General features: G+C 66.7%; 100 protein-coding genes and 2 pseudogenes (2 of these 102 running past the window's edge). 52 read left to right on the top strand and 50 right to left on the bottom strand.

Going from position 1 to position 114,758, the window contains the following annotated elements:
• From ABFO07_RS21890 to ABFO07_RS21870, 5 genes are all read right to left on the bottom strand, one after another.
• A protein-coding gene (locus ABFO07_RS21890) for a xanthine dehydrogenase family protein molybdopterin-binding subunit (protein WP_347469559.1) crosses the window boundary here: on the bottom strand, positions 1–1,763 show its 5' portion. It extends 457 nt beyond the left edge of the window; the window shows 1,763 of its 2,220 coding nt (coding positions 1–1,763); it begins with the start codon at positions 1,761–1,763; its stop codon lies beyond the left edge, outside the window.
• A gap of 1 nt (position 1,764) precedes the next feature.
• Positions 1,765–2,220: a (2Fe-2S)-binding protein gene (locus tag ABFO07_RS21885; RefSeq protein WP_059805275.1), complete on the bottom strand. Its 456-nt coding sequence runs from the start codon at positions 2,218–2,220 to the stop codon at positions 1,765–1,767.
• Positions 2,221–2,318: 98 nt separating this feature from the next.
• Positions 2,319–2,621 (bottom strand): putative quinol monooxygenase, encoded by a 303-nt coding sequence (locus ABFO07_RS21880; RefSeq protein ID WP_059893150.1) that lies wholly within the window; start codon positions 2,619–2,621, stop codon positions 2,319–2,321.
• Positions 2,622–2,699: 78 nt separating this feature from the next.
• A complete protein-coding gene (locus tag ABFO07_RS21875; protein ID WP_347469558.1) occupies positions 2,700–3,743 on the bottom strand; it encodes an NADP-dependent oxidoreductase in 1,044 nt (347 codons plus the stop codon).
• A 171-nt stretch (positions 3,744–3,914) separates the two neighbouring features.
• Positions 3,915–4,538: a TetR/AcrR family transcriptional regulator gene (locus tag ABFO07_RS21870; protein ID WP_059805267.1), complete on the bottom strand. Its 624-nt coding sequence runs from the start codon at positions 4,536–4,538 to the stop codon at positions 3,915–3,917.
• Between the two features lie 367 nt (positions 4,539–4,905).
• On the opposite strand from ABFO07_RS21870, the gene ABFO07_RS21865 reads away from it, so the two are divergent.
• Together ABFO07_RS21865 and ABFO07_RS21860 are read left to right on the top strand one after the other, a co-directional pair.
• The gene (locus ABFO07_RS21865) at positions 4,906–5,727 is read left to right on the top strand and encodes a hypothetical protein (RefSeq protein WP_059962978.1); all 822 of its coding nucleotides are present in this window, start codon (positions 4,906–4,908) and stop codon (positions 5,725–5,727) included.
• Positions 5,728–5,759: 32 nt separating this feature from the next.
• Complete coding sequence (locus tag ABFO07_RS21860; protein WP_347469557.1) at positions 5,760–6,521, top strand: Tat pathway signal protein; 762 nt, start codon at positions 5,760–5,762, stop codon at positions 6,519–6,521.
• 129 nt (positions 6,522–6,650) lie between these two features.
• Here ABFO07_RS21860 and ABFO07_RS21855 read toward each other — a convergent pair whose 3' ends face one another.
• Entirely contained in the window at positions 6,651–7,316 is a 666-nt protein-coding gene (locus ABFO07_RS21855; protein ID WP_347469678.1) for a hypothetical protein, read from the bottom strand.
• A 477-nt stretch (positions 7,317–7,793) separates the two neighbouring features.
• On the opposite strand from ABFO07_RS21855, the gene ABFO07_RS21850 reads away from it, so the two are divergent.
• Positions 7,794–8,165, top strand: coding sequence for a DUF3564 family protein (locus tag ABFO07_RS21850; RefSeq protein ID WP_059564053.1), 372 nt, complete (start codon positions 7,794–7,796; stop codon positions 8,163–8,165).
• 71 nt (positions 8,166–8,236) lie between these two features.
• Here the strand turns inward: ABFO07_RS21850 and ABFO07_RS21845 are convergent, their stop codons facing one another.
• The gene (locus ABFO07_RS21845; RefSeq protein ID WP_059883460.1) at positions 8,237–8,818 is read right to left on the bottom strand and encodes a hemerythrin domain-containing protein; all 582 of its coding nucleotides are present in this window, start codon (positions 8,816–8,818) and stop codon (positions 8,237–8,239) included.
• A 551-nt stretch (positions 8,819–9,369) separates the two neighbouring features.
• A complete protein-coding gene (locus ABFO07_RS21840; protein ID WP_322230018.1) occupies positions 9,370–9,885 on the bottom strand; it encodes a flavodoxin family protein in 516 nt (171 codons plus the stop codon).
• A gap of 288 nt (positions 9,886–10,173) precedes the next feature.
• On the opposite strand from ABFO07_RS21840, the gene ABFO07_RS21835 reads away from it, so the two are divergent.
• A complete protein-coding gene (locus tag ABFO07_RS21835; protein ID WP_347469556.1) occupies positions 10,174–10,320 on the top strand; it encodes a hypothetical protein in 147 nt (48 codons plus the stop codon).
• A gap of 64 nt (positions 10,321–10,384) precedes the next feature.
• Here the strand turns inward: ABFO07_RS21835 and ABFO07_RS21830 are convergent, their stop codons facing one another.
• From ABFO07_RS21830 to ABFO07_RS21810, 5 genes are all read right to left on the bottom strand, one after another.
• The gene (locus ABFO07_RS21830; protein WP_060015116.1) at positions 10,385–12,676 is read right to left on the bottom strand and encodes a heavy metal translocating P-type ATPase; all 2,292 of its coding nucleotides are present in this window, start codon (positions 12,674–12,676) and stop codon (positions 10,385–10,387) included.
• 237 nt (positions 12,677–12,913) lie between these two features.
• Complete coding sequence (locus ABFO07_RS21825; RefSeq protein ID WP_347469677.1) at positions 12,914–15,274, bottom strand: exo-beta-N-acetylmuramidase NamZ domain-containing protein; 2,361 nt, start codon at positions 15,272–15,274, stop codon at positions 12,914–12,916.
• On the bottom strand, positions 15,229–16,485 hold the full coding sequence (locus tag ABFO07_RS21820) for a putative glycoside hydrolase (protein WP_347469676.1): 1,257 nt from the start codon (positions 16,483–16,485) through the stop codon (positions 15,229–15,231). The genes ABFO07_RS21825 and ABFO07_RS21820 overlap by 46 nt, the downstream gene beginning before the upstream one ends.
• Positions 16,478–17,296: a polysaccharide deacetylase family protein gene (locus tag ABFO07_RS21815; RefSeq protein ID WP_430733076.1), complete on the bottom strand. Its 819-nt coding sequence runs from the start codon at positions 17,294–17,296 to the stop codon at positions 16,478–16,480. The genes ABFO07_RS21820 and ABFO07_RS21815 overlap by 8 nt, the downstream gene beginning before the upstream one ends.
• Positions 17,297–17,368: 72 nt before the next feature.
• Positions 17,369–18,304: a 1-phosphofructokinase family hexose kinase gene (locus ABFO07_RS21810; RefSeq protein ID WP_347469675.1), complete on the bottom strand. Its 936-nt coding sequence runs from the start codon at positions 18,302–18,304 to the stop codon at positions 17,369–17,371.
• 245 nt (positions 18,305–18,549) lie between these two features.
• Here ABFO07_RS21810 and ABFO07_RS21805 point away from each other — a divergent pair, with 245 nt between their 5' ends.
• The gene (locus tag ABFO07_RS21805; protein ID WP_347469553.1) at positions 18,550–20,343 is read left to right on the top strand and encodes an adenosylcobalamin-dependent ribonucleoside-diphosphate reductase; all 1,794 of its coding nucleotides are present in this window, start codon (positions 18,550–18,552) and stop codon (positions 20,341–20,343) included.
• A 24-nt stretch (positions 20,344–20,367) separates the two neighbouring features.
• Here ABFO07_RS21805 and ftsH read toward each other — a convergent pair whose 3' ends face one another.
• Positions 20,368–22,281, bottom strand: coding sequence for an ATP-dependent zinc metalloprotease FtsH (gene ftsH, locus ABFO07_RS21800; RefSeq protein WP_347469552.1), 1,914 nt, complete (start codon positions 22,279–22,281; stop codon positions 20,368–20,370).
• 246 nt (positions 22,282–22,527) lie between these two features.
• Positions 22,528–23,004 carry a universal stress protein gene (locus ABFO07_RS21795; RefSeq protein WP_347469674.1) on the bottom strand — a complete coding sequence of 159 codons (477 nt, stop codon included), beginning with the start codon at positions 23,002–23,004 and terminating at the stop codon, positions 22,528–22,530.
• 289 nt (positions 23,005–23,293) lie between these two features.
• Between ABFO07_RS21795 and ABFO07_RS21790 the strand changes: the two genes are divergently transcribed.
• The 5 genes and pseudogenes from ABFO07_RS21790 (at position 23,294) to ABFO07_RS21770 (ending at position 26,879) form a co-directional block, all read left to right on the top strand.
• A complete protein-coding gene (locus ABFO07_RS21790; RefSeq protein WP_059883751.1) occupies positions 23,294–23,485 on the top strand; it encodes a DUF2964 family protein in 192 nt (63 codons plus the stop codon).
• A gap of 21 nt (positions 23,486–23,506) precedes the next feature.
• Positions 23,507–23,643, top strand: a pseudogene (locus tag ABFO07_RS21785) (ABC transporter permease); the annotation flags it as partial.
• Positions 23,644–23,726: 83 nt separating this feature from the next.
• Positions 23,727–24,677 carry a universal stress protein gene (locus tag ABFO07_RS21780; RefSeq protein ID WP_347469551.1) on the top strand — a complete coding sequence of 317 codons (951 nt, stop codon included), beginning with the start codon at positions 23,727–23,729 and terminating at the stop codon, positions 24,675–24,677.
• A gap of 89 nt (positions 24,678–24,766) precedes the next feature.
• The gene (locus ABFO07_RS21775) at positions 24,767–25,408 is read left to right on the top strand and encodes a hypothetical protein (protein WP_347469550.1); all 642 of its coding nucleotides are present in this window, start codon (positions 24,767–24,769) and stop codon (positions 25,406–25,408) included.
• A gap of 91 nt (positions 25,409–25,499) precedes the next feature.
• Positions 25,500–26,879, top strand: a complete 1,380-nt coding sequence (locus ABFO07_RS21770) for an MBL fold metallo-hydrolase (RefSeq protein ID WP_347469549.1) — start codon at positions 25,500–25,502, stop codon at positions 26,877–26,879.
• A gap of 53 nt (positions 26,880–26,932) precedes the next feature.
• On the opposite strand, the gene ABFO07_RS21765 is transcribed toward ABFO07_RS21770, so the two are convergent.
• Positions 26,933–27,931: a bifunctional enoyl-CoA hydratase/phosphate acetyltransferase gene (locus tag ABFO07_RS21765; protein WP_059801059.1), complete on the bottom strand. Its 999-nt coding sequence runs from the start codon at positions 27,929–27,931 to the stop codon at positions 26,933–26,935.
• A gap of 557 nt (positions 27,932–28,488) precedes the next feature.
• Here ABFO07_RS21765 and ABFO07_RS21760 point away from each other — a divergent pair.
• From ABFO07_RS21760 to ABFO07_RS21750, 3 genes are all read left to right on the top strand, one after another.
• Positions 28,489–29,688 (top strand): acetate/propionate family kinase, encoded by a 1,200-nt coding sequence (locus ABFO07_RS21760; RefSeq protein ID WP_347469548.1) that lies wholly within the window; start codon positions 28,489–28,491, stop codon positions 29,686–29,688.
• 69 nt (positions 29,689–29,757) lie between these two features.
• Positions 29,758–30,261, top strand: a complete 504-nt coding sequence (locus ABFO07_RS21755) for a universal stress protein (RefSeq protein WP_060149470.1) — start codon at positions 29,758–29,760, stop codon at positions 30,259–30,261.
• Positions 30,258–31,091 carry a universal stress protein gene (locus tag ABFO07_RS21750; protein ID WP_347469547.1) on the top strand — a complete coding sequence of 278 codons (834 nt, stop codon included), beginning with the start codon at positions 30,258–30,260 and terminating at the stop codon, positions 31,089–31,091. The genes ABFO07_RS21755 and ABFO07_RS21750 overlap by 4 nt, the downstream gene beginning before the upstream one ends.
• A 40-nt stretch (positions 31,092–31,131) precedes the next feature.
• Here ABFO07_RS21750 and ABFO07_RS21745 read toward each other — a convergent pair whose 3' ends face one another.
• Positions 31,132–31,602, bottom strand: a complete 471-nt coding sequence (locus ABFO07_RS21745; protein WP_059801067.1) for a universal stress protein — start codon at positions 31,600–31,602, stop codon at positions 31,132–31,134.
• A gap of 300 nt (positions 31,603–31,902) precedes the next feature.
• Here ABFO07_RS21745 and ABFO07_RS21740 point away from each other — a divergent pair, with 300 nt between their 5' ends.
• From ABFO07_RS21740 to fnr, 3 genes are all read left to right on the top strand, one after another.
• Positions 31,903–33,894: a PAS domain S-box protein gene (locus tag ABFO07_RS21740; protein WP_347469546.1), complete on the top strand. Its 1,992-nt coding sequence runs from the start codon at positions 31,903–31,905 to the stop codon at positions 33,892–33,894.
• Positions 33,891–34,538 carry a response regulator gene (locus ABFO07_RS21735; protein WP_059883760.1) on the top strand — a complete coding sequence of 216 codons (648 nt, stop codon included), beginning with the start codon at positions 33,891–33,893 and terminating at the stop codon, positions 34,536–34,538. The genes ABFO07_RS21740 and ABFO07_RS21735 overlap by 4 nt, the downstream gene beginning before the upstream one ends.
• Before the next feature lie 400 nt (positions 34,539–34,938).
• Positions 34,939–35,712, top strand: a complete 774-nt coding sequence (gene fnr / locus ABFO07_RS21730) for a fumarate/nitrate reduction transcriptional regulator Fnr (RefSeq protein WP_124491902.1) — start codon at positions 34,939–34,941, stop codon at positions 35,710–35,712.
• Between the two features lie 30 nt (positions 35,713–35,742).
• Here the strand turns inward: fnr and ABFO07_RS21725 are convergent, their stop codons facing one another.
• On the bottom strand, positions 35,743–35,946 hold the full coding sequence (locus ABFO07_RS21725; RefSeq protein WP_059558593.1) for a DUF3562 domain-containing protein: 204 nt from the start codon (positions 35,944–35,946) through the stop codon (positions 35,743–35,745).
• A gap of 272 nt (positions 35,947–36,218) precedes the next feature.
• Between ABFO07_RS21725 and ABFO07_RS21720 the strand changes: the two genes are divergently transcribed.
• Together ABFO07_RS21720 and ABFO07_RS21715 are read left to right on the top strand one after the other, a co-directional pair.
• On the top strand, positions 36,219–36,554 hold the full coding sequence (locus ABFO07_RS21720; protein ID WP_059986927.1) for a c-type cytochrome: 336 nt from the start codon (positions 36,219–36,221) through the stop codon (positions 36,552–36,554).
• 105 nt (positions 36,555–36,659) lie between these two features.
• Positions 36,660–37,613, top strand: a complete 954-nt coding sequence (locus tag ABFO07_RS21715) for a TIGR00730 family Rossman fold protein (protein WP_185642685.1) — start codon at positions 36,660–36,662, stop codon at positions 37,611–37,613.
• Between the two features lie 120 nt (positions 37,614–37,733).
• Here the strand turns inward: ABFO07_RS21715 and ABFO07_RS21710 are convergent, their stop codons facing one another.
• The 4 genes from ABFO07_RS21710 to ABFO07_RS21695 form a co-directional block, all read right to left on the bottom strand.
• Positions 37,734–38,384, bottom strand: coding sequence for a BON domain-containing protein (locus tag ABFO07_RS21710; protein ID WP_347469544.1), 651 nt, complete (start codon positions 38,382–38,384; stop codon positions 37,734–37,736).
• A gap of 316 nt (positions 38,385–38,700) precedes the next feature.
• Complete coding sequence (locus ABFO07_RS21705) at positions 38,701–39,135, bottom strand: Hsp20/alpha crystallin family protein (protein ID WP_347469543.1); 435 nt, start codon at positions 39,133–39,135, stop codon at positions 38,701–38,703.
• A gap of 179 nt (positions 39,136–39,314) precedes the next feature.
• Complete coding sequence (locus tag ABFO07_RS21700; RefSeq protein ID WP_059558577.1) at positions 39,315–39,590, bottom strand: DUF1488 domain-containing protein; 276 nt, start codon at positions 39,588–39,590, stop codon at positions 39,315–39,317.
• Positions 39,591–39,676: 86 nt separating this feature from the next.
• The gene (locus ABFO07_RS21695) at positions 39,677–40,153 is read right to left on the bottom strand and encodes a universal stress protein (protein ID WP_059801072.1); all 477 of its coding nucleotides are present in this window, start codon (positions 40,151–40,153) and stop codon (positions 39,677–39,679) included.
• A gap of 423 nt (positions 40,154–40,576) precedes the next feature.
• Between ABFO07_RS21695 and ABFO07_RS21690 the strand changes: the two genes are divergently transcribed.
• Complete coding sequence (locus ABFO07_RS21690) at positions 40,577–42,271, top strand: AAA family ATPase (protein WP_430733075.1); 1,695 nt, start codon at positions 40,577–40,579, stop codon at positions 42,269–42,271.
• On the opposite strand, the gene ABFO07_RS21685 is transcribed toward ABFO07_RS21690, so the two are convergent.
• The 4 genes from ABFO07_RS21685 to ABFO07_RS21670 all read right to left on the bottom strand — a co-directional run bounded on the left by ABFO07_RS21685 (position 42,268) and on the right by ABFO07_RS21670 (position 44,805).
• Positions 42,268–42,717 (bottom strand): CBS domain-containing protein, encoded by a 450-nt coding sequence (locus ABFO07_RS21685; protein ID WP_060149467.1) that lies wholly within the window; start codon positions 42,715–42,717, stop codon positions 42,268–42,270. The two genes, ABFO07_RS21690 and ABFO07_RS21685, sit on opposite strands and share 4 nt — an antisense overlap.
• 122 nt (positions 42,718–42,839) lie before the next feature.
• Positions 42,840–43,337, bottom strand: a complete 498-nt coding sequence (locus tag ABFO07_RS21680) for a TPM domain-containing protein (protein WP_059883764.1) — start codon at positions 43,335–43,337, stop codon at positions 42,840–42,842.
• A gap of 2 nt (positions 43,338–43,339) precedes the next feature.
• Positions 43,340–44,179 carry a TPM domain-containing protein gene (locus ABFO07_RS21675; RefSeq protein ID WP_322229974.1) on the bottom strand — a complete coding sequence of 280 codons (840 nt, stop codon included), beginning with the start codon at positions 44,177–44,179 and terminating at the stop codon, positions 43,340–43,342.
• Positions 44,180–44,190: 11 nt separating this feature from the next.
• Positions 44,191–44,805: a LemA family protein gene (locus ABFO07_RS21670; protein WP_230942530.1), complete on the bottom strand. Its 615-nt coding sequence runs from the start codon at positions 44,803–44,805 to the stop codon at positions 44,191–44,193.
• A 419-nt stretch (positions 44,806–45,224) separates the two neighbouring features.
• Between ABFO07_RS21670 and ABFO07_RS21665 the strand changes: the two genes are divergently transcribed.
• The 7 genes from ABFO07_RS21665 to ABFO07_RS21635 all read left to right on the top strand — a co-directional run bounded on the left by ABFO07_RS21665 (position 45,225) and on the right by ABFO07_RS21635 (position 52,569).
• A complete protein-coding gene (locus ABFO07_RS21665) occupies positions 45,225–45,485 on the top strand; it encodes a DUF2933 domain-containing protein (protein ID WP_081073026.1) in 261 nt (86 codons plus the stop codon).
• Entirely contained in the window at positions 45,469–46,134 is a 666-nt protein-coding gene (locus ABFO07_RS21660) for a methyltransferase family protein (protein ID WP_347469542.1), read from the top strand. Before ABFO07_RS21665 ends, ABFO07_RS21660 begins: the two co-directional genes overlap by 17 nt.
• A 58-nt stretch (positions 46,135–46,192) precedes the next feature.
• Entirely contained in the window at positions 46,193–46,459 is a 267-nt protein-coding gene (locus ABFO07_RS21655) for a DUF5676 family membrane protein (protein ID WP_347469541.1), read from the top strand.
• A gap of 122 nt (positions 46,460–46,581) precedes the next feature.
• Complete coding sequence (locus tag ABFO07_RS21650) at positions 46,582–48,906, top strand: heavy metal translocating P-type ATPase (protein ID WP_124491904.1); 2,325 nt, start codon at positions 46,582–46,584, stop codon at positions 48,904–48,906.
• 71 nt (positions 48,907–48,977) lie between these two features.
• Entirely contained in the window at positions 48,978–49,631 is a 654-nt protein-coding gene (locus ABFO07_RS21645; protein ID WP_230951483.1) for a hypothetical protein, read from the top strand.
• Positions 49,632–49,727: 96 nt separating this feature from the next.
• Positions 49,728–50,840 (top strand): Glu/Leu/Phe/Val family dehydrogenase, encoded by a 1,113-nt coding sequence (locus ABFO07_RS21640; RefSeq protein WP_347469540.1) that lies wholly within the window; start codon positions 49,728–49,730, stop codon positions 50,838–50,840.
• A gap of 34 nt (positions 50,841–50,874) precedes the next feature.
• Complete coding sequence (locus tag ABFO07_RS21635; protein WP_347469539.1) at positions 50,875–52,569, top strand: ABC1 kinase family protein; 1,695 nt, start codon at positions 50,875–50,877, stop codon at positions 52,567–52,569.
• Between the two features lie 5 nt (positions 52,570–52,574).
• Here ABFO07_RS21635 and fdhF read toward each other — a convergent pair whose 3' ends face one another.
• Complete coding sequence (fdhF, locus tag ABFO07_RS21630; RefSeq protein ID WP_347469538.1) at positions 52,575–55,289, bottom strand: formate dehydrogenase subunit alpha; 2,715 nt, start codon at positions 55,287–55,289, stop codon at positions 52,575–52,577.
• Positions 55,277–56,716, bottom strand: a complete 1,440-nt coding sequence (locus ABFO07_RS21625) for an NADH-ubiquinone oxidoreductase-F iron-sulfur binding region domain-containing protein (protein WP_347469537.1) — start codon at positions 56,714–56,716, stop codon at positions 55,277–55,279. Before ABFO07_RS21625 ends, fdhF begins: the two co-directional genes overlap by 13 nt.
• Positions 56,717–57,359: 643 nt before the next feature.
• Here ABFO07_RS21625 and ABFO07_RS21620 point away from each other — a divergent pair.
• The 7 genes from ABFO07_RS21620 to ABFO07_RS21590 all read left to right on the top strand — a co-directional run bounded on the left by ABFO07_RS21620 (position 57,360) and on the right by ABFO07_RS21590 (position 64,094).
• A complete protein-coding gene (locus ABFO07_RS21620; protein WP_322229953.1) occupies positions 57,360–58,562 on the top strand; it encodes an MFS transporter in 1,203 nt (400 codons plus the stop codon).
• Positions 58,563–58,585: 23 nt separating this feature from the next.
• Positions 58,586–58,909 (top strand): MoaF-related domain-containing protein, encoded by a 324-nt coding sequence (locus tag ABFO07_RS21615; RefSeq protein ID WP_059907815.1) that lies wholly within the window; start codon positions 58,586–58,588, stop codon positions 58,907–58,909.
• Between the two features lie 13 nt (positions 58,910–58,922).
• Entirely contained in the window at positions 58,923–59,873 is a 951-nt protein-coding gene (locus ABFO07_RS21610; protein WP_059883776.1) for an LLM class oxidoreductase, read from the top strand.
• Positions 59,874–60,018: 145 nt separating this feature from the next.
• Positions 60,019–60,825: a 2,5-didehydrogluconate reductase DkgB gene (gene dkgB, locus ABFO07_RS21605; RefSeq protein WP_347469536.1), complete on the top strand. Its 807-nt coding sequence runs from the start codon at positions 60,019–60,021 to the stop codon at positions 60,823–60,825.
• A 65-nt stretch (positions 60,826–60,890) separates the two neighbouring features.
• On the top strand, positions 60,891–62,006 hold the full coding sequence (locus ABFO07_RS21600; RefSeq protein WP_347469535.1) for an alkene reductase: 1,116 nt from the start codon (positions 60,891–60,893) through the stop codon (positions 62,004–62,006).
• Between the two features lie 37 nt (positions 62,007–62,043).
• Positions 62,044–62,997 carry a cyclase family protein gene (locus ABFO07_RS21595; protein WP_059907868.1) on the top strand — a complete coding sequence of 318 codons (954 nt, stop codon included), beginning with the start codon at positions 62,044–62,046 and terminating at the stop codon, positions 62,995–62,997.
• Between the two features lie 188 nt (positions 62,998–63,185).
• Positions 63,186–64,094, top strand: coding sequence for a LysR family transcriptional regulator (locus ABFO07_RS21590; RefSeq protein ID WP_124491605.1), 909 nt, complete (start codon positions 63,186–63,188; stop codon positions 64,092–64,094).
• An 85-nt stretch (positions 64,095–64,179) separates the two neighbouring features.
• Here ABFO07_RS21590 and ABFO07_RS21585 read toward each other — a convergent pair whose 3' ends face one another.
• Together ABFO07_RS21585 and ABFO07_RS21580 are read right to left on the bottom strand one after the other, a co-directional pair.
• Positions 64,180–64,596, bottom strand: a complete 417-nt coding sequence (locus ABFO07_RS21585) for an SRPBCC family protein (RefSeq protein WP_124491606.1) — start codon at positions 64,594–64,596, stop codon at positions 64,180–64,182.
• A 17-nt stretch (positions 64,597–64,613) separates the two neighbouring features.
• Positions 64,614–65,633, bottom strand: coding sequence for an aldo/keto reductase (locus ABFO07_RS21580; RefSeq protein ID WP_059801088.1), 1,020 nt, complete (start codon positions 65,631–65,633; stop codon positions 64,614–64,616).
• A gap of 323 nt (positions 65,634–65,956) precedes the next feature.
• Between ABFO07_RS21580 and ABFO07_RS21575 the strand changes: the two genes are divergently transcribed.
• Positions 65,957–66,298, top strand: a complete 342-nt coding sequence (locus ABFO07_RS21575) for a DUF4148 domain-containing protein (protein ID WP_059961767.1) — start codon at positions 65,957–65,959, stop codon at positions 66,296–66,298.
• Positions 66,299–66,354: 56 nt separating this feature from the next.
• Here ABFO07_RS21575 and ABFO07_RS21570 read toward each other — a convergent pair whose 3' ends face one another.
• Together ABFO07_RS21570 and ABFO07_RS21565 are read right to left on the bottom strand one after the other, a co-directional pair.
• Positions 66,355–66,597: a hypothetical protein gene (locus tag ABFO07_RS21570; protein ID WP_124491607.1), complete on the bottom strand. Its 243-nt coding sequence runs from the start codon at positions 66,595–66,597 to the stop codon at positions 66,355–66,357.
• 14 nt (positions 66,598–66,611) lie between these two features.
• The gene (locus tag ABFO07_RS21565) at positions 66,612–66,902 is read right to left on the bottom strand and encodes a DUF4148 domain-containing protein (protein WP_059891314.1); all 291 of its coding nucleotides are present in this window, start codon (positions 66,900–66,902) and stop codon (positions 66,612–66,614) included.
• Between the two features lie 357 nt (positions 66,903–67,259).
• Between ABFO07_RS21565 and ABFO07_RS21560 the strand changes: the two genes are divergently transcribed.
• Both ABFO07_RS21560 and ABFO07_RS21555 read left to right on the top strand, forming a co-directional pair.
• On the top strand, positions 67,260–68,444 hold the full coding sequence (locus tag ABFO07_RS21560) for a thiolase family protein (RefSeq protein ID WP_059883802.1): 1,185 nt from the start codon (positions 67,260–67,262) through the stop codon (positions 68,442–68,444).
• Between the two features lie 159 nt (positions 68,445–68,603).
• The gene (locus ABFO07_RS21555; protein WP_347469534.1) at positions 68,604–69,944 is read left to right on the top strand and encodes a glycosyltransferase family 4 protein; all 1,341 of its coding nucleotides are present in this window, start codon (positions 68,604–68,606) and stop codon (positions 69,942–69,944) included.
• Positions 69,945–69,965: 21 nt separating this feature from the next.
• Here ABFO07_RS21555 and ABFO07_RS21550 read toward each other — a convergent pair whose 3' ends face one another.
• Positions 69,966–70,310: a DUF3088 domain-containing protein gene (locus ABFO07_RS21550; protein ID WP_059883803.1), complete on the bottom strand. Its 345-nt coding sequence runs from the start codon at positions 70,308–70,310 to the stop codon at positions 69,966–69,968.
• Positions 70,311–70,506: 196 nt separating this feature from the next.
• Here ABFO07_RS21550 and ABFO07_RS21545 point away from each other — a divergent pair, with 196 nt between their 5' ends.
• The 7 genes and pseudogenes from ABFO07_RS21545 to ABFO07_RS21515 all read left to right on the top strand — a co-directional run bounded on the left by ABFO07_RS21545 (position 70,507) and on the right by ABFO07_RS21515 (position 78,220).
• Positions 70,507–72,975: a penicillin acylase family protein gene (locus ABFO07_RS21545; RefSeq protein ID WP_347469533.1), complete on the top strand. Its 2,469-nt coding sequence runs from the start codon at positions 70,507–70,509 to the stop codon at positions 72,973–72,975.
• 181 nt (positions 72,976–73,156) lie between these two features.
• On the top strand, positions 73,157–74,560 hold the full coding sequence (gene mdtD / locus ABFO07_RS21540) for a multidrug transporter subunit MdtD (RefSeq protein WP_347469532.1): 1,404 nt from the start codon (positions 73,157–73,159) through the stop codon (positions 74,558–74,560).
• Positions 74,553–75,128 (top strand): annotated as a pseudogene (locus ABFO07_RS21535) (tyrosine-type recombinase/integrase); the annotation flags it as partial. The gene mdtD and the pseudogene ABFO07_RS21535, both read left to right, overlap by 8 nt.
• 451 nt (positions 75,129–75,579) lie before the next feature.
• Positions 75,580–76,188, top strand: a complete 609-nt coding sequence (locus ABFO07_RS21530; RefSeq protein WP_059801098.1) for a nucleotidyltransferase domain-containing protein — start codon at positions 75,580–75,582, stop codon at positions 76,186–76,188.
• Between the two features lie 354 nt (positions 76,189–76,542).
• Positions 76,543–77,301, top strand: coding sequence for a hypothetical protein (locus tag ABFO07_RS21525; protein ID WP_059801142.1), 759 nt, complete (start codon positions 76,543–76,545; stop codon positions 77,299–77,301).
• A 111-nt stretch (positions 77,302–77,412) separates the two neighbouring features.
• Positions 77,413–77,673 carry a hypothetical protein gene (locus tag ABFO07_RS21520; protein ID WP_059558501.1) on the top strand — a complete coding sequence of 87 codons (261 nt, stop codon included), beginning with the start codon at positions 77,413–77,415 and terminating at the stop codon, positions 77,671–77,673.
• Positions 77,674–77,920: 247 nt separating this feature from the next.
• Positions 77,921–78,220 (top strand): DUF4148 domain-containing protein, encoded by a 300-nt coding sequence (locus ABFO07_RS21515; RefSeq protein ID WP_059801101.1) that lies wholly within the window; start codon positions 77,921–77,923, stop codon positions 78,218–78,220.
• Positions 78,221–78,335: 115 nt separating this feature from the next.
• On the opposite strand, the gene ABFO07_RS21510 is transcribed toward ABFO07_RS21515, so the two are convergent.
• From ABFO07_RS21510 to ABFO07_RS21495, 3 genes are all read right to left on the bottom strand, one after another.
• Positions 78,336–80,102: a GGDEF domain-containing protein gene (locus ABFO07_RS21510; protein ID WP_059801104.1), complete on the bottom strand. Its 1,767-nt coding sequence runs from the start codon at positions 80,100–80,102 to the stop codon at positions 78,336–78,338.
• The gene (locus ABFO07_RS21505; RefSeq protein ID WP_430733074.1) at positions 80,099–81,223 is read right to left on the bottom strand and encodes an ABC transporter substrate-binding protein; all 1,125 of its coding nucleotides are present in this window, start codon (positions 81,221–81,223) and stop codon (positions 80,099–80,101) included. Before ABFO07_RS21505 ends, ABFO07_RS21510 begins: the two co-directional genes overlap by 4 nt.
• Positions 81,224–81,604: 381 nt before the next feature.
• On the bottom strand, positions 81,605–82,327 hold the full coding sequence (locus ABFO07_RS21495) for a FadR/GntR family transcriptional regulator (protein WP_059801107.1): 723 nt from the start codon (positions 82,325–82,327) through the stop codon (positions 81,605–81,607).
• 268 nt (positions 82,328–82,595) lie between these two features.
• On the opposite strand from ABFO07_RS21495, the gene uxuA reads away from it, so the two are divergent.
• From uxuA to ABFO07_RS21455, 8 genes are all read left to right on the top strand, one after another.
• Entirely contained in the window at positions 82,596–83,648 is a 1,053-nt protein-coding gene (gene uxuA / locus ABFO07_RS21490) for a mannonate dehydratase (protein WP_196484742.1), read from the top strand.
• A 71-nt stretch (positions 83,649–83,719) separates the two neighbouring features.
• The gene (locus ABFO07_RS21485) at positions 83,720–85,030 is read left to right on the top strand and encodes an MFS transporter (RefSeq protein ID WP_060018378.1); all 1,311 of its coding nucleotides are present in this window, start codon (positions 83,720–83,722) and stop codon (positions 85,028–85,030) included.
• 138 nt (positions 85,031–85,168) lie between these two features.
• On the top strand, positions 85,169–86,593 hold the full coding sequence (locus tag ABFO07_RS21480) for a PLP-dependent aminotransferase family protein (RefSeq protein ID WP_124596504.1): 1,425 nt from the start codon (positions 85,169–85,171) through the stop codon (positions 86,591–86,593).
• Positions 86,594–86,694: 101 nt separating this feature from the next.
• Complete coding sequence (locus ABFO07_RS21475) at positions 86,695–87,090, top strand: hypothetical protein (protein ID WP_059801113.1); 396 nt, start codon at positions 86,695–86,697, stop codon at positions 87,088–87,090.
• 205 nt (positions 87,091–87,295) lie between these two features.
• A complete protein-coding gene (locus tag ABFO07_RS21470; RefSeq protein WP_347469531.1) occupies positions 87,296–89,080 on the top strand; it encodes a nitrite/sulfite reductase in 1,785 nt (594 codons plus the stop codon).
• Positions 89,077–89,448, top strand: a complete 372-nt coding sequence (locus ABFO07_RS21465; RefSeq protein ID WP_081059880.1) for a DUF934 domain-containing protein — start codon at positions 89,077–89,079, stop codon at positions 89,446–89,448. Before ABFO07_RS21470 ends, ABFO07_RS21465 begins: the two co-directional genes overlap by 4 nt.
• Positions 89,449–89,974: 526 nt before the next feature.
• Positions 89,975–91,354 carry a hypothetical protein gene (locus ABFO07_RS21460; RefSeq protein ID WP_347469530.1) on the top strand — a complete coding sequence of 460 codons (1,380 nt, stop codon included), beginning with the start codon at positions 89,975–89,977 and terminating at the stop codon, positions 91,352–91,354.
• A 30-nt stretch (positions 91,355–91,384) separates the two neighbouring features.
• Positions 91,385–92,284, top strand: a complete 900-nt coding sequence (locus ABFO07_RS21455; protein WP_124483690.1) for a hypothetical protein — start codon at positions 91,385–91,387, stop codon at positions 92,282–92,284.
• A 48-nt stretch (positions 92,285–92,332) separates the two neighbouring features.
• Here ABFO07_RS21455 and ABFO07_RS21450 read toward each other — a convergent pair whose 3' ends face one another.
• From ABFO07_RS21450 to ABFO07_RS21410, 9 genes are all read right to left on the bottom strand, one after another.
• The gene (locus ABFO07_RS21450) at positions 92,333–93,610 is read right to left on the bottom strand and encodes a virulence factor family protein (protein ID WP_059883794.1); all 1,278 of its coding nucleotides are present in this window, start codon (positions 93,608–93,610) and stop codon (positions 92,333–92,335) included.
• Positions 93,607–96,201, bottom strand: coding sequence for a bifunctional lysylphosphatidylglycerol flippase/synthetase MprF (mprF, locus tag ABFO07_RS21445; protein ID WP_059907801.1), 2,595 nt, complete (start codon positions 96,199–96,201; stop codon positions 93,607–93,609). Before mprF ends, ABFO07_RS21450 begins: the two co-directional genes overlap by 4 nt.
• A 436-nt stretch (positions 96,202–96,637) precedes the next feature.
• Positions 96,638–96,964, bottom strand: a complete 327-nt coding sequence (locus ABFO07_RS21440) for an H-NS family nucleoid-associated regulatory protein (RefSeq protein WP_059558465.1) — start codon at positions 96,962–96,964, stop codon at positions 96,638–96,640.
• 85 nt (positions 96,965–97,049) lie between these two features.
• Complete coding sequence (locus ABFO07_RS21435; RefSeq protein ID WP_059883796.1) at positions 97,050–98,090, bottom strand: helix-turn-helix domain-containing protein; 1,041 nt, start codon at positions 98,088–98,090, stop codon at positions 97,050–97,052.
• A 1,441-nt stretch (positions 98,091–99,531) separates the two neighbouring features.
• Positions 99,532–101,325 (bottom strand): efflux transporter outer membrane subunit, encoded by a 1,794-nt coding sequence (locus ABFO07_RS21430; protein ID WP_430733073.1) that lies wholly within the window; start codon positions 101,323–101,325, stop codon positions 99,532–99,534.
• A gap of 11 nt (positions 101,326–101,336) precedes the next feature.
• Entirely contained in the window at positions 101,337–104,519 is a 3,183-nt protein-coding gene (locus tag ABFO07_RS21425) for an efflux RND transporter permease subunit (protein ID WP_347469529.1), read from the bottom strand.
• A 66-nt stretch (positions 104,520–104,585) separates the two neighbouring features.
• Entirely contained in the window at positions 104,586–105,758 is a 1,173-nt protein-coding gene (locus ABFO07_RS21420; RefSeq protein WP_347469528.1) for an efflux RND transporter periplasmic adaptor subunit, read from the bottom strand.
• A gap of 173 nt (positions 105,759–105,931) precedes the next feature.
• Positions 105,932–107,155 carry an MFS transporter gene (locus tag ABFO07_RS21415; protein WP_347469527.1) on the bottom strand — a complete coding sequence of 408 codons (1,224 nt, stop codon included), beginning with the start codon at positions 107,153–107,155 and terminating at the stop codon, positions 105,932–105,934.
• Positions 107,156–107,362: 207 nt separating this feature from the next.
• Positions 107,363–107,947, bottom strand: a complete 585-nt coding sequence (locus ABFO07_RS21410) for a TetR/AcrR family transcriptional regulator (RefSeq protein WP_059810366.1) — start codon at positions 107,945–107,947, stop codon at positions 107,363–107,365.
• A 189-nt stretch (positions 107,948–108,136) separates the two neighbouring features.
• Between ABFO07_RS21410 and ABFO07_RS21405 the strand changes: the two genes are divergently transcribed.
• On the top strand, positions 108,137–109,078 hold the full coding sequence (locus ABFO07_RS21405; RefSeq protein ID WP_060148690.1) for a LysR family transcriptional regulator: 942 nt from the start codon (positions 108,137–108,139) through the stop codon (positions 109,076–109,078).
• Between the two features lie 24 nt (positions 109,079–109,102).
• Here ABFO07_RS21405 and ABFO07_RS21400 read toward each other — a convergent pair whose 3' ends face one another.
• The 5 genes from ABFO07_RS21400 to ABFO07_RS21380 form a co-directional block, all read right to left on the bottom strand.
• Complete coding sequence (locus ABFO07_RS21400) at positions 109,103–109,549, bottom strand: PaaI family thioesterase (RefSeq protein ID WP_059565714.1); 447 nt, start codon at positions 109,547–109,549, stop codon at positions 109,103–109,105.
• A 190-nt stretch (positions 109,550–109,739) separates the two neighbouring features.
• A complete protein-coding gene (gene acnA / locus ABFO07_RS21395) occupies positions 109,740–112,376 on the bottom strand; it encodes an aconitate hydratase AcnA (RefSeq protein WP_347469526.1) in 2,637 nt (878 codons plus the stop codon).
• 24 nt (positions 112,377–112,400) lie between these two features.
• Complete coding sequence (locus tag ABFO07_RS21390; RefSeq protein ID WP_059565712.1) at positions 112,401–112,994, bottom strand: nitroreductase family protein; 594 nt, start codon at positions 112,992–112,994, stop codon at positions 112,401–112,403.
• 76 nt (positions 112,995–113,070) lie between these two features.
• Entirely contained in the window at positions 113,071–113,829 is a 759-nt protein-coding gene (locus tag ABFO07_RS21385; protein WP_060148692.1) for a hypothetical protein, read from the bottom strand.
• A protein-coding gene (locus ABFO07_RS21380; RefSeq protein WP_347469525.1) for an SDR family NAD(P)-dependent oxidoreductase crosses the window boundary here: on the bottom strand, positions 113,798–114,758 show its end. 7,514 nt of this gene lie beyond the right edge of the window; 961 of the gene's 8,475 nt are visible here — the last part of the coding sequence; its start codon lies beyond the right edge, outside the window; the stop codon is at positions 113,798–113,800. The genes ABFO07_RS21385 and ABFO07_RS21380 overlap by 32 nt, the downstream gene beginning before the upstream one ends.

The following is a 114,758-nucleotide window of genomic DNA, read 5'->3' as shown; positions in this document are numbered from 1 at the left end:
CAGCCGGCCGCCTTCGTCGCCACGTCGAGCACGTTGCGCGCACGCGGCGTCTTGCCGAGCAGCGCACGGCGGTACTGCACGGGGTCGGTCTTGGTCTGCGCGGCCAGCTCGTCGATGAAGCTCTCGACGACGAACGTGCCGCGCGTCGGCCCGACGCCGCGCCAGAACGCGGTCGGCACGTGGCGCGGCTCCTGCCGCACATAGTCGACGAGCTGGTTCGGCAGGTCGTACGGCAGTTCGGCGGACACCTCGACCGCGTCCGGATCGACGCCGTCCTTGACGGCCGGCGGCGCGAAGCGCGCGAGGATCGACGAGCCGACGATCCGGTGCCGCCACGCCACCGGCTTGCCGTTCGCGTCGAGCCCGGCCGAGATCCGGTCGTAGTAGTACGGCCGGTACATGTCGTGCTGGATGTCTTCCTCGCGCGTCCAGATCACCTTGACGGGCGCGTTGACCTGCTTCGCGATCTTCACCGCCTGCTCGACCATGTCGACTTCGAGCCGGCGGCCGAAGCCGCCGCCGAGCAGGTGGTTGTTCACGACGATCTTCTCGCGCGGGAAACCCGTGATGCGCTGCACCGCGTCGAGCGCGCGCGTCGGCACCTGGGTGCCGAGCCAGATCTCGCAGCCGTCGGGCCGCACGTGCACCGTGCAGTTGACCGGCTCCATCGTCGCGTGTGCGAGCAGCGGCTGCTCGTACACCGCATCGACGCGCGTCTTCGCATTCGCGAACGCCTTGTCGACGTCGCCGTCCTTGCGCGCGACCGCGCCCTTGGCGCTATCCGCCGCGCGTGCGTGATCCGCGGCGATGTCCTTGGTCGACACCTTCGCGCCCGCGCCTTCGTTCCACTTCACGACCAGCGCCGACGCGCCGCGCTTGGCCGCCCACGTGTGATCGCCGACCACCGCGACCGCGTTGTCCGCGCGCACGACCTGGCGCACGCCGCCGATCCGCTTCGCGGCCGTATCGTCGATGCTCGCGATCGTGCCGCCGAACACCGGACTGTTGACGATCACCGCGTAAAGCATGCCGGGCAGCCGCACGTCGAGCCCGAACTGCGCGGTGCCGTCGACTTTCTCGGGCGAATCGAGGCGCTTGATCGGCTTGCCGATCAGCTTGAAATCGGCCGGCTTCTTCAGCGCGACGTCCTTCGGCACCGGCAGCTTCGCCGCGGCATCCGCGAGCTGGCCGTACGACGCGCGGCGCCCGCTCGGCGGATGCAGCACTTCGCCGTTTTCCGCGCGGCAGGTCGCCGGATCGACGTTCCACTGCTTGGCCGCCGCGCCGACGAGCAGCGTGCGCGCGGTCGCGCCCGCGCGGCGCATCGGCTCCCACGCGTAACGGATCGACGTCGAGCCGCCGGTGAGCTGGCCGCCGAGCAGCGGATCGGCAAACAGCTTCTCGTTCGGCGGCGCATGGTCGAGCGTCACGTTCGACAGCGGCACCTCGAGCTCCTCGGCGATCAGCATCGGCAACGACGTATAGACGCCTTGCCCCATCTCGACCTTCGGCATCACGAGCGTGACCTGCCCGTTGCGATCGATCTGCACGAACGCGTTCGGCGCGAACACGCCGGCGCGCGGGGTTTCATCGGCATCGCCGCCGATCACCGAGCGCCGCGCATCGCCGCCCGCCGCCGGCACGCTGAAGCCGAGCAGCAGGCCGCCGCCCGCCGCCGCGCCGAGCGACATGCCGAACTTGAGGAACCTGCGGCGCGACACGCCCGCGCCGGCCTGGCCTGCCTGGATCAATCCGCGCGACATGTCAGGCCTCCTTCGCGGCCTGCTTGATCGCCGCGCGTACCCGGTTGTAGGTGCCGCAGCGGCAGATGTTGCCCGCCATGGCCGCGTCGATGTCGGCGTCGTTCGGGTGCGGATTCGCCGCGATCAGCGCGGTGGCCGCCATCACCTGCCCCGACTGGCAATAGCCGCACTGCACCACGTCCAGCTCGCGCCATGCCTGCTGGACCTTCCGGCCCGCCGGCGTCGCGCCGACCGCCTCGATCGTCGTGATCTTGCGGCCGGCGACCGCCGCGACCGGCAGCACGCACGAGCGCGCCGCGACACCGTCGAGATGCACGGTGCACGCGCCGCACTGCGCGATGCCGCAGCCGAACTTGGTGCCGGTCAGGCCGACGAGGTCGCGCAGCGCCCAGAGGAGCGGCATGTCGGCGGGCGCGTCCACCGCGTGGTCCGCGCCGTTGATGTTCAGTGTGATCATTCAGCCTCCGGGGCTGGCTGGTGGGGGGACGGCGCGCGCGACGCGCGCCGGGATTCGCGATACGCCGCGCTTGTCTCGCGCGGGCGGGTTGCTGCGGGTTACTGCGGGGCCGTGTCGACGGCCGTCAGCACCTTGACGACCGGCGGCTGCGCGAGCCATTCGCCGGCCTTGGCACGATACGCGACATAGTGCGCGCTTGCGCGATGCGCCTCCAGCGCCTGCTCGTCGTCGTAAATCTCGAAGACGTGGAAGCCGGGCGCGCCGTCCGCCTCGCGGAACAGGTCGTAGCGGCGGTTGCCGGGCTCGGTGCGGGTCGCGGCAACCAGTTGCCGCAGTTCGGCCTCGACCGTCGCGACGTGCTCGGGTTTCGGGATCAGGGTGGCGAATACGTAGATGGACATGATGTTTCCTTGGGCGAATCGAGATATCGGGATATCGGGATGAGCGATGGCGCGCCGCGCGCGCCATCCAATGATGGTTCAGGCCAGTTCGTCGGGACCGACGCGCACGACGACCTTGCCGAAGTTCTTGCCGGCGAGCAGCCCGATCAGCGCGTCAGGCGCGCCGGACAGGCCGTCGACGACGTCCTCGCGCGCCTTCACCTTGCCTTGCGCGACCCATTCGCCCATTTCCTTCAGGAACGTGGCGTAACCCTGTGCATAGTGATCGAGGATGATGAAGCCCTGCATCCGGATGCGCTTGCGCAGCAGGATCGACGTCAGCAGCGGCAGGCGGTCCGGGCCGGCCGGCAGCGCGGTGTCGTTGTAATGCGCGATCAGCCCGCACACCGGCACGCGCGCGCCGATGTTCAGCAGCGGCAGCACCGCGTCGAACACCGCCCCGCCGACGTTCTCGAAATAGACGTCGATGCCGTTCGGACACGCGGCCGCGAGTTGGCTCGCGAAGCCAGGGTCGCGGTGGTCGATGCACGCGTCGAAGCCGAGCGTGCCGGTCACATAGGCAACCTTGTCCGCGCCGCCGGCGATGCCGACCACGCGGCAGCCCTTCAGCTTCGCGATCTGCCCGACCACCGCGCCGACCGCGCCGCTCGCCGCCGCGACGACCACCGTCTCGCCGGCCTTCGGCTCGCCGATCTCGAGCAGGCCCGTGTACGCGGTGAAGCCCGGCATGCCGAGCACGCCGAGCGCGTATGACGGGTGCGCGAAATCGCGGCCGAGCGGAATCAGGTCGCTGCCGTCCGACAGCGCGTAGTCCTGCCAGCCGCCCGACGCGACGACGAGATCGCCTTCGCGAAACGCCGGCAGGTTCGACGCAACGACGCGGCTGACCGTGCCGCCGACCATCACGTCGCCCAGTTCCACCGGCGGCGCATAGGACGGCGCGTCGCTCATCCGGCCGCGCATGTACGGGTCGAGCGACAGCCAGACCGTACGCAGCAGCACCTGGCCCGGCCCCGGCGCCGGCACCGCGCCCGTTTCGGCGCGGAAATCGTTCGGCGTGGGTGCACCCGCCGGGCGCGCGTTCAGGACGATCCTGCGGTTTCCGGTCTTGCTTTGCGACATGTGAACCTCCGTCGATAAGGATGCGTGCGATCGCACGATCCGGTCAGGAAAGGAAATCGGCAACCTGGCCGCCGGCACCCGGCATCGGATGGCCAGCGCGCCGGCTCATGATAAGTAGACCAGTCGTCTAATATCGGGACATAAAATAAGGCGCGCATGTGCGCGCCTCGCTTACTCCTGGGCTCCGTGCTCGCCGGCGGCGGCCGGCAGGTTCAGCATCCGCAGCGTCGCAGCCATCGCGTTTTCGATGGCCTTGCGGTCGCGGTGGATCTTCTCCAGCAGCGTCGCCCCGAGCCACAGCTCGTACAGCACTGCGGCGGTCTGGCGCGAATCGTCGATCCCGTGCAGCGAACCGTCGGCCAGCCCCGCTTCGATGCCGGCCGCGAGCCGCTCGATGATCGCGGCGGTGCCGCGCCGCAGGACCGAACGCATCGCCTCGGACAGATCGGACACCTCGGCGCCGAGCTTCACCGCGAGGCACTTGCCCTGCGGATCGTCGTTGCACTGCGTGAGCTGCCAGTTGGTCCAGTAGCTCATCAGGCGCTCGGCGCCCGTGCCGGCCTGGCGGAGCAGCAGATTGTCGAGATGCTCGAGATAGCCGTCGAAATACGATTCGAGCAGCGCTTCCCCGAACGCCTCCTTCGAGCCGAAGTAATGGTAGAACGAGCCCTTCGGGATGCCCGCCGCGGCGAGAATCTCGTTCAGACCGACCGCCGAAAACCCCTTGTGGAGCATGATCGGCTTCGCGATGTTCAGGATGTGCTGGCGGACTTCCGCGCCTGAAGATGCATTCATGATGTGGCGTATGGTAGCAACGATTAGACCGGTCGTCTAGTAATGTTCAGCCGGTATTTTGAGTCGCACTTTACCCGATTCCGTCAGCGGGGCCGTATCGCGCCCGCGCGCCGGCATGCGCGCGCCGAGGGCATGCCGTGTGACCTGCTCCGGCTGCCGATCGAATAATCAGGACTGCCATCGCCCTGCCTGAGCACGACCGCTGCCCGACGCCGTTCAAATGCAGGCTTCGCGGTCCGGCTTCGCCGTCGACGAAGCAGCGCAGCATCGCGTAGATGCAGTCGGTGAATTTCACCGGGTTTTAATGCACGCCGACTACGATCCCGCGTCATCAATCCACAGACTGATGCCCTTCCATTCTCATTTCATGAAAACGCATTCACCCAACCTGTCGCGCAGAAGCATGCTGGCGGCGGGATCGACGCTCGCCGCGACATCCATATTGAGCGCATGCGGCGGCGACGACATCTCGTCCCGCCCGGTGAACGACGCCGAACTGCAGGCACAGATCGTCGCCAGGCTCAATGCCCAGCTCGGCGATCCGGCCACCGTCGACGCGATGCTGCCGGCGCTGCTGGACGTCGGCTTCACGTGGAGCCTGCCGACGATTCCGGCCGGCCAGATCGGTGCGATCGTCGCGTACAGCTTCGGCAATCGCCCGAACGCGGCGAGCGGCAACACGTCGAGCACGGGCGGCAACCAGGCCGCGCTGCCTGACCCGGGGCCCGTCAACGAAGCGCTCGCCGATGCCGTCCACCGGATCTACGCACTCAAGCCGGTGAAGGTGTATGCGCAATGGGAGATTGCGCGCTTCCTCGCGTCGAAGTACGGCATGGGCGCCGACGTGCTGGCGTCGATCGAACCCGTGATCGCCAGCGACGGCACGATCGTGTATCTCAGCACGGCCGGCGTGGCCGCCGCCGCCGTGTCACGGGCGGGCGGCGCCGCCGCGATGGGCAACGTTGCCGTGGTCGGCCACCGCGACCACGCGAAGCGCTGCATCCAGACGTCGCAGCAAGCGGGCATGAAGGCGTACGCGGCGGCCGACGTGCCGCTGCCGGTCGCCTACGACCCGCAATCCGGCCAGCCCTGGACGCGCAACCGAAGCCTCTACCTCGTCCACGACATGCTGTCGCAGATGGCCACCCGGTCGATCGTCGCGACGGCCCTGGCCTTTCCGAAAGGTTGACCGTGCCAACCGTCCTCATGCATTCGACGCACATGAAAAATCGCCGCCATTTCCTTGCATCCGTGCCCGCGCTCGCCGGCCTGTGCGCCGCCACGCCCGGCTTCGCCGCCGATGTTCCCGCCACCGATGCCGAGCTGCAGCGCCAGATGGCCGGCAAGCTGACGGCCGAACTGAACGATGCCGCGGTAGCCGCCGACGAGACCGGCTACCTGCTCGACACGTTCTTCGCATGGACGCCGCCGACGGTCGACGCCGGCCAGATCGACACGATCGTCGCGTACAGCTTCGGCAATCGCGCGGCGGCCTCCGGCAGCGCGCCGGTGCCGGGCCCCGTGAACGAGGCGATCGCCGATGCCGTGTTCCAGTTGCGCCGGAAAGTCGCGGCGCCGATCGTCGCGCAACAGGAAGTGGCCAGCGTGCTCGCGTCGAAGTACGGGTTGTCGGCAGGCGTGACGTCGATCCCGCTGCCCGCCGCGCCGGCCAGCGCCGGCAACGTCGTGCCGACGCCCGACGGCGTGGCCGCTGCGATCGCCAAGCAGGCCGGCGCGGCCGCGGCGCTCGGCAAAGTCGGCATCGTCACGCATCAGGACCAGGCATCGATCGCCGTGCAGATGTCGAATGCGGCAGGCATGCAGGCTGCGGTGCCCGCGGGCGTATCGCTGCCGTCCGCCTACGACGCGTCGGCACAGCAGCCGGTGCAGCGCAGACGCGACCTCTATCTGCTCGGCATCGTGGCTACGCGGCTCGGCTTGCTGCGGCTCGCGTTGATCAAGCAGGAATATCCGAACGGATGACGGACGCCCGGGCCGCGGGCGCCCGTCGCGGTGATCGTCGCCATCGATTCGATCCGGCGACAGGTTCGACCGACAACCGCGAAACATGCTTCGCCGTCGGATCGTCGAATCGGGCCAGTCGGGCCTCCGTCATTCGCTCGACGCACCCGGCCGCGGCTTTGCCGCGCGCTGCTTCCTGACGGTCGGCGCCGAAGCCGCCGCCTTCGCCGGACGTGCCGCCGCCCGGCGAGGCGCCGCAAGCGCCGCCATTTCGCGCCGCAGCGTGTCGAGTTCGTTCCCGTACGCGGCGCTGGCCGCGCTCGCTCCGTCGAGCTGCCCCTGAAGCACCCCGCATCGATGCAGCGAGTCGCCCAGTTGCGCCTGCAACGCGGCGAGGTCGCCGCGATGTTGCGCATCGCGCTTTTCGGCGCGCGCCGCCATCGCGTCGAGTTCCTTCTGCAATCGCGCCGCGGCCGTGCGTTCGCGATCGATCTCCTGAAGCGCCCGCTTCTCCGACGTGCGTAAGCGCTCCTCGGCCCGGTTTGCGTCGTCGCGCAAGCGATCGAGTTGCGCGGTGAAATCCACGCGCGCCAGCGCCAGTGCGCGATCGCCTTCCGTGTTGTTCGTTTGCAGCCGCTCGATGTCCGCCTCGAGCGCACGCCGTTGATACAGCCGGTTGGCGGTCGGCGTGATGCCGAACCGGAAGAACAGCAGCGCGCAGGCTTCGCGGTACAGCTCGCGGGTTTTCGGGAAGTCGGCCTTCATGCGCTCGATTTCGGCGGCGAGGCGGGTTTCGTCGGAGGCGATGTCGGGCATGAGCCATCGTTCTCGACTGCCCGCGTGGCAACCGCTGCCGACGGGAGCGGCGATTATGACAGCGGCGCCGGAACGGTGTCGCGGAGCGCGAATTCCGGACGGGCCGGTTTGCATTTGCGCGTTGCGGTCAGGATAAGTTTTCTTATCTTAATGGCTGCATTGCAATGCAAAACTGACGGCCGGCGAAACGCACAGGCCCGCCATTCCGACCACATAGCAACCTGTGGTGGAATTTTTTGACCAATCAGGTCGTGAATCTCGCGTCGATACTGTCGGAATCCTGTCAGGCTCGACGGGCCGTTGCGGGAGGTCGCGTCACAAGAAAATCACGACGGAAGTCATCGATCCAGCAAGCGTCAATGGTGTCACGTCGCTTAACCGGTTGACGTGCATCAAGGTTGGGTCCATGGCCAAACCTAGACTGGACCCATGCCCGCGTCAGAGGACGCCACCAGCCATTCATCACAGGAGTACGCCGTGCGCATCACCGTTCATCTCGACACGTTCGCGCATGCCGGCCCGTCGGCATATGCGATCGTCTGGCTTGATTTCGACGAGCACAAGTGGTCGTGCGAAGGGCACGACGCCATGGCAATGCCGTCATGGGGGACGCTTGCCCGGGCCGGCGACGGCATCCGGCTTGCCCTGCCCGATTCCGACCATCCGCTCATCGTCCTCGACGACTTCGCGTCCGGCAATGCCAAGGCGCCGAGTGTCGGTGCATGCGGCATGGCACGCTGGTACCGGCACGCCCATCACACGCCAGATGCCGGCCGCTGGTGCGTGCAGTGCGTCGATACCGAGCAGGCCGAACCCGAGCACCGGCTGTTTGCAGACGACGCAGGCTGAGCGCGTTGCACGCGCTGTGCCGGCATTCCGGTTCGGTGGACGAGCCTCGGGCGAAACGCACGCGCGAACCGCTAATCCTCCGTTTCCGGAATCGCATTGACGATCATCGAGAACAGCTTGCCGAGATCGTCTTCGAGTTTGACGCCATCGAACGGATCGCGATTCGCTCCGAACGCGAGATCGAGTTCCGCCCAGTCCTCTTCCGTCAGCAAACGCCTGGCGGCCGGCAATATCAGCGTCTCCTCCATGCACCGGTGATCCGAATAGAACTCGGCATATTCATCCACCAGCGCCACCAGGGCCGCGAGTGCGGGCGCCCCCTTCAATTCGTATCGGGTCAGCGCGTGCTCGAGATTGGTTAGCATCCCGTCACCTCGGGCGTGCTGAGTCTCCAGTTCGTCGAGGACGCCGTCGAATTCGGGAGACGCATCCCGCAATGGCGCAAACAGGTAGCGCTCCTCTTTCGGATGATGTACCTGCTCGGGGTACTCTCGGATGTAATAGAGCATCGCCCTGAACACCATGAGACCCGGAACGGGTTTGCCAGCCGCCAGCAGATGGACATAGCGCCGCATGCCCGCGATGACGGCAGACAGCCGTTCGTGCTCACGGAGGATTACGGCGATCGCGGCACGCGGCTTCAACGAGGACATACCCAACCCCACGGAAACAGGCGAAATGCACTGGCGATCGCTTGACCGACTCGGTTGCTCGGCAAGCCCGTTAGCCAGTGCCCACAATCTCCATCTTGGTCGGCTGCGGCTCGACATCAAAGTGCGCCGACGCCACGGCTTTGAGGGAGATCAAAGAGTGTGCCGGCACGGCAACGCGCGAAGTCGGCCTGCTTCGGCCGAGTTGAACAGGCACCCGGCCGACTGAATTGCGCGTGCCTGCCATCGATCCGGCACCTGGTTTTCGAGGTCCGGCTGAGCTCCGCTGCCGGTACGATCGTGCCAAGATCGGCATGGCGTCGCCATTGCGATACTCGATGACGACGATGTCGCCGACGTGACTTCGGCACATGCGATCAGCCAGTTCAAGCGCACTGCAATCGATCGTTCAGGATTCGAACGGCTGCGTGCTGACTCTTCCTGCATGCAGGATTTGCCGCCTGTTTCGCCGAACGCGGGTAACGCATGCTGCGTCGTGCGTTCAGATTGAGTGTGCAGGCTGGTCGGCGGTAGACGCACGTCGACGCATCGAGTCAGCGCGCTGCCGCTGTTGCGATAGCTTCTTGCAACCGGCGCGTCGCCCGTTCCGCAAACGTCGTCAGAACCGGACTGGCGCTGTCGTGAAGTGCTTCGCGCGACGTTACCTGGCATTCCGCGATCGGTGATTTGCGTGCCAGCGTGCGCATTTGCGCCAGCGCGGAGTCCGCGCCACGCTGCGCGAAGCTGCAAAAGAGCGCGATGCGCGGCAACTGGTGCCAATACGCGTTGAGGTAGGAACGCACCGGCGACGATACGCAGCCTGCCCACACCGGCGAACCGATCACGACAAGGTCGTATGCCGACGGATCCCGCTTCGGCGTAACGATGTCTGCCGGCTTCTGATTGACCGCCTCGACGATCGAGCGCAGATACCCGAACGGCCCGGCGCGACCGCGCGTTTCGACGATTTCCTCGATATCGGCATGCAGCATGGCGGCCAGTGCGGATCCGGTCCTGCGGGTCGTGCCCGTCCGCGAATAGAACACCACGAGTATCTTGCCTCCGAACATGGCACCCTCCTTGATATCCACGCCCCAACATGCAGGCACGCCATATGTCGAGGTTAGGCTAGCGAATCGACCGATCGCTGATCGACATCAATCGCACGTCTCGCGATGGCTGCAAGGTTCGCTGGCGCCGGCCGGGTTTGCGCGACGAGCCGGCCACACGGCAGCAGACGGGCCGCCGTGCAGCCATTCGTGCGTCGTGGCTGGGCGAGCACGCGAACCGGAGCGTGCTGATCCTGACGTCCCTTACGGTGATCGCACTACCGATCAACCTGAGTGGGCCTGCCCGGCATGAACGTCGACGAGATTCCGCTCAGGAGCCGCGGCATCGGCTTTGCGGTGTTCCTGTCCATCGCGCTGCTGCCGACAGCCGTCGCAGCCTGGCTCTTCTACCGGTTCGCGCTGGACCGACTCTACGCATCGGAAATTGCCGCTTGAAACTGCGTGTTGACGGTACTCACGGTCAATTTCTGCTAGACGCGGATTTCAGCGATCGCGCTTTCTAATTTTCCGCACCGAGTGCATGAAACATTTCGTCTTCCTGAGCGCAATGCAGTCGAACCACCGCCTCCAGCCCATACAGCAGGCGCTGAATCTCACGTAAGCCCACCGAGTCCGGTCCGTCAGGCGGCATGTCCGTTGCCATTTGTTCCAGCAGACGGGTCATCCTGAATATCTCGCGATGCGAGCCGCTCATCGCCGCCAGCGGGTCTTCACCTCCCAACAGCGGCACGAGCCCCGGATAAACATCGAGATCGTCGGACCTTTCGTGAGGAACCAGGCTACGGGCCAATGTGCCGTTCACGTCCGTGAGTGCAGTCCGAACGGCCGTTCCGGGCAAGCGCGGCAGTTCGTCGGCGAGGTCTCTTATCTCCTTCAGCACCGGAGCGAGCCGGACATGCTCTGCCTTCATCCGCTCCGCGTCGATGGAGGCGAGGCCACCCGCCCTCGATACCGATCGTGTTCCCGAAGCCCGCAGCGCATTGATGATTACCGCAACGTCGATGATTTCCTGCAGTATCGCCCCGCCGATGGGCGGCAGGAATCCGAACGCCGCCACGCCCATTGCGACGATCGACAGCGCCATGCCGGCCGTGACGCTCTCGACGGCGATCCGACGGGACCGCTTCGCAATTCGCAAGGCCTCCACAAGGCGATCCAGACGGTCGACCAGCAGCACGACGTCGGCCGCTTCGGACGATGCCGCTGCGCCCCGCGCGCCCATTGCCACGCCGACGTCCGCAGCCGCCAGCGCAGGCGCGTCGTTGATGCCATCTCCGACCATGATCACCACGCCTTCATGCTGCGCAGCTTGAATGGCCGCGAGCTTGTCCGCCGGAGACTGTTCCGCCCTCACTTCGGTGACGCCTGCCGTGGCGCCGACGGTCTCCGCGATGTCGCGCCGGTCGCCGGTCAGCATCACGATTCGGCTGACGCCACCCTGCCGCAGCAGGCGCAGCGCCCTGGGCGTCTCGAGCCGAACCTGGTCGGCCAGTTGGACTGCCCCGATCATGACGCCGTCGACGCCGACGAACACCACCGATCCGCCTTCGTAGCCAACGTGCCTCAGGAGCGGCTCGCTCCATGGCGCGACCGATGCGTGTGTCGAAACGAAAGCGAACGAGCCGATCGCAACCGCCTGGCCGTCCACCTGCCCGGTCAATCCGGCGCCAGGAGACTCCTGGATTGTCGATGGCGATGACAGATTCACATGGCGCTCACGCGCGGCAATGGTCAATGCCTCGGAAATCACATGCCCGGACGCTTGCGCCAAAGACGCCGCGAATCGCAGTACGGTGTCGTGCGTCACGCCTGGGCTACTTTCAATCGAGACGAGACGGGCTCGGCCGCCCGTGAGCGTTCCGGTCTTGTCGAAAAAGAGGATGGACGCTTGCGCGAGACGCTCCAACGCGCCGCCACCCTTGACAAGAATCCCGCGCTTCGCACAACGCGACATGCCGGAGACGATTGCGACCGGCACCGCAAGGATCAGCGGACACGGCGTCGCGACGACGAGCACGGCGAGCGCGCGCCTGATATCGCCGGTCGCCAACCAGCTTCCGCCGGCCAGCAATAGCGCAATCAGCACGAAAACCAATGCGTAGCGGTCCGCCAGCCTTGCCGCCGGGCTGCGTTCCCGTTGTGCCGACTGCACCATGCGGACGATGCCGGCATACGTGCTGCCGCCGGCGCTCGCAGAGGCCACCATCTCGAACGGCGTGCCGGCATTGACCACCCCGCTGCATACGGATTCGCCGGGCAGCCGACGGAGCGCGACCGATTCACCGGTCAGCATGGATTCGTCCAGTTCGGCCGCGCCGGTCAACACACCGTCAACCGGCACGAACTCGCCGCTTCGCACGAGCAGCCTGTCACCGGGCCCCACATGCTCCAGGGCCACCTGGCGCCATTCACCGTTTTCGAAACGCGCCGCGTGATGCGGTGTCCTGCGCAGCAACGCCGTCATTTCCCGCTGCGCCCTGCGTTGCGCGTACTGCTCGAGCGCCCGCCCGCTCGCCAGCATCAGCCCGATGATGGCCCCCGCGAGATATTCGCCGAGCGTCAAGGCCAGGCCGATCGCAAGCCACGCCAGGACGTCGATTCCGGCTTCACGTCTGGCCAATGCCGTCGCGATGGAGGTGGTCACTGCCAGCAGAACCGACAGCGCGCCGCAGAGCCACATCGCGCGCGCAAGCGCGCTCATGCCGATCGCGGTCAAGGCAAAGCCCGCCACCAGCGTGACTGCGGAGACGCTCAGTACCGCGAAATCAACGGAGCGCGGAATGATAGGCATGACGTACGCGGGAAGTGTCGAATGTCGGCTGGCAATCAGGATTCCGGGCGCAATCGCCACGGGATTCCCGCTTCAGTCTATGTATCGCGCCCCATGGAAATTTGACAGGCATCAACAGTTTCCGCGACGCATTGGGACGGGGCGCTGCTGTCGACTCGGCTCTGTACCCTGGATGGGGACGCTGGCGGCTATGCGCGCATGCGTTGCGGCACGATCGGATCGCGGCGCCCGCGAGCGTCAATACAGCAGATAAGCCGCCCGTTCTCGTGCAAACGCACTGTTCTGCATATCGACGACGCGCTCGATTGCGTCGAGCGAACGCCCATCCTCCAGCATGTCCGCAATCGCGCGCGAACCGACCGATGCCCGAATCGGGTCGATTCGGAAGCGCTCCGGATAGCGCCGATGCAGCGCAAGCGCGAGCGCGAAACCGACCGCCCCTGGCCGCAACGTACCCGGCAGCCGCGCGATCCGCACGCCGTCGCACAGTGCGCCGCGGTAAGGACCTTCCGTCGGCACGAACCGGATCGGCACGAAGGTCGCATTCACATGCATCGCCCGCAAGTCGTCCGCGAGCGCGCGGCCATCGATCCAGGGCGAGCCGACGACGCCGAACGGCCTTGCGGTGCCGCGGCCGACACTGATCTCCGCCCCTTCGACAAGGCCGACATCCGGATATAGCGACAGCGCGGCCGTATCGCGCAGGTTCGGCGACGGCGGCACCCAGCCAAGCCCGGTATCTTCAAAGCGCATCGATCGCAGGTAGTGCTGCATCGGTACCACCGTCAGATCGGCGCCGATCCACAACCGTTCGTTGAACAGCTTCGCCAGTTCGCCGACCGTCATCCCATGCATCAGCGGCAGCGGATAGTAGTTCGTGAAGGACGCGGGATCGGCGTCCGATACCGCCCCCCCGACCGTGTCCGCCCCAAGCAGGTTCGGGCGATCCAGCACGATCACCGGAACATGCGCGGCGGACGCCGCCTCGAGTGCGTAGCCGAGTGTCGCGATATAGGTGAAGAAACGCACGCCGGCATCCTGGAGATCGAAGACGAGCACGTCGATGCCCGACAACGCCGCCGGCGCGATTCGCCGCCGGTCGCCATAGAGGCTGCGGACAACCACGTTCGTGCGCACGTCGACGGCGTCGCCGAACCTCGTGTCGAGATCGGTATCGACACCGTGCTCCGGTGCGAAGATCGCCGTGAGCCGGGCCCGCGGCGCTTGCGCCAGCAGGTCGATCGTGCGCCGGCCCGCGCGATCGAAGCCGCTGCGATTCGTGACAACGCCGATGCGCTTGCCGGCCACGCCGGCGAATCCGTTCGCCGCGAGCACATCGATGCCGGTCAGCACCGGGCCGTCGGACCTCGGCAAACGCGCGGCACGCTCGACGGCCGGCCTCATCACGGGAATGCGGGCGGCAATCTGCGCGCCCGATACCGGCGGCGCATGGCTCGACACGATGCCGAGCACCGCTTCCCGCAACGGCTGCGCGTCGCCTGTCGCGTCCGGATACAGGCGGCTCGTCAGCACGATGACGAAGCGCCGCGTAACCAGATCGATCCACAGGCCCGTTCCCGTATAGCCAAGATGGGCGAGCGCGCCGGCTGCCGGCAGCCGATAGCGGTTGGCCGCCAGTGGCGCCTGCAGCGCCCAGCCCGAGGTGCGCGCCTCGCCGTCGGCATCGAGTGTCGCCGGCGCTTCCAGCGCGGCGACGCTCCCGGGCCGCAGAATGCGCTCGCCGTCGAGCACGCCGTCATGCAGCAGCATGCGTGCGAAGCGCCCGAGATCGTCGGCAGTGGAGAACAAGCCCGCGTTGCCCGAGACGCCGCCCATCGCCGCCGCGATGGGATCGTCGACGCGTGCGCGCCTGGCCCGCAGGCGCGTGGGCGCGACGCGCGATGTCACGCGGACGCCGGGCAGGAATTGCGTATCGTGCATGCGCAGCGGCGCGAAGACGTGCGTCGCGCACCATGTGTCGAGCCGCTTGCCACTTGCGCGCTCGACAATTTCCCCGAGTACCACGTAATTGATATCGCTGTAGATGACGCGCGTGCCGGGCTGGGCGACAGGCGACATCGCCAGGACGTCGGCAAGGACCGACGCGCGGGTGCGCAGCGCCCGTATCGACGATACGCCGGCAGGCAGGCCGGACGTGTGCGCGAGCAGTTGACGAACCGTGATGCCGCCCTTGCCTCGCGCGTCAAGGGCCGGCCAATATCGGGCAGCCGGTGCGTCCAGCGTCAGCCTGCCGCGTTCCACGAGCTGCATGACCGCCGTCGCGGTGGCAACGGCTTTCGTCAGCGAAGCGAGATCGAAGATCGTGTCGGCCGTCATCGATTCGGACGCGCGCCCTGCGGTGCGCATGCCTCTCACGATCCGGTCGCGCACGCCGTCGGCGTCGCCGATCAGCACGACCGCGCCGGCAAGATGGCGATCCGACATCTCCGCGGCAATCGCCGCATCAATCGTGGTGGCCGGTGCCTGAAGGCCCGTGTCCAGGCCTGCGCCAGCTACGGCGCCCGCCGGTATCGCCAGTATCAGCACGCAGGTCAGCGCGGCAAAGCGTCGGGATCGTAGCGATTGCGCGGATTCCACAGCATCCACCCGTTCGTACCGGCGGCGTCGGCCGCCTCCACTTGCGCGCGAATCTCGTCGGCATCGAATACCCGATGATCGAACGCGTAGTCTCGAAACGCCTGCAACCAGGGGCGGAAGCGCACGCCGCCCAGGCCGGTGCGGCGCATCGCTTCCCTGAGCGACCGGGATACGATCTCCCCCGGCTTGTCGGTCGGTTTCCGGCAGCCGGGCAACCCCCACGTGAACCCGGACGGATACAGCATCGGGGAAATGTAGTCGACGTATCGTCCGAACGTTTCGATCCGCTGCCCGATCGCGGTGTCGTTGAAGTTCCAACAGACGTAGCCGAAGATGTCCGCCGCCAGGTAAACGTTGTACGGACGCAGGCGCTCCCGCGCACCCGCGAGAAACCCCGTGATCGCCGCCACGCGATTGGGCTCGGTGTTGGGCTCGCGGAACCGCAGGCCATTCGCGTCCGGAAAGCGCAGATAGTCGAACTGGATCTCGTCGAAGCCCATTCGGGCGGCTTCCTCCGCGACGTCATAGTTGTGTTCCCACGCCGCGCGCACGGTCGGATCGATCCAGCGCTGGTGTTCGCGATCGAGCCAGATTTCGTTGACGGCAGTCCGCACAGCCCATTCGGGATGCGCGCGAACCAGCGGATCGTCCTTGAACACGACAATGCGCGCGATCAGGTATAGGCCCCGTGCATGGAAGAGCCCGACCAGTTCCGGCAGCTCCGCCGCGCGGCGCTCGCCGCCGGGTGCCGGCTCGGCCGCACCCGCGATTTCACGCGCCAGGCTTCGGTAACGCGTCGCGCCGCTGTCGCCCTTGACGTCGATGACGAGCGCGTTGATGGCCGTCTTGCCCTGCAATGCCAATGCCGCGTCTCGCAGCGTGCGGTCCGCGACGCCGTAAGCCGACAGATAGACCGCTTTCGGGCGCAGTGCAGACATGCGAATGGCGCGTGCGGCGCCCTGCCCGTCCAGCGTGACCGCTTCGCGCGCGTAGCCGGGCATTTTCACGCTGACCTGCGTGCCGGCTCCGTCGGTCGGCACCGTGAAGATGCCATCGGCATTGGCGATCAGGGTGGCCCCCGAAGCGTAGCCCGTCGCGCCCTCGAGCGGGCGGCCGCTCGCGGCATCGACGACCGTGACCGTCACCGTCGCCGCCTGCGTCGTGAGCCCGGCGAACAGCAGCAGGAGCCAGAGGAACCCGCGCTTAGCCACGGCCGCCCCCGGTTGCACGCAGCAGGCTGCCCATGCAGCGAATCTCGCATGCATCGGTCATCAGGTAGCGCGGCAATTCCATTGCAGGGTCGGCGAGCCGCACCGGGCGCGCTTCGAGCGTGAATGCCGCGACATAGCCTGCGCGAGCGGCAAGCTGCTCCGTTTCCGTGTCGTGGATGCCGAACGGCCAGGCCAGCAGGCGGACCGGCTTCCCGGTTTCGGCCTCGAGCCGCGCGCGTGACCGGCTCAGTTGCCAGGACACGAAGTGCCGGAAGTCGTCCGGCGTCCGCAGTGCGCGTTCCGTCCGGAAATTCGGATGCCAGTAAGTATGCGACTCCATGTCGAATTCGCCAGCCGTGCCGAGCGTACGCAGTTGGTCCCACGTCATTGCGTAGCTCGCGTTGGAGATGGCCGACGGGTAGACGAACAACGTGACCGGCACCGGATGCTGCGCCAGCACGGGTCGCAGCACGTCGTAGACGGAACGATGCCCGTCGTCGACCGTGATCGCGACGGCGCGCGCCGGGATCGCTCCGGCGTCACCGGCATGCCAGCGCACGACATCGGCGAGCGGCACGATCCGGTAGCCGGCTGCATCGATTGCGCGGAGATGCGCGCGGAACGTGCTGGTTCGCACCGTCATCGAATCCAGCCGCTCGGCCGCAAACCGGTGATAGACAAGGATCAGCACGCGCGGCTGCGCCGGTGCGGCATCGTCGCCGAGCACGGCGGGCGACGCCAGCGACAGAAAGAACAGGAAGACGATCGATCGGACGGTCACGATGCACCCCGAGCAAATTCCGTCCCTCATTCTTGACGATCGCGCTGTGTGAGCGTTGAGTCAGATCAATCCGCGGTGCAAAGTTGCGTGCGTCCGGCGGCGTCACGCCGATCCGGCGGCCAGTTCGGCATGGATCCGCTCGACTTCATCCCGCGTACACAGCGTCGTGCCCGGATTCGCCACGGATGCCGTGGACGCGGCGAGCGCGTAGCGGCACGCATCGTCGAACCCTATCCCGCGCGCGAGCGCCCAGACCATTCCACCGACGAAGCTGTCGCCGGCGCCGATCGTGCTGCATACCGCCGCCTGCCTGCCAGGCAGGCGCAGCGCGCGATCTCGCGTGACGACCCACGCGCCGCGCGCCCCAAGCGTCAACGCGACGATCTCCGCACGGCCGTCCGCGACGAGCTCGCCGGCCAATCTGCAGGCCGCCTCTTCTTCGAGCGACGCGCCGGCCAATGCACTCAGTTCGCCAAGACTCGGCTTGACGAGATACACGCCGGCGTCGAGCGCGGCTTGCAGCGCCGGCCCGGCCGTATCCACGACGACCCGGGTACCGCGCTCCGATGCAGCCCGCGCCAGTTTCGCGTACAGATCGGCCGGTGCACCCGCAGGAAGGCTGCCGCTCAGCACCAGATAGCGCGGCGCGGGATCCATGCGCTCGAGGCAGGCGCCAAAGTCCCGCCATTCCGCTTCGGCAAGTGATGGCCCCGGCATCAGGAAACGGAACTCCCGGCCGCTCGCGGTTTCGTGCACGCAGAAATTCTCGCGCGTCTCGCCGGCAATGCCGATTCGCATGGCGGGCAGGTGCTCGGCCTCGAGCAATGCGGTCAGCGTGTGTCCCGTCGGGCCGCCCGCTGCGTAAAGCGCGACGCAATCGCCGCCCAACCGGTGAATCACGCGCGCGACGTTGATCCCGCCGCCGCCTGGATCGCGCCGTGGCAATGCGCAGCGCAGCTTGCGGGTATCGACGATGCGCTCGACCGACGTCGCGACATCGACGGCGGGATTCAGCGTCACTGTGACAATGTCGGTCATGAAGGGGGCTCCGCGATGAAAATCGTTCCGATGCGTGCGCAGTTCGAGGAGGACGGCGGCTGCGTTCAGGCCGCTGCTCCGGTTGCCGAAACGCCCGGAACTGTCCTGAGCCACCATACCGGCCTGGCAAGCCGAGCGTCGTTGATGGCGGTCAACGGATGCGCGGGGGCCGGAATTGCGCTCGATCAACGATACACCGCACGCGCGTTCTTAAAGTGAATGATCGGCCGCCGCGGAGCCTCGCCATGGACGAACAGCCACTCTGTACCACCGTATTTGCCGACCGCTATGCCCAGTCTGGCGAAACGACTCATGCGGCCGTGTTCCGGCGAGTCGCGCACGCCCTGTCGCTTGCCGAATCGGCTGCGTCGCGCGTGCCGGTCGAGCAGGCATTCTTCCGCAACCTGCGGCGCGGCGCGATCGGCGCCGGTCGCATTCTCGCAAATGCGGGCGCCAATACCCCGGGAACGATGATCAACTGCTTCGTCCATCCGCTCGAGATACCGGGAGATGCGTCGACGGCAGCCGTAGAGGCCGCGCTCGTGCGCGCGCTTGGCGAGGCCAGGCTCACGTTGACGATGGGCGGCGGCATCGGCTACGACTTCTCGCCGGTGCCGCCCATCGGCGCGTACGAGCGGCATCGCGCGGAAGAAAAAGGCGTATGCGCGGCGATCGATCGTTTCGACGCCATGTGCCGCACGCTGACGTTTTCCGGTCCGCGGCGAGGCGCACAGATGGGCGTGCTGCGCTGCGATCATCCGGATCTGATCGCATTCGTTACGGCGAAGCGCGGCCGGCAGCGCTGGTCGACATTCAACCTGTCGGTCGGGGTAACGGATGCATTCATGGAGGCGGTGGCCCACAATCTGCCGTGGACGCTCGCGCATCACGCACCGCCCTGCCCCGGCGTCGGCGCGTCGCCCGCGATGCCGGACGGCAGGCATGCGTACGCGACCATTCCGGCGCGCGCGCTGTGGCATGAAATCGTCAATGCGGCGCGCGACAGCGCCGAACCCGGCCTGCTGTTCCTCGACACGATCCACGACGCGAATCCGCTACGCGAGCACGAGCGGATCGACGCGACGAACCCGTGCGGCGAGCAACCGCTGCCGGCATATGGCAGTTGCGTGCTCGGTCCGATCGACCTGACGCGATTCGTGCGGCATCCGTTCGGCATCGACGGCGAACCCGGTTTTGATTTCGCGACGCTCGCCGACGCGGTGCGCGTACAGGTCCGCATGCTCGACAACGTGCTCGACCTGACCGCATGGCCGCTCGCCGCGCATGCGCGCGAAGCGCACAGCAAGCGTCGGATCGGCGTTGGCGTGACGGGGCTTGGCGATACACTGACGATGCTGCGGCTGCGTTACGACAGCCCGGCCGCGCGCACGGTCGCGCGCGAGATCACGCTGACGATGCGCCAGCACGCATTTGCCGCGTCGGCGGCACTCGCCGCCGAGCGCGGTGCGTTTCCGGCATACGACCCGGCCGCCTATCTCGACGGGCCGGCGCATCGTGTTCCGTTGCCGCTGGCGGTGCGCGAAGCCATCGCGCGGCACGGATTGCGCAACAGCCATCTGCTGTCGTTCGCGCCGGCCGGCAGCGTGAGCCTCGCATTCTGCGACAACTGCTCGAACGGGATCGAGCCAGCCGTCGACTGGACGCAGCGGCGCTACGTGCGCACCGGCGACGATCACGTCCATGTCTTCCGTGCGGAGAACCACGCGTATCGGCTGTTCCGGCAATTGCACGGCAAGGGCATCGCGCTGCCCGATTATTTCGTCACTGCAAGCGACGTTGCGCCGGCCGACCACGTCGCGATGCTTTCGGCGCTGCAGCCGTGCGTGGACGCGGGTATCTCGAAGACAGTGACCGTCGATCGGCATTGTTCGCTGTCGCAAGTCGACGCGTTGTTCTTGCTCGCGTGGCGCGAGCGTCTCAAGGGAATCACGATTTTCCGTCCGGATCCACAGCTTGCGTCGGTCGTCGCCGGCGACGCGGCCAGGCAGGCGGATAGATCCGTATGTACAGCGTGCTGACAGGCGGGCTGCACGAGATGTCGATCATGCAGGGGCGTCCGTGGCGGCGTCAGCCGGGACGTCCGCCGCGGGCCGGTGCGTCGGCGGTATGGCGCCCGCCAGCGGCGCGATCAGGGCCATCAGCGTGTCGTGATCGATCGCCTCGCATTGCAGCAGGCGCTGCGCGATTCGCTCGAGCGCGTCACGGCGCTCGCCGAGCGTCGCGGCCACCCGCGCATGCGCGTCGGCGAGCAGCGCGCGCACTTCGTCGTCGATCAGCTGCGCGGTGTGCTCGCTGCAGCGGCCGTCGCCGGGCGTCCATGCTCCCGGTGCCCCGATCTGCGGCGCGCTGTTGTCGAAAGTCGCGAGACCGATGCGTGGACTCATGCCGTAGTGGGTGACCATATGACGTGCCATCGCGGTCGCGCGTTCGAGATCGTTCTGCGCGCCGGTCGACACGTCCGCGAACACCAGCTCCTCGGCCACCCGCCCGCCGAGCAGCGCGTCGAGCCGGTCGAGCAGCTCGCTCTTGCGCAGCACGTAGCGATCCTCGGTCGGCACCTGCTGCGTGAAGCCGAGCGCCGCGACGCCGCGCGGAATGATCGACACCTTCTTCACCGGGTCGCAATGCGCGCGGCATTGCGCGACGAGCGCATGGCCGGCCTCGTGATACGCGATCGTCACCTTCTCCTGCTCGTTCATCACGCGGCTCTTGCGCTCCATGCCCGTCATCGCGCGGTCGATCGCCTCGTCGAAGTCGGCCATCTCGATCGCGGGCTTGCCGAGCTCGGCCGCGTGCAGCGCGGCTTCGTTGACGACGTTCGCGAGATCCGCGCCGACGAAGCCCGGCGTGCGCGACGCCAGCTCGGTGAGATCGACGCCGGCCGCGAGCTTCACCCGCTTCACGTGCACGCCGAGGATCTGCTTGCGGCCGATCTGGTCGGGCCGGTCGATCGCGATGTGCCGGTCGAAGCGGCCCGGGCGCAGCAGCGCGGGGTCGAGGATTTCCGGCCGGTTGGTCGCGGCCATGATGATCACGCCGGAATTGGCCTGGAAGCCGTCCATCTCGACGAGCAACTGGTTCAGCGTCTGCTCGCGCTCGTCGTTGCCCGACATCACGCCGACGCCGCGCACCTTGCCGAGCGCATCGAGCTCGTCGACGAACACGATGCACGGCGCCTTCTGCTGCGCCTGCTCGAACAGGTCGCGCACGCGCGCCGCGCCGACGCCGACGAACATCTCGACGAACGCCGAGCCGCTGATCGTGAAAAACGGCACGGCCGCCTCGCCGGCCACCGCGCGCGCGAGCAGCGTCTTGCCGGTGCCCGGCGCGCCGACGATCAGCACGCCCTTCGGGATCTTGCCGCCAAGCCGCTGGTAGCGTTCCGGGTTGCGCAGGAACGCGACGATCTGCTGCAGTTCGGCCTTCGCCTCGTCGATGCCGGCGATGTCGTCGAACGTGATGCCGGTTTCCTGCTGTACATACACGCGCGCCTGGCTCTTGCCCATCCCGCTGAAGTCTTGCGGCCCGCCTCGCCTGCGCAGCATCATGTTCCAGATGAACACGAAGACGATCAGCGGCAGCACCCACGATGCGAGTGCCGAAAGCCAGCCCGTGTCCGGCGCGCCGTGATAACGGATTGCGGCCGCCGTCAGCGTGCCGACCAGATGGTCGTCGGTGACGCGGTTGGTCGTGAAGCGCCACGGCGGGCCGGCCTGCTTCACGGCTGCGACGTCAGAGGCTGGCAGCATCGCCCCGGCTTCAGGCATTCGCAGCACGCCGGAGATCGAAGACGGGCCGATCTCGAGATCGTCGACGAGCCGCGCGTCAACGAGCCGATGGAAATCGCTGTACGCGATCGATGTCGTCGCCTGATGCGACGTCAAGAACTGAACCGCGAACAGTACGATGAATCCGATCGCGATCAGCACGCCGGAATAGTCGAATTCCTTTTTCATAGAATCGAACCGGCGGCGCCGGCAGTCGCACGCGACGGCCGGCGGCCGCCGTCGTGGATCTTGCCGCTTGTTTCACAGTACACCGCGCCCTTCGGGCACCTCCGATCACGATAACTTTCCATCGCATGGGGCGGCACGCGCTCGTCACGGCGCCAAAAGCGGCGAGCGGGCCGCGGATTCGAGCGGTTCATCGTGGCCTCTCCTCGACGTAAGGGGGAACAGTGGTGAATGCCGACCTGGATCCGGTCAGAAAATCACCGTTTCCGCCGGCTGCGGGTCTTCACCGCGTGTGAACAAAACCGGGCAAATCGCGCCGCGCAGGAAGCGCTCGGCGACACTTCCGATCAGCATGCGTTCGATTCCGCGCCGGCCATGCGTACCGAGCACAGCGAGGTCGACGGTGTTCTCCTGGGCGTAGCGCTGTAAACGTCCCGCGATGTCTTCGCCGATACGCTTGGTTTCGATGAGCGCCGTATCACCCGCGGCGCTTGCATCTGCGATGGCCTGCTCGGCATCGCGGAGCACCCCGGCACCATCCCGTCGCATCGCGGCAACCAATGCTTCCTGGTCGTACCCGCCGGCAAGTGTGAACAATGCCGATTGGTCGATCACGTAAACGACGTACAGATGCCCACCGCAAAGCTTGGCTACCGCCAGGCCTTCTTTGAGTGCCTGCATTGACGATGGGCTGCCGTCTATCGCGACCATGATTTTCCGGTACATGCGAGCCTTGCGAAAATAAGCCGAGCGCCAGTGTTGCCGTTGGCCAGTCGACATGATCGACGGTGGGAAGACGGCAGCGTTGATATCAGTCAAACATGCTCGACAGCCTGGGGCGGCCCCTGATTCCCTGGGTACGGATGCCAGCGGCGCCGACCAATCGTCCGTTGATACCGATCAATCGTGCCGTGCTCCGGAACGTGATCATTTCCCCAGAATCTGAGCTGGCAGCGGTCCCGACGGCGCGCATCTGCGATGCGAGGCGTCGGTGGCCTTTCTTCAGGAGGCGGTCATGATACGCAAGCAGTTCCGGATCGTACTCGCGACACTGAGCGTATTCGTTACGCTGGGGGCACTGGGGGGCGTCGTGCATGGAATGCTGTTCGGCGATGAGCGGATATTTTCGTACGCAATCGTCGCGCTGATTGCAAGCATCGTCGTCTTTGTCGCACTGCTCAATCCGACTGCGCGGGACCAGCAATGACGGCGGCATGCCGCCACGATCGGAATCCTGAACAAGTCGTCCGCATCCGTCATCGACATCGGCGCGAAGATAAGGGGATGGATCCCGCCGTCAAGACGGTCGCGAACCGCATCGGCATGCAGGACGACGTGCTGGACGCGGTGCGCAGCACTGATGGTTCGTTGATTGGCATCAAGCCGTTGCGTTGTCTGCGGGACAGAATCTCCCAAAATGGTTGCAGACCGACCCTGGAGGTTCACTGATGACTTCCGACAGCTCACGCAGCGGCATCCCGGCGCCGCCCGGCAAGACGCTCATCGCCATCGATGGATCGGCCTCATCCGACCAGGCGCTGAAATACGCACGGAATATCGTCCCGCAGGGTGGGCAGGTGCGCATCGTCTCCGTGGCCGAGAATCCGCGCACGCTCGTACCCACCGGGGCGACAACGGCGGCCTATCTGGACTCGGCACGCGCGGAACTGCTCCAGGACGCGAGCGACGCGCTCAGCCGGGCCCGCGACACGTTCACCCGCAGCGACGTCCTTGTCGACACCGAAGTCATCGATCTTTCCAGACGAAATGGCGATGTCGTACAGGCGCTGCTCGATACGGCCCGAACATGGCAAGCTGAACTGCTCGTGATCGGCGCCCGCCAACGCCACGGCTTGCTTCGCTGGCTCGAGGGCACCGTCGCGGAACCGCTGGCGAGGCTGGCCGGGTGCCCGATCCTCATCGTCCCGGAGGGTTCCTGCTCGCCCGGCGAGCAGGCGCCCCATCGCATCCTGTTCGCGACCGACGGCAGCCCGCCGGCGCGACGGGCCCTGCAATTCGGCATCCGGTACGCCAAGGCCAATTCGGAGCTGCGGGCGATCTACGTCATCGACCGCGCCGTGCGCCTGACGGACTTCGTTCCCATCGATGTCCTCGAAAACGCATTCATCGAAGAAGGCAAGCAGGCCCTGGCAGCAGCGGCATCGATCCTTGCCGAAACGGCGGCGCATGCGGACACGGCACTCGTCCACACGCACCGAACCAGCGATGACGTGCCTCAGGCGATCGCGCGCGAGGCGAGCAACTGGCGTGCGGAACTCCTCGTCATGGGCTCGCACGGCCGACGCGGCATTGCCGGCTGGGTGCTCGGCAGCGTCGCATTGCGCGTGGCGCAGATCACGAAGGTCCCGCTATTGCTCGTCAATGTCCGCGAACCCTGAGCCCCACCCCGCGAACCCGGCCCGTTGCCGGAGCACGCCTCCCCGAAGGCGCTCCGGCAACCGGCGCCCCACCACTGCGGAGACTCACCGTGGGAACGCTGGCCATACTCTTCGCCGTCATTCTCCTGCTGAACCTCATACCGGCATTTGCCCCGCCGACGTGGATGGCCATGTCGTGGGTCGGCTTCAATCTGTCCAACGGCAATCCGTTCGTGTTCGCCGTCGTCGCCGCCTGCGCCGCGACCGTCGGACGCCTGATACTGGCTGGTTTTGCCCGCACCCTAGTCAGGGGACGCTGGATGCGCCGCGCCGACCGGGAGAACATCGACGTCGTCCAGGCGTGGCTCGCCAGGCGGAGGCGGCTCACGGCAGGCGTTTTCTTCCTCTACGCGCTCAGTCCGTTTCCGTCCAACTATCTGTTCATCGCATACGGACTATCCGGCTTGCCGCTGCGCACCATCGGCGCCGCATTTTTTGTCGGACGCGTCGTGACCTATTCCGTCTGGGCGCATATCGGCAGGTTTGCGGCCGAGCGCCTTGATCTTGAATCCCAACCGGGGGGCGCCTATCTCAGCGGCTATTTCGTCGTCTCGCAAATTGCGCTGCTCGGCTCCTCGTATCTCCTCATGAAAATCGATTGGCGAACGCTGGTCACGCGTCACAAGCTGAGGTGGCACCGGCCGACGGCACACCGGGATCACGATCATCACGAACGTCTTTCGCGCAAATAGGTACCGAAATCGCTGATTTCCATCAACGACCCGAGCCACCGCCGCGATGTAATCGGACCACTGACACCCCCCACTTCCGGTGAGGCAAGCAATGAAACTGACTTTTCTCGGGGCAACCGAAACCGTGACCGGCTCGAAGTATCTGCTCGAGCATGGCGGCAAGCGCGTGCTGATCGATTGCGGGCTCTTCCAGGGCACGAAGAATCTGCGGTTGCGCAACTGGAATCCGCTGCCCCGTTCGCTCGATACGCTGGATGCCGTCGTTCTCACGCATGCGCATATCGACCACTCCGGCTATCTGCCGGCACTGGCACGCGATGGATTTCGCGGCCCGGTGTATTGCACGTCGGCAACGGCCGAGCTCTGCGGGATCATGCTGCGCGACAGCGCGCGGCTACAGGAGGAGGAAGCCGATTTCGCGAACCGTCACGGTTACTCGAAGCATCATCCGGCACGGCCGCTCTATACGCTGGACGACGCGCTGCGCGCGCTGCGCCTGCTCAGGCCCTGCTCGTTCGACGAGTGCATTGCGCTCGGTGGCGGGATGTCGTTTCGCCTGTTGCCCGCCGGCCATATTCTCGGCGCGGCGAGCATCATCGTGAGCTGGAGTCACAAGGTCATCGCCTTTTCCGGCGACCTCGGCCGACGTCACGACCCGATCATGCGGCCGCCGACGCCGCCTATCCATGCCGATTTCGTGGTCGTCGAGTCGACCTATGGCGATCGCCTGCATCCGGCTTCGAATCCGGAAAGCGAACTCGCAGCGCTATTCGAAAAGACGTTTTCGCGGGGTGGCGTGGTCGTGATTCCCTGTTTCACCGTCGGCAGGGCGCAGGAAATCCTCCTCTTCATCGCTCGCCTGAAGGCGAGCGGCCGCATGTCGCGCGTGCCGGTTTATCTCGACAGCCCAATGGCGACGGACGTTACCGAAGTCTATCGACGTCATATCCTCGAGCATCGACTGACCATTGCGGAAGCGGATGCGCTCGGTCATGCAGCCACGATGGTGCGCACCGTCGACGAGTCGAAGGCCATCTCCGGGCACCAGGGCCCCATGGTGATCGTTGCGGGAAGCGGCATGGCGACGGGCGGGCGCGTATTGCATCACCTGAGCCACTACGCTCCCGATGCCCGGAACACGATTGCGCTGGTCGGCTATCAAGCCGCCGGCACGCGCGGCGCGGCGTTGGCCGCACACGAGCCGACCGTGAAGATTCACGGCGAGTATGTGCGCGTACGCGCACAAGTCGAGACCATCACGAGCCTCTCCGCGCATGCGGATTACGAGGAGATCCTGCAGTGGCTCGGTGCGATGCAACGTCCCCCGGCCCGGACGTTCGTCACGCACGGCGAGCCTGCCGCAGCCGATGCATTGCGCCGTCGTATCGAAGAGAGACTGCATTGGTCGTGCGAAGTCCCAACGTACCAGCAGATTGTCGATCTCGACGAGATCGCGCCCGCCAATACGTAAATGCACGCGGCTACGTCGCCTTGACGCTGCTTCTTGTACACCCTCGGCGTTCGTCAGGCGTGGAAGCCCGAGTGGCGCCGGACGTCGGCAAGCAGCGCTGCCAGCGCGCATGAAGCGAGCCTGGTGGCCACGCCATCTGCGCGACTCGTCAGCACAATCGGCACACGTGCGCCGACCACGACACCGGCGCACGCCGCACCACCCAGGTATTCCAATTGTTTTGCCAGCATGTTGCCGGCCTCGATATCCGGCACGACGAGGATGTCCGCCCGGCCCGCGACCGGCGAATCGATGCCTTTGTCGATGGCTGCGCGCTGCGATACTGCGTTGTCGAATGCGAGCGGACCGTCGACGATCGCGCCCGTGATCTGGCCACGCTCGGCCATTTTGGCCAGCGCCGCCGCGTCAAGCGTCGAGCGCATCGCGGGATTGACCGTTTCGATCGCACACAGTACGGCGACGCGCGGACAGGTCACACCGAGCGCGTGCGCGACGTCGATTGCGTTCTGCGTGATGGCGGCCTTCTGCGCGAGATCCGGTGCGATGTTGACCGCCGCGTCGGTCAGGATGAACGGTCGCGGATAAGCGGCGGTCTCGATCAAGAAACAATGGGAGACCCGCTTGTCGGTACGCAAGCCGGAATTCGCCGCGACGACAGCCCCCATCAATTCGTCAGTGTGCAGGCTGCCTTTCATCATCGCCGCCACCCTGCCCGCAGCGGCGAGTTCGACCGCTTTCGCCGCCGCCGCGTGACTGTGCGGCACGTCGTGAATCGTCCAGCGCGCGAGATCGATACCGGCCGCTGACGCCAGTGCCTGGATCCTGGTCCGGGGTGCAACGACCACGAGTTCGAGCACGGCGCCAAGCGGCGAATCGCCGAGCGCCGCGAGCGCGGCAAGGCTCACCGGGTCGCACGGATGCACGACCGCAATGGGCAGCGGCGGCATGTCGCAGGCCCTTGCAATCAGCGTCGGCAGCCCGCCATCCGGCGGCGGCAGCAGGCCCGGCAGGCTCGTTCCGTCGTCAGGATCGGACTGGACGATATTGTTCATGTCGCGACGATTCCAGCTGGTTGTTCGGTACCTCATTCCGCGCCGCTCGCCATGGTCCGGCAAAACGACCGTTTCACTGTGTGTTTGCGACGCTTGGCGGCCGTTGATCTGAATCAAGCGCACGGGTGCCCTCCTTCTTAGACTGAATCGCACTGATGGATTCACCGCCGACGGAGCGATCGCGATGAGCGACAAGAGCGCAGCCGTGCACTTCGACACAAGCAACCGCGCTCATGCGCGCCTTGCGTTCGCATCACGGCTCGCACTGCGGTCCGGCGCGCATCTGACCGGCCTGGCCGCGGTCTATCGGACGGAACCCGGCTCGTTCCACGCGATGGCCGGGCCCGCGAATTGTTTCCGCGAACCTCGGGAACGCCCGCTGTTTGTCCCGTACGCGGGCGCATCACTGCTGTCGCGCGCATACGAGACCGGTACCGGTCCGCTCGTGATGGCGGCTGACGGGCCATGCTCTGGCGCGGGCTTCCGATGGGCGGCGCCACGCGTACCGTGCTGGCGTCGATGACGCTGCCGGTCCCGATGTCACATTGAGTGGGGCCATGCGTACCCTTGCGCTTCTCGTCCTCAATACGGGTTCGTCGAGCATCAAGTTCGGCGTGTTCACGTATCCGCCTCGCGGAGCACCGGAGCGCCGCCCCCTTTACGACGGCGAGGCGCGCGACGACGGTAACGGCATGTCGATCCGCTTTGGCACCGAACCGCAACACCCGCTGTCCCCCGTCGCCAGTGATCCTTGTCATGCAGTCATCACGTCGATCGCAAGGTGGATACGCGAGCGATTGCCCCATGTCACGCTGGGTGCCGTTGCCCACCGGGTGGTGCACGGCGGGCCGAATCATGTGGCGCCGGTCGTCGTCGACGATGCGGTACTCGGCGAGCTTCGCAAGTTGACGCCACTCGCGCCGCTGCATCAGCCGCGGATCCTGAACGCGATCGATATCCTGCGCGCCGAACTGCCCGGTATCCCGCAGATCGCAGTATTCGATACCGCGTTTCATTGCACGCTGCCGCGCAACGAACAATTGCTGCCGTTGCCAAATGCATGGTTCGATAAAGGGGTGCGCCGCTACGGATTCCACGGCTTGTCATACGCGTATCTCGCCGTTGCACTCGACGAGGCGTTCGGCCCGCTGGCACACGGGCGCGTGATCGCCGCGCATCTCGGTAGCGGCGCGAGCCTTTGTGCGATGCGCGAGCTGCACAGCATCGCAACGACGATGGGCTTCTCGGCGCTCGATGGCCTGATGATGGGTACGCGTTGCGGTTCGCTCGATCCCGGAGTCGTACTGCACCTGCTCGACACCGAACACCTGTCGCACGCTGCGCTGAGCCGGATGCTGTACCACGAGTCGGGGCTCAAGGGTGTATCCGGCGTGTCTGCGGACCCACGTGTTCTCCTTGAACGCGAGGCCCGCGGCGACGCTAGCGCGCGTGACGCGCTGGCGCTTTACGTGCATCGGATCGTGCGCGAGGCAGGTGCGTTGACCGCCCTGCTTGGCGGCCTCGACATGTTGGTCTTTACGGCCGGCGTCGGCGAGCATTCCGCAGCGCTGCGCGAACGAATCTGCGCGTCGCTGGGCTGGCTCGGCCTCGAGATGGACATGTCTGCCAATGCGACGCACGCGCATGTGGTCTCGCGCAAGTCGAGTGCAGTCACCGTCGTCGTCGAGCCGACCAACGAGGCGTGGATCGCCGCACGCGACGCGCTGCGGCTGCTGCGGGACGACCGGCAGGCTTGATCCAGATCAGCGAGGTCGGCGCCCACGCCCCGATGATGGACGTATCGACGCCTGCTCAAGGGAACTGCCATGTACTCGAACATATTGGTCGCGCTTGACGGCAGCGAGACATCGTCGCGTGCACTCGATGCTGCGCTGACCCTCGCGTCCGAGACGAATGCACGGCTTACTCCCGTCTACGTAGTCGACTTTCTCGTGCCGGCTTATGACCCGCTCGGCTACGATCCGTCGATCCTGATCGACGCATTCCGTGAAGAAGGGCTGCGCGTCACCGCCGACGCCGCGAAACGCATGGCTGAACACGGTGTGTCCGGCACGCCGCGGATCGCCAATGTCGAACCGGCAGGCGAAGACGTCGCACAACGCATCCTGATCGTGGCCAGGGACGCTGGCGCCGATCTGATCGTCATGGGAACGCACGGCCGACGCGGCTTCCGGCGGCTGATGCTGGGCAGCGTTGCCGAGCGCGTGCTGCGGGGCGCCACCTGCGCCGTCTTGATGATTCCCGCGCGAGCCGCGCCGACGCCTGCCGCCGAAGCCACTGCGGCATCGACCGAAAAGGAGCCGTCATGAGCTACAAGACCTTGCTCGTCCATCTCGACGACAGCGAGCGCTGCAAAACGCGGCTCGCACTGGCACTCGATCTCGCAGGGCGCTGGGACGCGCATCTGATCGGTTTGTACGTGGTCTGCCAGGACCTGTTCGAGCCATTGATGCGCCCCGATGAACCGCTCAAGCTCGCGGTGTACGAGCGCTTGTGCGAGGAGCGCCGCAAGCAGGCAGAAATCAGGTTTCTCGAGGCTGCTGAACGCGCGGGGCGTAGCGTCGAGTGGCGGGCGCCCGCCGGCCCGGCAACGGACGTCGCGACACTGCATGCGCGTCATGCCGATCTCCTGGTGCTCGGCCAGACCGACCCTCGCGACCGCACGACTTTTATCGCGCACCATTTCGTCGAGGACGTGCTGATGGGCAGCGGCCGTCCCGCCATCGTCGTGCCGTATGCCGGCCGGGTGCGCAAGCTCGGCAAGAACATTCTGGTTGCCTGGGACGGTGGCCGGGAGGCCGCCCGAGCGGTCGCCGATGCGCTGCCGCTGCTCACGCACGCCCGCTCCGTCAACGTCGAAACCGTGGCACGCAAGCGCCCCGATCCGGACGAGACCCCGGCAGGTGTCGACGTCGCTGCCTACCTCGAGCGTCACGGCGTTCGCCCGTCTTTTTCGACGACGCCGCGCGAACCGGACATCGGCTCGGGTGCGACGCTGCTTAATCGGGCCAGCGACCTGCATGCCGATCTTCTCGTAATGGGCGCGTACAGCCACACCCGGATGCACGAGCGTGTACTCGGCGGCGCCACACGCACCGTTCTGAAAAGCATGACGGTGCCGGTGCTGATGTCGCATTAATCCGTCAGGGGGCAGCCGGGTCCGGCTGCCTCGTCACCGTTTACAGGGCTGCGGCACGCGCGTCGGCATTGTCCCGCACGAGCAGGACCGGTCGATCCGCCGTGCGCAGCAGCGACTCCGCGACGCTGCCCAGCAATGCCCGGCGGATGCCATGGCGGCCATGCGTCCCCATTACGATCAGATCGGCATCGCATTCGGCGGCCGCTCGGGCAAGCGCCGCCGACACATTTTCGCCGGATGTTTCGATCGTATGCGCGGACCCGCGCACGCCGCTTAACCGGAACGCGGTCTCGGCGTCAGCCAATACCGTGCTGGCGATGTCGGTATCCAGAGGGTTCCGGTCGCGTTGGTCGACATAACCGCTGTCGATATCGGTGAGCCGCGGCGCGTCCGACACGGCACACACCGCGACGACAAGGCCGCCCGACGCGCAGGCAAGCCGGATCGCCTCGTCAAGCGCGAGGCGCGCGCCGCGGCTGCCGTCCAGCGCTGCAAAGATCCGTTCGTACATACCGCCTCCCCGTCGCTCGTCCGGTGTCCGGTGTCCGGTGTCCGGTTTCCGGTTTCCGGTTTCCGGTTTCCGGTGTCCGGTGTCCGGCTCCCAGTCTGAGCCGGGCCGGGTTGCGCCGCTTGATGCGGGTCAAGCATCGGCCCGGGGGCGCTTGACGGCAGGCCCGCACGCGCCCCGATTGGCGAAATCATGGCAAACCGCGCACAATTCCTCCAGAAAAGCGTACCAGCCAGCCTTCGCGAGCTTGGCGTCCGGCCGCAGCGTGCCGGCTGCCGGCGATTTTCTTCGGGATGAACGCCCATGACCGCGCATGCATCTTTCCCCGGCGCCGCCCAGACGTCTCGCCGCGTACGCTTCATGCACCGCGCGTCTGTCGCCGCGCTGCTTGCCCTCGCTGCCGGCGTGGCCGGATCGCTCGTCGCGGCCGGAAGTCTCCAGGTTCGGGCACATGAGACGGCACGGGCTCAATTCGAGCGCATGGCGACGCTCGCTACCCTCAATCTCCAGCACGATCTGCTCAACGCTGCAGCCGTGCTGCGAGGCGCCCGTAGTTTCGCCGTCACGACCCGACAATCCGACGACGCGTGGCGACGCTATGTCGCCGGTCTCGATCTCGAAAGCCTGCAATCGCCTGTTCGCACCCTCGGCATCATCGGCGCCGGCGCAGCAGCGGACGACGATCCAGGGACGCAACGCGCGCTGCGACGCGCGGCCGATAGCGGCAAGGTGGCACTGGCGGCGAGGCAGGTGCGCGACCGTGCCGACACGACGGCGGACCATCCGGACTTCGTGCTTTATCTTCCGATCGATACGGGCGGCGCTGCCGCGCCTGCCGACGAGCAGCGGCGAGCCGAGACCGTCGGATTCGTCTACGCCGGCCTGGATGTACGACGGTTGTTCGATCCGCCATCGATGAGCCAGCTTGGCTTACAAGTCACGGCGGACAATCCGCCGGCGGTCATCTATTCAGGCGCCCTGACCGCGAACGGACACGCGCCCGACGACGAATTCGTCAAACGAACGGACACGCTGACTTTCGGCGGCACGTCGCTTTCACTCGCCTACAGCGCCGCCCTGCCCGACACGTCCGGCGCCGCGATCGTGATCCTGCTCACGGGTATCGCCGTCTCGCTCGCGCTTGCCACGCTCGTCCATCAGGCCGTCACCCGACGTCATTTCGCGGATACCCCCGGAAGCGGCGCCCCACTTTCCGAAGCGCGCATGATGGGCATCATCCGATCGTCGATGGAGGCCATTATCACCATCGATGAACGTCAGACGGTCGTGATTTTCAACCCCGCGGCGGAACACGTGTTTGGCGTCTCCGCCATGGAAGCAATCGGCGCCCCGCTGTCCCGTTTCATTCCGGAACGTTTTCGCGCCACGCACGCGAAGCACGTCGAACAATTTGGCGTGACAGGTGTCTCCGAGCGGAAAATGGGGCAACAACGCGTGCTGTTCGGGCTGCGCGGGGACGGGACCGAGTTTCCCATCGAGGCATCCATTTCGCAAATCCGCGACGGCACCGGCAAGTTGTATACGGTCATGCTTCGTGACGTGACCGAACGTGTCCGCGCGGAGAATGCGCTCAAGCAATCGCGCGAAGAACTGCGCGAATTGTCGGCCAACCTGCAGAACGTCCGTGAAGAAGAAAAAACCCGCATTGCACGAGAACTGCATGACGATCTCGGCCAACAGCTCACCGCACTCAAGATGGATCTGTCCGCCGTCGAGCTGGGACTGGCGAAGCATCTCCCGCCCGGTACCGCCGTGCGCGACCAATTGGGTGGCATGCACCGCCTGATCGATTCCACCGTCGCCTCGGTTCGGCGCATTGCGGCGGATCTCAGGCCGGTGATGCTCGACGATCTCGGTCTCGTCCCCGCGATCGAATGGCTCGCGAACGATTTCACGAATCGCTACGGAATCGCAGTCGAGCGACATATCGATCCCGCCGACACGGTATTGACCAATGCCGGCGCGACCACGCTGTTCCGGATCGTTCAGGAAGCGCTGACCAACGTCGTGCGGCACGCCGACGCAACGCACGTGACGTTGATGCTGAAAGTCGACGACGGATACTGCTTGTTGCGAATCGCCGACAACGGCCACGGCGCGCCGGATAGCCGGACGAAGGCGCGCGACCATCCGTCGTTCGGACTGATCGGAATCCGCGAGCGTGCGCACATGCTCGATGGCAATGTGACGATCGACAACGAGCCAGGCAAAGGTTTCACGATCACCGTGACGCTGCCGCTCCACGCGATCCGGCAAGGGGGCGTGTTGTCATGATCAAGGTACTCATCGCCGACGACCACGCTCTTGTCAGAGACGGCCTCCGTCACATCCTGCAGAACGCCAGCGACTTCGAAATCGCCGGCGAAGCGCGGGATAGTGCTTCAACGATGGCGCTCGTACGCGGCACGAATGCAGACGTGCTGGTGCTCGACCTGTCGATGCCCGGCCGCAATGGCGTCGAACTCATCAAGCAGATCAAGGATGAAAAGCCGTCGTTGCACATCCTCGTGCTGACGATGCACGCAGAACAGCAATATGCGGTGCGCGCATTCCGTGCGGGTGCGGCCGGCTACATGACCAAGGAAAGTGCGAGTGCCGAGCTGGTTGCCGCGCTGACCAAAATCGCCGCCGGCGGCGTGTATGTCAGCCTCGCCATGGCCGAACAGTTCGCGCAAAGTCTCAACGAGCCGACCGACATGCTGCCGCATCAGCGCTTGTCCGACCGGGAATTCGACGTATTTCGCCGAGTTGCGTCCGGTCAGTCGATTTCCGAGATCGCCGAGGAACTTTGCGTGAGCGTGAAGACCGTCAGCACCTACAAAGCCCGTATTCTCGAGAAGATGCAGATGTCGAACGAAGCGGCGCTCGTGCGCTACGCGATGCGACACAAGCTGTTCGACGATCAGGATGACCTGTGAAGATCGCCGGGATTCCCCTTGTCATGCGGAAGGCGCGGGAAAACGCCGATCCCCGGAGAACGCGTCAGTTGACATGACGCATGGATACAAGATTCCGACAGGTGTGTAGGAACCGTCCTACAGCGCTTCCCTATCGCCTACCGCATCTGCAAGTCTCGCTGATTTCGCTTGCGCTTCAAGCGATACATACTGGGCAATAAGAAAACCAAGTAGCGTGTGCCGCCCGGAACAAGCGCAGTTTCGTCGCCCGACAACCGCGGTATCGATCAATCGGCCAAACCGGTGCGGGTCTCCTCTCATGAAGACGGCAGAGCATCGCCGTCGCATACGACAGGGTCAACATCGTCAAGCCCATGGCACGGGTAAGGTGCGCTGCTGACCGTATTTGCAGGAGCAGATGATGCTGACCAACGTCGATGTCGCGACGTCCACGCCGTTACACCCCATCATTCCGCTGCATTCGGTGGCGCGCGAGGATCAACCGAAACGGAGTACTTCCCGCTGTTCATCGTGCGCACTACGCAACGTGTGTATGCCGCAAAATCTGACGCCCGACGATTTCGCGCGGCTCGACGCGATGATCTGCACGACTCGTCATGTCAAACGCGGCGATTCCCTCTACCGCGCGGGCGACGTGTTCCAAAGCATCTACGCGGTAAGGACCGGTTCGTTCAAGACCGTCATGATGCACCGCGACGGCGACGAGCAAGTGACGGGTTTTCAGATCGTCGGCGAATCGCTTGGACTGGACGGCGTGCACAGCGGCCGTCACAACGGCGATGCAATCGCCCTTGAAGACAGCACCGTCTGCATCATTCCCTTTGGCCAACTCGAACAGCTGTGCCGTGAAAATCGCGCGATGCAACATCATGTGTACCAGATGATGAGCGGCGAGATTGTCCGGGAGTCAGGGCTGATGCTGCTGCTCGGCACGATGACCGCCGAGCAACGCGTCGCCGCGTTCCTGCTGAATCTCTCCGCGCGCTTCAAGGCGCGGGGCTATTCATCTGCGGAATTCATCCTGCGGATGACACGCGACGAAATCGGCGGTTATCTCGGCATGAAGCTTGAGACGGTGAGCCGCATGCTGTCGAAATTCCAGCGGAGAGGGATGGTCGCAGCGCAGGGCAAGCAAATCCGCATCGTCGACCCGGACAGTCTCGCGCAAGTCTGAATTCGCATTCAACGGGCACCGTGCGCCTCGCTAGCGCTCCCGTTGCGCCGAGCGAATGGCCGCCAGTCGGGCGCGCACGCGCCGAATCGCGAACACCATCACGAATTCGCGCACGTGCGCCCCCTCTTCGAGATCCTTGATCTCTTCGTCGAGCCAGCGTTTCAGCGCGTCTTCCGGGATCGCCAGTTCCCGGGCCACCTCTCGCAGCGGCTCGAACCATCGCTCGTCCTGCATCGCGCTCCCTCCTGCGTGCGCGCGCCACTCCATTCAAGACTAGCCTCACCGCACGCGCGCCGCATGACTCGGCCACCCGCGCGCTTGACATGGGTCAACGGCCGCAGGCCGGTTGCTGACACGATGAAATTTGACGGCCAGCCGCAATTGCTGTTGCGCATCGGACGCGGCCCACACACGCCTCGTGCTCCCCGTCGGCCACTCGACGAGGTGATTTCACCGGCGCGTCCGCGCGCGTGCCATGCAGGGCTCTACGCCGACGGAGGAAAAACATGAATATCACACGCGAACTCGCCGCTGGCCTGATCATCGCGCTGGCCGGCGTCGCCAGAGCACAGACGGCAGTGCCCGAACCGACCGAGCTCGTCGACGCGCAGCACTGCATGTTCTGCCATACACCCGACATGCCATTCCTCGCGCCGTCATTCCACCAGATCGCGGAGCGGTATCGCGACGTTCCGCGTGCGCAGGAACAACTCGAGATCAAGCTGCGGCTCGGGGGGCGCGCGCATTGGGGCGATACGCCCATGCCGTCGGCCGCCGAGCGCGGCGGCCCGCTGTCGCGGGATGACGCGCGCCGGCTCGTACAGTGGGTTCTGAGCCAATAGCCACGGCCGCCCATGTCGGATGCAGTCAAGCGCGTTTCCGCCGGCACCCGCCGCAGCAATGCCCGGCGAGATCGCCCCACGCGTCGCGGCGCCGAATTCGACGTCATGACGCAAGAAGCGCGCGGCAAACCTCGCGCCACGGCGCCACGCACGGCCGGAATCCACGGCGATCTGCGGCCCCTGCCACGCCGGAGCCGCCGGTTTGCCGAACGCCTGGCCTGCGCTCCGGCCGACGAGGATGCCGCATTCCTGAAACGTCCCGGCATGCGTGGCATCCGGTTGCAGCTCGACTACTGGAAAGCCGAGGAGCGCCTGCAATGCGAGCGAATCGGTCACGCGGTCGTGATCTACGGCAGCACCCGTATGGTCTCACCGGCGGTGGCGAGCGCACGGTTGGCCGAAGCGAACCGTGCGCTGGCTGAGCGGCCGCATGATGCACGGCGGCGCCACGCGGTCGCCGAGGCAAGCCGGCTCGTCGAGCACAGTGCGTACTATCGCGTCGCGCGCGAATTCGGACGCCTTGTGGGGCGGGCTGCCTGCAGCGTTCGCACGGCACGGCTTGCCGTGGTCACGGGCGGCGGCCCGGGCATCATGGAAGCCGCCAACCGTGGCGCATACGAGAGCGGTGCGCCTAGCATCGGATTCAACATCGAGCTCCCGAGGAAACAAATACCCAACCGGTACATCACGCCCGATTTGTGTTTCCGCTTCCACTATTTCGCCATCCGTAAATTGCATCTGCTCGAACGCGCGAAGGCCGCGGTCTTCTTTCCCGGCGGATATGGCACCTTCGACGAACTGTTCGAGGTGCTGACGCTCCTGCAGACAGGCAAGATCCCTCCGCTTCCCGTGATACTCGTTGGCGAAGCGTACTGGCGTCGCGCGGTGGATTTCGAGTTCCTCGCGGACGAAGGGATGATCGACCGCCACGATCTCGAGCTGTTCACCTATTGCGAATCCGCTCCGGATATCTGGCGCGCGATCGGCGACTGGTACGAGCGGCAACGCATTCGCCCGCGGATGCGACGCAAGACGTCCCGGACGGGACGTCGCGTGTAGGAATCCACTGAGCGCGTCTGCACGATCCCTCCGCTGTCTTCAGGGCTATCTTCAGGGCCGCCTTCTTGATCCCGCCGTCGGCCCGCACCCGCTACGCGGCATGCCGGCGGCACATGACGTTCAGTCGACGACAAGGTTGTCGACGACCGCACGCACGCCCCGCGCCGACCAGGCCGCGCCGCGCACCGCCTTGCGTTCGGAAAACGATCCGACCTTCCCCGACAAGGTCACCGTTCCGTCGTGCACCTCGACGCTGATGTGCTTGGCCTCCCGTTCGGCGTGACGCATGATCGCGCGCTTGATGTTCCCGCCGATGTCGAGAGAGCCGACCGTTCCCAGCACGGCGATGTGATTCGTCACGCCGGTCACGCTGCGCATCTGGGAAATCGCGCGTACCGCCATGTGGCTCTGATATGCCCAGTCGACCTTGCCGGACAACGTGATCCAACCGTGCTCGACCTGTACCTTGACGGTGTCGTCGTGCAGGCCGACCGTCCAGTGAAGAACCGAGCGCACTGCAATGGCGATGTCCTCGTCGGTCCGGACGTCGTCGTTCGGCAAATGCACGGTCATGTCGATCACGACGGCCTTGACGCCAGATACGCGGTTCGCCGCACGCTCGATCGCGAGCTTCTCGGCATAGCTTGGCGGATGACCCGACAGGGTCACGATGCGATTGGCCACCTCGACGCCGATACGGGTCGAGTCGATGGACGGGTCGGATTCCAGCTTTTCCTGTACTTCCTGCTTCAGTTGCTTGTCCGTTTTCATCGCCTGCTCTCCTATGAGCCACGGCGTTCAAATCCGCCGCGTCAAAATCAGATTTGCACGAGCGCGGTCCGGATTCGCTGATTCAGGTCAATGGAGACGCCGCGGTGCGAGCCGTTGCCGGCCGGTTGCATCGACTCGTGCCGAAGCATGCGATGGATGCGCGCAATCTCACGGGCTACCCGATGGATGGTGCCCGACCGGCCGCTTGAGCGGACAAGACGTCAGGCGCGCCCAATGAAACGAACGGCGCGCGGGTCATCCCGTGCGCCGCCTCCCTCCCCTGGGCCGATGTGTCGCCGAATCGGCCAGGCATCGGTCAACTGATCGTCAGCTTTTTCTGGCCGACGGGTGCCTTCTTCGGCAGCGTCAATGACAGTATTCCGTCCTGGTAGGTCGCCGTCGCGGTCGCCTCGTCGACTTCGTCCGCGAGCGAGAACGACCGGCTGATTGCACCGCTATAGCGCTCGCGCCGGATCACGCGCTCGCCTTCCTTTTGTTCCTTGCTGCGCTCGACCTTCGCGTTGATCGACACCGTGCGGCCAGTGACCTGAACTTCAATGTCGTTCTTTGCAACGCCGGGCAGTTCCGCCTTGACCAGATAGGCACTGTCGTTTTCCGTGACGTCGATCTTCATCGACGCGAACTCGGGCTCGTCCGGCAGCGACAGGCCGCGCAGCGGCCGGAACAGCCCCTGGAACAGGTCGGAAACGGGTTCCATCGAGAACGGATCGTAACGCGTCATGTTGCTCATGTTTGCACTCCTCGAACGGTGATCGGGCCGGCGCCGTCGTCCCGACAGGGGCGGCCCGCGATGAAGCACGCGTCAGCGCGACGTTGCGTGTCGCGTGCGGGACGAACGTTGTTCTTTCAAAGTCAGCGTAACGTCGTGTGCCGCCCGCTGCTTGATACGCGTCAACCGCGCAGGCGAGATCACGCGCAGAACCGGAAGAACCCGCTGTGCAACAGGATCGGGTGTCCGCCAACCTCCTCGAGCATCCGGCGCGCGGCGCACTCGATGGCAGGACGATGGCGCGCAAACGCGTTGGCGAGGTCTTGTTCGCGAGGCGAAGCCGCGCCGAAATGATCTTCCAGCGCCTCGGCCGTGATCGCGCACTGCACGCGATCACCTTCGACGAGGGCCGGGAACGCCAGAACGAGATCCGGAGCGGAGTATTCCGGCTTTTCGGCAGGAAACGAGATCTGCATGGTGGTCACCTGGTTCGGCGGCTGTTGCACAAAGCGTAGATTCGCCGGCCTGGTGACGGTTGACCTGTGTCAATCGCGCCGCACGGCTAGGCCGCGGCAACAGCGGCGGGCGGTGCATCGTCACCGCGCATGAGCAGCACCGGGCACCGCGATTCGCGCAGGAAGCGCTCGGCCACGCTGCCGATCACCATTCTCCGGACGCCGCGCCGCCCGTGCGTGCCGACCACGGCAAGGTCGATGGCGTGGTCATCGACGTAACGCTGCAGGCGCTCCGCAATGTCCTCGCCGAGGCTGTCGGTCTCGACAAGTTCCGTCTCGCCGTTCACGGCGGCGCGTGCAATAGTTCGCTCGGCGTCATGCAATACCGCCACACCCGCACGCCGATCCGCCTCGATCAACGCGTTCGGATCGAGGCGTCCGGGGTAGGTGAACACCGCCGACTTGTCGACGACGTAGACCGCGGAAACCCGGGCATGGCAAAGCCCGGCCATTTTCAAGCCTTCTTCAAGGGCTCGCCGCGACGACGTACTACCGTCCATTGCGACCATGATCCTTGTGTACATTCGAACCTCCCCGGATGCAAAACCTTGCCCTGTCATCGCGTTTGGCTGCGTCACAATCATCGACGCTCGACGCGCGCGAACATTGACTTCCGTCAAGCGTCCTTTGGCGGATCGGCACGCCCGGTCATGCAGGCACGCGCGGCACTCGCCCTGGCGCGATCCAACGACGGCGGCACGCCCGAACAACGGGCCACGCTTGATGCAGGTCAAGCGCCGGCGCAGCAATGTTCGTTTGAATACATGGAATCGCTGCACATGCCGCCCATCCATACCGACGTCACTCGGAGTCCCCATCGTGCGAAATCTGCCACGCCTTCTCAGCCTTGTGTTCAGCATGCTCCATGTCCGCGGCATTCGGGCGACGCGTATCCGCTCATCGGGTGATCTGTCGGCAACGCATGCGCGTGTTCCTGTCCCCGTGCCATGCCGGTCTCGCGACATCTCCCGCATACGGTGACGGGCGGCAACGCGCGTCGCAACGCGCGCTCGGTCGATCGGGCGCTTCAGCGCGCGGCCACCTACGCGCACCCCGCCGGTCGGATCCGGCGGATCGAGACTCACTTGTCGATCGTGTATCTTGCGGGGCGCTACGCATACAAGATCATCAAGCCGGTGAAGCTCGGTTTCGTCGACCTCACACGGGCCGAACGGCGGCGACGTTGCGCGCAGGCGGGATGCACGCTCAACCGTCCGTTGGCAGGGCCGCTGTATCTGGGTGTACAGCCGCTCGTCGCTCATGGGCGGCTCAACGCTTTCGGCAGCGATGTGCGTTCGCGTCCCAAAGGGGGGCGATTCAACGACGCGTCGCTTGAATACGTCGTCAGGATGCGGCGTTTCGATGCAGACGCGGTGCTTTCCGCGCGCTGCAGGCGACATGACGAGGGCCTTGCAGACGCCGACGCGTTGGCGGCCGCGCTCGCACACTATCACCTGCACGCCCCCCGCCGGGCACCGCATGCCGGCTTCGGAAGCGCCGGCTGCGTGACGGCCCAATGCCTGCCGCTTCTCGATGAGCTCGACGCGACGGTGGCATCCGAGGCGGCACTGCGCACCTGGATCGCAGCGGAGCTTGAGCGCATCGCGCCCCGGCTTGACGAGCGCCGCCAGAATGGTTTCGTGCGTGCCTGCCACGGCGATCTGCATCTGGACAACATTGTCCGCTGGCGCGGCCGGCTGCTGATGTTCGATTGCATCGAGTTCGACGACACGTTGCGCTGGATCGACGTCGCCAGCGATCTCGCGTTCGCGTTGATGGACTATTCGGCGCACGGCCGCGACGACTGTGCACACCGGCTGCTGGCCGGCTGGCTTGCGCTGACGGGTGATCACGGGGCACTCGACGTGCTGCCGTTCTTCAAAACCTATCGCGCGCTTGTGCGCGCGCTTGCCGCTCGGTTGCGCGGCGATGACGCAGAGCGCACGCGCTATGTGCGCATCGCGATGGATGTCGTCGCGCATCGGCGCGACGTGCGACCCTCGCTGCTTCTATGCCATGGCGTGTCGGGTTCCGGAAAATCGGTTGCAAGTCTCGCGCTCGCCGGCAGACTTGATGCCATCCGCTTGTCGAGCGATGTGGAGCGCAAGCGCCTCGCCGGCTGCCCGGAAGCGGCTCGATTACCGGATGCGGCGTATTCGGATGCGGCCATCGACGGAATATACGATCACCTTCTCGAGCATGCGAAGACCGTGATCGAATCCGGCCATACCGCGATCGTCGATGCGACGTTCCTGCACGAGCGCAACCGGGCGGCATTCATCGCGCTTGCGAATCGCCTTCAGGTTCGGGTGATCATTCTGGCGTTTTCGGCAAGCCCCGTGATGCTCCATGCGCGCGTCGCGGCAAGAGCGGCCCAGCGGCGTGGCGCATCCGACGCCGATACAGCAGTACTCGCAGGGCAGCTCGCACAGGCCGAGCCGCTGACGGACGCGGAGCGCGCGCTCGCGATCCGGTTCGATACCGGCGTCGAGCCAGCCGCCTACGAAGGCGACGCATTCTGGTCCCCTTTACTCGCGACGCTCGCGGACGACGCGAGTTCGGGTTACGCGCGCCGTCAAGGTTGCAGGCGGGGCCATGTGGGCGGCCAAGCCCGCGACGCCGCGCTCGACGAGAGCGTCTAGACTCGCCGCTTGTCCTCGAGATGCGGTTGGCGCACCGCGACGAGGCGCAGTTCGTCCAGCAGGTTTGCCGCGGCGTGAATCAGGTCATCCAGCGTGACGATTCCGATCAGACCGCCGTCGTCCGATACGACCGGCAGCCGCCGCACGCCATGCTGGCGCATTCGCCTTGCAAGCAGCCAGACGTCGTCCGCGCCGTGCGCGACCACGGCCGGCTCCGACATCATGTCGCCGACGAACAGCGTCCGCGCCTCGGCATCCGGACTCACGACGGCGAGCACGATATCGCGATCGGTCAACACGCCGACCGGCATCCGGACGCCCTGATCCTCACGCACCACCACCAGATCGCCCGCATGCAGTCCGCGCATCTTTTCGGCTGCTTCGACGACCGGTGTCTGTGGGCCACACGTGGCGACCGCACGTGTGCAAAGTGTGGCAGCGTTCATTTTTCCCTCTCCAAACCGACGGTAGTCGTGTGCATGCGGTGATTTCCTCGGCATCGCCCGACGCGATGCGAGCGCGACCGGGGCGCCCCCCGCGCGCGATTGACCGCCTCGGCTCGCCCGGCTTACATCACTATCGGGGAACTCGGAAATTCGTCAACAGGAGGACGACTTACCGGAAAGTGCTTCCGCAATAGTTCGGTAACCAGTTCGATACCCCGCAGCACGCCCAACTGGTAATCTCCACGCCGGAAATCCGCTTCCATTACCCGGCAAATCGCTTCCCATTCACCGCTATCTACCTTGGCGTGGATACCACGATCCGCGACGATTTCGACGTCCCTGTCGGCAAGCAGCAGGTATATGAGAACCCCGTTGTTGTGCTCGGTGTCCCAGATCCTGAGCTGAGAGAAGACGTCTATGGCGCGTGCCCTGGCAGACGTTCCCTTCAGAAGCGCATTGGTGTGAAGTGCCCCTTCGACCGCAAATCTGACTTGGCCAACGTGTGCGTCGTGACTGACATGCACCGCTCGTTCAATGGCGCGAAGGGATCGGCGCGGGAACGCGGCATTGACTCGCCAGCGTGTCATGAGGAGATGTCGAAGAAGCCGTTTCAGGTCCATGTCTACCACCTGCCAGATGCACCGCCGCCGCCGAATCCACCGCCTCCTCCACGGAAAATGTCCCGGTGCGAATCGCCGCCGAGCCGCCCGCTTCCGCCTCCGATGAAGCGGCCACCAACGGCCCCCATGCCACTACCCAGCAGCGTGAAGATCAACGCCATGAGCCCGGCTGCCGCGGCTATGAAGATTGCACCGGACAAAATCCATGCGATCACGCCAATGATGCCTCCCGTGACACACGCGCCCGGCAATCTGCCAAGCACCGCACGAAGCAAGCCACCCGCCATGACGGTCAGGAGAAAGAGAACGGGTAGCAGGCGTCCCGCCCCGTCCGATTCACGTTGCCGCTTTTGGGGTTGCGGCAGGGGCTCGCCGCTCACGACCCGCATGATGCTATCGGTGCCGGCCGAGATGCCACCATAGAAATCGCCGCTTCGGAATCGCGGAACGATCACCTCGCTGATGATTCGATTGCTCGTCGCATCGGTAAGTACGCCCTCGAGACCGTACCCCACCTCGATGCGAAGTGCGTGGTCATTTTTTGCGACAATCAGCAAAACGCCATCGTCGACGTTCTTGCGTCCGAGCTTCCATTGCTCGACGACACGCATCGAAAACTGCTCGATCGTTTCCGGTTCGACCGTCGGGACGATAAGGACGGAAATCTGCGTTCCTTTCCGAGTCTCGAACGCCTTCAAGGTCTGCTCGAGAGCGGCCTTCTGTTCGCCCGTTAACGTGCCGGTCTCGTCGGTCACCCTCGCAACGAGAGGTGGCACCGGTACATCCGCCCGGACAACCGTTCCGCCGAGGGCGAAAAATATGGCAACGACTGCAAGCACCAACCGGAATATGCTCAATTCGACACCCCACCAGCGGACGCCGGTGTCGAGCCGAAATCAACACGCGGCGGCTTCGCAATCTCCGCTTCGTTACCCACGGAGAAGTTGGGCCTTTCCGGATAGCCGAACGCTCTCGCCGTGAGATTGTTCGGAAACGAGCGCACCGTGGTGTTGTACGCCTGGACGGAGCGTATGTACCTGTTCCGTGCAACGGCAATGCGATTTTCCGTTCCTTCGAGCTGGGCCTGCAGGTCCCTGAAGTTTGCGTCGGATTTCAGTTGCGGATAGTTTTCCGATACGACCAGCATTCGGGACAGTGAACTGGTCAGTTGCCCTTGCGCAGCTTCAAATCTCGCAAACGCCTGCGGGTCGGCAATGAGTTCGGGCGTCGCGCGAATCGAGCCGACCTGAGCACGCGCCCGGGTCACACTCGTCAGTACGTCTCTCTCCTGATTCGCGTACCCCTTCACCGTATCGACGAGGTTGGGAACAAGGTCCGCACGGCGTTGATACTGGTTCAGCACCTCGGACCAGTTGGCCTTGACCTGCTCGTCCTCGGCCTGGATGGCGTTGTAGCCGCACCCGGTCAGGCTCGTCAGGATGGAGGCGACCATGACGATCCAGAACATGCGCACCCCACCATGTCGTGCAGGCGGAATGGTTGATTGCGCCATCATTCATGCACCTCTCTCGCATATTGTCGGCCACACGACATTCACAAACACCCGGTAGTGCTGTTCCCAGCGTATGAATCCGCACGAACAGCGGCTTGACGTACGTCAAGCGTGCCACGCCTGACTTACGCCGCCTGTATGCCGCATCCCGCCCGGCGCCGGCGACCCGGCACGGGCGGCAATACATCGTACGAAACGCATTCGAGCCCTGTTGAGCCACGTCAACTCGTCTACATAAACGAGCGATAAATTGAAATGCGAGAACTATCGGATTCCCGATCGCTGCGCGTGGGGAAACACAGGCAACGTTGCACCGCCAGTCTGATCGCGACCACGCTTCCGAGAAGAAATTGCTTCGCCGCTGGAGCCGAACGATGGATGACAATCCGCATGCCGCGCGACCGTTCTGGAAGTCGCGGTCGGTGATCGCACTCTTGGCCTTTTCAGCCATTGCGTTGTTCCTTTTGCTTTCCGAACACCGCGCCCACTTCCTTGGTGTGCTGCCGTACCTGCTGCTACTGTCGTGTCCGCTCATGCATCGGTTCATGCACCACGGCCATGGACACCAGCATGGTGAACAGGGAACGAAAGTCCGCCATCCTGATTCGGGAGACAGTCATGAGCCGCGTCGATGACGGTTACGGGCTATGGGGCCTGGTGGTCGTCAATTCACTGGTCTTCGTCATCTTTGCGTTCAGCTTCTTCAAACCTGCAACGAAGCGGGACTGGCGAACGTTCGGTGGCTTTTCCGCCTTCATCGTGGCGCTGTTCGCCGAAATGTACGGCTTCCCGCTCACCATTTACCTGCTATCAGGGTGGTTGCAATCGCGCTTCCCGCGCACGAACCTGCTTACACATGACTCCGGGCACCTCTGGTGGACCCTCACGGGTCGGCACGGCGACCCGCATGCAGGGCTTCCTCATCTGCTCAGTTTTTTCGTCATCCTTGGCGGTTTCTTCCTGCTTTCTGCCGCGTGGCATGTCCTGTACGAAGCTCAGCGCAGCAAGGCGTTGGCGACGACCGGACCGTACGGCCGAATTCGGCACCCGCAATACGTCGGGTTGTTCATCATCATGCTGGGCTTCCTGCTGCAATGGCCCACGCTTGTGACATTGGCGATGTTCCCTGTGCTGGTCTTTATGTACGTCCGGCTCGCGATACAAGAGGAACGGGAAACGGAAGCGCGATTCGGCGCCGCGTGGCGCGACTACGCTGCGCACACGCCCAGGTTTTTCCCGATCTTCGGGGGAAGCGTCCGGCCCAAGTACATTGAATGCGGCTGACGCATTCAGCGTCGACGCCAGCCTCGAATCGCATTTTTCTCTGGACAGGGAGGCCACCATGAAGCCTTTCGCGACTGGCGTGGCGCTTTCTGCCACGGTTGTGTTCTTCTACGCTCTTTGTACGCTTGTCTGGATGGCACTTCCAGAGCCCTTCATGAACTTCATGAATGCGCTCTTTCATGGGCTCGATTTCCGGCGTCTTCAGACCGGCGAACCGCTGTCCTGGTGGTCCGTTGTCTACCCGGCGTTCGTGTTTGCAGCCTGGTTCTTTGCGGCTGGCGCATTTTTCGCCTGGTTACACAACCGGCTCCGAGGAGCGCATTGACGAAGTCCGCGCGCTCGGCCGATCAAAGGGATACCTCGCCGCGTGGAGCATGCCTGCGCCGATTGAAAAGGAGCGTCAAGATGAGCCGTCAACGTGGCGAAGGCAGGTCGTATCACCCGCGAATGCCCGACCGTTCGTCGCCGGGCGCGCATCTTGCGCACGGCGCGAAAGAACCGCTGCGCGACCCCGTCTGCGGGATGAACGTGACCGAGGCATCACGCTTTCACGGCGAGCACGACGGTATGCACTACTACTTCTGCAGCGACGCCTGCCTGACGAAGTTTCGAGTGGCCCCGGGAAAGTACGTCGTCACCCCGCCCGCAGATGCGGCGATGACAGTGCCGCAGGGCACGATCTACACGTGCCCGATGCATCCGGAGATCCGCCAGGACCATCCTGGACAGTGCCCCAGGTGCGGCATGACGCTGGAGCCGGTTCTGCCCGACATCGACGCTCGCGAGAACCCGGAACTGGTCGATTTTCGGCGTCGCTTCTGGTGGACACTCCCGCTGACCGGCACCGTCTTCGTGCTGGCGATGGTTGGCCATCGGCTCGGATCGGTGTCCGCGTCGACCGGGAACTGGGTCGAGCTTCTCCTCGCCACGCCGGTCGTTCTATGGGCCGGCTTCCCGTTCTTCGAACGGTGCGTGCGTTCGTTCCTCGACCGCAGTCCGAACATGTGGACCCTCATTGGTCTCGGCACGGGTGCTGCCTACATCTACAGCGTCGTCGCCACCGTCTTTCCGCGCGTGTTTCCCGCGACATATCGCGCCCACGGCCAAGTCGGCGTCTATTTCGAAGCCGCGGCGGTCATCATTTCGCTCACGCTGCTCGGGCAGCTTCTCGAGTTGAGGGCACGCTCGCAAACGTCTGCCGCCATCAAGGCGCTTCTCGGGCTCGCGCCCAAGACCGCCCGACGCATCAACCAGGACGGTTCCGAGGACGATGCACCGTTATCCGACGTGCGTGTGGGAGACATGCTTCGAGTGCGGCCAGGCGAGAAAGTCCCCGTTGATGGCGTCGTCACTGCGGGTTCGAGTTCGCTTGACGAATCCATGATTACCGGGGAATCCGTCCCCGTGACGAAGCGTGTTGGCGATCATGTCATTGGTGCGACCATGAACGCGTCGGGCACGCTGGTCATCCGGTCGGAAAAGGTCGGCTCCCAGACCGTGCTGTCGCAGATCGTGCAAATGGTCGCGCAGGCGCAGCGGTCCCGGGCCCCCATGCAGCGGATGGCCGACAAGGTGGCTGGCGTCTTCGTCGTGGCGGTCGTCGGCATTGCGCTGCTGACGTTCCTGGTATGGGGCCTGCTTGGGCCCGATCCAGGCTGGATATTTGGCCTCATCAATGCAGTCGCGGTCCTCATCATCGCGTGCCCCTGCGCGCTTGGACTCGCCACGCCGATGTCGATCATGGTCGCCAGCGGCAAGGGCGCCTCGAACGGCGTGCTCTTCCGCGACGCGGCGGCCATCGAGAATCTGCGCAAGGTCGACGTACTGATCGTCGACAAGACGGGAACGCTGACCGAGGGGCGCCCGGCGTTCGAACGGGCCGCAGGCATCGACGGCTACACGGCCGATGAGGTACTTCGGCTGGCGGCCAGTCTTGACCAGGGAAGCGAGCATCCCCTGGCTGCCGCGATCGTCGCGGCAGCCCGTGACAAAAACATGGCCCTGGACCCCGCCGAGGGCTTCGAATCCGCGACAGGCATAGGCGTGCGGGCACGCGTTGCCGGCCGAACACTGGCATTGGGCAACACGGCGCTGATGCACGCCGATTCCGTATCCGTCGAGTCGCTCGCCAACGAAGCGGACAGCATGCGAGCACAAGGGGCTAGCGTCATGTATCTGGCGGTGAACGGACGCCTGGCCGGGCTCCTGGCCGTCGCCGACCCGATCAAGGCGACGACGCCGGAAGCACTCGCGACGTTGAAGGAAAGCGGCATGCGTGTCGTGATGGCGACCGGCGACGGCGTGGTGACGGCCAGGGCCGTTGCCGAGAAGCTCGGCCTCGACGAATTTCATGGTGAAGTCAAGCCGGCGGGCAAGCTCGATTTGGTGACGATGTTTCAACAGGCGGGACATGTCGTGGCCATGGCTGGAGACGGCATCAACGACGCGCCGGCGCTCGCGAAGGCCGACGTCGGCGTCGCCATGGGAACAGGCACGGACGTGGCGATGAACAGCGCGCAAGTTACGCTCGTGAAGGGCGACTTGCGCGGTATCGCGCGAGCTCGGGAGTTGTCCGAGGCAACGGTCGCCAACATGAAGCAGAACCTCGGCTTCGCGTTCGCATACAACGCGCTTGGCGTTCCTTTGGCTGCCGGGTTGCTTTATCCGTTCACCGGTTTGCTGCTGTCGCCGATGGTTGCGGCGCTGGCGATGAGCCTGAGTTCTGCATCCGTCATCTCGAACGCACTGCGGCTGCGAGACGTCAGGATTTAGGACCGTCTGCCCGTTCCTGCGTCAGACCGCGCACTCGTCCCTGCCGAATACGCGACACCGCGCCGCAATCGATGGGTCGCGCCCGGAACAATGTCCCGCGCCGTTTTGCAGGTCAGGCGCGCGGCCGCCAGCCAGTCGAGATGCCGCACCTGTTCGAAGCGTCGCGGAGCGGGAAAGAATTGATCCCGGCCAGTCACGCGCCAGCGCGCTTCGCGCGCGCTGGACAACGATACGACGCCAGCCGCCGGCGTCCGGGTGGCGCGGCGATGTGCATCGTTCAGTTGATGCGTATCAACAGAAGGCCATCGCGGATGCCTACGCTGAAAAGGTGGAAGACATCGCCCCGATGCACACACGTTCACCGATCGGAGGCCATCATGCATGCCGGACATCATTTCCTTCATGAACTTCGGCACGCGACGATGCCGACTTACTTTGTCTCCTATGTGTTCCCGCTGCTGCTCGTCGTCTACGAAACCTACAGGGTCGCGTATTGGGTCGGCAGGCATGGCTGGAACTTTGCCCAGTTGTCCCAGGCGGGCTATGAATTCACGCTGATGTTGATCGTGTTCGCGCTGCAGGTGATGCTCGACGGGGTGCTATTCATGGCCGCGTGGGTCAGCCGCCATCCTGACGTCGAGCATCGACACGCGAACATGATGTTCGGGATCGTGTGTTCGGCACTTGTCATTGCGTTCGATGTCGCGCTTCGGGCGGCATTCTGAACCGTCGCAAGCGCTGCTTGCGCGTCCAGGAACCCTGGCGTCGAGAGGCATGAATGGCCGATTCGGCGACGCTGCGCGCACATGGAGGCGGAGACAATGCAGGATGCATTCGGCTTTGCAGATGAATTCGGGCCGACGAGAACGATCCACGTCCACGATTCGTCCATTGGCCTCAGGGCGATACTGGTCATCGACAACGTCGCCGCCGGCCCTGCTATCGGAGGCTTGCGCATTGCTCCGGACGTCAGTGCCGAGGAGTGCTTTCGCCTCGCGCGCGCCATGACGTTCAAGAACGCCGCGGCGGGGCTCGCCCACGGCGGCGGGAAGGTCGTGCTCTACGGCGATCCCAAGATGCCTCGCGAGGACAAGGAGCACCTGATCCGTGCACTTGCCTGCGCGCTCGGCGACATCCGCGACTACATCTTCGGCCCCGACATGGGGACCGACGAAACCTGCATGGCCTGGGTCAAGGACGAAATCGGACGGTCAGTCGGCCTGCCGCGCGAGCTTGGCGGCATTCCGCTGGATCAGATCGGCGCGACTGGCTGGGGCGTCGCTCATGCAGCGGAGGTCGCCGCTCCATACTGCAATTTCGAACTCGCCGGTGCGCGTGTCGTGATTCAGGGCTATGGCGCCGTGGGCCGCCACGCGGCGCACTTCCTCGCCCTGAAGGGCGCAATCGTCGTCGGCGTGGCCGATTCGGCCGGCACGCTGGCCGATGCCACCGGTATCGACCTCGGGTTGCTCGACCGCCTCAAGGCAGAGGGCAAGTCCGTGCTCGACTATCCGCGCGGCGAAAAATTCGGGCGCGAAGCAGCCGTCGATGTCGAATGCGAAATCTGGATCCCCGCTGCCCGGCCGGACGTCGTGCATGAGGGCAATGTCGCCCGACTCGCAACCCGCCTCGTGGTCCAGGGGGCGAACATTCCTTTCACGCGCGGTGCCGAAGCCTGCCTCCACCAAAAGGGCGTGTTGTGCATCCCCGACTTCATCGCGAATGCCGGGGGCGTGATCTGCGCGGCCGTCGAGTATGCCGGCGGCAGCCAGGCAGCCGCGCTCGACAGGATCGCGGCAACGGTACGCGAAAACACCGCCGAGGTGATCGAGGCCGCCACGAGGCGCGGACAGTCGCCGCGCGACGCCGCGCTCGACCTCGCGACGGCCCGGGTCAGGAAGGCCATGTCGTTTCGCCGCTGGGGCGCCTTTTGATGCAAGCACGGCACGCAATGAACAGGAGACACCGATGAACGCTACGCTTGCGTCCGATGAACAACGGGAAGAGCGACCGGCCGCGGCTCGGCTGCCGCGGCTCGTCCAGATACTTCGCGCATTGGCTGGCGCCGGCTGGGCGCATTGCGTGGAGAGGCTGCACGTTGGACAAGACGTGATCGACGCAGCCACGAAGGAATTACAGCCGGGCGATCGCGACGCCGTCCGCTTTCGGAATATGCTCGAACAGCTCGGGCCTGCGTTCGTGAAGTTCGGTCAGTTGCTGAGCCTGCGGCGCGATCTCCTTCCCGAAACGTGGATCGATGAGTTGCAGCGGCTTCAGGACCAGGTCGCCGTGTTCCCCGGCGCTCGGGCAATCTCGATCATCGAGCGCGAACTGGGCCGCCCGATCGGCCAGTTGTACGCCGAGTTCGACGAAGCGCCGCTCGCCGCCGCGTCGATAGGACAGGTTCATGGGGCACGACTCGACGATGGCGCGAACGTGGTCGTCAAGGTGCAGCGCCCCGGGATTGAACCGGTCATCCACGCCGACGTCAGCATCATGCGCTTTCTCGCACGTCAACTGGAATGCTACGTGCCCGAGAGCCGTCGGTTCGGCCCGACCGATCTTGTCGAGGAATTCGCCCGGCTCATTGCGGACGAACTCGATTATCAGACGGAAGGCCGAAACGGCGATCGATTGAGAGCCGACTTCATCGATGATCCTGACATCTTCGTACCGCGGATCTGTTGGGAGCTGACCAGTCGACGCGTGCTCACGATGGAGCGAAGCATGGGGCACAAGCTCGTGCAACTGCCGCTTCGGGACACGCGGGAGCGGCAGCGACTTGCCGGGGTGCTGATGGAGTCATTCCTCAAGCAAGTTTTCGAACATGGCTTTTTTCACGGAGATCCGCATCCGGGCAATGTGTTCGTGTCGGCAGACGGGCGATTGTGCTTCCACGATTTCGGCATCATGGGCGAACTGTCGGCACGCGATCAAGGTGCGCTCGCCGAGCTGATTCTGGCGGTAGGCTCGGGTGATATCTCGTTGATGATCGATGCCTATTTCGAGATGGGCATCGCCGCGGCCGGGGTGGATCGAGAGGCCCTCAAGCGCGACGCGTCGGACGCGCTCGACGCGTACTACAAGGCAGCCGGCAAGGGCTACTCGTTCAGCGAGATCGTGCGTCAATTCCTGCAACTCAGCCGACGGCACGCGATCAGGGTGCCGCGCCAGTTCCTGCTGGTGGGCAAAGCCTTCATGCTGGTCGAGGCGCAAGCCGTGGCGCTCGATTCCAGCTTCAATGCGCTGCGTATCCTGCGCGACTACCTTCCGCGCTTGCTGGGGCGCCATGCGCTCGCGGCATTGACGCATGCCCCAGAATCGCCCGGCCTTTTCCGGATGATTCGCTCGCTGCATCGCGCCGCCGTCAATTTTCCCGACATCCTGAATCGCGCGGTCGATGTGCTGGGAAGCGGGAAAGCGACGCTGCGCGTCGAGCACGACCAGCTCCAGACGCTCGAGGCCCATCTCGACCGCGCGAGCAATCGCCTCAGCCTGAGCCTGATCATCGCGTCTGTCGTCGTCGGTTCGTCGATTGTCACGACATTCCACACCGGGCCCCACTATGCCGGCATCTCGCTATTGGGGCTGAGCGGTTTTGTGGTCGCCGCCGTGATGGGAATGGCGTGGGCCATTGCCATTTTTCGGTCGGGAAGGTTCTGAGCGAACTACGTCACGCGCGATGAGGTTCCCTCGTCCACTGCGGCCCCGCCGCCCGCAACGCCGCCGGGGAGCTTGTTCAGCCGGACTGCCACCACCTTGTATTCGGGTGTATCGACCAAGCGGTCGCGCACGGGCGAAGTCAATCGGTTGATAAACAGATCGGGTCGATGGAAGGTCGCGAACAATTGCCCTTCACGTACGGCAGGGCTGATGTGGACAGGCAGTGTCGACGTTCCGTAGCGGCTCGACACACATACCCTTTCGCCTTCGACCACGCCATGGCGCATCGCATCCTCGGCTGCCATGTCCAGTGTGTCGGACGGCCGCAAGGTGGCATTGCTGGTCCGGTAGCTCATCGTGCCCGCGTTGAAGTGGTGCAGCGTGCGGCCGGTCGTCAGCAGCAGAGGATAGTCGTCGTCGGTTTTCTCGATCGTCGGAACGTAGTCGATCATGGCCAGCGTCGCGGTCTTGCCGCCAACGAAATGCGCCTGATGCAGCACCGGAGTACCCGGGTGGTGTTCATCCGGACATGGCCAATGCAGGTCTTCGCGTTCCAGCCGCGAATACCCGAGCCCCATTGCATCGGGCCACAGCGCACGCACCTCGTCCCAGATTGCCTGCGGTCCGGTGAACTCGAAGCCGTGCGGCTTACCCAAGCGAGCAGCCAGCGCCTGGATGATCCACCAGTCCGGACGGGCCTCACCCGGTGGGGCTACGGCGGCGCGAATGCGCTGCACGCGCCGGTCGGAATTCATGAAGGTGCCGTCCTTCTCGAAGAATGAGGCGGCCGGAAGAAAGACCGTGCCGAATGCCTCGGCCGTTTGATTAAGGAACAGGTCCTGTACGACCACCAGATCGAGCGCACCCAATGCCGCGGCGGTGTCGTTTGCCTTCGGCAGCGAAAGATAAATGTCGTAGCCCATCACGCAAAGGGCCTTGAGCCGGCCGGCCCGGGCCGCGTCGATCATTTCGAGCAGGTTGAGACCATGGCGCGACGGCAGCGTGACACCCCACATCCGTTCGAAGCGCTCGCCGGCCCTGTCGATTGCCTGTGCCCCCGTCAAAGACGCCGGGTCGCAACCCATCTGCGCCGCCCCCTGCACGTTGTTCTGACCACGTAACGGATTGATGCCTGAGCCCGGCCGGCCCAGGTTGCCGGTCAGCAGCGCCAGATTGATCAGCGCCATCACGCCCTCGCTTCCCTGGAGATGCTCGGTCAAGCCGAGGCCATGAAAGCACATCGATGGCCTGCCGCCGGCATAGAGCCGCGCGGCCGCGCGGATTGCCGCGGCGGATACGCCACAAGCCTCCGCCACGGTTTCGGCGGAATATCGGGCGACATGCGCGGTAAAGGCATCCAGGCCGGCTACGCGCTCGGCCAGGAACGCGTGATCGACGAGCCCTTCCTCGATCAGCGTGGCGGCGAGCGCGTTCAACAGGGGCACGTTGTGACCAGGGCGCACCGCGAGGTGCACGTCGGCCAGCGCCGCCAGCTCGGTACGACGCGGATCGATGACCACGAGGGGCGCGCCCTCGAGCACCGCTTGCTTGATGCGGGCGCCCACCACCGGATGGTTCTCGGTCGGGTTTGCTCCGCAAATCAGAAAGGCCTTTGCCAGCTCGATGTCGTCGAAGCTGTTCGTGGCCGCGCCGACGCCAAGCATGGTCTTGAGTGCCTTGGCACTGGGCGTGTGGCACACCCGTGCGCAGCAATCGACGTTGTGGGTGCCAAGCACCACGCGGGCGAACTTCTGCGCGAGGTAATTTTCCTCGTTGGTCGCCCGTGCCGAGCCGAGCACGCCGACCGCATCCGGTCCGTCACGCGCGACAATCTCCCGTAGCCGCGCGGCGGTGAAGTCGAGCGCCTCGTCCCAGGTCGTCGGATGCCATGTGCCGTCACGGCGGATCATCGGCCGCGTGATGCGGTCCGCCGCATGGTTGAACTCGAACGCATAGCGCCCCTTCACGCAAAGGTGGCCGCGGTTGACCGGGCTGTCGGCTGGCCGCACCGCCACCACGCGTCCATTTGCAGTCCCGACGTTCATCTGGCAGCCCACGGCGCAATACACGCAGGTGCTACGCGTCCACGCGGTCGGCTCGACACGGACTCGTTTGTCGAACAAGGCGCCGCTTGGGCAACTGTCCACGCAGGCCCCACAACTCACGCAGCCTCCGGCAAGGAGCGTCGGCCCTTTTCCCGTCGCGATGCGCGTGGCCTCGCCGCGTCCCCACGCCTCCCAAACGAATTGACCTTGAATTTCCTCGCAGATGCGGATACACCGCTCGCAATAGATGCAGCGCTCCATCGCCACGCCGAGATAAGGGTGAGTGTCGTCCTGAAACAGTCCATCTTCCCGCCTCTCCCCCGGCTGAACGCCATATTCCGCGAGCAGGCGATGGAACGGATGCCGCGGCTCGGCGGCGCATGCGGCTATCGGGTAATGCGCGACGAGCAGCTCGAGATTCGTACGGCGCAGCGCATCGAGGGATTTGCTGCGGGTGCGCACAATCAAGCCATCCTCAACCGTGAACGAGCAGCTTGCAACGGGGAGAGCCTGGCCCTCCAGTTCCACCACGCACAATCGGCAGGTTCCGAATGGCCTCAGGTGCTTGTCGTGGCACAAATGCGGAACCGTCGCACCCGCTTCTGCCAGGGCGTCGATGAGCAGCGTGCCGTCCGTCACTTCGTGCCGGACGCCGTCGATGGTCAGCCAAGCCATGGTTTCAGCTCCGCCCGGTAGTGCCGCTTCACCGACTCGGCGAACTCCGCCAACCCACGCCCATGGCCGCACAAGCTTGTCGCTGCAAGTGCGTCGATGATTTTCTGATAACGCGCACCGTCGATCGATGCGCCTGCCGGAACGGCATCGACCATAGCCGCCAGCGCGGGCGTGCCGAAGTGACAGGGCGTGCACGCGCCACAGGACTCGCGCGCGCCAAACCGGAACACCTCTGCGATGATGTTCATGATCGACGTGTCGTCGGAAAACGCGATGACACCGCCATGCCCGACCGCGCAATCGATCGCCCGCATTTCTTCGTAACCGAGCCGAGTGGCCAGCAGCTCCGGCGGCACGATGCCTGCGAGCGGTCCTCCGACCATGAGACCTTTGAGGTTGCCACGGCGCAAACCTTGACCCAGGTGATCAACGATATCCGCCAACGAGATGCCGAACTCGACTTCGTAAAGCCCCGGACGGCGAAACAGGGAATTGAGCGAGAGCAGCTTGGTGCCACGGCTGCGGGAGAATCCGAGTTCGGCATAGGCTGCTGCGCCCTCCGTCACGATCCACGGCACCGAGCACAGGGTTTCCACGTTGTGCACCAGCGTAGGTGCGCCGAAGAGCCCGTGCCGAGTGATCTGCGGGGGCCGTTGACGCGCTTCGGGACGGCGGCCCTCCAGTGCGTTCAGCAGCGAGGTCTCTTCCCCACAGAGATAGGCGCCTTGCCCCACAATCAGTTGAAGGTCAAATCCTGACCCTAGCCACCCTGCCGCACGCGCTTGCTGCAGGGCTTGCGAGACGATTTGCGCAGCCAACGGGTACTCCTTGCGCACATAGATGAAACCTCGGCGCGCGCCCACGGCGCAGGCAGCGATCGCGGCGCCTTCAATTACCCGAAATGGATCGTCTTCGAGCAGGAAACGATCGGAAAATGCGCCAGGATCGCCTTCGTCAGCGTTGACAACCAGATATTTAGTGTCGGCCGGCTCATCGGCAACTGCCTGCCATTTGATCGCGGCCGGAAAGCCGGCTCCGCCGCGCCCTCGCAATCCGGACTCGTGCAGCATTTGTATCAACGCGCCCGGCGCCGTGGTTTGCGCCCTGGCCAAGGCCAGACCGCCGCCGTGTTCACGATACACGGTCATGTCCCGGACGCCGCCGATGAGCACGTTGCTCAGCAGCACGGTGCGACGGCCGTGACTCCTGGTGTTTGGTCGAATGTCATGTGCGCTGTCGCTGGGGCCGTCGTAGCATTTTCCCAGGCAGGAAACGGTCGGCTGTTGATCGATGGCGCGCTGCCAGACCGCTGGTCGGTCGGCGCGTGCGGCGAAGCAAGCCAAGCCGGCGCACGCGCAATCGGTGATCGCGCTCTGGTCAAGGTGATAGAACGAATGTGCGGCGGCATGGCGTCGCAACTGCTTCACCTGAGTTCTCATGAGAAAGCCCCGCGGTACCCGGCTCGCGTTACGTCGATCGACGTGTTGCCCACCCTACCTCCGCGAAATGGCGGTGCGTTGCGTTAGATCAAGATTGCTCCCTGATGCCTGGCACGGACCGAAAGGACAGCCAACCAGCCGTCAGGCGTCCATCTGTGTATTGTGCTTGCCCAGGCGAAGCCCGTTGCGCCTGTCACGAAGGCGCGTAGCACGCTGTCTGCCGATCGAGGCCGCAAGGCAACTCGGGGCCAGGCAAATGCACCACCGGAGCTTTGAAAGCGAACACTCGACTATGAGAAGCGCCCCTTTCATCCCGGTCAATTCGTCAGCATTCACTCTCAGGATGAAGCAACCGAACGTGTTGCCGGGTCGAAACATTGCGTCGATGCGGGCGATGCAAACCTGCAAACCAAGCGCAGTGCGCACGAGACCGGGCCGCCTCGGGGAAATCCCGAGCAAGTTTCGACGACCCGATGCCGCGCTCGATGCGGCACGATCATGGGCCGCATGAGCGGCCGCGCGGCTTCCATTCTTGATTTCAAATCAAAACAATTTGGCTCATAGCCGAGTTTTTCCGCAAAAGTAACGACGGCACACTGCGATCCATCCCTACTGGAACCAGGATCGCCTCATGCCCCTCGCCCTGCTCGCGCTGACCATCAGCGCATTCGCCATCGGCACGACCGAATTCGTGATCGTCGGGCTGATCCCGACGATCGGCGCCGACCTCGGCGTCAGCCTGCCGTCGGCCGGCCTGCTCGTCAGCCTCTACGCACTGAGCGTCGCCATCGGCGCGCCGCTGCTCACCGCGCTCACCGGCCGCGTGCCGCGCAAGACGCTGCTCGCCGCGCTGATGGCGCTGTTCACCGTCGGCAACCTCGTGGCCTGGCAGGCGCCGGGCTACGAATCGCTGATCGTCGCGCGCGTGCTCACCGGCCTCGCGCACGGCGTGTTCTTCTCGGTCGGCTCGATCATCGCGACCACGCTCGTGCCGAAGGAAAAGGCCGCCAGCGCGATCGCGACGATGTTCAGCGGGATGACCGTCGCGTTCGTCGCCGGCATTCCGCTCGGCACCTTCATCGGCCAGCACTTCGGCTGGCGCGCGACCTTCCTGATCGTCGCGCTGTTCGGCCTCGTCGCGTTCGTCGGCGCGGTGGCGTTCGTGCCGCGCGGGCTGCCGCAGACGCCGCCCGCGCCGCTCGCCCGCCAGTTCCGCGTGCTCGCCCAGCCGCGCCTGCTGCTCGTCTATGCGATGACGGCGGTCGGCTACGGCGGCTCGCTGATCGCGTTCACGTACATGGCGCCGCTGCTCGAACAGATCGCCGGCTTCACGCCGTCGCAGGTCAGCCTCGTGCTCGTCGGCTACGGCGTGTCGGTCGCGTTCGGCAACGTGTGGGGCGGCAAGCTCGCCGACAGCGTCGGCCCCGTCAAGGCGCTCAAGCGGATCTTCCTGCTGCTCGCGATCGTGCTGCTCGCGCTGACCTTCACGGTGCACGTCAAGTGGCTCGCGGTGCTGACGATGCTCGCGTGGGGCGCGGTTGCGTTCGGCAACGTGCCGGGCCTGCAGGTGTACGTCGTCAAGCAGGCGCGCCACTTCGCGCCGGACGCCGCCGACGTCGCGTCGGGCTTCAACATCGCCGCCTTCAACCTCGGCGTCGCAGGCGGCTCGTCGCTCGGCGGGCTGATCGTCGCGAACGTCGGTCTCGGCCATACGCCGTGGATCGCCGCCGCCGTCACGCTCGGCGCGTTCGCGCTCACCGCGCTGAGCGGCCGTCTCGACCAAAGCCAGGGCCTGCCGGAACGCACGGCCGAACCCGTCGAACTCGCCCACTGAATCGCCACCCGGAGCCCCCCATCATGAACACGCCCGCCCACCTCCCGCCGTTCGCCGGCAAGACCTTCGAAGTCCGTTACGACGGCCTCACCGCACTCAACGCGTATGACGGGAGCAGCCTCCGCATGCGCTACGAGATCACCGAAGGCCCGTACGCCGGCGCGAAGGGCGAAGTCGCGTACGCGTGGCAGCACGTCGCCGGCAAGACCTACGCGATCTCGTGGCAGGAAGCCGACCGCGCGACGGTCGTGCACATCGACGATTTCGCCGCCGGCACGTCGCGCTCGTTCTTCACCGCGTCGTCGCTCGATTTCCATCGGCTCGAAGGCAGCCTGCGCGCAGTCTGAACGGAGCCCGCCCATGCCCACTTCACTCGACAAGCTCGCCGACGGCGGCTTCAGCATCGGCATCGAACTGCCGCTCGACAACGACTGGTCGCCGGCCGGCGGCACGAAGCGCCACCGCGACGGCCGCCGCCCCGGCGTGCCCGATCTGGAAAACCATGCGGCGCTCGCACGACTGGCCGACACGCTCGGCTTCCGCGCGCTCTGGGTGCGCGACGTGCCGGTGTACGACCCGTCGTTCGGCGACGCCGCGCAGGTGTTCGAAACGTTCTCGTATCTCGGCTACCTCGCCGGCATCACGCGCGACATCCTGCTCGGCACGGCCGCCGTCGTGCTGCCGCTGCGCGAACCGCTGCTGACGCTGAAATCGGCCGCGACGATCCAGGAGCTGAGCGGCGGCCGCCTGCTGCTCGGCGTCGCGAGCGGCGACCGGCCGGTCGAATATCCGCTGTTCGGCCGCGATTTCGCCGCGCGCGGCGCGAATTTCCGCAGCCAGGTCGCGCTGCTGCGCGACGGTGCGCGCGGACACCTGCCGCCCGGCCTGGACGTGCTGCCCGCCGCCCGTTCGCCGGTGCCGCTGCTCGTCGCGGGCCTCGCGCAGCAGACGCCCGCATGGATCGGCGAGCATATGGACGGCTGCCTCGCGTATCCGGGCACGCCGGCCGACCACGCGCAGCGCGCCGCGAACTGGCGCGCCGTGGCAGGCGACAAGCCGTACGTGAGCTTCATCCACCTCGACCTCGCGGCAGACCCGCACGAACCGCTGCAGCGGCACCATTTCGGCGCCCGCGCGGGACGCATCGCACTGGCGGAAGAACTCGCGGCGATGCGCGACGCGGGCGTGCAGCACATCGGCCTGCATTTCCGCCGCAATCGCCGGCCGCTCGACGAGACCTTCGCCGAGATCGCGAGCGAAGTTCTCCCGCATTTCCATCACAAACAGGAACTGGCCGAGCAGACGCCGTGAACCGGGCCCCAACCGCGTGGCGGCGGGCGACGCGATCCTTGATTTGAATTCAATTGTCATTGACGCTTACTGACGTTTATCGCAAAGGTCGCCGACGGCACAATCCTTCCATCGACCTTTGCTTCTACCCCTCAAGGAGAACACCATGAGCAAGATTCCGGCATTCGGCCTCGGCACGTTCCGCCTGCAAGGCCAGGTCGTCATCGATTCGGTTCGCAACGGCCTCGACCTCGGCTACCGCGCAATCGACACCGCGCAGATCTACGGCAACGAAGCGGAAGTCGGCGAGGCGATCGCCGCCTCCGGCGTGGCGCGCGACGAACTGTTCCTGACGACGAAGATCTGGGTCGACAACTACGCGCCCGCGAAGCTCGTGCCGAGCCTCGAGGAAAGCCTGACCAAGCTGCGCACCGACCACGTCGACCTGACGCTGATCCACTGGCCCGCGCCCGGCAACGGCGTGGCGCTCGAAACGTTCATGACCGCGCTTGCCGATGCCAAGGCGAAAGGCCTGACGCGCCGGATCGGCGTGTCGAACTTCAACATCGAGCTGACGAAGCAGGCCATCGCGGCGGTCGGCAAGGACGCGATCGCGACCAACCAGATCGAGCTGAGCCCCTATCTGCAGAATCGCAAGCTGGTCGAGTTCCTGCAGCGCGAAGGCATTCAGGTGACCTCGTACATGACGCTCGCGTACGGCAAGGTGCTCGGCGACCCGGTCATCGGCGCGATCGCGCAACGCCACGACGCAACGCCGGCGCAGGTTGCGCTCGCATGGGCATTGAAACTCGGCTACGCGGTGATTCCGTCGTCGACCAAGCGCGCGAACCTCGCGAGCAACCTGCTTGCGCAGACGCTGCAACTGACCGACGACGACATGGCGCAGATCGACGCGCTCGACCGCAACGGCCGCGAAGTCGACCCGGCCGGCCTCGCGCCGCAGTGGGACTGAAGCGGCCCGCACACCCAAGATTTCCGCTGCGGCCAGCCGGCCGCGGCTTCCACAGGACACCCACCATGACCCAGGATCCGCTGTTCCAACCGCTGCGGCTCGGCGCGCTGACGCTGCCGAACCGCATCGTGATGCCGCCGATGACGCGCTCGCGCGCGAGCCAGCCCGGCGACGAAGCCAATGAACTGATGGCCGCGTATTACGCGCAGCGCGCGAGCGCCGGCCTGATCGTCAGCGAAGGCACCTATATCGCGCCGCTCGGCAAGGGTTACGCATGGACGCCCGGCATTCACACACCGGCCCAGGTCGCCGGCTGGCGCAAGGTGACCGACGCCGTGCACGCGGCCGGCGGCCGCATCTTCGCGCAGCTCTGGCACGTCGGCCGGCTGAGCCATACGAGCCTGCTGGGCGGCCAGTCGCCCGTGTCGTCGTCGCCGATCCAGGCCGACGGCGTGAACGTGTTCATCGCCGGCGACGACGGCAGCACGCCCGGCTTCGTGCAGGCGTCCGCGCCGCGTGCGCTGAGCATCGACGAGATCCAGGAGATCGTCGGCCAGTACCGCGCCGCCGCCCGCCACGCGATCGAGGCCGGGTTCGACGGCGTCGAACTGCACGGTGCGAACGGCTACCTCGTGAATCAGTTCATCGATTCGAACGCCAACACGCGCACGGACGCGTATGGCGGCTCGCTCGACAACCGGCTGCGCTTCCTGCGCGAAGTCACGCAGGCGCTGATCGAGGGCGCGGGCGATGCATCCCGCGTCGGCGTCCGCCTCGCGCCGCTGACCACGCTGAACGGCTGCGTCGACGCCGACCCGGAAACGACCTACCTCGCTGCCGCGAAGCTGCTCGGCGAACTCGGCGTCGGCTACCTGCACATCGCCGAAGCCGACTGGGACGACGCGCCGCTGATGCCGGTCGCGTTCAAGCACAAGCTGCGCGCCGCGTTTCCCGGCGTGCTGATCTACGCGGGCAAGTACACCGCGGAACGCGCGCGCGAAGCCATTGCCGCGGGCTGGGCCGACCTGGTGGCATTCGGCCGCCCGTTCGTCGCGAATCCCGACCTGCCCGCGCGCCTGCGCGCCGGCGTGCCACTGGCTCAGCACGACCGCGACACGCTGTTCGGCGGCGGCGCGCAAGGGCTGACCGACTATCCGAGCGCCACGCCGGTCGCGGCCTGACGCAGCTGTCTCCCGTATTCGCATGGAAATACATTCGATGAAGAAGCGCACCCTCGCCGCGCTCGCGTTCGCGCTCGCCGCGAGCCTGCCGATCACGGCCGCGGCCGCCGCGCCGGCGGCGGACTGGTATCCGTCCGCCTACGGCCCGCATGATGAAATCGGCGCAGCCAACCTGTTGACGCCCGACGTCGTCAGGCAGGCGGTCGGCCTCGTCAAGGCCGGCAAGACCTATCCGCTGGCGGTGCCGGTGGACAAGAACCTGCCGGCGTTCCGGCATCGCAGCTTCCGGCTCTACAACGTGCAGGTCGGCCAGCAGGCCGGCAAGAGCCTCGGCCCGAACAAGTTCACGTTCAACGACGAACTGGTCAACGCGTGGACGGGCGTCGGCACGCAGCTCAACGGGATCGGCCACATCGGCATCGACAACGTCTATTACAACGGCAACCGCGCGGCCGATTTCGTGACCGTCGACGGGGTGACGAAGCTGGGCGTCGAGAAGGTGCCGCCGATCGTCACGCGCGGCGTCGTGCTCGATATGACCGCGTACTTCGGCAAGCCGATCGTACCGGGCGGCACCGAGTTCACCGTCGCGGACATCCAGGCCGTCCTGAAGAAGCAAGGCCTGACGCTGCGCAAGGGAGACGTGGTGCTGTTCAACACCGGCTGGCTGGAACTGATCGGCAAGGACAACCGGCAGTTCCTCGAAGTCGAACCCGGCATCGGCATGGAAGCCGCGACATGGCTGGCCGACCAGGGGATCGTCGCGTTCGGCGGGGATACCTGGGCCTCCGAGGTCTACCCGAACCCGCACTCGCGGGATGAATTCCCGATCAACCAGTACATGCTCGCGAAGCGCGGCATCTACAACCTCGAACTGATCGACAGCCGCGCGCTGGTGCGTGACCAGGCCTGGGAATTCCTGTTCGTGCTGGGCCAGCCGCTGTACGTCGGCTCCACGCAGGTCAACATCAATCCTGTCGCCATTCGCTGACGCCGGCACCGAACCGGATACCGTGCGCGCTTGACGGCGCTATCATGCCGTCAAGCGCGCCGCACACGAATGGCGGCACGGCCGCCTTGTCCGGCACGTCGTCGCGCGACGCGATCGCGCCAATACGCTCGACCTTCGCGACGCGCTCCGGCCGCCCTCTACCAGACTTGAGCCCCGGAAGGTCCTACATGCTCGACATCCGCCAGCTTCAATATTTCATCGCGGTCGCGGAAGAGGAACACGTCGGCCGCGCCGCGGAACGCCTGCATATTTCACAGTCGCCGCTCAGCCGCCAGATCGCGCAGCTCGAGGAAAAGCTCGGACTGACGCTGTTCGAACGCAGCCAGCAACGCATTCGCCTGACGCGTGACGGCCGCACGTTCCTCAGCGAGACGCAGGCATTCTTGCGTCATGCACACCGGCTGGAATCGCTCGCGCGCCGGCTCGGCCGCGGCGACGAAGGCGGGCTCTGCATCGGCTACCTGGAAACGGCCACGCACTCGGGCGTGCTGCCGCGCGCGCTGAAGACGCTGCGCGCGGAGCGCCCGGCCGTCCACATCGCGCTGTACAACTACACGTCCGCCGCGCAGCTCGAAGGCTTGCGCGAGCGCAGCCTCGACATCGCGCTCGTCACCGAGCCGCCCGCGTCGGACGATCCCGAACTCGAGTCGATGCGCGTGCTGAACGATCCGATGCTGCTTGCGCTGCCCGAAGGGCATCCGCTCGCGAAGAAGAAGACGCTGGTCGCCGACGATCTCGCGACGCAGCCGTGGATCGGCGTCACGCAGCAGGAAAGCGCGCCGCGTCACGGCGCGTTCGTCGCCGCGTGTGCGAAGGCGGGGTTTTCACCGGATATTTCAGTCGAGGCGAGCGAGCCGCTCGCGGCGCTCGGGCTCGTCGCCGCCGGGCTCGGCGTGACGATGATCCAGCAGAGCCTGCGTCATCAGGTGCCGGAAGGCGTCGTGCTGCGCGAGCTGCCGTGGTTCAGCTATCGCACGCCGCTGTGGGCCGCATGGCACAAGGTCAACCTGCGGCCGCTGGTCGGCGTGTTCCGCGAGATCCTGACCGGCGACGAGGTGGTCGCGGCGGTCGAATGACGCAACGCGCGGCGCGCGGCGCGCCGTTGAATGCGCACCGCGCGGAGCGGCAGCCGGCATTCGTTGCCGGCTGCCGTCACGACCATCACACCGCCGCGAACCGCTTCGCCAGCTCGGCGAGACCGTCTTCGTAGATGCCCCGGAAGTGGCGAATCGATTCGTCGTCGGTCGCGCCGTTCGGCGTGAACGTGCCCGACCACTCGATCGTCGCCGCGTTCGCGCCGTTCCCGCGCACGCGCAGCGTGGAGCGATAGTCGACGACCGGGAACGGCGCCTCGAGGATCGCGTACGTGTAGCTGCGCGCCGCGTCGTCGAAGGCGACCAGACGCTCGACGATCGCGTCGCCGTCCGGATTCGCGAGGCTGCGCACGCGGCCACCTTCACTCAGCTCGCTCGACGGGATATACGACAGCCAGTCGGGCAGCGCCCCGAAGCCGCCGATCAATTGCCAGACCGTGTCGGCCGAAGCCGAGACCTGGATGCTTGCGTGTGCCTGTGCCATATCATCACCGTTGACGATCAACGATCGATCGGCAGCGGCGCATTGGCCGCAACCAGACCTTGTTCGCGCATCTCGCGCCAGAAGTCGGCCGGAATCGCCACGTTCAGCGCGGCCTGGTCTTCCGCGATCCGCTCCGGACGGCTGGCGCCCGGAATCACCGCGGCGGTGGCCGGATGCGCCATCGAGAACTGCAGCGCGGCGGCCTTGATCGGCACGTCGTAGCGCGCGGCGATCGCCTTGATGCGTTCGACCTTCGCGATGATTTCCGGAGAAGCCTTCTGGTATTCGAAGTGCGTGCCGCCCGCGAGCACGCCCGAGCTGTACGGGCCGCCGACGACGATCCCGACGTTCTGCGCGGCCGCCGCCGGCATCACGCGCTGCAGCGCGCGCTCATGATCGAGCAGCGTGTAGCGGCCGGCCAGCAGCATGCCGTCCGGCTGCGGTTCGGCGAGATCGAGCACCAGTTCGATCGGCTCGACGCGGTTCACGCCGAGGCCCCATGCGTTGATCACGCCTTCTTCGCGCAGCTTGCCGAGCACACGGAATGCGCCCTTGCGCGCGACTTCGAATTGCGCGAGCCATTCGTCGCCGTAGAAATCCTGTGCGATGTCGTGCACCCAGACGATGTCGAGGCGGTCAGTGCGCAGGCGCTTCAGGCTGTCCTCGATCGAGCGCAGCGTCGCGTCGGCCGAATAGTCGTTGACGATGCGGTTCGGCCGGCCGTGTTCGAACAGGCCGCCCTTCTCGCCCAGATCGCGCGCCGACACGTCCTCGACTTCGTCGAGGATCACGCGGCCGACCTTCGTGCTCAGCACGTATTCGTCACGCGGATGGTGCGCGAGCGCGTCGCCCAGACGCATTTCGGCGAGGCCGGCGCCATAGAACGGCGCGGAATCGAAATAGCGGATGCCGTGCTGCCATGCGGCTTCGACGGTGGCCGCGGCTTCCGCGTCGGGGATGTCGCGGAACATGTTGCCGAGCGGCGCGGTGCCGAAGCCGAGGATCTTGTTGCCGGGCAGCTTGCCTTTGAGACTCATGATTTGCTCCAGGGGTGAGGGAAAGCGGGTTCAGTCTAGGCAGGCGGGTTAAGTCTGTCCAAGACGGAATTCGACATAGTTGAGTCCCGGAAGGTCTAATCCCCGGTTTGGTGCGGCGACCCGATATTTCGCGCGAAGGGGCCGTGCGGCCGACATGCTCGCGCAGCAAGGCTGGCGACGGAATCGGCGGCCCATTCGTGATTTCAGATCAAAGATCATTTCGCCGGCGGCCCGTTTTTCCGCGGCGAACGGATACCTATATTGGCTGCACTCGCAACGACATCGACGTGGTTGCGGCTCACTCAACCAGACAGGTACCCAACATGAAAACGCTCGTTTCTTCCACGCTCGCCGCACTGATCATCGCCGCACCGGCCGTTTCGTTCGCGCAGCAAACCACCCATCCACTGACCCGCGCCGAAGTGAAGGCCGAACTGGCCCAGCTCGTGGCCGCCGGCTACCGCCCGGCGATGGATCACAACACGTATCCGGCCGCGATCCTCGCCGCCGAAAATCGCGTGCGTGAAAACGCCGTCGCGCAAACCGGCCCGAGCGCTGCCCCGGCCGCCGACACGACCGGCTACGGCAAGGAAAGCCGAACCGCCAGCGAATCCGGCCGCGCGATGACAATCAACGGCCGCGACGCAATCTATCGCGGCCATTGATCGGCGTCGGACTTGCGGACCTTGCGCATCCCAGCGGAAACGCGACGTTCTGCTGCTCACTGCAGCGACGCATCGCGATTTCGCGCGTCCGTCCCGCACGGGCGCGCTTGCGCTTCCGTCGAGCCGGCACGGGCCACCTGCGGCCGCGCGTCATCGGTCGTGCGTGCCGGATTCCGCGCGCGCAGCACGCTCGCGCGGCCGCCGTCGTCGTCAGGCAATTGCGGCATACCCCGCGCGAAGGCCGGTGCAACCGCCGCCGCCAACAGAGCGGCGATCGCCAGCCGCGACAAGGGTTTCATCGCCCGCCCCCGCTTCACTGCGCGCTCACGGTCGACACCGATGCCGACGCGTTCGCGTTCGCGGTCGCGGCGCCCTGCTCGCCGTGCGCGATCGCATAGCGCGCGCGATTGAGCGCGATCGTCTGCGCGCTCGGCGGATAGTCCCGTTTCGGTGCGGGCATGACGCCGTCGCGCTGCGCCTGGACCAGGTCGGCGATGACGTCGGCGCGCGTCAGGCCGGGCAACGAAGTCTGCGCGAAAGCCGCGGGCGGCGTGCCGATTGCGGCGGCGAGCAGCGCGGCGGCAGCCATCAGCCTGCGATTCAGATTCATGATGAAACTCCCCAGAACGGTACGAAGAAGACGCATCGTCGATGCGCCGCCGGCACGACAGCCGATGCGGTCCGCTGCCTGACGGAGTCATTCTGGAGAGCGGAGCCGGCGTGACGCTGACCGCCGGATGACAATTTCGAAATCTGCCGGCCCGCGCGCGGATTCGAGCCCCGGCCCGAAGAAATAGGGGGAGCATCGCCGCCCAATTTTCACGTTGACAATATGCATATACATACATGACCATGCATATGCACAGAACCCAGGAATCCGGGAATCATTGCGCGACGCGCACCGCACCACCGCTCGCGGTCGCCCGCGCGCACCCATGTCAACGTGATCGAGGAACGCATCATGAGTACACGCGAAGTCGTCATCTGCCATCCTGTCCGAACGCCGATCGGCACGTTCAACGGCTCTTTGAAGGACACGCCCGCGACCGAGCTCGGCGCGATCGCCGTGCGCGAAACCCTGCGGCGCAGCAGCCTGGATGGCGCGGCCGTCGACACGGTCGTGATGGGCAACGTGATCCAGGCCGGCAACAAGATGAACCCCGCACGGCAGGCGTCGATCGGCGCCGGCATTCCGGTCGCGGTGCCCGCGCTGACGGTCAACCGGGTCTGCGGCTCCGGCGCGCAGGCGATCGTCAATGCCGCGCAGGAGATCATGCTGGGCTTCGCGAACGCGGCCGTCGCCGGCGGCATGGAAAGCATGGAGCGCGCGCCGTACCTGCTCGACGGCGCCCGCTGGGGCTACCGGATGGGCCAGGCCCCGATCCTCGACAGCATGCTGCGCGACGGCCTCGTCGATGCATTCTCCGACCAGCATTCCGGGTGGCATACCGAGGATCTGGCGAGCCAGCTCGACATTTCGCGCGACCGCCAGGACCGCTGGGCGCTGCGCTCGCAGCAACGCTTCTCCGCCGCGCTGGCCGGCGGGAAGTTCGACGCCGAGCTGGTGCCGGTCGAGATCCTGCAGCGCAAGGCGCGCGTGGCGTTCGCGCGGGACGAGACGCCCCGCCCCGATACGACGCTCGACACGCTCGCGAAACTGAAACCCGCGTTCCGCCCGGACGGCACGATCACCGCCGGCAATGCGCCGGGCCTGAACAGCGGCGCATCGGCGATGCTGGTGGCGGACCGCGCGTTCGCCGACGCGCACGGGATCGCACCGAGCGCTCGCGTCGTGTCGTTCGGCATCGCCGCCGTCGAGCCCGGGATGTTCGGCCTGGGCCCCGTTCCCGCGGTGAAGATCGCGCTCGAACGCGCCGGCTGGGCGCTGCGCGATGTCGAGCGCTTCGAGATCAACGAGGCGTTCGCGGTCGTGCCGATCGCGGTGGCGGGCCAGCTCGGCATCGACGAGGAGATCGTCAACGTGGACGGCGGCGCGATCGCGCACGGCCATGCGATCGGCGCGACGGGCGCGGTGCTGACCACGCGCCTGATCCACTCGATGAAGCGCGACGGCATCAAGCGCGGCGTGGTGACGCTGTGCATTGGCGGCGGCCAGGGCATCGCGCTCGCGATCGAGACGCTCTGAACGCAAAAAGGCCGCGAATCGCGGGATTCGCGGCCTCGTTGCATCGCGACGGTCAATGCGCGGCCGCTGCCGCGTCGCTCGATCAGCCGGCCTTGCCCGGCTTCGTGATCCAGATCAGCGGAATGATGACGATTCGTCCGGCTCGACAGCCGTTCTTCCATGCGCTCACCGTCGCGTTTCGTCACACCAATCAGGCCTGGCCGGGGAAAAGTCTGCGTGCCGCCGCCCTTCTTCATCCCGGCACTGCCGACGATTAATGATCTTTCGCTGGACCTTGAGGCGCTTTTGCCTATGCTGTCTTTCACAGGCTCCCGAGATTCAAGGTCTGCCGTGAGCAGCGTCCTCGTCCCTGCGCCGTACACGAACAATCAGAAGCGAGAGACCCAGATGACTGCCCATGCCGACCGGAACCTCCGGGTGCTGCACGTTGGGCCGGGAAACGCACGCGACGTCGGTGTCGCGGCGATCCTGTCCAATCTTCAGGCGAAAGCCGAGCAGTTGCGCGCGCATCGTATCGAGGCCGCGTTCTTCGGCACGCGCGATTGCGCGTCGCCCGCGAGCGTCGTGCTGTTCCCGACCATCGATTTCCCGCGTTTCGCGCTGCGTGCGCTGCAGGCGGATCTCGTCCTGTTCCACGTGACGTCGCCCGGTTCGCTGATGCGCAAGGCCGCGCTCTTTGCGATTGCCAGGCTCCTGCGGCGCCGCTGCATTCTGCATGTCCACTCGGGCGAATGTTTCGCCCGCTATCGGACGGCCGGCCGGCTTTACCGCGCGGCAGTCGATTTCCTGGTGTCGCACGCGGACGCGCGTGTCGTCGCATCCGATGCCGTTCGTCATGACATGATCGCGTGCGTCGGCGCCGGCGCCCAATCGACGGTGATCGGCAACCATGCGGGCGCATTCGAACGGAACCTGCTGCCGGATGCCGATCGCGCCGCCGACGGCCGCTACGTGCTGTTTTCCGCCAGCCTCGTCGAGCACCAGGGCCTGACCGAGTTGCTGCATGCGATCTGCATGCTCCGCCAGCGCGGGCTGGCCATCCCGCTCAAGGTTGCGGGCGGCGGCAACGCCGCGCCGTGGCGCAGCCTCGCCGAATCGCTCGGGATCGGGCGGCAGGTCGAGTTCGTCGGCTCGCTGCAAGGTGACGCGAAGTACGATGCATACCGCAACGCGACCATCCTTTGCATGCCGAACTACTTCGAGACCTGCGGCCTGTCCGCGCTCGAAGCGATGTGGGCCGGGCGCCCGGTGATCGGCACCTCGGCCGGCCGGCCGCCGGACCTCGTCGACGACGGGGCAACCGGCTATCTGATTCCGCCGCGCAACATCCCGCTGCTCGCGCAACGCATCGACGCGCTGTGGTCCGATACGTCGCACGCCGACGCGCCGGGCGACGCCGGCTTCGAGACGGCCCGGCGCAGGTTCGACTCCGCGGCCGCCGTCAGCCGCTACACCGAGGTCTATGCGTGCATCTGCAATTCGCCCGCACTGACCTGCTGACGCGCGACGCGCCGCCCCGCGTCAATGCACCTTCGGAAAACCGTGACGCTGCGCGAGCAGCTCGACGATGCGCTTCGGGTCGGTCACGTAACGAACCTCGCCGAGCACCAGCGCATCCGGCGGCGCCGGCTGGCCCGCGCCGAGCACGAGCGCCGGCAGGCCCTGGTGCGCGTCGTCCAGCGCCGCGATCACGTCGTGGCGCGGCCGCGCGAAGCCGATGCGTTTCACGTCGAGCGATGCCGCCCGCGACGGATCGCTCGCCAGCAGCCCCTCGATCGACAGCCCGTGCGGGCAGACGAAGCGTTCGCCCGGATGCTTCGGATCGGTGAAGCCCGGTTCCAGCAGAAACAGCACGTCCCGACTCATGTCGCGTTCTCCAGTGTTCAGATCGTTCGCGCGCCGCATGGGCAGCGGCCCGCGATAACCGTGAACGATACGGCCGCCCGCGCACAAGCCGAACCAAGCAATTCGCATAAGGTTATGCCGCGCGCCATGAGGTCGGCGCCGCATCGCCTGCTGCGATAATGTCCGGCACGGCGCATCCATCCAGGAGACGGATATCTTGCTGCCTCGCACACTTCGCCGGGCCGGGCTGGCCTTCAGCCTGCTCGTCCTCCTGCTGATCGCGCTCGCGGGCGGCGGCGTCGCGCTGTACGGCCGCGCGTCGCTGCCGGTGCTCGAAGGCGCCGTCACCCTGCCGCGCGCGGCCACGCCCGCCGCGCGCGTGGTCGTCGCCCGCGACGCGCACGGCATTCCGCACATCGTCGCCGGGACCGACGGCGATGCGTATTTCGCGCTGGGCTTCGTCCATGCGCAGGACCGGCTGTGGCAGCTCGACATGAATCGCCGCATCGCGTCAGGCACGCTGTCCGAAGTGCTCGGCGCGCGCACGCTGCCGCTCGACCAGTTCATGCGCACGCTCGGCGTGAAGCGCAATGCCGAGCGCATCTATCGCCACCTGTCGCCGGACACCCGCTTCGCGCTCGAACGCTATGCGGCCGGCATCAACGCGTATCTGGCCACGCGCGGGCCGGCCCTGCCGATCGAATACCTGCTGACGGGCGCGCCCGCGCCCGTGCCGTGGGCCCCCGAGGATTCGGTGGCGTGGCTGTCGGTCCTCGCGTGGGATCTCGGCGGCAACATGGCGCTGGCGATCGAACGGATGCGGCTCGCGCAGCGGCTGCCGCTCGCGCAGATCCGCCAGCTCGTGACGACCGCGCCGGAAGACGCGACGCCGATGGCGACGATCGACTACGTGCCGATGCTGCGCGGCCTGTCGGCGCTGGCCGTGACGGCCGCCGCCGCGCTCGACGCGCAGCCGTCGCAGCACGTCGAGGGGCTCGGCTCGAACAACTGGGTGGTGGCCGGCAGCCGCTCGGAAAGCGGCCTGCCGATGCTCGCGAACGACCCGCATCTGGGCCTGTCGACCCCGCCGCTGTTCTATCTCGCGCATCTGCGCTCGGACCGGCTGAACGTCGCGGGCGGCACCGTGCCCGGCCTGCCGGTCGTGCTGATCGGCCACAACGAGCAGATCGCGTGGGGCATGACCAACACCGGCACGAGCGTCGAGGATCTATTCATCGAGCAGGTCGACCTCACGCGGCCCGACTACTACCGCACGCCGGGCGGCTGGGCCCGGTTCGCGACGCGCACGGAAACGATCGGCGTGAAAGGCCAGCCGGCCGTGCGCTGGACCGTGCGCGAAACGCGGCACGGGCCCGTGATCAGCGACGTGTCCGCGAACGCCCGCGACGCGCTGCGCCGCTCGAGCCGCTACGTGCTCGCGCTGCAATGGACGGCGCTGATGCCCGACGACACGACGATGGAGGCCGGGCTCGGCTTCGACCATGCGCGCGACTGGCCGGAATTCCTGCGCGCCGCCGCGAAGTTCGACGCGCCGCAGCAGAACATCGTGTATGCGGATCGCCACGGCAACATCGGCTTCGTCGCGCCCGGGCGCGTGCCGATCCGCCGCCCCGGCAACGACCTGATGACGGAAGTGCCCGCGCCCGGCTGGGATGCGCGCTACGACTGGAGCGGCTTCGTGCCGTTCGACGCGTTGCCGCAGGCGCTCAATCCGCCGGCCGCCCGCATCGTGACCGCGAACAACCGGATCGTGCCGCGCGGCTATCCGTATTTCCTCAGCGGCGAATGGGTGCTGCCGTACCGCTACAAGCGGATCACGGCGCTGCTCGACGCGCGGGCCACGCACTCGCTCGACAGCTTCGCGGCGATCCAGGCGGATATTCAGTCGCCGTCGCAGGCCGACCTGCTGCCGCTGCTGATCGCCCGCGCCGGCCTGCCGGCCGATCGCGACGAAGCGGACGCGCTCGCGCGGCTGCGGCGCTGGGATCGCGTCGCGCGCGCGGACGAAGCCGAACCGCTGATCGCCAGTGCGTGGGAACGCGCGGCCGCGCAGGCCGTCTTCGAGCCGCGCGCCGGGCGCGAACTGTTCGCCGAATACTGGCGCCAGCGCAACCTGCACCAGGCATTGCTGAACGCGTTGCGCGACCCGGCGATCGGCGCCGCGTGGTGCGGCAAAGCGGCCGGCGCGGCGGCGCCTGCGCCGTGTTCCGCCCAAGTCGGCGCGGCGCTGCGGGCCGCGTTGCGCGACCTGAAACAGCGCTACGGGGACGACATGCGCGCGTGGCGCTGGGGCGACGCGCACGCCGCGCTCGCGCGTCACCGGCCGTTTCACCAGGTGCCGTGGCTCGCGCGCTGGTTCGACGTACGCGTGCCGTTCGGCGGCGACATGACGACGGTCGACGTCGGCGGCAACGACTTCAGCGACGCCGCCGCGCCCTACGAGACCAAGATGGCGGCCGCGATGCGGATGGTGATCGACATGGCCGCGCCGGATGCGGCCCGCTTCGCGATGCCGGTCGGCCAGTCCGGCAACCGGTTTTCGGGGTGGTATTCGGACCGGATGGACGAGTGGGCGAACGGCCGCTACGTGACGATTCCGACCGATGCGGCGAGTGTCGAGCGGTGCGCGTGCAAGCGGCTGGCGCTGGTGCCGGCGGGCGGGTGACGCGGCCTGACGGCGGGACGCACCGCCGCCCGCCGACGCGGCGCTTGCCTCGATGGCGACGACAGTCAACACCTTCAGGCCACTTCCCGATTACCACGCGACCCGATAACATCGGTCGCTGTCTGTCGCTCGAGCGGCACGACGCCTTCGGCCGCCCGGTCGCGCCTCAACCGATTTCGCCATGCCCCGTATCACGTCACACACCGCGCTGCTCTGGATCGTCGCCTCCGCGTTCTTCATGCAGACGCTCGACACGACGATCGTCAATACCGCGTTGCCGTCCATCGCCCGCAGCCTTCACGCGTCGCCGCTCGCGATGCAGCCCGTGGTGGTGGTCTATACGCTGACGATGGCGATGCTCACGCCCGCGTCCGGCTGGCTCGCCGACCGCTTCGGCACGCGGCGCGTGTTCTCGATCGCGATCCTGGCCTTCGTGCTCGGCTCGGTGTGCTGTGCCGCGGCCCGGTCGCTCGACCAGCTCGTCGTCGCGCGCGCCTTGCAAGGCGTCGGCGGCTCGATGCTGATGCCGATCGGCCGGCTCGCGGTGCTGCGCAGCGTGCCCGGCGAGCAATACGTGTCGGCGCTCGCGTTCGTGTCGATCGCGGGGCAGCTCGGCCCGATCTTCGGCCCAACGCTCGGCGGCTGGTTCGCGGAAGCGGTGTCGTGGCACTGGATCTTTCTCGTCAACGTGCCGGTCGGCGCGCTCGGCTTCGTCGCGGTGCGGCGCTACCTGCGGCACGACGACGCGACGCAGCCGCCACCGTTCGACTTCGTCGGCTGCGCGCTGCTGTCGGCCGCGATGATCCTGCTGTCGCTCGCGGTCGATCCGCCGGTGGGCGCGCATCACACCGCGTGGTCGGCCGCTTTCGCCGCGCTCGGCGCCGCCGCCGCGCTGGCATACGTACCGTACGCGCGCGTGCGGGCGCGCCCGCTGTTCCGGCTCGGCCTGTTCCGCGAGCCGAACTTCGGTGCGGGGCTGCTCGGCAACCTGCTGTGCCGGATCGGCTCGAGCGCCGTCCCGTTCATGCTGCCGCTGCTGATGCAGGTGCAGCTCGGCTACACGCCGCTGCATTCGGGCCTGATGATGCTGTCGGCCGCGATCGCGGGCGTGCTGTCGAAACGCCAGATCGCGCCGCTCGTGCAGCGCTACGGCTATCCGGCGTTCCTCGTCGTCAACACGCTGATCATCGGCGTGACCATCGCCGCATTCGCGCTCGTGTCCCGGCAGCCGTCGCCGTGGCTCGAAGGCGCGCTGCTCGTCGTGTTCGGCGCGGCCAATTCGATGCAGTTCGCGGCGATGAACAGCGTGACGCTGAAGGACCTGTCGCATGCCGACGCCGCGAGCGGCAACAGCCTGTTCACGATGATGCAGATGCTCGCGATGGCGCTCGGCGTGTCGATCGGCGGCGGGCTCGTGAACGTGTTCTCCGCGCGCTTCGGGTCCGCGTCGGGCGGCTTCATGCTCGCGTTCGTGTGCATCGGCGCAATCACGCTGCTGTCGGCGCTCGTGTTCCGGCGCATCGGCGCGCCGGTGCCGCGGCAAACGCTCGCGTCGCAGCCTGCGCCGACGCAAGCGCCGCGCTGACGCGCGAGCGGTTCGGCGCGCGGCTCGCGCAAGTCTGCGGATCACCGAGGTCGCGCAGAACACGATGGGCCAGTTCTTCTGCCGACGGGATGCGCACGGGCGCGACCGGTGGTGGCTCGACGTCACCGGCAAGGGCGGCCGCCAACGGCTCGTGCCCGCCACCGACGAGATGATGGCCGAGCTGTCGCGCTACCGGCGCGCGCATCGGCTGCCCGCGCTGCCCGTCGACGGCGAGGCCACGCCGCTCGTGCTGCCGGTCGGGCATGCGCAGCGGCCGCTCACGCGCGCGGCGCTGGACCTGATCGTCAAGACCATGTTCCGGCAGGCGGCCGACCGGCTGCGCGCGCAAGGCGACGCGGGCGCGGAACAGGCGCGCGTGCTCGAACAGGCGTCCGCGCACTGGCTGCGCCACAGCGCGGGCTCGCACATGGCCGACGGCCGGCTCGACCTGCGCCTCGTGCGCGACAACCTCGGCCATGTGTCGCTGACCACGACGAGCCAGTATCTGCACGCGGACGACGACCTGCGGCACCGCGAGACCGAGGAGAAGCACCGGATCGACGGGTGACGCGCCGCCAGGCTAATCGCGCCCTTTTCAAGGAAACGGCCTGCTTGCCGGCGCGCGGGCTGCGCCGGCCGGCTACGCCCGTTCACATCGTTGAAGGCCAGGCGCCACGACGCAGGTCAACGCTGCCACCCCAAGCGACATCGGAAGCGTTCTTCCAAAGGCAGCCACCGAGTTCGCAAACCCTCCTTCACCGTATTCCTTGCTGAAACGCACGGGGTAAATGCCGTGCATCCAGAACTTCACAATCGGTCTTCGCGAATCACGAAAGCGCGTGAAAATGCTCGGCACTTCAATACATTGCGACGTACCAGCGAAGCAAAATTGCCGATCAATCTTCGGAAGCGCACGCCATCCGCAGGAAAACTAATAGTAAATACGGAATTTCTTTCACGGTCACATACGCTTTTGAGAAAATCCGTGGCGACTCTACAGTGCAAGTCACGCCAACACGATGAATACTCAAACGGCTATCCCCGACCAGGAAGCGTGGAATGCATGGCAACCGGCCGAACTCGCTCGACGGCTGAGCGATATACGGTTGCCGTGGTGTGTCGTCGGTGGATGGGCCCTCGATCTTTGGCACGGCACCCAGACGCGCGAACACGGCGATCTGGAGTTCACGATCCTAAGAGAAGACTTCGGCATATTCCGTCAGGCGTTCGGTGATTTGGCGTTCTACACCGCCCATGCGGGCGTCGTCGAAAAACTGCCGGCAACTCGGGATGCGCCGTCCGAGATCATGCAATTCCGGGGATTCGACCGCGCGGCGGAAAGCTGGCGGATCGACATGATGATCGAGCCTGGAACGCACGCGTTGTGGGCCTACAAGAGAGATCCATCGTTCAAGCGCCCTCGCACCGACATGGTGATGAGAACGGCTGACGGCATCCCGTATCTGAATCCGTCCGCCGTGCTTCTGTTCAAGGCCAGGGATCGGCGCCCCAAAGACCAGCAGGATTTCGAGCGCGCGTTACCGAACCTGCCGGCTATCGAACGCGCGTGGCTGAAAGACTGCCTCGACGCGCTCCACCCCGGCAACGAATGGGCGCGAGCGTTGTAACGGCCACTCGTCGTCGTTGCGCGTGGAGGGGCGACGAGACGGACAAGAACCTCAAGGGCGGCCACTGGAAAATGGCCGGCGTTTTCACGCCATTTCCATCACCAACGTTCCAATTGAATTGAAAAAGGGCGCGCCGAATATAAATCGGCCGCGCCTGTTTCCAAACGAGATTAATTCTTAACATTCGCCAGCGCGTGTCCTATGCTGACTGAGGGCGAATGGGACACGTGGTTTGATCGCGCCTTCGCGAGAAATCATTCAATCGATCATTTTCATTCCTCGACCGATATCGCACCCGTGCCGACACGCGCGGTCCGCCGTCAATGCGATTCGCAAGCCAATCAGGAGCCGAATATGAACCGAACAACCCGGGCCGTGCTGTGGTGGCTGTGCCTTTTCGTCGCGCCGATCGTGCTGGCGACGATCGAGCTGTTTCATCCTGCCGGGTTCACGCACAACCCCGACATGTTCGACTACCTGTCGAAGCCCGAATACGATCACGGCCATCACGCGCTTGCGTATTTCGGCCCGGCCTGGTGGTTTGCGCTGCACATGATCCAGACGCCGTGCGTCGTGCTCGTCTGCATCGGCCTCTGGCTGCTCGTCGGCGACGATCCGGGCCCGGTCGCCTGGCTCGCGCGCCTGTCGACCTTCGTTTTCCTGGTGGCCTACACGGTGCTCGACGCGGTCGGCGGGATCGGGCTCGGCCGCTTGCTGCAGATCGCCGCGCAGATGGCACCGGACCAGCAGACGGCCATCGCGACGCTGCTGAACAAGTCCTGGGTCGACCCGTGGACGGGCGGGGTCGGGTCGGTCATCAGCGAGAGCGGGTCGTGGGCGGCATTTTTCGCGATGGCGTTCGTCGGGCTCGAACGCTGGCTGCGCCGGCGCACGCGGGCCAACGTGGTGCTCGGCATCCTGCTTGCCGCGGCGGGATATCTGCTGCAGGTCAGCCATGCGGCGATGACGGGCCCCGCCGCTTTCACGTTGCTCACGATCGCCGCGCTGGCGATGTACTTCCTCGAAAAGCGCGAAGTCGCGAACCCGCCACGAGCCGCCAGCGACACCCGCGTCGCGCCGCCGGACACGCGCCGACCCGAGTTGGAAACGTGAGCGCGGCGGCGTGCGCCGTGCCCGACGCACCGCACGCCGCCCTGTCGCCGATGCCCGACCCTGCGTTTCCTGACGGGTCGCCGCAGCGCAAGACGCGTTAGACTGTCCGGCATGGACACATGCCGTTACTGCCTGAAAATCCGCGATGAGTGGGAATGCCACGGCGACGAATGCCGCCGGGCGATCGCGAAGGCGCTGCGCCGCCAGCGCGCGGGCCTGCCGATGGTGGCCGACCGCATCCGCAACGAACTCCCGTCCGGCGCCCCCACGCAGCAGGTGATCGCCGTGCTGTCGCGCCAGCGCCTGCGGGCGCGCCGCGGCAACGAGGAGCGCCGCGAACGCAAGGAAATCGACGACGCCGACAGCGTCTGACGCGCCGCGCGCCCCATCCCTCCCGCCGCCGCAGCCCGCGCCGGCACCCGCCCGCCACACCGACGATTGCAATATGCGAGATGGTCTTTAGGGCCAGACGGTGTTTATCTTGGAATTGTTGCCCCTGAGGCAACGATCTTTCACCGAAATCCACGTTTACCCTAAGTCCTCCGGGGCCTACGATGTATTCAACCGCTTACGACATGGTGTCGAACGCGGAAGAGCCAAACAAACACCGGAGGTCATCATGAAATCGATCGTCTACGCAGTCGTCGCCGCCAGCGCCCTGTCCGCTTCGTTCGGCGCATTCGCGCAAGGCAGCGTGACCCGCGAGCAAGTGCGCAACGAACTCGTCCAGCTGGAAAAGGCCGGCTACAAGCCGGGCCTGTCCAGCCCGTACTACCCGGCCGACATCCAGGCCGCCCAGGCCCGCGTGCAAGCCGCCGACAACAGCGGCTACGGTGCGCAACCGGCGCCGGCCGTGCAAGGCGGCGCCCCGGCCGTCAAGGCGCAAAGCCCGCGCGACTCGGTCTACTTCGGCCACTAAGCCAGCCGCTGCGCGCTTGCCGCGCAGCCTGCTCGCCTCGCCACGAGCCCGTCCAGCGACGGGCTCGCTGCATTGATGGCGGCCGCCGCCCGTCACCCGCCGTTGCCGGCGCCCCCTACGATTCACGCTCCGCGCCATCCGCGCACGCACCCGCGCCGAGCAGTTCCTGGTAGCGCACATACGCCCGCTGCGCCGACGCCTTCGCCGCATACATCGCGGCATCCGCCTTGACCAGCAGTTCCTCCGCCGAGGCGCCGTCGACCGGATACTCGCTGACGCCGATGCTCGCCCCCACCGCCATGCGCCGCTCGCCGAATTCCAGCTCCTCGGCCATCACGATCTGGATGCGCGACGCGATGTCGCCGATCAGTTCGGGCGTGCGCACCCCCGCGATCAGCACGATGAATTCGTCGCCGCCGAGCCGCGCGGCCATGTCGCCGCTGCGCAGCACGAGGTTCAGCCGCTTCGCGACCGCGACGAGCGTGCGGTCGCCGGCCGAATGCCCGAGCTGGTCGTTGATCTGCTTGAAGCGGTCGAGATCGACGAACATCACCGCGAGCCCTTCGTTGGTCACCGACGCGTGACGGATCGCGCCGTCGAGCCGCTCCATGAACAGCAGACGGTTCGGCAGCCCGGTGAGCATGTCGTGCCCGGCGAGATGCGTGAGCTCCTGCTGCTTCGCGCGCAGCATCGTCACCTGCGTGCGGATCTCGACGCGCATGCAGTCGAAACAGCGCGCGAGAATGCCGATCTCGTCCGAGCGACCGACCGGCAGCCGTTCGGCGGCCGGATCGTCGAACACGTGCATCGCCGCGCGCGCGAGCACCTGCAGCGGCCGCGTGATCGCGCGCGCGAACAGGATCGCCAGGATCACCGCGAGCAGGCTCGAGATCAGCACCATCCGCACGATCCGCTCGCCGAGCATGGCGGCCGGCGCGAGCACGTCCGACAGCGGGCGCGACAGCCCGAGCACCACGAAGCGGTTGCCTTCGCCGCGGCTGAACGGCGTGCGCGCGAACGCGAGCATTTGCGCGAGCGCCTGGGCGGGGTTCGCCAGGCCGTTGAGCGTCACGCTCGTGCGCACGTCGTCGAACAGCGGCTGCGTGACCGGGAAGCTGTCCTGCATCAGCACGCGCCGCCCGCGATCGAAGCCGAACGCCTGCGCCGGATCGGGGTGCACCAGGAAATCGCCCCACTCGTTGGCGAGATACACGACGTAGTTTTCCGGGAGGTCGCGCTCCAGCCGCGTGAAGACGCGCGTCAGGTCGACGTCGATCACGAGCGCGCCGACCGTCTCGCCGCGCGTGTCGACGACCGGCGTGCCGACCCGCAGGATCGGCTGCCCTTCGGCCGCATGCGAGCCGGTTTCATGGTTGATCGCGATCGGCGACAGGTAAATGTGCCCCGGCGGCGTCGCCAGCGTGTCGAACACATAGGAGAACTGGCCTTTCTCCTGGAATTCGCTGTCCGGCATCACGACGACGCCGCGCGCATCGCGGTCGACGCGAATCCGTTCGAGCCCGTACTGGCCGCGCGCGATCAGGCGCACCTGCATGTATTCGGGGTGATGCGTCATGAAGCTGTAATACACCTGCTCGAGCCGCCGGCGGCGCACCGCATCGGCGGTCGCGTCCTCGCCGAGCGCCACGGCCGACGACGACGGCATCGTCGCGAGCACCAGCGCATCGTCCGCGACGTCGCCGAGCGCGGCGGTGAAACGCTGCCCGAGGAGCTGCGTCGACATCAGCAGGCTGTGCTGCGCCTCCTGCACGAGCATCGCGCGATTCGCGCGGTACGTGTAATAGCCGGTCGCGCCGGATGCGATCACACCGATGCAGGCGAGCAGCACCGACAGTTTCGAGGTCAACCCGAGCTTGATCATTTGCCGAAACGCTCCGGGCGATCCCCTGACACGATGCGGCTCCACAACGCCTCGCGGCGCGCGATGTCCTCGACCGGCTGCAGCCACACCAGGTGCTGGCGGCCCGCATCGAGGCCGGACGGCGGCGCAAGCGTGTTCGCGAGCCCCTGCCGTTGCGTGAGCAGCGCGCCGACCGACGGTTCGAGCATGTAGTTGATCCACGCGAGCGCCAGCTCGGGGTGTTCCGCGCCGCGCGTCATCGCCCAGCAGTCGAGCCACGCGAGCGCGCCCTCGTCCGGAATCACGTAGCCGACATCCGCGCCCGCGCGGCGCAGCAGCTCGACCTGCTGCGTGCCATAGTTGCCGAACATCAGCGCCGCGCGATGCCGGACGAACAGCGCGGTCGCCTCCTCGGGCAGCGTGTAGTACGTCAGCAGGTTGCGCCGCAGCTCGATCAGCTTGAGCGTAACCGCGCGCGACTGCACCGGCGACAGCTTGAACGGGTCGCCATAGCCGAGCGCGAGCGCGGTGAACGAGAAGTTGTGCTGCGCGCTGTTGAAGTCGAGCACCTTGCCCCGGTAGCGCGGGTTCCACAGCTCGCGCATCGAGCGCGGCGCGACCGGCACCTGCTTGCGGTCGTAGATCAGCCCCATCGACGAATACGTGAACGGGATCCCGTACGTCGCGTTGTCGCGCACGAGCCCGCCGATGTTCGCCACCTGCTGGAAGTTCGGCAACTGCCGCTGCCGGTTCGGAATGCGCGACAGGTCCAGCGGCGCGAGCAGGTTGTCGCGCGCATAGCGCTCGATCTCGGCCGTGTTCGCCGCCAGCACGTCGTACGGCGGCGGCGAAGCGCTATGCATGCGCGACCACAGCGCTTCGTCGGAATCGACGAGCGTCACTTCGACGCGCGCATGGAATTGCATTTCGAAAGCGCTGACGACATCGCTGTCCGCATAGCCGGGCCATGCAAGCACGCGCAAAACGTTTTCGTTGGCGGATTCGGGTGCAGCAAAGCCCGGCGAGCACGACAGGCTCAGCGCGAAGAGAATGAGAATCCGGCGCAATGCAACGTTGACCCCGCGCCAACCTGCGCCGATTCCCCTGATCAATCGGAGTATCTCCGAATCGCCCGGCTGCATTCGACTGTCCTTTTTCGAGTCGATGCGATAGCTTGCAACGACACCATAAAAAATATCGCCACGCAATACGAACTAGCCGCATGCAATGTCGCTTCACTTGTGTGCCGCGCCGACGAAATCAGAATGATTCGCGCTACGGATCGAATGCGCTCGCGCATCATCGTATCGATGCGGTCATTCGCAATCCGTTGCGTCCGCAAACGAATGTCGATCGATGCCCTGTCGTGTTATCGGCAACCCGAGGTTGAAATTGAGCAGCGGCGACGGGCTTTCGCGCGTCGCTTGCTGTCGGCGCGCCAATCGGCCGCTTACGGTCGCATTACCGCCTTCTCGTTGGCAATCAATCGTCTGTTGTCTGTTTAATGCGCGCGTGAACGAGGCCTAACGCCACGCCTGCGTAAACTCCGCGATCACGCGCGCCAGGTGCGCACGCATCGCGTCGCGCGCGCCGTCGGCGTCGCGCGCCATGATCGCCGCGAAGATCCGTTGATGATCTTCCTGCGAGGCCGCGCGCAATGCAGGCGAATGAAAATGCTCCTCGATCTTGTCCCACAGCGGATCGCTGCGCGCGCAGTCCCACATCGCCGTGGCCATGTGCAGCAGCACCGTGTTGCCGGTGGATTCCGCGATGCGCATGTGGAACTGGCGATCGGCCGCGTCGTACGCGGCCTTGTCGTCCATCTGCTCGCGCATCGTCGTCAGCGCGACGAACATCCGGTCGAGATCGGCGTCCTTGCGCTCGAGCGCCGCCAGCGCCGCGATCTCCGCCTCGATCAGCCCGCGCGCGCGCAGCGTCTCGATCGGGCCCGGCCCGCGCGGCACCTCGAACGTCACCGGCTTCGCGGCATCGGCGGCCGACACGTAGATGCCCGACCCCACCCGCACCTCGACGATCCCCTGCACCTCGAGCGCGATGATCGCCTCGCGCACCTGCGTGCGGCTCACGCCGAACTGGTCGGCCAGGCTGCGCTCCGACGGCAGCCGCGCGCCCGCCTCGAACGCGCCGGCCGCGACCATCGCATGGATCTGCCGCGCGAGGCCAATGTAGGAGCGATCCGCGGCATCCGCGTCGCGGTGGCCGGGCAGGTTGGATAAATCGGTCATCGAACTCTCGCAGCAGGCTTGCCGCCGCCACCCACGGCGCCGGATCGCGAAAATGGTACACCAATTTTCAGCCATCCGGCGGCGCGCTGGCGCCCTTCCTTTCAATGCATCACTGATGAGCCCGCTTCGCCGGCCATCGACCGGACAACTGGTAAACCACTATCCCGCACAATTGGCATACCACCCATAATGCACAGACACCGCCGCCGGGCGCGCTCGCTGCCGCCCGGCCATCCGACGCATGAACCGCCAGCAAGGAGCCGATCCAGTGAAGATGTCTTTCCGTTGGTATGGCGAGTCCGATCCGGTCTCGCTGCAGTACATCCGGCAGATTCCGGGCGTGACGCACATCGTGTCCGCGATCTACGACGAACCGGTGGGCGAGGCCTGGCCCGCGCACAAGATCGACGCGCTGAAGGCGACGATCGAGCAGGCCGGCCTGCACTTCGAGGTCGTCGAATCGGTGCCCGTGCACGAGGACATCAAGCTCGGCAAGCCGAGCCGCGACCGCCTGATCGCGAACTACCAGCAGACGATCCGCCATCTCGGCGCGGCCGGCATCCGGGTCATCTGCTACAACTTCATGCCCGTGTTCGACTGGACCCGTACCGAGCTGTCGAAGACGCTCGACGACGGCTCGACCTGCCTCGCGTTCAGCACGGACGCGGTCGACCGGATCGACCCGAGCCAGGGCATCGCGCTGCCGGGCTGGGATTCGAGCTACCGCGCGGACGAACTGCAGGCGCTGCTCACCGACTATCGCGAGGTGGACGAAGCGCGGCTGTGGGCCAACCTCGAATACTTCCTGAAGGCGATCATCCCGGTCGCACAGGAAGCCGGCGTGAAGATGGCGATCCACCCGGACGATCCGCCGCGCCCGATCTTCGGGCTGCCGCGCATCGTGAAGAACCGCGACGATCTCGCGCGCATCGTGCGCATCGTCGACACGCCCGCGAACGGGCTCACGCTGTGCTCGGGCTCGCTCGGCGCGGGGCCGCGGAACGACGTCGAGGCGCTGGTGCGCGAGTTCGGCGCGATGGGCCGCATCCACTTCGCGCACATCCGCAACGTGAAGGTCGACGCGAACGGCGACTTCGAGGAAACCGCGCACCTGTCGCGCTGCGGCTCGCTCGACATCGCGGCGATCGTGAAGGCGTATCACGACACCGGCTTCACGGGCTACGTGCGCCCGGACCACGGCCGCATGATCTGGGGCGAGACCGGCAAGCCCGGCTACGGGCTCTACGACCGTGCGCTCGGCGCCGTGTACCTGAACGGCCTGTGGGAAGCGATGGACACGCTCGCGCGCGAGCCGCGCTGACCCGCTCATCGAGGCCGCCGGCGCAGCGGATCGCCGGCGGCCCGCCAATCCATTCCGCGCGGAGACTTCACATGCCACGCATCCGATGGGCCATGATCTTCATGTGCTTCCTCGCCAACGTCATCAACTTCATCGACCGCGCGAACCTCGCGATCGCCGCGCCGAGCATTCGCGCGGAGCTCGGCCTCGACGCGGTCGGCATGGGGCTCGTGCTGAGCGCGTTCTTCTGGACCTACGCGTTCCTGCAGCTGCCGGCCGGCTGGTTCATCGACAAGGTCGGCGTGCGCGTGAGCCTCGCGCTCGCGGTGGGCTGGTGGTCCGCGTTCACGGTCGCGACCGGCGCCGCGCGCGGCCTCGCGCAACTGGTGGGCGTGCGGCTGATGCTCGGCGTGGGCGAGGCGGCCGCGATCCCGTCGTTCGCGAAGGTCGCGTTCAACTGGTTTCCGCGCAGCGAGCGCGGGCTCGCGAGCAGCATCTTCGACAGCGGCTCGCGGGTCGGCTCCGCGCTGTCGCTGCCGCTCGTCGCGTGGCTGATCTCGCTCGTCGGCTGGCGCGGCTCGTTCGTGATCACCGGCGGCATCGGCATCGTCTGGGCGCTCGCGTGGTGGTTCATCTATCGCGACCCGGAACGCTACCGCGCGATCGCGCCGGACGCCGTCGATGCGCTGCTCGCGCAGCGCGGCGCGCCCGCCGCCGCGTCCGCCGCCGACGGCGCGAAGGTGTCGTGGCTCGACCTGTTCCGCTACCGGACCATCTGGGGGATGATGATCGGCCTGTTCTGCCTGAACTTCGCGATCTACTTCTTCATCACGTGGTTCCCGAGCTACCTGCTGCAGTCGCGCGGCTTCTCGCTCGCGTCGCTCGGCACGTGGGGCATGCTGCCCGCGCTGCTCGCGATCCCGGGCGGCTGGCTCGGCGGCTACGTGTCGGACAGCCTGTTCCGGCGCGGCTGGAGCGCGACCGCCGCGCGCAAGACCTGCCTCGTGCTCGGCATGCTGATGTCGTCGTCGATCGCGCTGTCGGCGTTCGTCGAGAACGTGTGGGCCTGCCTCGCGCTGTTCGCGCTCGCCTATGCGAGCCTGTCGTTCGCCGGCGCGAACGTGTGGACGCTGGTCGGCGAAGTCGCGCCGACGCCCGCACACGTCGCGTCGATCGGCGGCATCCAGAACTTCGCGGGCAATCTCGCGGGGATCTTCATCACGACGTTCACCGGCGTGATGCTGTCGATCACGAAGGGCTCGTTCGCCGTGCCGCTCGCGGTGGCGGGCGCGCTGTGCATCGTCGGCGCGCTGTCGTACCTGTTCATCGTCGGCAAGGTCGAGCCACTGCCGGTATTGCGCGGCCCCGCCGGCCACCGCAACGCGGAGCCCAGCGCGGCCTGAGCGCGCCGCCCGCGCCCGGCGCGGCGGCGCATGCGCTTTCCTTTTGGCGACGGCCATTGGACAATGAGCCCGCCGCTCGCCGCCACGCGCGCGAGGCCCGTCCGGCCCGCGCCCGGCGAGCGGCTTCCGTCCACCTCGATGAAACGCTACGAAACCCTCGCCCATACGATCGCCGACGAGATCCGCAACGGCAACCTCGCGGTCGGCACGCGCCTGCCGTCGCTGCGCCAGCTCATCGCGCAGCACGGCGTCAGCCAGTCGACGGTGTTTCGCGCGTACTACCTGCTCGAGCAGTGGGGCCTGATTCGCGCGCGCGAACGCTCGGGCTACTACGTCGCGCCGGGCGCGCGCCCGCCCGCGAAGCGGCGCGCGAGCCGCGCCGCGCCGGCCACGCGCAAGGTCGACATCAGCGACCTCGTGTTCTCGGTGCTCGACGCCGCGACGCAGCCGGGCATCGTGCCGCTCGGCTCCGCGTTCCCGTCGCCGAAGCTGTTTCCGCTGCCGCGCCTCGCGAAATCGCTCGCGCAGGCGACGCGCCTCGTCAGCCCGTGGAGCACGGTGGTCGACCTGCCGCCCGGCAACGAGCAACTGCGCCGCCAGATCGCGCTGCGTTATCTGGCGATGGGCGTGTCGCAGCCGCTCGACGAGATCGTCGTCACGAACGGCGCGCTCGAAGCGCTGAACCTGTGCCTGATGGCCGTCACGCGGCCCGGCGACGTGGTGGCCGTCGAGGCGCCCGGCTTCTACGCGGCGCTGCAGGCGATCGAGCGGCTCGACCTGCGGGCGGTCGAGATTCCGGTCGATCCGCGCACGGGCCTCGATCTCGACGCGCTCGCGCATGCGCTCGACCGGCACGACGTGCGCGCGTGCTGGTTCATGACGAATTTCCAGAATCCGACCGGCGTCACGCTGTCGCCGGACAAGAAGCGCGCGCTCGTCGAGCTGCTGGCCGCGCGCGACGTGCCGCTGATCGAGGACGACGTGTACGGCGAGCTGCATTTCGGGCCGGACTATCCGCTGCCCGCGCGCGCGTTCGACACGCACGGGCTCGTGATGCACTGCAGTTCGTTCTCGAAGACGCTCGCGCCCGGCTACCGGATCGGCTGGGCGGCCGCGGGCCGATACGCGGAGAAGGTGCAGCGGCTCAAGCTGATGACGACGCTGTCGGCGAGCATTCCGGCGCAGGCCGGCATCGCGAACTATCTCGAGCATGGCGGCTACGATCGCCATCTGCGCAAGCTGCGCGGCGCGCTGCAGGGCCAGTTCGCGCGCATGGACGACGCGCTGCGGCGCTGGCTGCCCGCGGGCGTCGAATGGGCGCGGCCGGACGGCGGCTACTTCCTGTGGCTGGAATTCCCCGATGCGATCGACGCGATGGAACTGCACCGGCAGGCGATCGCGCGCGGCATCAGCTTCGCGCCGGGGCCGCTGTTTTCCGCGGCGCATGGCTTCGAGCGCTGCGTGCGCGTGAACTTCGGCCATCCGTGGAGCCGCGACATCGAACGCGCGATCCGCGTGCTCGGCGAACTGGTCGCGCAGCCGTCGGTCCGCAAGGGCGGTTGACCGCACACGGTGCGCACGGCACGCGCCGCCGGCGTCACGGCCATGCAGCCGATTCGCGCGCGGGTTACATTGCTGATCTCACCGCCCCTTCACGATTTCCCATGAGCCCACTGCCGTACCTCGATCACGACGCGCTGTTGAAACTGACGGCCGAAGCAGCCCACGTCACGCAGCCGTGCGCGTGCACGAAGATCTCGCTCGCCGGATGGACGAGCCTGCCGCTGTCGCTGCAGGACACGCAACTGACCGAAGTGGGCACGCTCGCGCCGCCCGGCGATGCGGAGCCGACCTATGCGGAACATCATCCGGCGGGGACGCGCTACGCGTCGGACGATGCGCCGATCGCGCTGCGCCATTTCCCGTACAACCGCTGCAACGTCAGCCGCTGCCGCGCGTGCGGCCGCCTGTTCCTGCGCTATCAGGAAGGCGGCGGCTACTTCATCGACCAGCGCATCCGCGCGCTCGATCCGGCGCTCGTCGTCGACGCCGACGCATAACACACATCAACCGGCCACGGGCATGCACGCATGCCCGGCCCGCGCCGGCGCCGCATCCGCCATCTGCTGCGCCCTTTTCCTCCGGATCTGCTGCTTGTCCCGCCGCACCGGGTTCCCTACGCTGTCTTCCGTTGCCTGACACCCGTCGCAACGTCCCTCCGAGCCGTGCGCATGCCGCGCCGCGGCATCTCTCGCGTATCACGTCATGTATCGATATACAGTTTTCGACCGCGCGCTCGTCCACAGCCGCGCGGCCCAGTTTCGCGACCAGCTCGAACGCTGGCAGCGCGGCGCATTGAGCGAAGACGCGTTCCGGCCGCTGCGGCTGCAGAACGGCTGGTACGTGCAGCGCCACGCGCCGATGCTGCGCGTGGCCGTGCCGTACGGCGAGCTGTCGAGCGCGCAGCTGCGCGTGCTCGCGCGGATCGCGCGCGACTACGACGTGCCCGACGCAGCGACCTATCGCGCCGCATGCGACGCGCAGGGGCGGCTCGGCACCACGCGCCTGCCGACCCGCAACGCGCACTTCACGACGCGCACCAACGTGCAGTTCAACTGGATTCCGCTCGCTAAGGCGGCCGACGTGATGGACCTGCTCGCGACCGTCGACATGCATGGCATCCAGACGAGCGGCAACTGCATCCGCAACATCTCGTGCGACGAGCGCGCGGGCGTCGCGCCGGACGAGATCGCCGATCCGCGTCCGTTCGCCGAGGTGATGCGGCAATGGACGACGCTGCATCCGGAGTTCGCGTTCCTGCCGCGCAAGTTCAAGATCGCGATCACCGGCGCGACCGAGGATCGCGCGGCGACCGACTGGCACGACGTCGGGCTGAAGCTCGTGCGCAACGACGCGGGCGAGCTCGGCTTTCGCGTGAGCGTCGGCGGCGGGATGGGCCGCACGCCGATGATCGCGACGCCGCTGCGCGCGTTCCTGCCGTGGCGGCACGTGATGAACTACATCGAGGCGATCGTGCGCGTGTACAACCGCTACGGCCGCCGCGACAACAAGTACAAGGCGCGCATCAAGATCCTCGTGAAGACCGAGGGGCAGCGCTACATCGACGACGTCGAAGCGGAATTCCGCCAGATCGTCGAGCACGACGGCGGCCCGCATACGATCCCGCAAGCCGAATTCGACCGCGTCGCCGCCTGCTTCGTGCCGCCGGCGCGCAAGCCGCGCAGCGTCGACGCGCAACACACGAGTGCGAGCGTCGCCGCGCAGGCCGGCCGGCATCCGGCGTTCGCGCGCTGGCTCGCGCGCAACGTCGCCGCGCACCGCGACCCGGCGCTGCGGATCGTCACGCTGTCGTTCAAGCGGCGCCTGCAAGCGCCCGGCGACGCGTCGCCGGACCAGCTCGACGCGCTCGCCGATCTCGCCGACCGCTACTCGGCCGGCGAGGCGCGCGTCACGCACACGCAGAACGCCGTGCTGCCGTGGGTGCACGTCGACGACCTGTTCCTGCTGTGGGAAGACGCGCGCGCGGCCGGGCTCGCGAGCGCGAACGTCGGCCTGCTGACCGACATGATCGCGTGCCCGGGCGGCGACTTCTGCGCGCTGGCGAACGCGCGCTCGATCCCGATCGCCGACGCGATCGCCGAGCGCTTCCAGGATCTCGACCTGCTGCACGACGTCGGCGACATCGACCTGCACATCAGCGGCTGCATCAACTCGTGCGGCCATCACCACAGCGGCCACATCGGCATCCTCGGCGTCGACAAGGACGGCGCCGAGTGGTACCAGGTGACGCTCGGCGGCTCCGACGGCTCGGCCGCGAGCGGCGCCGCGCAGCCGGGCAAGGTGATCGGCCCGTCGTTCTCGGCGGACGAGATCGTCGACGTCGTCGATGCGGTCGTCGCCGCGTATCTCGACGCGCGGCTCGACACGGGCGGCCGCGCGGAACGCTTCATCGACACGGTGCGCCGCGTCGGCCCGGAACCCTTCAAGGCCGCCGCCAACCAGGCGCGGCATCTCGCAGCGACCGCATGATGACCACACCGCAACGCATCCGGCTGCTGACGCCGGCCGAACACCACGACGACCCGCGCGACGCCGCGCTTGCCATCTCGAACGACGAGGAACTCGAGCCGCTTGCCGCGCGGATCGCGCAGGCGTCGCGCATCGACCTGCACTTCCCGGCGTTCACCGACGGCCGCGCGTACAGCCAGGCCTACCTGCTGCGCAAGCGCTTCGGGTTCGCGGGGGACCTGCGCGCAACGGGCGACGTGCTGGTCGACCAGTTGCTGCTGATGGCGCGCACGGGCTTCTCGAGCGCGGTGCTCGGCGCAGGCGCCGATCCGGACGATGCGCGGCGCCAGCTCGAACGCTTTCCGGGCTTCTACCAGCGGGACATCTGATCCGCGGGCAAGCCATTCATCCGATCATTCGACCGGCATTCCTCATGCCAGCCCTCGCATGCTCCGGGAACATCCGCACATTCCCGCATTTGATCCTGTCATTGCTTGACATTTCCAGCGCATAACCTAGCTTGACTCTACGGATCAAATGCGCGGCACATCCCGTTCGATTCGCAGCGGGATACATGAATCGCGCAAAGGTCCGATACAACAATCAAGTCATACAAAACCATTCCAACCTGGGGACTCGCCATGGACAAGTCATCGTCTCGCGGCGTAACGAACACCACCGCAATCGCTCCGTGCGCGCACGCATCGTGCGCGGCATGCGAAGCCGCGATTCCGCCCGTGCGCGCGTCGAAGCATCTGCTTGCCCCACCGTGCTGACCCCGTCCCTTCCCTGATTCACCGCATCGAAGCAAAGCGATTCGTTTCGCCGCCGTCCGGCGGCGAAGCGTGACATTTGCCTGCCTTCCGCACGCGTGGTCGTGCCTGGAAGCGGGCGCGATCACTCGCGAGCATGCACATGACTGCGTCCAATCCGTTCGAAGCCCGGCCGCCGGCCGTCAACCCCGTGAGAATGCGTCACTGGACGGCAAGCGGCCGCTTCATTTCATTGAGCGTCTATCTCGTTCTCGTCAACCTGGCGGGGATTGCGATCGCGACATCCGCGATCAATCGACCGATACACGCACCCGACGCATGGACATGGATCGCCGCGATCCGGTGGCCGGGGACGCTCATCCTGGTCAGCGCGATCGCGACCCTCCTGATCGGCGTGCCGCTCATCGCGTTCCTGTGCCTCGGCTGGTACGCACGCTACGACGAATTCCAGAACAGCCTCAAGAACGCCGCACTCGACGCCTACCTGAAGCGCTTCTGGTCGAAATGGCTGCTGCAGACGATCCATTACGCGGAGCGACAGGCCGGCGCCGCGCCAACGGCGGACAGCAACACGGAACGCTTGAGCAAGTTCTCGGAGCGCTGGCCGACCCTCGGCGACCGGCTGTTCGCGAACCTCTACCACGAGCAGTACGGCCTGTGGGCGTTCGTGCCGCCGTTCCTCATTCTGCTCGTGGTGGCCTACGCGATCACGGCCATCGCGGTGTGGCTGTGCACGCAGGGCGACTGCGCGACGGCGGACAAGACGACCTGCATTTTCGGACTCAGCGCCCCGGTGATCGTCGCATCGATCGCCGGCGCGACGATGTACGTCGTCAGCGATGCCGTGCTGGCCATCCGGCGGCGCGCGCTCAATGCATCCGACATGTACTGGTATGCGCTGCGGCTGTTCCTCGCGATCCCGCTCGCGCTCGTCGCGGCGCCGCATGTGGTGGCCGCGTTCGCGCTGACGATCCTGCCGGTCGACGAAATCATCAAGGTGATTCGCCGGATCGCGGCGCTCAACCTGACCCAGCTCGAAAAGGACGAGGACGCGCCGGACGAACTGCTCAACCTGAGCGGCGTGACGAAGGCCGTGACGGCGTCGCTGCACGCGGAAGGCATCACGTCGATCGAGCAGATGGCCGCGGCCGATCCCGTCACGCTGTCGATCCGCACGGGATTTCCGTTTCGCTTCACGCTGCGGCTCGGCTCGCAAGCGATCGTGCGCCGGCATTTCGGCCCGGACGCGGCGAAACTGCTGCCGATCGGCCTGGCGGACGTCGTACCCATCTATCTGCTGGTGCAGACGCTCGATGGGGAGAAAACGCCAACCCTGCCGCCGCGCCTCGACAACCCGGACGAGATCGTCGCGGAAGCCGCGGCGCGACTGTATCCGGACGCACGCGCGGACGACGCCATCGCGCGCGCGAATGCGGTCGTGAAGATGAAGTTCAGACAGATTGCGGCGGAGGAGTACACGCTGATGCTGGCGAGGATCACGCCGCTCGACCCGGCGCTGTAGCGTCGTGCATCAACCTTGGAGGAAGGCTTCATGTCATTCGATCATCCCCTGGCGGTCCTGCAGCCCGGCGATCTGAATCGCGATCGCGGCAGTGTCCTGACGACGTCCACCTGGCGGTTTCTCGCGCAAGGCGACTCGTGGTTCTCCATCGGCCAGCTGCCGCCGTGGGCGACCGGCAACCTGCTGTTCAGCCTGCGCTTACCGAGCAGCGCGGCGGCCGTGACGCTGGCGTCGCCCGGCAAGACCTTCGCGCAGATGATCGACTGGACGCGCGAGGTCAAGTTCGCCACGTATCTCGCGGGCGGCACGCTTGCCTATGCGTGGGACGCGATCCTGCTGTCGGCCGGCGGCAACGACCTGTTCGACGCGATCCTGACGATGCCGGACGAGCCCGATCCGGGCAAGGCCACGCGCCGGCTGCTGCAGGATCCCGAGCGCGTTCCGTCGAGCGGGGCAATCAATCGCTACTTGCGCCCGGAGGGCTGGCAAGCGTTCTTTGCGATGATCGAAGACTGTTTCGTCGCGATGATCGACAAGCGGGATGCGCCGACCAGCCGTTCGAACGGCGTGCCGATCTTCGTCCACACCTACGATTGCCCGCAGCCGCGCAACGCGCCGGCCGGCCCCGGCATCGGCCCATGGCTGTCCCGCGCGTATGCCGCATACCACATTCCGCCCGACGACTGGCTGAAGCTGACGACGTATATCATCCAGCAGTGGGCGCAGTACCTGGCGGGCATCAACGGCAAGCTCGTCGCGCGCGGCATCGCCAAGCCGAACATCCGGCCGATCTACCTGATCGGCACGCTCAATCCCGACCCGCCCAGCTCGACCGGGCCTTCCGGCGACTGGGAAAACGAGATCCATCCTTCGCCGCAGGGCTACGCGAAGCTCGGCATCGCGTTCGAGAACCAGGTCACGCTCGCGTGAGCGCGCCGCCGGCGGAGCGCATGCGTTCCGCCGGCATGCCGGGCGCGGCTAGTTGCCCGCCACCTGCTTCCTGAACGCCGCGAGAATCTGCTTCTCGAGCGCGACATAGTCGCGGCCGAAGTGATGCTCGCCCTGCGTCTTGATCACCTGGATGCCCGTGTTCGCGAGCACCGGGCACATCGTCTCCTTCTCCTGCTCGCCGTAGAAGCACTGCACGATGCCCGGCGGCACCTTGGCGATCTCCGGCGCGACCTTCAGCGCGTTGTCGCTCGCCGGCATGCCGAGCCAGCCCGTCACGCGGATCTGGAAATCCGCGGCCGGCGCGAAGCCGAGCAGCGACATCACCGACACCTTGTCGCGCAGGTTGGCCGGCAGCCGGTTGTACGCGAACGGCATCACGTCCGCGCCGAACGAGTAGCCGATCAGCGCCACGTTCGTCGCGCGCCAGCGCGCCATGTAGGTGCGCATCACGCGCGCCAGATCGCGGCTCGTCTGCGCGGGCGGCTTCTCGCTCCAGAAGTAGCGCAGGCTGTCGATGCCGACCACCGACACGCCGTCGCGCTGCAGCGCCTCGGCGATCGTCTTGTCGAGGTCGCGCCAGCCGCCGTCGCCGGAGATCACGATCGCGAGCAGGTTGCTGCCGCCCTTGGCCGGCAGCTCGATCAGCGGCAGGTCCGACACGTCGAGCTCGTCGGTGCTGCTGTCGTCGCGCAGGTGCGACGTGACGAGCGACACGAGCTTCGCGCCGTCGCCGGCCGGCGCCGACTCGACGAAGCCCGGCATCGCGCGGCGCACGATCGTCGGATCGGGCGGGCACGGCTTGAAGCGCGGATCGAGCTTCGCGGCCGGGGCGACCGACACCGCGCCCGCGATCGTGTTCTCCGGCGCCATCGACAGGATCTGCTTCGCGATCGCGCCGCCTTGCCCGACGCCCGCGACGATCGGCGTGAAGTAGCGCGACGAGCGCGCGAGCCGTTCGAGCTGGTGGCTGACCGCCTCGGCGTCGCCGTCGAGGTGATGGCAGGTTTCCTGGATCGCGGCGAGGTTCGCCGCATAGCGCGCCGAATCGACGCCGACCGTCATCGCGCCGGCCTTCGCGAGCGCATCGGCCGCCTGCTGGTCGGCCGCGCTCCAGCCGCTGTCGCGCGAGAACATCACGACGAAACCGCGCAGCGCGCCGCTCGGCTTCGTCACCGTGACCGGCCCGTAGCGGCCGCCCGACACGGTTTCCTGCTTCGCCACCGGCTTGGCCGCGAACGCGGCGCCGGCCAACATCATTCCCGCGCAGGCGACCACCGCCCGCGCGATACCCTTCTTCGACATCATGAACGCCGACCTCCAGCCAGCAAGGACAGATCCGCCAGCGTGACGAACACGCCGACCGAGCCCGAAGCCGCGAGATAACGCGGCTCCCAATGCGGCTCGAACTTGCTCTTGAACGCGCGCAAGCCGCGGAAATTGTAGAAACGGCCGCCGAAGCGCCACACCATCAGCCCGACCCGGTGCCACGGCGACGGCATCTTCGCCGCGCCCATCCCCGAGAACGGCGCGATGCCGAGGCTCAGCTTGCGGAAACCCGCTTCCTTCAGATGCAGCGCGAGCTGCGTGAACAGATACTCCATCGCGTACGGCGACGCTTCCGGCAGGTGGCGCATCACGCCGACGGTCGCCTCGGTGTTCAAGTCGGTCGTCATGAACGTGACGAACGCGATCGGCTTGTCGGCCTGCCGCACCAGCATCACCGACTGTGTCGCGAGATAGCCGTCGTGGAACGCGGCGACCGAGAAGCTCTTCTCGCGCGCATCGCGGCTGTCGAGCCAGCCGTCCGAAATCCCGCGCAGCGCCGGCAACGCGGCCGGCACGTCGCACGGCGCGATCACCTCGACGGCGAGCGCGTCCTTGTCGCCGCGGCGCAGCGCGTAGCGCAGGTGCGAGCGGTGCGAGCCCTTCAGGTCGAACTCGTCGAGCGCGACGTGCGCCTCCTCGCCGAGCTTCATCAGCGTGAGGCCCGCGTCGAGATACAGCGGCAGCGCGTTCGCGCGCACCTGGTAGAACGCCGCGCGGCCGCTGTGCGCGTGCGCGAGCGCGATGAACTTGCCGATCAGCGCCGGCCATTCGCTGCGCGGGCCCACCGGATCGTGCAGCGCGGCCCACGTGCGGCCGTACTTCGCGTACATCAGGAACGCCTTGCGCGATTCCGAGAACAGGAAGCTCTTGTCGCCCATCAGCGCGAGGCCCGCGTCGCTGCACTCCTGCGCGCGGATGATCCGCTCGGCGTCGAGCAGGTCCTGCGGCGCGGGCGTCACGAAGCGTCCCGGCGCCGGGCGCAGCAGTTGATACAGCGCGAACAGCGCGACGAACACGCCCGCGGCCAGCGTCGCGCGCAGCGCGCGCGGCGCACGCGCGTCGAACGAGAAATGCGACCACAGCTCGCGCGTATACGGCACGTCGCGGAACGCGAAGAACAGCACCCACACCGCGAGCATCAGCACCAGCGCGACCGACACGAACCAGCCGACGGTGAAGCGCTCCGCGAACAGCGACGAGTGGCGCTTGAAGCGCCGGCGGCTGACGAGCAGCAGCACCAGCAGCGCGCCGAGCACGCCGGCCTCGACGAACGCGAGGCCCTTCGCGAGCGACAGCGCGAGGCTCGCGAGCGTCAGCGCGAAGGTCATCCACCACGCGCCGTCGAGCCGGCGCAGCAGCCCGCGCGCGACGAACAGCAGCGCGACGCCGAGCACGCTGCAGATCACCTGCGAGCCTTCCAGCACCCACAGCGGCACGATGTTGCGCAGGATCACGATCCGATACCAGAACGCCGGCGTCGCGCTCGAGATCACCAGCATCGAGCCGACCGCGAACGTGACGAGGCTCAGGAACAGCGGCGCGAGCTGGGACACGCGCGCGGCCTGCCGCGTGACGAGCCGCCGCCGCAGCGCGCGGCCCTCGAAGGCCGCCAGCAGGCCGGCCGACAGCACGAACGGCACGCCGAAGTAGATCGCGCGATAGGCGATCAGCGCGGCGACCATCTCGTGCGCCGGCACGTCGCGGCCGAGCGTGAAGATCATCGCCGCCTCGAACACGCCGATCCCGCCCGGCGTATGGCCGACCATGCCGAGCAGCAGCGCGGCCGCGTAGACCGTGATGAAGGTCGAAAAGCCGACCGGCGCGGCCGGCAGCAGCACCCACAGCGTGAGGCCCGCCGCCACCACGTCGAACACCGCGTAGACGATCTGCGCGACGAGATCGCGGCGTGCCGGGATGTCGAACGCGAGCCACTTGAAGCGCGTCGCGACCGGGCGGGCCGCACGGCCGCACGCGGCCACCATGGCCGCCATCGCGACGAGCAGCGCGCCGCCGCTCCACACCAGCACGCCGGGCGCGACGTGCAGCATCGCGGCCAGCGCCTGCGGCAGGCAGACCATGCCGACCGCGGTCATCAGCACCAGGGCGAGCGCGAGCGTGCCGCTCGTAAACACCGTCATGCGGCCGATCTGGGCCGGCGTGACGCCGGCCACGCCGTAGACGCGCGCGCGCACCGCCCCGCCCGTCAGCGCGCCGAAGCCGGTCGCGTTGCCGAGCGCCGACGCGGCGATCGCGCCGATCCACAGCGGCGCGCGCGGCACCCTGGCCGCGACGTAGCGCAGGCCGACCGCGTCGCGGGCGACGAGCGCGAGATAGCTGAGGGCCGTCGCGCCGAGCGACGCGCCCCACTCGGCGGCCGACAGCGCGCGCAGCTGGCGGATCACCGACCGGTAGTCGATCGATGCCGACAGGTGCTGGAAGACCACGATCAGCAGCAGCCCGATGCCGAGCGCGAGCAGCGGCGACAGCACGCGCTCGTGGCGGAGCAATGCCGAGACGCGCGCGAACATCGCCGCGGCACGGCTCGGTGAACCAGGTGGGCTGGAAGACATAACTTATTGGTGGCGGTACATAGCTTGTCGCGGCGCCGGGTGGCTCGGCGGCGACGAATCCGGTTGTTCTGCGTGGGCGGCCCGCCAACGCGGAAGCCGGCGGCGCCTGACTCAGAAATTACAAGTATACGGAATTTTTATTACAAAATCTTTCGGGTTTGCAACCGCGGCGCCAGGCCGGGCGGCGGCGTCAATGCGAGGTCAAAACTAAGTGGTCCCTACACGCGAGATGCGCATCATACCGGGAACCGGGACCATTTTTTTGTCGGATGAATGACCGGTGGCGCATTTTGGGAGAAATCTTCCGGGCCGGCCGCGCCGGGGAGCAGAAAACCATGCGGCGGGCCGGACGCTGCCGGAATGAGGACGGTATGCGGACACTCGCAGCGGCGGTGGCCAAGCCAACGGGAATCGCCGCTGCGGACGCGGATTCGCGTCAGGACGCTTCTTCAGGCCACCACGGCTTCGCGGCCCGGTCGACCCGAAAGTCGTCGAGGTTCTTTCCTTCGAGCCACTTCGGCCGCGGACCGTGGCCCGACCACGTCTTGCCCGTCGAGGGATCGTAGTACTTCGCCGGCGCCCGCCCCTTGCGCGCCCTCCGGAAGCCGGCGGCGCGCAGCAGCTCGTCTTCCGTGATGCCGTACAGCGCAACGCCCTCCTGAATGGTTTCGAGCAGCGATTGCTTTTCGTCCTTCTTGACGTCCGAAAGACGGATATTCAATTCACGCAATTGCGTCTTCAGATTCTGGAGTTCAGTGGTCATGATCGATCGCCGGGTTATTCAATTGACAGACAAATGGTAACGGATGGCCGCAGCGATGACACGCTTCCAAAGCCGATTCGGCTGCTTATGCGTAATGCCAGCTCCAGTAATCGTTCGTGAGCGCGCCGGAAGGCGCTTGCCTGACGGTGTTGGCCCCCCATATCGAATACTGCACGTCCTTCGGCGAACTGCCGAAATACTTCCTGAAGTCGCGCGTCAGCGACGGCACATCGTAGAAGCCGTACTGATAAGCGATATTCGGCAGCCGCTGCTTGCGCCCGTCCGGCGACGACAGGATTGCGTAGATCTTCCTGAGGCGCGCGAGCTTGATGTATTCGCTGACGCCGAGGTTGTTCTCCGAAAACAGCCGATACAGGCTCGCCCTGGACAGGCCGACGTTCTTGCAAATGGATTCCACGCTCAGCTCCGGCGACGCGAGATGCGCGTTGATGTGTTCCTTCACGCGTTCGAACATTTCCACTTTCAGCTCGGATTGCGCTTCGCGCAGATTGTCCGGCGTCGGCATCAGCATCGCGGTCAGCATGCCCAGCGTCGCCTGCGCGACGCTCGGAATCTCGGCCGCGGTCACGCCCCGCAGATTCGTCGACAACGTGTTCAGGTACTGGCTCGTGAGCGTCGCGATCGTGCCGCCCATGACCGCGCCGTGCCGCGCCGCCAGATCAAAGGGAATCATCCGCCGCGGCACGATCACCGCCACGAAGCTGCCCGCGCCCACGTTGATCTGATAAGGCTGGGTCAGGTCCGCGACGGCGACCTGGTGAGGCTGCACGGATTCGACGCTGTCGAACTTGCTGGCGCGCCAGACGCTGTTTCGGCTGGTGCGGAACGCATAATGATCGAAGCCGTCCTCGCGAATGCGCTTCTTGCAGCGGATTGCGTCATAGCTGATCGAGTCGCCGTGGAACTTGGGCGAGTAGTTCATCGTGCCGATCATGATCTGGTTCGCATGAATGCCGACGAACTCGCTGTCGAGTACCGACTCGTCCGACATGCCACGGCTGCCGGGCACGATTTCGGCCAGGCGGCTCTGTCCGCGCCACGCGTCCAGCTTGTCCTGCGGCGCAAAGGGAAGCGTTGAAAACTCGAATAACATCGGAGCGGACATGTGATCTCCAATTCCGGTCTGTCTACGAATGTTCAAAGGCGATCGGCGATACGGCGCCCCGCCGCCCGGTCGGGGCGGCTTCGGTCCTCACATGGGCCCGGTTCGCGATCCGGGCCGCGTGATCGGGTCATGCGGCGCCGGGTGGGCGAAACGTCGATCGGCGTTGTGCGGCGCCTGCCGCCGCGGCTCAGGAATGCGGCTGCGAGCCGGAATGGGTAAGGCGTGGGGGACCGACGTTGCTGATGTGCTCGACAAACATGACTGCCCTCGTAATCAATTCGATGTCCGTGATGCCCGCTCCGGCCGGCATCGCGATTCGCTCGCCGGCGAGTCAATCGACGCCTCTCGCGCCGCGGCGTCCGCCATCCCGGGCCTCACCTGCTCCGCCGGCCCGCTGAGCCACGCGATGTCATGGCTCGCCCACCGCTCGAGAAAGGACGCGAGCGCACTCAGCAACGCATGACGGGTCACCCTCACGACACGCTCCCGACCGCGGACACGACCGCCGTGCCTTGATCGCGCGATTCATCCATCCTGTCTCCGGTCACATGTAAGCATTCCTTTATAAATGCGCGAGAGTTGCATCGACTCGCCGTGCGCTTCGTTCAGCCCGGCATCGTCTCGACCGAACGCGGCGAACGCGGCGTCACGATTGGATGCGTTGCTGCGACGCCATGCGCGCAGCGCTGGCGGCGTGCCAGGCAACGATGGCTTGCGTGAGCTTTCGACTCGTGAATGTCGCGCGACGGCGGCGCGTCAGATCGGCACGGCCGGACGCGGGGCGCCAGCCGGGTGTTCGGTGCATGCACCGGGCCATGCGAGCCCGGAGATCATGTTGCGACGATGGGCGAGCGCAATGATTCGCGCCACCGGGCGGAGAAAATCCGTTTGCTCAATCTTGAAAGAAAACGAATGCCTGCCATACAAGTGACAAGCAGTCGTGGGTGTACCACCGTCCATCACATTGCCCTCGCACAAAAATCATTGTGGAAATTGTTTTTAGATTTGAAGCACCTCGAATTCGTCAGATCAATATATACCTCGAAATTGAAAAAGTCAAAGCCCCTTTTCACAATGACATTCTCAACCCGATCTTATTTCCAGCATGATTGGCGCCGATAATTTCAACTATCGAATGACACCCGATTCCCGCGAACGATTTTGCCGCACAAAGGCACATCTTCCCGGTCGCCCCGGGAAAACAAGGGGCGCAGGACCGCCCATTCGATTCGGGCAACTATTCCAATCCGGCTATAAACAGAGCATGTGGATCGACGAAATCGAATCATTTCAATCGACTCGACCAGGCAATCTTATTTACCTCCGTCAATAGCCATGCGCAAATGGAAGGCTGGCATTCAATAAAATCATCCCAATAATTGACAGCCAGAATGATTAAATCGATTTACCTCCGTTTTCTGGTAGGTCCGCATTTCACCATTCAGGAAATCCGGCCAGGCGGCGGTTGAATGCCGCCCCACCCGCCACCCAGCGCACGAATCAGATTGACGGTCGATACGGCCTGCGCACCCGTCAGCTGGTTCGCCTGCAATTGCGACGCCAACACCGATCGCTCCGCATCGATCACGTCGAGATAGCTGACCTCGCCCTCCTGATACTGCGTGCGCGACAGCGTCGCCGCGCGCCGCGACGCCTTGACGGCCGTGTCCTGCGCGCGAATCTGGTCGTCGAGCAAACGCAGGTCCGCGAGATTGTCCTCGACCTCGCGGAACGCGACGAGCACCTGCTGCCGGTAGTTCGCGACCTGTTCGTCGTATTGCGCGCGCGCCTGCTGCACGCCGGCGGCACGCCGCCCGCCGTCGAACAGCGGCAGCGTCAGCGCGGTGCCCGCGAACGGCCCGAGCAGGAACGTGCGGCTCGACCACATGAACAGGTTGCCGAGCGTCGACGCTTCAAAGCCGGCCGATCCCGTGATGTCGAGCTTCGGGAAATACGCCGACTTCGCGAGCCCGATGCGCGCGTTCGCGGCCGCCATCGCACGTTCCGCAGCCGCAATGTCCGGACGCCGTTCGAGCAGCGCCGACGGCAGGCCCGCCGGCACCTTCACCGCGACCGGCACGAGCGGCGTTTGCTTGAACGCGAAATCCGCCGGCGCCTTGCCGAGCAGGATCGCGAGCGCATGCTCGGACGCCGCGCGGCGGCGCGCAACGCCGACCGCGTCGGCCTGCGCACTCGCCAGTTCGTTCTTTGCGCGCGACACGTCGAGCTCGCTGATGTCGCCCTCGTTGAAGCGGCGCTGCACGAGCCTCAACGCCTGTTCGCGCAATTCGACCGTGCGGCGGTACAAGTCCTGGTCGGAATCGAGCTGGCGCAACGCGAAGTAGTTCTGCGCGACGTCCGCCTGCAGCGCGAGCTGCACCGAGCGGAACAGCGCCTCGCTCTGTGCCTCGTCCGCGCGCGACGCCTCGACGTTGCGGCCCACGCGGCCGAACAGGTCCGCTTCATACGACACCGTGCCTTGCGCGCGCCACAACGTCGCGAAGGTCGGGCCGCTGCCCTGCGGCAGCGACTGCGACGCCGACGACAGCCCCTGGCGCGTCGGCCCGAAGCCCGCGCCGATCTGCGGGAACCATTGCGAGCGCGCCGCGCGGGTGGCCGCGCGCGCTTCCTCGACGCGCGCCGCCGCGGCCTTCAGGTTCTGGTTCGCGGCGAGCGCCTGCGCCTCGAGCGAATCGAGCACCGGATCGCCAAACGCCTTCCACCATTCGCCACGATGCGCGGTGTCCGACGGTTCGGCCCGCTTCCACGTGCCGGCCTGCTCGCCGACCGCGAGCGTCGGCGCTTCCTTGAACGCGGCGGGCGTTGCGACATCCGGCCGCTTGTAGTCGGGCCCGACCGCGCAGGCGGCAAGCAGTGCGGCCAGCAGCGTGGCCGTCGCGGCACGCGTTGCCGTGTGCGCGAATCGACCGTCTTCGTGGTTGCCGTGGTTGTTGCCGTGGTTGTTGCCGTGGTTGTTGCCGTGGTTGTTGCCGTGGTTGTTGCCGTGGTTGTTGCCGTGGTTGTTGCCGTGGTTGTTGCCGTGGTTGGTGCCGTGGTTGGTGCCGTGGTTGGTGCCGTGGTTGGTGCCGTGGTTGGTGCCGTGGTTGGTGCCGTGGTTGGTGCCGTGGTTGGTGCCGTGGTTGGTGCCGTGGTTGGTGCCGTGGTTGGTGCCGTGGTTGGTGCCGTGGTTGGTGCTCTGGTTGTTGCTCTGGTTGTTGCCGTGGTGACCGTTCACGTCGCGCCTCCTCAAGCGTCCGAAGCCGGCACGCCGTAGCCGGTCGCGCCCTTCTTCTCGACGACATGAATCCTGCCGCCCGCGAGCGTGCGCAGCACCACATAGAACACCGGCGTCAGCATCAACCCGAACAGCGTCACGCCGAGCATCCCGAAGAACACCGCGACACCCATCGCGTGGCGCATCTCCGCACCCGCGCCGGTCGACGTGACGAGCGGCACCACGCCCATGATGAACGCGATCGACGTCATCAGGATCGGCCGCAGCCGCAGCCGGCTCGCCTCGATCGCCGCTTCGAGCGGTGTCCTGCCGTCGTGCTCCAGCTCGCGCGCGAACTCGACGATCAGGATCGCGTTCTTCGCCGACAGCCCCACCAGCACCATCAGGCCGATCTGCGTGAAGATATTGTTGTCGCCCTGCGTGAGCCACACGCCCGTGAGCGCCGACAGGATGCCCATCGGCACGATCAGGATCACTGCGAGCGGCAGCGTCAGGCTCTCGTATTGCGCGGCAAGCACGAGGAACACGAGCAGCACGCTGATCGGAAACACCCAGATCGCCGCGTTGCCCGCGAGGAGCTGCTGATACGTGAGGTCGGTCCATTCGAACTTCACGCCGCGCGGCAGCGTCTGCGCCGCGATTCGCTCGACCGCGGCCTGCGTCTGCCCCGACGAGAAGCCCGGCGCCGGGCCGCCGTTGACGTCGGCCGCCGTGTAGCCGTTGTAGCGCACCACCATCTCGGGGCCGAACGTCGGCGTCACGGTGACGAGCGACGACAGCGGCACCATCTCGCCCGCGCCGTTGCGCGTCTTCAGCTGCAGGATGTCGTCCGCGCGCTGGCGGAACGGCGCATCCGCCTGCACGCGCACCTGGTACACGCGTCCGAAGCGGTTGAAGTCATTCACGTACAGCGAACCGAGATACACCTGCATCGTATTGAACACGTCGGTGACCGACACGCCGAGCTGCTTCGCCTTCACGCGATCGAGATCGACGTTGAGCTGCGGCACGTTGACCTGATAGTTCGTAAACACCCTGCCGAATTCCGGCGCATTCTTCATCTGCGCGATGAATTCGCGCGCGGCATCGGCCAGCCGCGTATAGCCGACCGCGCCGCGATCCTCGATCTGCAGCTTGAAGCCGCCGAGCGTGCCGAGACCGAACACCGCCGGCGGCGGAAACACCGCGATGAAGGCGCCCTTGATCCCGCCGTACTGGCGGTTCAACGCCGCAGCGATCGCGTCGGCCGACAGCCCGCGCCGCTCGCGCGCCGGTTTCAGCATCACGAACACGATGCCCGCGCTCGAACTGTTCATGAACCCGTTCACCGACATCCCGGGGAAAGCCGGCGCGTGATCGACGCCCGGCTGCTTCAGCGCGACGGACGCCATTTGCCGCATCACCGACTCGGTGCGATCCAGCGACGCGCCGCTCGGCAATTGCGCGAACGCGACGAGATAGCCGCGATCCAGCGCCGGGATGAAACCGGTCGGCACCGCGCGCGCGACGAGCACGGCCGCGCCGATCAGCAACAGGTACGTCGCGAGCACCAGCGAGCGCCGCGTCAGCACGCCGCGCACGCCGCGCCCGTAGTGCTCCGCGCCGCGCCGAAACACCTTGTTGAAGCGGCGGAAGAAGCCGCCGAGCACGCGGTTCATCGCGCGCGTCAGCCAGTCTTCCTTGTCGCCATGCCCCTTCAGCAGGATCGCGGACAACGCCGGCGACAGCGTCAGCGAGTTGAACGCCGAGATCACCGTCGAGATCGCGATCGTCATCGCGAACTGCTTGTAGAACTGGCCGGTCAGCCCCGACATGAACGCGAGCGGCACGAACACGGCGACGAGCGTCAGCGCGATCGCGATGATCGGCCCGCTCACTTCCTGCATCGCCTTGTAGGTCGCGTCCCGTGCGGTCATCCCGCTCTCGATGTTGCGCTCGACGTTCTCGACGACGACGATCGCGTCGTCGACCACGATCCCGATCGCGAGCACCATCCCAAACAGCGACAGCGTATTGATCGAGTAGCCGAACGCGAGCAGCAGCGCGAAGGTGCCGACGATCGACACCGGCACCGCGATCAGCGGAATGATCGACGCGCGCCACGTCTGCAGGAACACGATCACGACCAGCGCGACGAGCACGATCGCCTCGACCAGCGTGTGCACGACCGCTTCGATGCTCGATCGCATGTACAGCGTCTGGTCGTAGACGATCTTGTAGTCGACGCCTGCCGGAAAGTCGTGCTTGAGATCGTCCATTTCCGCGCGCACGGCCTCCGCGACCTGCAGCGCGTTTGCGCCCGGCAGCTGGAACACGGGCATCGCGACCGCCGATTCGTTGTCGAGCAGCGCCCGCAAGCCGTAGTTCGACGCGCCGAGCTGGGTGCGCGCGATGTCGCGCAGGTGCGTGACGCCGCCGTCCGGCGCCGTCTTCACGACGATGTCGCCGAACTCGTCTTCCGTCTGCAGGCGGCCGCGCGCGTTCACCGACAGTTGCAGCGGCGTATCGGCCAGCGACGGCGATCCGCCCACCACGCCCGCCGCGACCTGCACGTTCTGCTCGCGAATCGCGCGCACGACGTCGGCGGCGGTCAGCCCGCGCTGCGCGACCTTCTGCGGATCGAGCCACACGCGCATCGAATAGTCGCCCGCGCCCCACAGCTGCACCTCGCCGACGCCGCGAATGCGCGACAGCCGGTCCTTCACGTTGATCAGCGCGTAGTTGCGCAGATACGTCGTGTCGTAGCGATTGTCGGGCGAGATCAGGTGCACGATCATCGTGATGCTCGGCGAACTCTTCACGGTCGTCACGCCGAGCCGCTGCACGTCTTCCGGCAGGCGCGGCAGCGCCTGGTTCACGCGGTTCTGCACGAGCTGCGTGGCCTTGTCGGGGTCGGTGCCGAGCTTGAACGTGACGGTGAGCGTCAGGTTGCCGTCGCTGTTGGTCTGCGACTGCATGTACAGCATGTCCTCGACGCCGTTGATCTGTTCTTCCAGCGGCGACGCGACGGTTTCGGCGATCACTTTCGGGTTCGCGCCCGGATACTGCGCCTTGACGATCACCGACGGCGGCACGATCTCCGGATACTCGGAAACCGGCAGCAGGAAGATCGCGATGATGCCCGCGAGCAGAATGCCGACCGACAGCACGCCCGCGAAGATCGGCCGGTCGATGAAGAATTTCGATACGTTCATGAGTGGCGAGGCCCTTTCTGGTGGCACGCGCGTGCGGCGCGAACGCGCGCCGGCCGCGCGCGCCGGCTACGAACGCGCGTCGGCCGCCGCGTTCGCCGTCATCGGCACGTCGTGCGGCTTCACCTGCTGGCCCGGCCGCACGCGCTGCGTGCCGTTCACGATCACGCGGTCGCCGGCGGCGAGGCCGCTGACGATCGCCCGGCGCGTGCCGTGCTGCAGCCCCGGCTGCACTTCGCGGTACGACACGCGGCCCTGCGCATCGACGACGAACACGAACTTCTTGTCCTGGTCCGTGTTGATCGCCGCGTCGTCGACGAGCAGTGCCTGGTGCGGCGCGCCGCCGCTGACCTTCACGCGTGCATAGAGCCCCGGCACCAGCGCGCCGTCCGCGTTGTCGAAGCGCGCACGCACGCGGATCGTGCCGGACGACGTGTCGAGGCGGTTGTCGACCGAGTCGATCACGCCGCTTCTCGAATAGCCGCTCTCGTTCGCGAGGCCGAGCTCGACCGGCACCTTGCGGCCGTCGCGCGCGCCGTTGATGTATTGCAGGTAGGTCTGCTCGTCGGCGTCGAACGATGCGTAGATCGGCGACACCGACACGAGCGTCGTCAGCGGCGCGGCCGATGCGCCGGCCGACACGACGTTGCCGAGCGTGATCTCCGCGCGCGACACGCGGCCCGACACGGGCGCGGTGATCCGCGTGTAGCCGAGATCGATGCGCGCGGTTTCGAGCGCGGCCTCGGCCGCCTTCAGGTTCGCGCTCGCCTCGCGCGCGGCGTTCTGCTTCTCGTCGTAGTCGCGCTTCGCGATCGCGTTGTCGCCGATCAGCCGCTGCGCGCGCTGCCAGTCGCTTTGCGCGTAGCCGTTGCGCGCCTGCGCGGCCGCGAGTTGCGCAGCCGCGCGATCGACCGCGGCCTGGTACGGGCGCGGGTCGATCACGAACAGCACGTCGCCCTTCTTCACGAGCGCGCCGTCCTTGAAGTTGACCGACACGATCGTGCCCGACACCTGCGGGCGCACGTCGACCTTCTCGATCGCTTCGAGACGGCCGGAATAGCTTTGCCAGTCGGTCACGGTCTGCGGCACGACGGTGGCGACGTCGACTTCGGGCAGCGGCGCCGCCTTGGCCGGCACGTTCGCCCTGCCCCGCATGGCGCCCGACAGCGAGAGGCCGATCGCGACGGCGATGGCCGTCACGACCCCCGCCACGCGTGTACGGTGGGTAGAAAAGATATTCATCGAACTGGATTCCTGACGATGCCTGTCTGCACTTTCCCGCAGGCATACGCGGGCGCGCCGGACCGGCGGACGATGCAGCGTCGGTGGCGACGCGTGCGTGCGCGGCCGGGCGCCGCGCACCGGCGCCTATCGGCAGCCGTGCCCGCGCACCCGGCCCTCGAACACCGCAGCCGTCACCCGTCGACGAGTTCGCGAGGCGCGGCCGCCGGCACCGCTTTACGGCGCGCGGTGACGAGCACGATGCCCAGCGACGCCGCTTCGAACGCTGCGCCGATCCAGCCGAGCGCGCCGACGCCCTGCGTGCCGAGCACGTATCCACCCAACCCGGATCCCAACGAAAATCCGATGTACATGAACGACGCGTTCAGCGACAGCGTCACCGGTGCGACGTTCACGCCGCCGATGCCGATCAGCCGTGACTGCTGCGGCGCGATGAAGCCCCAGACCGACGCGCCCCAGCAGATCACCGCGACGATCACCGGCACGACCGCGATTGCGGGTGGCGCGTACGCATGAATCAACGACAGCGCGATGAATGCCGCGGTCAGCACGCTCAGCATGATCACGATCACGCGATGCGCGCCGAGCCTGTCGGTCAGGCGGCCGCCGAGAATCATCCCCGTCACGGCCGACACGCCCCACGCGAACAGCACGATGCTGAGCGGCACGCCGTGCGCGCCGAGCGTTTCGACGATATAGGCCGCGATGTACGTATAGACGACGTACGCGCCCGTCGCCCACAACATCGTCGACAACAGTGCCGTCAGCACGGCCGGCCTGCGCCCGACGTTGAGCCGCTGCGTCAGCGTCGCCGTCGGCAGCCCCTTGCCGAAGCCTTTCGGCAAGCCGAACTTCAGGCCGATCGTCGCGATCGCGCCGAGCAGGGCCACGCTCGCGAATGTCGAGCGCCAGCTGCCGAAGCTCGCGATGATCGAACCGAGCGGCACGCCGAGCGCGATTGCGACACTCGATCCGCCGTTCACGATCGCGAGCGCGCGGCCGCGCTGTTCGGGCGCGACGAGCGATCCGGCCACCGCATTCGCATTCGGCAGGAAGAGGCCCGCGGTGAACGCGAGCAGGATGCGCGCGGCCATCAGTTGTGCGAATGTCGTCGAATGCCACGCGACCACGTTCGCGACGGCGAACGCCGCAAGACTGACGATCAGCAACGTGCGGCGATTGAGGTTGCCGGTCAGCGTCGTCAGGATCGGCGAGCTGATCGCATAAGCAAACGCGAACACGCTCACCAGCAGCCCGGCGGCGCTGACGCTCCGGCCGAGATCGGCGGAGATGCTCGGCAGCAGCGGCGCGATCATGAACCCTTCCGTCGACAGGCAAAACGCGCCGAGCGCCAGCCAGTACAGCGGCCGTTTTGATTCGATTCGTACTGTTTCCATTACCCCTCTCCAGGTCGAAAAAGCCTCTTGAGCCGCCGCATCCCGGCCTTCGCGACGAGCGGCTTCACGAATTCTTCACAATCAGTAGTGCAAAGCGTGACGCTCCGGCGCGATCGTCCGGATGTTTTTTCTTATCGCGGCACAGTTCGGGCGGCCGTCGGCCGCCCGGTGCAAGCTATCCGGACCGGGGCGCGCGCCCCGCGCCCGTTACCGCGCGACGCGCATGGCGTCTCCCGCCACCGTGTCGAGCCATGCGTCGATCTGCTCGACTTCGCGCTGGATGAACCGCTCGTCGGCATACGCATTCGCCAGCACGGCCACACCCTGCGTTCGCGACAGCAGATGCATCGCCAACATATCGGCGGCGTCGCAGCCCAGCGCGTCGAACTGTGCGCTCAACCATGCACGGAACAGCGACAGCAGCTCGTTCGCGCGGTCGTGCGCATCGTGATTCAGCTTCCCGAGCTCCGTGCACAGCGTGCCGATCGGGCAGCCGGAACGCATGATCTTGCTGCGGTTCGTGACGAGCATCTGCGAGAAGCGCTTGAGGCGATCGAGCGGCGCCGACCATTCGATGTCCCACTCGTCCAGCATGGCCTGCACATTCGCGAGCCGCGCGTCGATCACGGCGTCGAGGATCTCGTCCTTGGTCTTGAAGTGATGATAGAAATTGCCGCGCGAGATCTGCACCGCGCCGGCAATATCGGAAAAGGACGTGTGCTGGTAGCCCTGCTGGTAGAACAGCTGGTCGGCGGAAGCAACGATGAGATCGCGAGTCGATTCGGCTTTCATGGAAAGTCCTGCCCTGTGGCCAGGCCCGGTGCGGAACGCCTTGCACGGTCACCTGGGTCGCCTCCAAATTGCGAGGCACGATTAGGATGTTCGTCCTACAATATCTTCATACTAAGACGCGCGTCCTAATTCGTCAAGAAGAGCCCGGCGGCGGCCACGGACGACCAACCGAGAGACAGGGGCAGTTCAATGGATTATCTGCAGTCGATACGCGTATTCGTCCGGATCGCCGAACTCGGCAGTTATTCGCGGGCCGCGCGCGCGTTGCGGATTTCGAATTCACTCGCGACGCGGCTCGTGATGTCGCTCGAAAGCCATCTGGACGCCCGCCTGTTCCAGCGGAGCACGCGCCGCCTATCGCTGACCGAGCAGGGGCAGGCGTATCTGGAATGCGTGAGCCGGATCCTCGCGGATCTCGAACGGGCCGAGCGGCTGGTCGCCGCGCATACGCGGGAGCCGGCCGGCACGCTGCGCATCGCCGCGCACCCGATGTTCAGCCTGCACGGCTTTTCGGCGGCGCTGAGCGCGTATGCGCAGCGCTATCCGCGGGTGACGCTCGACCTGACGCTGACGGATCGCCCCGTCAACCTGATCGAGGAACGATTCGACGTCGGCGTGCTGATGGGCCGCCAGGTGACGGGCGACAGCATCGTCAAGCGGTGGCTGATGAGGACGCGCATGATGGTCTGCGCCGCGCCCGCCTATCTGAAGAAGCACGGCGCGCCCGCGCATCCGGAGGATCTGGCCGGGCACGCGTGGCTGCACCTGCCGCTCGAACGGTATGGCGAGCAGCTGGAGCTGCTCGGCCCGGATGGGCCCGTGCAGGTGAATCCGACGAACGTCGCGCTGGCGAACAACTCGAGCATGCTGCGCGAGCTTGCCGTGCTCGGCATGGGCATCGCGCTGCTGCCGTGTCATATGGTCGACGACGACCTGCGCGAAGGCCGGCTGGTGCGTTTGCTGGCCGACTACCACCTGCCGCCGGCCGACATTCATGTCGCGTATCCGTCGCGCACGCACCTGCCGTCGAAAGTGCGGACCTTCGCCGACCATCTCGTCGAATCGGCGGGCGCGGCGCTGGACACGCGGATCGCCGACCCGGATTTCGCGCCGGTGAGGACGGCCGCGTGACGCGTGCGCGGCCGGGGCGGCACGCTAGCGCGCGGCGTCCGTGCGCCGGATGAGACAGGTCGCGGACGCCAGCGCGACCTTCTTGCCGTCCGGCGTGGTCAGCACGCCCTCGGCGATGCCGAGGCTTTTCGACAGGTGCGCCACGCGCCCCTCCACGATCAGGTCGACGGACAGCGGCACGGGCCGCAGCATCTTCACGCTGAGGTCGACCGTCGCGTAACCGGCGTGCGCGTCGAGCATCGTATGGACGGCGCAGCCCGTCACCGAGTCGAGCACGGTCGCCGCGAACCCGCCGTGCACGGCGCCCTGCGAGTTCAGGTGCCGCTCGTCCGCGCGCGCGATCATCTTCACGTAGCCGGGCTCGATGGTTTCCGCGCGCATCGGCATCGTGCTCCACATCGTCGCGGCGGGTACGTCGCCTGCTGCCGCGGCGCGCAGGAATTCCAGCCCGGACATCGGCGTGTCAGCCATGTTTGCCACTCCTCGTTGATCGGCCGAGCCGGACGACCGAAGCGATGCCGAACGGCATGGACCGCGCGGGCTGCGACGCGCGCCGGCCTCGCGCGTCGCACGGCCGCCCGGACGGCCTTCGTTGCCGACGCGGGCGATCGGGCGGCCCGTCCACGGCATTTTTCATATTAGAGGCGCGCGTTCAGCAGCGTCAACGCGCGCGCTTCATCGTGCCCGTGAAGATCGCGCGCAGCACGCCGCCTTCGCGCACGTAACGCCATTCGGCCAGCGTATCGATGCGCAGCGTGCCGGCCACGCGCGCGACCTCGCGCCCGTTGCGCCGGACGGTGACCGTGGCCGGCGGGCGCGGCGCTCGCGCGTGCGGATCGAAATCGATGTCGATGCATTCGGAACCGTCCCATGCAAGCGCATCGAGTGCGTTCGGCGCGCCCACTTCGATCGGCAGCACGCCCATCAGCGCCAGGTTGCTGCGATGGATGCGCTCGAAGCCGGCCGCGACGACCGCCGCGACGCCCAGCAGCGACGTGCCCTTCGCGGCCCAGTCGCGCGCGCTTCCCGAGCCGTACAGCGCGCCCGCGACGATCACGCTCGGCACGCCGTCCTCGCGGTTTTCCATCGCGACGTCGAACAGGCTGCGCGTCGCGCCGTCGCGCGCCGAACGGGCGACGGGGCCCGCGTCGAGCCCGCCCACCCGGTTGCGAAGATGCGGATTCGCGAACGTGCCGCGCATCATCACGTGATGGTTGCAGCGGCGCGCGCCATAGGTATTGAACGCGTCGTCGGGAACCTGCCGCGCGCGCAGGTAGCGCGCCGCCTCGCTGTCGGCCGCGATCGCGCCGACCGGGCTGATATGGTCGGTCGTGACGCCATCCCCGAGCACGGCGAGCACGCGCGCGCGGCGCACGGGCCCGAACGGCCGTGCGTCGCGCGCCGGCGGGTCGAAGAACGGCGGTTCGACGAAATAGCCCGAGGTGTCGCGCCATTCGAACAGCGGCGCCGCCGGCGCATCGATGCGCGACCAGCCGATGCTGTCGCCGCCTTCGCCCGTTGCGTCGTCATACAGGCCGGCGTACGCGCGCTCGTCGACCACCGCATCGACGAGCGCGTCGATGTCCGCCTTGTCGGGCCACACGTCGGCCAGGAAGACCGGCGCACCGGCTGCATCGACCCCGAGCGGCGCCGCATCGAGATCGCGCGCGACCGTGCCGGCCAGCGCGTAGGCCACGACGAGCGCGGGGCTCGCGAGATAGTTGGCCTTGATCGCGCGGTGAATGCGGCCCTCGAAGTTGCGGTTGCCGGACAGCACCGCGGCCACCGACAGGCCGCGCGCGCGTACCGCCGCCTCGACGCCGTCGGCGAGCGCGCCCGTATTGCCGACGCACGACGCGCACCCGTACGCGGCGACGAAGAAGCCGAGCCGCTGCAGCGGTTCGAGCAGTCCCGCGCGCTCGAGATAGCGCGTCACCGCGCGCGAGCCTGGCGCCAGCACCGTCTTCACGTGGCCGGGCGGGCGCAAGCCGCGCGCGGCCGCCCGCTTCGCCAGCAGCCCGGCCGCCAGCATCGCCGCCGGGTTGGCCGTATTGGTGCACGACGTGATCGCGGCGAGCACGACGGCGCCGTCGCCGAGCCCGTCCGGCGCACCGGAATGCGCCGCGCCGCCGCGCGCGACGCTCGCTGGAAGCTGCGCGACGGCGAGCGTCTGGTGCGGCCGCGCAGGCCCCGCGAGCGTCGGTTCGACGGCCGACAGGTCGATCGACAGCACCGACGTGTAGTCGTGGTCCGCCGCATCCGGAATCCCGAACAGGCCCTGCGCGGCGTAGTACGCGCGGATCGTGTCGATCGCGTCGCGCGATCGGCCCGTTTGCGCCAGATAGGCGAGCGTGGTGTCGTCGATGCCGAAAAAGGCCGTCGTCGCGCCGTATTCGGGCGCCATGTTGGCGATCGTCGCGCGATCCGGCAGCGACAGGCCCCGCGCACCGGGCCCGACAAATTCGAGAAACTTGCCGACCACGCCGGCTTCGCGCAGCGCGCGGGTCAGGTGGAGCGCGACGTCGGTGGCCAGCACGCGGCCACGGGGCGCACCCGTCAGGTGCACGGCGACGACCTCCGGCGCGCTCTGGTGGAGCGGCTCCCCGAGCAGCGCGATTTCCGCTTCGAGCCCGCCGACGCCCCAGCCCAGCACACCGAGCGCGTTGATCATCGTCGTGTGCGAATCCGTGCCGACGACCGTGTCGGGAAACAGCCAGCCGTCGCGCCGCGCGACCACGCCGGCCAGGAACTCGAGATTGATCTGGTGGACGATGCCGTTGCCGGGCGGAATGACCCGCACGCCCTGAAACGCGCGCGCGGCCCATTTGACGAACTGGAAGCGTTCCGCGTTGAGCCGGTATTCCGCCGCGAGATTCGTGTCGTGTGCGGCCGCATCGCCATACGCGTCGACGACGACCGAATGATCGACGACGAGATCGACGGGCAGCGTCGGTTGAACGGCCTGCGCATGCACGCCTGCCCGCACGGCGGCCGAACGCATCGCCGCGAGATCGCACAGCAGCGGAATGCCTGACGCGTCCTGCAGCAGCACGCGCGAGACCCAGACCGGGATGTCCCGGCCGTCGCCGGCGCGCCAGTCGAGCAGCGCCTGCGCGTGCTCCGTCGCCGCGTGCGTGCCGTCGGCGCGGCGCAGCGCGGCCTCGAGCAGGATCCGGATCGACGGCGGGAAACGCGCAACGCGCGGATGGGCGCGCGCGACCGCCGGCAGCGACACGATGCGCGCGGTGGTGCCGTCCGGCAGCGGGAAGGTGCGATGAAAGTCGGTGAAGTTCGCCATGATGCGTGGTTGGTGTATAGCGCGCTAGGCAGCGGCCTGCCCCGCCGCTGCTGCCGGCGTCCAGACGCTCAACACGCTGTCGAGCGCCGGGCGGCTGCGCTCGGCGACGTCCTCGGCCGGCTGGCCGACGTGGACGAACCCGACCGTCTGCTCGTGCGCCGCGAGCCCGAGGATCGCCGCGACTTCCGCGTCGTACGCGGCCCAGCCGGTCAGCCACTGCGCGCCGAGGCCGACGGCCGACGCGGCGAGCAGCAGGTTGTACGCGACGCAGCCCGCGCTCAGTTGCTGCTCGACGACCGGCACCTTGTGGTCCGGATCCACGCGCGCGATCACCGCGATCACCAGCGGCGCGAACGTATAGCGCAGCCGCTCCTTCTCCTGCTGCGTCTCCGACAGGCTCGCGCGCTGCGACGCGCGCGCGGCGAGCCGCTCCCCGAAGCGCAGCTTCGCGTCGCCTTCGAGCAGGATCAGCCGGAACGGTTCGAGCTTGCCGTGGTCCGGCACGCGAATCGCGGCCTCCAGCAAGCGGTTCAGCGTCGCGCGGTCGGGCGGCGCGCCGCCCAGCTGGCGCGTCGGCGTGGAGCGGCGTTTCAGCAGCAACGCGAGGGGATCGGGCATCGACACAGTGGGTCTCCTTGGGTTCGGTTCGGCGGCGCACCGGCTTGCCGGCGGCCGCGCGGGAATTCGTGCGCCGCTACGACGCCCCGTAGTACGACGCGTCGAGATAGTCGCCAAGGTGCGCGCGCAGGCGCTCGCGGAACAGCACCATGTTGTCCCACGGCTGCATGTATGCGGTCCATTCGTCGATCCGGTCTTCGGCGTCGAGATGCGCGATGCTGACGATCTCGAGCGGCAGCTGTTTCGACGTGAACGCCCGCAGGAAATGCGCGCCGTTGCGCAACGCGGGGCCGTAGTCGCATTCGCCGTACACCGCGCTCGCGTAGCCGAGCACATGGGACACCGCATCCACGCCGCGCACCGGCTTGACGAACGCCGGGCCGTGAAACGCCACGTCGTCGCTCAGCGGGAACGGCAGCCGCCGCTGCACGGGCGCGGCGGCGTCGCGCGGCACGCTGTCGTGTGCATCGACGTCGCGCGGCTGGGCCGTCACGCGTTCGAACCGCGCCCGCCACGGCGCGACGAACGGCAGCGGCCGCACCGCGATGCGCAGCTCGGCGATCTCGCCCGCCGCGTTCGTCAGCGCCAGCGTCACGCCGTCGATCGCGCGCTCGGCGGGGCCGCACCGCCAGGCGGCCGCGATCCCGGCGTCGCCGTCGAACCGCAGGTGCACGTCGAGCTCGGCGTCGAGCGTATCCGCCAGTTCGTGCAGGCAGCGCAGCGCGGCGTCCGCGCCGACGACCGGCTCGCGACGGAACGGGTGCGCGACCCGCACGTCGTGCGCGAGGCGGCGCGCGTCCGCGTCAAGCGCGGTCAGAAACAACGGTGGCGACATCGTTTTCCTCCTGATTCGGCGACATTTCGATTCCCGGCGCGGGCGCGGCCGTCGCGCCCCCGTCGAGCGTGGCGAGGAATTCGGCGACCTGCGGGCCGAACAGCGCGACGTTCTCGCGATCGAACATCGCGATGTGTTCGGCGAAGCACGAGAACGGCGTCAACCGCGGCGCGGCGGCGAGCTCGATACGGACGTCCAGCTCGCGCACCGGGGCCGCGAAGTGCCGCTCCCAGCCGCGCGAGAACGCGTTGCCCGCGATGTTGATCGAGAACGCCTGCGCCGACAGCGTCACGTCCCCCTGTATCTCGCCCATCGTCATCCGGTAGAAGCGCCGGATCGTGAACAGCGTCTCCAGCGCCTCGACCACTTCGCCGCTCGGGTCCGGCAACATCAGTCCGCGCCCGTTCTCCGCGAGCTGATCGAGGAACCACTTCGCGGCCTCCGCCACGCCGGCGCGCTCGATGCTCGCCGGCGCGGCCACATGCGGCAGCACCAGCCGCGCGAGATGCAGCACGTCGCCCGTGCTTGCCAGCCGGATGTCCGTGCCGAACACGGTGACGAGACGCTCGATCGCGTGCATGCCGGCAAGCGTCGCGTCGGCCGGATCGCGGTCCATCGCGCCGCGCGCTTCGACGAACTTCGCGAGCCGCACGCCGGTTTGCCGGTAGACGTCGAACATCAGCACGCCGAGCACCCGTTCGCCCTGGCGCTCCAGCAGCGCCGCGACCTCGAACGCGAGCCGACCGCCGGCCGACCAGCCGCCGAGCAGGTATGGCCCGTGCGGCTGCTGGCTGCGCAATGTCTCGACCAGCAGCGCGACGTACTCCTGCAGCGTTTCGCCGCCGAGCACCTTGTTCAGCATCACGAGCGGCCGATCGCCGAGGTATTGCCGCAGCGGCAGGTACGACCACGCGTAGCCGCCCATCCCG

Source organism: Burkholderia stagnalis, assembly GCF_039848545.1.
Classification (GTDB): domain Bacteria; phylum Pseudomonadota; class Gammaproteobacteria; order Burkholderiales; family Burkholderiaceae; genus Burkholderia; species Burkholderia stagnalis.
The sequence above is the reverse complement of the archived record's forward strand: the minus strand, read 5'-3'. Positions and strand labels throughout refer to the sequence as shown.

Excerpts from the sequence above, each read along its gene's own strand:
- acnA (WP_347469526.1), bottom strand. The coding sequence starts at position 112,376 with ATGGCGAACTTCACCGACTTTCATCGCACCTTCCCGCTGCCGGACGGC.
- ABFO07_RS21530 (WP_059801098.1), top strand. The coding sequence starts at position 75,580 with ATGAATACTCAAACGGCTATCCCCGACCAGGAAGCGTGGAATGCATGG.
- ABFO07_RS21520 (WP_059558501.1), top strand. The coding sequence starts at position 77,413 with ATGGACACATGCCGTTACTGCCTGAAAATCCGCGATGAGTGGGAATGC.
- ABFO07_RS21615 (WP_059907815.1), top strand. The coding sequence starts at position 58,586 with ATGAACACGCCCGCCCACCTCCCGCCGTTCGCCGGCAAGACCTTCGAA.
- ABFO07_RS21735 (WP_059883760.1), top strand. The coding sequence starts at position 33,891 with ATGATCAAGGTACTCATCGCCGACGACCACGCTCTTGTCAGAGACGGC.
- ABFO07_RS21600 (WP_347469535.1), top strand. The coding sequence starts at position 60,891 with ATGACCCAGGATCCGCTGTTCCAACCGCTGCGGCTCGGCGCGCTGACG.
- ABFO07_RS21665 (WP_081073026.1), top strand. The coding sequence starts at position 45,225 with ATGGATGACAATCCGCATGCCGCGCGACCGTTCTGGAAGTCGCGGTCG.
- dkgB (WP_347469536.1), top strand. The coding sequence starts at position 60,019 with ATGAGCAAGATTCCGGCATTCGGCCTCGGCACGTTCCGCCTGCAAGGC.
- ABFO07_RS21460 (WP_347469530.1), top strand. The coding sequence starts at position 89,975 with ATGACTGCGTCCAATCCGTTCGAAGCCCGGCCGCCGGCCGTCAACCCC.
- ABFO07_RS21810 (WP_347469675.1), bottom strand. The coding sequence starts at position 18,304 with ATGACCGACATTGTCACAGTGACGCTGAATCCCGCCGTCGATGTCGCG.
- ftsH (WP_347469552.1), bottom strand. The coding sequence starts at position 22,281 with ATGAAAAAGGAATTCGACTATTCCGGCGTGCTGATCGCGATCGGATTC.
- ABFO07_RS21880 (WP_059893150.1), bottom strand. The coding sequence starts at position 2,621 with ATGTCCATCTACGTATTCGCCACCCTGATCCCGAAACCCGAGCACGTC.
- ABFO07_RS21690 (WP_430733075.1), top strand. The coding sequence starts at position 40,577 with ATGCCGGTCTCGCGACATCTCCCGCATACGGTGACGGGCGGCAACGCG.
- ABFO07_RS21485 (WP_060018378.1), top strand. The coding sequence starts at position 83,720 with ATGCCACGCATCCGATGGGCCATGATCTTCATGTGCTTCCTCGCCAAC.
- ABFO07_RS21680 (WP_059883764.1), bottom strand. The coding sequence starts at position 43,337 with ATGGACCTGAAACGGCTTCTTCGACATCTCCTCATGACACGCTGGCGA.
- ABFO07_RS21855 (WP_347469678.1), bottom strand. The coding sequence starts at position 7,316 with ATGCCCGACATCGCCTCCGACGAAACCCGCCTCGCCGCCGAAATCGAG.
- ABFO07_RS21695 (WP_059801072.1), bottom strand. The coding sequence starts at position 40,153 with ATGTACACAAGGATCATGGTCGCAATGGACGGTAGTACGTCGTCGCGG.
- ABFO07_RS21815 (WP_430733076.1), bottom strand. The coding sequence starts at position 17,296 with ATGAGGGACGGAATTTGCTCGGGGTGCATCGTGACCGTCCGATCGATC.
- ABFO07_RS21790 (WP_059883751.1), top strand. The coding sequence starts at position 23,294 with ATGATACGCAAGCAGTTCCGGATCGTACTCGCGACACTGAGCGTATTC.
- ABFO07_RS21590 (WP_124491605.1), top strand. The coding sequence starts at position 63,186 with ATGCTCGACATCCGCCAGCTTCAATATTTCATCGCGGTCGCGGAAGAG.
- ABFO07_RS21640 (WP_347469540.1), top strand. The coding sequence starts at position 49,728 with ATGCAGGATGCATTCGGCTTTGCAGATGAATTCGGGCCGACGAGAACG.
- ABFO07_RS21765 (WP_059801059.1), bottom strand. The coding sequence starts at position 27,931 with ATGAACAATATCGTCCAGTCCGATCCTGACGACGGAACGAGCCTGCCG.
- ABFO07_RS21780 (WP_347469551.1), top strand. The coding sequence starts at position 23,727 with ATGACTTCCGACAGCTCACGCAGCGGCATCCCGGCGCCGCCCGGCAAG.
- ABFO07_RS21470 (WP_347469531.1), top strand. The coding sequence starts at position 87,296 with ATGTATCGATATACAGTTTTCGACCGCGCGCTCGTCCACAGCCGCGCG.
- ABFO07_RS21575 (WP_059961767.1), top strand. The coding sequence starts at position 65,957 with ATGAAAACGCTCGTTTCTTCCACGCTCGCCGCACTGATCATCGCCGCA.
- ABFO07_RS21865 (WP_059962978.1), top strand. The coding sequence starts at position 4,906 with ATGAAAACGCATTCACCCAACCTGTCGCGCAGAAGCATGCTGGCGGCG.
- fdhF (WP_347469538.1), bottom strand. The coding sequence starts at position 55,289 with ATGGCTTGGCTGACCATCGACGGCGTCCGGCACGAAGTGACGGACGGC.
- ABFO07_RS21405 (WP_060148690.1), top strand. The coding sequence starts at position 108,137 with ATGGATTATCTGCAGTCGATACGCGTATTCGTCCGGATCGCCGAACTC.
- ABFO07_RS21415 (WP_347469527.1), bottom strand. The coding sequence starts at position 107,155 with ATGGAAACAGTACGAATCGAATCAAAACGGCCGCTGTACTGGCTGGCG.
- ABFO07_RS21745 (WP_059801067.1), bottom strand. The coding sequence starts at position 31,602 with ATGTACGAACGGATCTTTGCAGCGCTGGACGGCAGCCGCGGCGCGCGC.
- ABFO07_RS21840 (WP_322230018.1), bottom strand. The coding sequence starts at position 9,885 with ATGTTCGGAGGCAAGATACTCGTGGTGTTCTATTCGCGGACGGGCACG.
- ABFO07_RS21760 (WP_347469548.1), top strand. The coding sequence starts at position 28,489 with ATGCGTACCCTTGCGCTTCTCGTCCTCAATACGGGTTCGTCGAGCATC.
- ABFO07_RS21830 (WP_060015116.1), bottom strand. The coding sequence starts at position 12,676 with ATGCCTATCATTCCGCGCTCCGTTGATTTCGCGGTACTGAGCGTCTCC.
- ABFO07_RS21710 (WP_347469544.1), bottom strand. The coding sequence starts at position 38,384 with ATGAAAACGGACAAGCAACTGAAGCAGGAAGTACAGGAAAAGCTGGAA.
- ABFO07_RS21595 (WP_059907868.1), top strand. The coding sequence starts at position 62,044 with ATGAAGAAGCGCACCCTCGCCGCGCTCGCGTTCGCGCTCGCCGCGAGC.
- ABFO07_RS21505 (WP_430733074.1), bottom strand. The coding sequence starts at position 81,223 with ATGCAGCCGGGCGATTCGGAGATACTCCGATTGATCAGGGGAATCGGC.
- ABFO07_RS21480 (WP_124596504.1), top strand. The coding sequence starts at position 85,169 with ATGAAACGCTACGAAACCCTCGCCCATACGATCGCCGACGAGATCCGC.
- ABFO07_RS21440 (WP_059558465.1), bottom strand. The coding sequence starts at position 96,964 with ATGACCACTGAACTCCAGAATCTGAAGACGCAATTGCGTGAATTGAAT.
- ABFO07_RS21715 (WP_185642685.1), top strand. The coding sequence starts at position 36,660 with ATGACGCAAGAAGCGCGCGGCAAACCTCGCGCCACGGCGCCACGCACG.
- ABFO07_RS21585 (WP_124491606.1), bottom strand. The coding sequence starts at position 64,596 with ATGGCACAGGCACACGCAAGCATCCAGGTCTCGGCTTCGGCCGACACG.
- ABFO07_RS21610 (WP_059883776.1), top strand. The coding sequence starts at position 58,923 with ATGCCCACTTCACTCGACAAGCTCGCCGACGGCGGCTTCAGCATCGGC.
- ABFO07_RS21705 (WP_347469543.1), bottom strand. The coding sequence starts at position 39,135 with ATGAGCAACATGACGCGTTACGATCCGTTCTCGATGGAACCCGTTTCC.
- ABFO07_RS21475 (WP_059801113.1), top strand. The coding sequence starts at position 86,695 with ATGAGCCCACTGCCGTACCTCGATCACGACGCGCTGTTGAAACTGACG.
- ABFO07_RS21740 (WP_347469546.1), top strand. The coding sequence starts at position 31,903 with ATGACCGCGCATGCATCTTTCCCCGGCGCCGCCCAGACGTCTCGCCGC.
- ABFO07_RS21390 (WP_059565712.1), bottom strand. The coding sequence starts at position 112,994 with ATGCCCGATCCCCTCGCGTTGCTGCTGAAACGCCGCTCCACGCCGACG.
- ABFO07_RS21770 (WP_347469549.1), top strand. The coding sequence starts at position 25,500 with ATGAAACTGACTTTTCTCGGGGCAACCGAAACCGTGACCGGCTCGAAG.
- ABFO07_RS21845 (WP_059883460.1), bottom strand. The coding sequence starts at position 8,818 with ATGTCCTCGTTGAAGCCGCGTGCCGCGATCGCCGTAATCCTCCGTGAG.
- ABFO07_RS21510 (WP_059801104.1), bottom strand. The coding sequence starts at position 80,102 with ATGATCAAGCTCGGGTTGACCTCGAAACTGTCGGTGCTGCTCGCCTGC.
- ABFO07_RS21410 (WP_059810366.1), bottom strand. The coding sequence starts at position 107,947 with ATGAAAGCCGAATCGACTCGCGATCTCATCGTTGCTTCCGCCGACCAG.
- ABFO07_RS21670 (WP_230942530.1), bottom strand. The coding sequence starts at position 44,805 with ATGTTCTGGATCGTCATGGTCGCCTCCATCCTGACGAGCCTGACCGGG.
- fnr (WP_124491902.1), top strand. The coding sequence starts at position 34,939 with ATGCTGACCAACGTCGATGTCGCGACGTCCACGCCGTTACACCCCATC.
- ABFO07_RS21655 (WP_347469541.1), top strand. The coding sequence starts at position 46,193 with ATGAAGCCTTTCGCGACTGGCGTGGCGCTTTCTGCCACGGTTGTGTTC.
- ABFO07_RS21870 (WP_059805267.1), bottom strand. The coding sequence starts at position 4,538 with ATGAATGCATCTTCAGGCGCGGAAGTCCGCCAGCACATCCTGAACATC.
- ABFO07_RS21650 (WP_124491904.1), top strand. The coding sequence starts at position 46,582 with ATGCCCGACCGTTCGTCGCCGGGCGCGCATCTTGCGCACGGCGCGAAA.
- ABFO07_RS21660 (WP_347469542.1), top strand. The coding sequence starts at position 45,469 with ATGAGCCGCGTCGATGACGGTTACGGGCTATGGGGCCTGGTGGTCGTC.
- ABFO07_RS21700 (WP_059558577.1), bottom strand. The coding sequence starts at position 39,590 with ATGCAGATCTCGTTTCCTGCCGAAAAGCCGGAATACTCCGCTCCGGAT.
- ABFO07_RS21450 (WP_059883794.1), bottom strand. The coding sequence starts at position 93,610 with ATGATGTCGAAGAAGGGTATCGCGCGGGCGGTGGTCGCCTGCGCGGGA.
- ABFO07_RS21455 (WP_124483690.1), top strand. The coding sequence starts at position 91,385 with ATGTCATTCGATCATCCCCTGGCGGTCCTGCAGCCCGGCGATCTGAAT.
- ABFO07_RS21465 (WP_081059880.1), top strand. The coding sequence starts at position 89,077 with ATGATGACCACACCGCAACGCATCCGGCTGCTGACGCCGGCCGAACAC.
- ABFO07_RS21795 (WP_347469674.1), bottom strand. The coding sequence starts at position 23,004 with ATGTACCGGAAAATCATGGTCGCGATAGACGGCAGCCCATCGTCAATG.
- ABFO07_RS21685 (WP_060149467.1), bottom strand. The coding sequence starts at position 42,717 with ATGAACGCTGCCACACTTTGCACACGTGCGGTCGCCACGTGTGGCCCA.
- ABFO07_RS21635 (WP_347469539.1), top strand. The coding sequence starts at position 50,875 with ATGAACGCTACGCTTGCGTCCGATGAACAACGGGAAGAGCGACCGGCC.
- ABFO07_RS21435 (WP_059883796.1), bottom strand. The coding sequence starts at position 98,090 with ATGTCCGCTCCGATGTTATTCGAGTTTTCAACGCTTCCCTTTGCGCCG.
- ABFO07_RS21725 (WP_059558593.1), bottom strand. The coding sequence starts at position 35,946 with ATGCAGGACGAGCGATGGTTCGAGCCGCTGCGAGAGGTGGCCCGGGAA.
- ABFO07_RS21805 (WP_347469553.1), top strand. The coding sequence starts at position 18,550 with ATGGACGAACAGCCACTCTGTACCACCGTATTTGCCGACCGCTATGCC.
- ABFO07_RS21620 (WP_322229953.1), top strand. The coding sequence starts at position 57,360 with ATGCCCCTCGCCCTGCTCGCGCTGACCATCAGCGCATTCGCCATCGGC.
- ABFO07_RS21755 (WP_060149470.1), top strand. The coding sequence starts at position 29,758 with ATGTACTCGAACATATTGGTCGCGCTTGACGGCAGCGAGACATCGTCG.
- ABFO07_RS21425 (WP_347469529.1), bottom strand. The coding sequence starts at position 104,519 with ATGAACGTATCGAAATTCTTCATCGACCGGCCGATCTTCGCGGGCGTG.
- ABFO07_RS21645 (WP_230951483.1), top strand. The coding sequence starts at position 48,978 with ATGGGTCGCGCCCGGAACAATGTCCCGCGCCGTTTTGCAGGTCAGGCG.
- ABFO07_RS21420 (WP_347469528.1), bottom strand. The coding sequence starts at position 105,758 with ATGAATATCTTTTCTACCCACCGTACACGCGTGGCGGGGGTCGTGACG.
- ABFO07_RS21875 (WP_347469558.1), bottom strand. The coding sequence starts at position 3,743 with ATGTCGCAAAGCAAGACCGGAAACCGCAGGATCGTCCTGAACGCGCGC.
- ABFO07_RS21495 (WP_059801107.1), bottom strand. The coding sequence starts at position 82,327 with ATGACCGATTTATCCAACCTGCCCGGCCACCGCGACGCGGATGCCGCG.
- ABFO07_RS21385 (WP_060148692.1), bottom strand. The coding sequence starts at position 113,829 with ATGTCGCCACCGTTGTTTCTGACCGCGCTTGACGCGGACGCGCGCCGC.
- ABFO07_RS21515 (WP_059801101.1), top strand. The coding sequence starts at position 77,921 with ATGAAATCGATCGTCTACGCAGTCGTCGCCGCCAGCGCCCTGTCCGCT.
- ABFO07_RS21550 (WP_059883803.1), bottom strand. The coding sequence starts at position 70,310 with ATGAGTCGGGACGTGCTGTTTCTGCTGGAACCGGGCTTCACCGATCCG.
- mdtD (WP_347469532.1), top strand. The coding sequence starts at position 73,157 with ATGCCCCGTATCACGTCACACACCGCGCTGCTCTGGATCGTCGCCTCC.
- ABFO07_RS21555 (WP_347469534.1), top strand. The coding sequence starts at position 68,604 with ATGCGCTCACCGTCGCGTTTCGTCACACCAATCAGGCCTGGCCGGGGA.
- ABFO07_RS21750 (WP_347469547.1), top strand. The coding sequence starts at position 30,258 with ATGAGCTACAAGACCTTGCTCGTCCATCTCGACGACAGCGAGCGCTGC.
- ABFO07_RS21580 (WP_059801088.1), bottom strand. The coding sequence starts at position 65,633 with ATGAGTCTCAAAGGCAAGCTGCCCGGCAACAAGATCCTCGGCTTCGGC.
- ABFO07_RS21400 (WP_059565714.1), bottom strand. The coding sequence starts at position 109,549 with ATGGCTGACACGCCGATGTCCGGGCTGGAATTCCTGCGCGCCGCGGCA.
- ABFO07_RS21570 (WP_124491607.1), bottom strand. The coding sequence starts at position 66,597 with ATGAAACCCTTGTCGCGGCTGGCGATCGCCGCTCTGTTGGCGGCGGCG.
- ABFO07_RS21560 (WP_059883802.1), top strand. The coding sequence starts at position 67,260 with ATGAGTACACGCGAAGTCGTCATCTGCCATCCTGTCCGAACGCCGATC.
- ABFO07_RS21860 (WP_347469557.1), top strand. The coding sequence starts at position 5,760 with ATGAAAAATCGCCGCCATTTCCTTGCATCCGTGCCCGCGCTCGCCGGC.
- ABFO07_RS21835 (WP_347469556.1), top strand. The coding sequence starts at position 10,174 with ATGAACGTCGACGAGATTCCGCTCAGGAGCCGCGGCATCGGCTTTGCG.
- ABFO07_RS21720 (WP_059986927.1), top strand. The coding sequence starts at position 36,219 with ATGAATATCACACGCGAACTCGCCGCTGGCCTGATCATCGCGCTGGCC.
- ABFO07_RS21885 (WP_059805275.1), bottom strand. The coding sequence starts at position 2,220 with ATGATCACACTGAACATCAACGGCGCGGACCACGCGGTGGACGCGCCC.
- mprF (WP_059907801.1), bottom strand. The coding sequence starts at position 96,201 with ATGTCTTCCAGCCCACCTGGTTCACCGAGCCGTGCCGCGGCGATGTTC.
- ABFO07_RS21525 (WP_059801142.1), top strand. The coding sequence starts at position 76,543 with ATGAACCGAACAACCCGGGCCGTGCTGTGGTGGCTGTGCCTTTTCGTC.